This window comes from Lentzea sp. NPDC005914 (assembly GCF_040629405.1).
GTDB lineage: Bacteria > Actinomycetota > Actinomycetes > Mycobacteriales > Pseudonocardiaceae > Lentzea.
The window spans coordinates 1-110572 of sequence record NZ_JBEXVQ010000008.1; the positions used below are offsets into that span (position 1 = coordinate 1).

General features: G+C 67.9%; 118 protein-coding genes (1 of these 118 cut by a window edge). 64 read left to right on the forward strand and 54 right to left on the reverse strand.

Going from position 1 to position 110572, the window contains the following annotated elements; all coding sequences use genetic code 11:
- The first annotated feature begins 929 nt into the window (after positions 1-929).
- Positions 930-1757: a hypothetical protein gene (locus tag ABZ345_RS13055; protein WP_359846648.1), complete on the forward strand. Its 828-nt coding sequence runs from the start codon at positions 930-932 to the stop codon at positions 1755-1757.
- Here the strand turns inward: ABZ345_RS13055 and ABZ345_RS13060 are convergent.
- Together ABZ345_RS13060 and ABZ345_RS13065 are read right to left on the reverse strand one after the other, a co-directional pair.
- Positions 1738-2952 carry a cupin domain-containing protein gene (locus ABZ345_RS13060; RefSeq protein WP_359846651.1) on the reverse strand — a complete coding sequence of 405 codons (1215 nt, stop codon included), beginning with the start codon at positions 2950-2952 and terminating at the stop codon, positions 1738-1740. The two genes, ABZ345_RS13055 and ABZ345_RS13060, sit on opposite strands and share 20 nt — an antisense overlap.
- Positions 2953-3211: 259 nt before the next feature.
- Positions 3212-3538 (reverse strand): hypothetical protein, encoded by a 327-nt coding sequence (locus tag ABZ345_RS13065; protein WP_359846654.1) that lies wholly within the window; start codon positions 3536-3538, stop codon positions 3212-3214.
- A 491-nt stretch (positions 3539-4029) separates the two neighbouring features.
- Here ABZ345_RS13065 and ABZ345_RS13070 point away from each other — a divergent pair, with 491 nt between their 5' ends.
- Together ABZ345_RS13070 and ABZ345_RS13075 are read left to right on the forward strand one after the other, a co-directional pair.
- Positions 4030-5244 carry a helix-turn-helix transcriptional regulator gene (locus ABZ345_RS13070; protein WP_359846657.1) on the forward strand — a complete coding sequence of 405 codons (1215 nt, stop codon included), beginning with the start codon at positions 4030-4032 and terminating at the stop codon, positions 5242-5244.
- Positions 5241-5777, forward strand: a complete 537-nt coding sequence (locus tag ABZ345_RS13075; RefSeq protein WP_359846660.1) for a flavoprotein — start codon at positions 5241-5243, stop codon at positions 5775-5777. The genes ABZ345_RS13070 and ABZ345_RS13075 overlap by 4 nt, the downstream gene beginning before the upstream one ends.
- Before the next feature lie 49 nt (positions 5778-5826).
- Here ABZ345_RS13075 and ABZ345_RS13080 read toward each other — a convergent pair whose 3' ends face one another.
- From ABZ345_RS13080 to ABZ345_RS13100, 5 genes are read right to left on the reverse strand one after another with little or no spacing between them, the layout of a single operon-like run.
- Positions 5827-6747: a hypothetical protein gene (locus ABZ345_RS13080; RefSeq protein ID WP_359846662.1), complete on the reverse strand. Its 921-nt coding sequence runs from the start codon at positions 6745-6747 to the stop codon at positions 5827-5829.
- Positions 6744-7151, reverse strand: coding sequence for a DUF6527 family protein (locus ABZ345_RS13085; protein ID WP_359847497.1), 408 nt, complete (start codon positions 7149-7151; stop codon positions 6744-6746). The genes ABZ345_RS13080 and ABZ345_RS13085 overlap by 4 nt, the downstream gene beginning before the upstream one ends.
- A gap of 2 nt (positions 7152-7153) precedes the next feature.
- A complete protein-coding gene (locus ABZ345_RS13090) occupies positions 7154-8533 on the reverse strand; it encodes a ThiF family adenylyltransferase (protein WP_359846665.1) in 1380 nt (459 codons plus the stop codon).
- Positions 8530-8919, reverse strand: a complete 390-nt coding sequence (locus ABZ345_RS13095) for an E2/UBC family protein (protein WP_359846668.1) — start codon at positions 8917-8919, stop codon at positions 8530-8532. The genes ABZ345_RS13090 and ABZ345_RS13095 overlap by 4 nt, the downstream gene beginning before the upstream one ends.
- A gap of 14 nt (positions 8920-8933) precedes the next feature.
- Entirely contained in the window at positions 8934-9206 is a 273-nt protein-coding gene (locus ABZ345_RS13100; RefSeq protein ID WP_359846671.1) for a multiubiquitin domain-containing protein, read from the reverse strand.
- Between the two features lie 123 nt (positions 9207-9329).
- Between ABZ345_RS13100 and ABZ345_RS13105 the strand changes: the two genes are divergently transcribed.
- The gene (locus ABZ345_RS13105; protein ID WP_359846674.1) at positions 9330-9533 is read left to right on the forward strand and encodes a DUF6290 family protein; all 204 of its coding nucleotides are present in this window, start codon (positions 9330-9332) and stop codon (positions 9531-9533) included.
- 55 nt (positions 9534-9588) lie between these two features.
- Here ABZ345_RS13105 and ABZ345_RS13110 read toward each other — a convergent pair whose 3' ends face one another.
- Complete coding sequence (locus tag ABZ345_RS13110; protein WP_359846677.1) at positions 9589-10059, reverse strand: hypothetical protein; 471 nt, start codon at positions 10057-10059, stop codon at positions 9589-9591.
- 377 nt (positions 10060-10436) lie between these two features.
- Between ABZ345_RS13110 and ABZ345_RS13115 the strand changes: the two genes are divergently transcribed.
- The 8 genes from ABZ345_RS13115 to ABZ345_RS13150 all read left to right on the forward strand — a co-directional run bounded on the left by ABZ345_RS13115 (position 10437) and on the right by ABZ345_RS13150 (position 16278).
- Positions 10437-10808, forward strand: coding sequence for a hypothetical protein (locus tag ABZ345_RS13115; RefSeq protein ID WP_359846680.1), 372 nt, complete (start codon positions 10437-10439; stop codon positions 10806-10808).
- A gap of 174 nt (positions 10809-10982) precedes the next feature.
- A complete protein-coding gene (locus ABZ345_RS13120; RefSeq protein WP_359846683.1) occupies positions 10983-12071 on the forward strand; it encodes a cytochrome P450 in 1089 nt (362 codons plus the stop codon).
- A 15-nt stretch (positions 12072-12086) separates the two neighbouring features.
- On the forward strand, positions 12087-12554 hold the full coding sequence (locus ABZ345_RS13125) for a GNAT family N-acetyltransferase (protein WP_359846686.1): 468 nt from the start codon (positions 12087-12089) through the stop codon (positions 12552-12554).
- 105 nt (positions 12555-12659) lie between these two features.
- Entirely contained in the window at positions 12660-12953 is a 294-nt protein-coding gene (locus ABZ345_RS13130) for a hypothetical protein (RefSeq protein ID WP_359846689.1), read from the forward strand.
- A gap of 9 nt (positions 12954-12962) precedes the next feature.
- Positions 12963-13988 carry a saccharopine dehydrogenase NADP-binding domain-containing protein gene (locus ABZ345_RS13135; protein ID WP_359846692.1) on the forward strand — a complete coding sequence of 342 codons (1026 nt, stop codon included), beginning with the start codon at positions 12963-12965 and terminating at the stop codon, positions 13986-13988.
- A gap of 129 nt (positions 13989-14117) precedes the next feature.
- Positions 14118-14423: a type VII secretion target gene (locus ABZ345_RS13140; RefSeq protein ID WP_359846695.1), complete on the forward strand. Its 306-nt coding sequence runs from the start codon at positions 14118-14120 to the stop codon at positions 14421-14423.
- On the forward strand, positions 14423-15622 hold the full coding sequence (locus tag ABZ345_RS13145) for a WXG100 family type VII secretion target (RefSeq protein WP_359846697.1): 1200 nt from the start codon (positions 14423-14425) through the stop codon (positions 15620-15622). Before ABZ345_RS13140 ends, ABZ345_RS13145 begins: the two co-directional genes overlap by 1 nt.
- On the forward strand, positions 15622-16278 hold the full coding sequence (locus ABZ345_RS13150; protein WP_359846700.1) for an ESX secretion-associated protein EspG: 657 nt from the start codon (positions 15622-15624) through the stop codon (positions 16276-16278). The genes ABZ345_RS13145 and ABZ345_RS13150 overlap by 1 nt, the downstream gene beginning before the upstream one ends.
- Before the next feature lie 49 nt (positions 16279-16327).
- Here the strand turns inward: ABZ345_RS13150 and lipA are convergent, their stop codons facing one another.
- The 3 genes from lipA to ABZ345_RS13165 form a co-directional block, all read right to left on the reverse strand.
- The gene (lipA, locus tag ABZ345_RS13155) at positions 16328-17329 is read right to left on the reverse strand and encodes a lipoyl synthase (RefSeq protein ID WP_359846703.1); all 1002 of its coding nucleotides are present in this window, start codon (positions 17327-17329) and stop codon (positions 16328-16330) included.
- Between the two features lie 231 nt (positions 17330-17560).
- On the reverse strand, positions 17561-18451 hold the full coding sequence (locus ABZ345_RS13160) for an oxidoreductase (RefSeq protein WP_359846706.1): 891 nt from the start codon (positions 18449-18451) through the stop codon (positions 17561-17563).
- A 10-nt stretch (positions 18452-18461) separates the two neighbouring features.
- The gene (locus ABZ345_RS13165) at positions 18462-18770 is read right to left on the reverse strand and encodes a hypothetical protein (protein ID WP_359846709.1); all 309 of its coding nucleotides are present in this window, start codon (positions 18768-18770) and stop codon (positions 18462-18464) included.
- A gap of 89 nt (positions 18771-18859) precedes the next feature.
- Between ABZ345_RS13165 and ABZ345_RS13170 the strand changes: the two genes are divergently transcribed.
- The 3 genes from ABZ345_RS13170 to ABZ345_RS13180 all read left to right on the forward strand — a co-directional run bounded on the left by ABZ345_RS13170 (position 18860) and on the right by ABZ345_RS13180 (position 21054).
- A complete protein-coding gene (locus ABZ345_RS13170; protein ID WP_359846712.1) occupies positions 18860-19450 on the forward strand; it encodes a TetR/AcrR family transcriptional regulator in 591 nt (196 codons plus the stop codon).
- A gap of 66 nt (positions 19451-19516) precedes the next feature.
- Complete coding sequence (locus ABZ345_RS13175; protein ID WP_359846720.1) at positions 19517-20197, forward strand: SDR family oxidoreductase; 681 nt, start codon at positions 19517-19519, stop codon at positions 20195-20197.
- Between the two features lie 251 nt (positions 20198-20448).
- Positions 20449-21054, forward strand: coding sequence for a response regulator transcription factor (locus tag ABZ345_RS13180; protein WP_359846723.1), 606 nt, complete (start codon positions 20449-20451; stop codon positions 21052-21054).
- 202 nt (positions 21055-21256) lie between these two features.
- Here the strand turns inward: ABZ345_RS13180 and ABZ345_RS13185 are convergent, their stop codons facing one another.
- Positions 21257-22249, reverse strand: coding sequence for a histidine kinase (locus ABZ345_RS13185; protein WP_359846725.1), 993 nt, complete (start codon positions 22247-22249; stop codon positions 21257-21259).
- Positions 22250-22793: 544 nt separating this feature from the next.
- Between ABZ345_RS13185 and ABZ345_RS13190 the strand changes: the two genes are divergently transcribed.
- The 3 genes from ABZ345_RS13190 to ilvN are packed head-to-tail and all read left to right on the forward strand — an operon-like array spanning position 22794 to position 25604.
- Positions 22794-23609, forward strand: coding sequence for an AfsR/SARP family transcriptional regulator (locus tag ABZ345_RS13190; RefSeq protein ID WP_355302632.1), 816 nt, complete (start codon positions 22794-22796; stop codon positions 23607-23609).
- 22 nt (positions 23610-23631) lie between these two features.
- Positions 23632-25338 carry an acetolactate synthase large subunit gene (locus ABZ345_RS13195; RefSeq protein ID WP_359846727.1) on the forward strand — a complete coding sequence of 569 codons (1707 nt, stop codon included), beginning with the start codon at positions 23632-23634 and terminating at the stop codon, positions 25336-25338.
- Complete coding sequence (ilvN, locus tag ABZ345_RS13200) at positions 25338-25604, forward strand: acetolactate synthase small subunit (protein ID WP_359846730.1); 267 nt, start codon at positions 25338-25340, stop codon at positions 25602-25604. Before ABZ345_RS13195 ends, ilvN begins: the two co-directional genes overlap by 1 nt.
- Positions 25605-25676: 72 nt before the next feature.
- Here the strand turns inward: ilvN and ABZ345_RS13205 are convergent, their stop codons facing one another.
- Positions 25677-26159 carry an SRPBCC domain-containing protein gene (locus tag ABZ345_RS13205; protein WP_359846733.1) on the reverse strand — a complete coding sequence of 161 codons (483 nt, stop codon included), beginning with the start codon at positions 26157-26159 and terminating at the stop codon, positions 25677-25679.
- Between the two features lie 160 nt (positions 26160-26319).
- Between ABZ345_RS13205 and ABZ345_RS13210 the strand changes: the two genes are divergently transcribed.
- From ABZ345_RS13210 to ABZ345_RS13220, 3 genes are all read left to right on the forward strand, one after another.
- On the forward strand, positions 26320-26757 hold the full coding sequence (locus ABZ345_RS13210; RefSeq protein WP_359846736.1) for a nuclear transport factor 2 family protein: 438 nt from the start codon (positions 26320-26322) through the stop codon (positions 26755-26757).
- A 19-nt stretch (positions 26758-26776) separates the two neighbouring features.
- Complete coding sequence (locus tag ABZ345_RS13215) at positions 26777-27856, forward strand: hydrolase (protein ID WP_359846739.1); 1080 nt, start codon at positions 26777-26779, stop codon at positions 27854-27856.
- A gap of 247 nt (positions 27857-28103) precedes the next feature.
- Positions 28104-29846, forward strand: a complete 1743-nt coding sequence (locus tag ABZ345_RS13220; RefSeq protein ID WP_359846742.1) for a DHA2 family efflux MFS transporter permease subunit — start codon at positions 28104-28106, stop codon at positions 29844-29846.
- A 117-nt stretch (positions 29847-29963) separates the two neighbouring features.
- Here the strand turns inward: ABZ345_RS13220 and ABZ345_RS13225 are convergent, their stop codons facing one another.
- Positions 29964-30434 (reverse strand): hypothetical protein, encoded by a 471-nt coding sequence (locus ABZ345_RS13225; RefSeq protein ID WP_359846745.1) that lies wholly within the window; start codon positions 30432-30434, stop codon positions 29964-29966.
- 140 nt (positions 30435-30574) lie between these two features.
- Between ABZ345_RS13225 and ABZ345_RS13230 the strand changes: the two genes are divergently transcribed.
- On the forward strand, positions 30575-32056 hold the full coding sequence (locus ABZ345_RS13230) for an amino acid adenylation domain-containing protein (protein WP_359846747.1): 1482 nt from the start codon (positions 30575-30577) through the stop codon (positions 32054-32056).
- 55 nt (positions 32057-32111) lie between these two features.
- Here ABZ345_RS13230 and ABZ345_RS13235 read toward each other — a convergent pair whose 3' ends face one another.
- Positions 32112-33152 (reverse strand): ketoacyl-ACP synthase III family protein, encoded by a 1041-nt coding sequence (locus ABZ345_RS13235; RefSeq protein ID WP_359846750.1) that lies wholly within the window; start codon positions 33150-33152, stop codon positions 32112-32114.
- A gap of 24 nt (positions 33153-33176) precedes the next feature.
- Positions 33177-33401 carry an acyl carrier protein gene (locus ABZ345_RS13240; protein ID WP_359846753.1) on the reverse strand — a complete coding sequence of 75 codons (225 nt, stop codon included), beginning with the start codon at positions 33399-33401 and terminating at the stop codon, positions 33177-33179.
- A gap of 223 nt (positions 33402-33624) precedes the next feature.
- Here ABZ345_RS13240 and ABZ345_RS13245 point away from each other — a divergent pair, with 223 nt between their 5' ends.
- Positions 33625-34038, forward strand: coding sequence for a hypothetical protein (locus ABZ345_RS13245; RefSeq protein ID WP_359846756.1), 414 nt, complete (start codon positions 33625-33627; stop codon positions 34036-34038).
- A gap of 61 nt (positions 34039-34099) precedes the next feature.
- Here the strand turns inward: ABZ345_RS13245 and ABZ345_RS13250 are convergent, their stop codons facing one another.
- Positions 34100-34936 (reverse strand): NAD(P)H-binding protein, encoded by an 837-nt coding sequence (locus ABZ345_RS13250; protein ID WP_359846759.1) that lies wholly within the window; start codon positions 34934-34936, stop codon positions 34100-34102.
- A gap of 144 nt (positions 34937-35080) precedes the next feature.
- On the opposite strand from ABZ345_RS13250, the gene ABZ345_RS13255 reads away from it, so the two are divergent.
- A complete protein-coding gene (locus tag ABZ345_RS13255) occupies positions 35081-36289 on the forward strand; it encodes a cytochrome P450 (RefSeq protein WP_359846762.1) in 1209 nt (402 codons plus the stop codon).
- Between the two features lie 55 nt (positions 36290-36344).
- On the opposite strand, the gene ABZ345_RS13260 is transcribed toward ABZ345_RS13255, so the two are convergent.
- Together ABZ345_RS13260 and ABZ345_RS13265 are read right to left on the reverse strand one after the other, a co-directional pair.
- Entirely contained in the window at positions 36345-37751 is a 1407-nt protein-coding gene (locus ABZ345_RS13260; protein ID WP_359846765.1) for an MFS transporter, read from the reverse strand.
- Entirely contained in the window at positions 37748-38872 is a 1125-nt protein-coding gene (locus ABZ345_RS13265) for an epoxide hydrolase family protein (protein WP_359846768.1), read from the reverse strand. Before ABZ345_RS13265 ends, ABZ345_RS13260 begins: the two co-directional genes overlap by 4 nt.
- 129 nt (positions 38873-39001) lie before the next feature.
- Between ABZ345_RS13265 and ABZ345_RS13270 the strand changes: the two genes are divergently transcribed.
- A complete protein-coding gene (locus ABZ345_RS13270; protein WP_359846771.1) occupies positions 39002-40216 on the forward strand; it encodes a cytochrome P450 in 1215 nt (404 codons plus the stop codon).
- A gap of 12 nt (positions 40217-40228) precedes the next feature.
- A complete protein-coding gene (locus tag ABZ345_RS13275; protein ID WP_359846774.1) occupies positions 40229-41233 on the forward strand; it encodes an NADP-dependent oxidoreductase in 1005 nt (334 codons plus the stop codon).
- Here the strand turns inward: ABZ345_RS13275 and ABZ345_RS13280 are convergent.
- A complete protein-coding gene (locus ABZ345_RS13280; RefSeq protein WP_359846777.1) occupies positions 41220-41546 on the reverse strand; it encodes a hypothetical protein in 327 nt (108 codons plus the stop codon). The two genes, ABZ345_RS13275 and ABZ345_RS13280, sit on opposite strands and share 14 nt — an antisense overlap.
- A 98-nt stretch (positions 41547-41644) precedes the next feature.
- Between ABZ345_RS13280 and ABZ345_RS13285 the strand changes: the two genes are divergently transcribed.
- A complete protein-coding gene (locus ABZ345_RS13285; RefSeq protein ID WP_359846780.1) occupies positions 41645-42403 on the forward strand; it encodes an SDR family oxidoreductase in 759 nt (252 codons plus the stop codon).
- 28 nt (positions 42404-42431) lie between these two features.
- The gene (locus tag ABZ345_RS13290; protein ID WP_359846782.1) at positions 42432-43652 is read left to right on the forward strand and encodes a cytochrome P450; all 1221 of its coding nucleotides are present in this window, start codon (positions 42432-42434) and stop codon (positions 43650-43652) included.
- Between the two features lie 62 nt (positions 43653-43714).
- Here the strand turns inward: ABZ345_RS13290 and ABZ345_RS13295 are convergent, their stop codons facing one another.
- The gene (locus tag ABZ345_RS13295) at positions 43715-45133 is read right to left on the reverse strand and encodes an alpha/beta hydrolase (protein ID WP_359846784.1); all 1419 of its coding nucleotides are present in this window, start codon (positions 45131-45133) and stop codon (positions 43715-43717) included.
- 312 nt (positions 45134-45445) lie between these two features.
- Between ABZ345_RS13295 and ABZ345_RS13300 the strand changes: the two genes are divergently transcribed.
- From ABZ345_RS13300 to ABZ345_RS13310, 3 genes are read left to right on the forward strand one after another with little or no spacing between them, the layout of a single operon-like run.
- A complete protein-coding gene (locus ABZ345_RS13300; RefSeq protein WP_359846786.1) occupies positions 45446-45769 on the forward strand; it encodes a 2Fe-2S iron-sulfur cluster-binding protein in 324 nt (107 codons plus the stop codon).
- Between the two features lie 14 nt (positions 45770-45783).
- The gene (locus ABZ345_RS13305; RefSeq protein ID WP_359846788.1) at positions 45784-46563 is read left to right on the forward strand and encodes an SDR family NAD(P)-dependent oxidoreductase; all 780 of its coding nucleotides are present in this window, start codon (positions 45784-45786) and stop codon (positions 46561-46563) included.
- Between the two features lies 1 nt (position 46564).
- Positions 46565-47782, forward strand: a complete 1218-nt coding sequence (locus ABZ345_RS13310) for an FAD-dependent oxidoreductase (RefSeq protein WP_359846791.1) — start codon at positions 46565-46567, stop codon at positions 47780-47782.
- Positions 47783-47818: 36 nt separating this feature from the next.
- Here ABZ345_RS13310 and ABZ345_RS13315 read toward each other — a convergent pair whose 3' ends face one another.
- Complete coding sequence (locus tag ABZ345_RS13315; RefSeq protein WP_359846794.1) at positions 47819-48424, reverse strand: response regulator transcription factor; 606 nt, start codon at positions 48422-48424, stop codon at positions 47819-47821.
- Between the two features lie 108 nt (positions 48425-48532).
- On the opposite strand from ABZ345_RS13315, the gene ABZ345_RS13320 reads away from it, so the two are divergent.
- Complete coding sequence (locus ABZ345_RS13320) at positions 48533-49120, forward strand: NAD(P)H-dependent oxidoreductase (RefSeq protein ID WP_359846797.1); 588 nt, start codon at positions 48533-48535, stop codon at positions 49118-49120.
- A gap of 5 nt (positions 49121-49125) precedes the next feature.
- Positions 49126-50133: a ketoacyl-ACP synthase III family protein gene (locus tag ABZ345_RS13325; RefSeq protein ID WP_359846800.1), complete on the forward strand. Its 1008-nt coding sequence runs from the start codon at positions 49126-49128 to the stop codon at positions 50131-50133.
- Positions 50134-50153: 20 nt separating this feature from the next.
- Here the strand turns inward: ABZ345_RS13325 and ABZ345_RS13330 are convergent, their stop codons facing one another.
- The 4 genes from ABZ345_RS13330 to ABZ345_RS13345 form a co-directional block, all read right to left on the reverse strand.
- On the reverse strand, positions 50154-52406 hold the full coding sequence (locus tag ABZ345_RS13330; RefSeq protein WP_359846803.1) for a histidine kinase: 2253 nt from the start codon (positions 52404-52406) through the stop codon (positions 50154-50156).
- Between the two features lie 99 nt (positions 52407-52505).
- Positions 52506-53147 carry a hypothetical protein gene (locus tag ABZ345_RS13335; RefSeq protein WP_359846806.1) on the reverse strand — a complete coding sequence of 214 codons (642 nt, stop codon included), beginning with the start codon at positions 53145-53147 and terminating at the stop codon, positions 52506-52508.
- 26 nt (positions 53148-53173) lie between these two features.
- Positions 53174-55435, reverse strand: a complete 2262-nt coding sequence (locus tag ABZ345_RS13340; protein WP_359846809.1) for a TOMM precursor leader peptide-binding protein — start codon at positions 55433-55435, stop codon at positions 53174-53176.
- Between the two features lie 13 nt (positions 55436-55448).
- Positions 55449-55637: a hypothetical protein gene (locus ABZ345_RS13345; protein WP_359846812.1), complete on the reverse strand. Its 189-nt coding sequence runs from the start codon at positions 55635-55637 to the stop codon at positions 55449-55451.
- 211 nt (positions 55638-55848) lie between these two features.
- Between ABZ345_RS13345 and ABZ345_RS13350 the strand changes: the two genes are divergently transcribed.
- The 8 genes from ABZ345_RS13350 to ABZ345_RS13385 all read left to right on the forward strand — a co-directional run bounded on the left by ABZ345_RS13350 (position 55849) and on the right by ABZ345_RS13385 (position 62401).
- Entirely contained in the window at positions 55849-56658 is an 810-nt protein-coding gene (locus tag ABZ345_RS13350) for an AfsR/SARP family transcriptional regulator (RefSeq protein WP_359846815.1), read from the forward strand.
- 160 nt (positions 56659-56818) lie between these two features.
- On the forward strand, positions 56819-57070 hold the full coding sequence (locus ABZ345_RS13355) for an acyl carrier protein (protein ID WP_359846818.1): 252 nt from the start codon (positions 56819-56821) through the stop codon (positions 57068-57070).
- A gap of 28 nt (positions 57071-57098) precedes the next feature.
- Positions 57099-58034 carry an aromatase/cyclase gene (locus ABZ345_RS13360; RefSeq protein ID WP_359846821.1) on the forward strand — a complete coding sequence of 312 codons (936 nt, stop codon included), beginning with the start codon at positions 57099-57101 and terminating at the stop codon, positions 58032-58034.
- A 9-nt stretch (positions 58035-58043) separates the two neighbouring features.
- Positions 58044-58229 (forward strand): hypothetical protein, encoded by a 186-nt coding sequence (locus ABZ345_RS13365; protein WP_090070955.1) that lies wholly within the window; start codon positions 58044-58046, stop codon positions 58227-58229.
- A complete protein-coding gene (locus ABZ345_RS13370; RefSeq protein WP_359846825.1) occupies positions 58230-58943 on the forward strand; it encodes a hypothetical protein in 714 nt (237 codons plus the stop codon).
- Positions 58940-60208, forward strand: a complete 1269-nt coding sequence (locus tag ABZ345_RS13375) for a beta-ketoacyl-[acyl-carrier-protein] synthase family protein (protein WP_359846828.1) — start codon at positions 58940-58942, stop codon at positions 60206-60208. The genes ABZ345_RS13370 and ABZ345_RS13375 overlap by 4 nt, the downstream gene beginning before the upstream one ends.
- Entirely contained in the window at positions 60205-61419 is a 1215-nt protein-coding gene (locus tag ABZ345_RS13380; RefSeq protein ID WP_359846831.1) for a ketosynthase chain-length factor, read from the forward strand. The genes ABZ345_RS13375 and ABZ345_RS13380 overlap by 4 nt, the downstream gene beginning before the upstream one ends.
- Positions 61420-61498: 79 nt before the next feature.
- Positions 61499-62401, forward strand: coding sequence for an acyltransferase domain-containing protein (locus ABZ345_RS13385; protein WP_359846834.1), 903 nt, complete (start codon positions 61499-61501; stop codon positions 62399-62401).
- 154 nt (positions 62402-62555) lie between these two features.
- On the opposite strand, the gene ABZ345_RS13390 is transcribed toward ABZ345_RS13385, so the two are convergent.
- Positions 62556-63332, reverse strand: a complete 777-nt coding sequence (locus tag ABZ345_RS13390; protein WP_359846837.1) for a cyclase family protein — start codon at positions 63330-63332, stop codon at positions 62556-62558.
- A gap of 91 nt (positions 63333-63423) precedes the next feature.
- On the opposite strand from ABZ345_RS13390, the gene ABZ345_RS13395 reads away from it, so the two are divergent.
- Positions 63424-63714, forward strand: a complete 291-nt coding sequence (locus ABZ345_RS13395) for an antibiotic biosynthesis monooxygenase family protein (protein WP_359846840.1) — start codon at positions 63424-63426, stop codon at positions 63712-63714.
- The gene (locus ABZ345_RS13400; protein ID WP_359847500.1) at positions 63711-64703 is read left to right on the forward strand and encodes a CaiB/BaiF CoA-transferase family protein; all 993 of its coding nucleotides are present in this window, start codon (positions 63711-63713) and stop codon (positions 64701-64703) included. The genes ABZ345_RS13395 and ABZ345_RS13400 overlap by 4 nt, the downstream gene beginning before the upstream one ends.
- Here the strand turns inward: ABZ345_RS13400 and ABZ345_RS13405 are convergent.
- Positions 64698-65780, reverse strand: a complete 1083-nt coding sequence (locus ABZ345_RS13405; protein ID WP_359846843.1) for an epoxide hydrolase family protein — start codon at positions 65778-65780, stop codon at positions 64698-64700. The genes ABZ345_RS13400 and ABZ345_RS13405 overlap by 6 nt on opposite strands.
- A gap of 81 nt (positions 65781-65861) precedes the next feature.
- On the opposite strand from ABZ345_RS13405, the gene ABZ345_RS13410 reads away from it, so the two are divergent.
- The gene (locus ABZ345_RS13410) at positions 65862-66794 is read left to right on the forward strand and encodes an LLM class F420-dependent oxidoreductase (protein ID WP_359846845.1); all 933 of its coding nucleotides are present in this window, start codon (positions 65862-65864) and stop codon (positions 66792-66794) included.
- Between the two features lie 32 nt (positions 66795-66826).
- Here ABZ345_RS13410 and ABZ345_RS13415 read toward each other — a convergent pair whose 3' ends face one another.
- The 7 genes from ABZ345_RS13415 to lpdA all read right to left on the reverse strand — a co-directional run bounded on the left by ABZ345_RS13415 (position 66827) and on the right by lpdA (position 73528).
- Complete coding sequence (locus ABZ345_RS13415) at positions 66827-67399, reverse strand: helix-turn-helix domain-containing protein (RefSeq protein ID WP_359846848.1); 573 nt, start codon at positions 67397-67399, stop codon at positions 66827-66829.
- A gap of 92 nt (positions 67400-67491) precedes the next feature.
- On the reverse strand, positions 67492-67992 hold the full coding sequence (locus tag ABZ345_RS13420) for a hypothetical protein (RefSeq protein WP_359846851.1): 501 nt from the start codon (positions 67990-67992) through the stop codon (positions 67492-67494).
- A gap of 38 nt (positions 67993-68030) precedes the next feature.
- The gene (lipB, locus tag ABZ345_RS13425; RefSeq protein ID WP_359846853.1) at positions 68031-68759 is read right to left on the reverse strand and encodes a lipoyl(octanoyl) transferase LipB; all 729 of its coding nucleotides are present in this window, start codon (positions 68757-68759) and stop codon (positions 68031-68033) included.
- Entirely contained in the window at positions 68716-69294 is a 579-nt protein-coding gene (locus ABZ345_RS13430) for a phosphatase PAP2 family protein (RefSeq protein WP_359846856.1), read from the reverse strand. Before ABZ345_RS13430 ends, lipB begins: the two co-directional genes overlap by 44 nt.
- On the reverse strand, positions 69291-70181 hold the full coding sequence (locus ABZ345_RS13435) for a TIGR01777 family oxidoreductase (RefSeq protein ID WP_359846859.1): 891 nt from the start codon (positions 70179-70181) through the stop codon (positions 69291-69293). The genes ABZ345_RS13430 and ABZ345_RS13435 overlap by 4 nt, the downstream gene beginning before the upstream one ends.
- A gap of 167 nt (positions 70182-70348) precedes the next feature.
- Positions 70349-72088 carry a 2-oxoglutarate dehydrogenase, E2 component, dihydrolipoamide succinyltransferase gene (sucB, locus tag ABZ345_RS13440; RefSeq protein ID WP_359846862.1) on the reverse strand — a complete coding sequence of 580 codons (1740 nt, stop codon included), beginning with the start codon at positions 72086-72088 and terminating at the stop codon, positions 70349-70351.
- 51 nt (positions 72089-72139) lie between these two features.
- Positions 72140-73528, reverse strand: coding sequence for a dihydrolipoyl dehydrogenase (lpdA, locus tag ABZ345_RS13445; protein ID WP_359846865.1), 1389 nt, complete (start codon positions 73526-73528; stop codon positions 72140-72142).
- Between the two features lie 179 nt (positions 73529-73707).
- On the opposite strand from lpdA, the gene ABZ345_RS13450 reads away from it, so the two are divergent.
- A complete protein-coding gene (locus tag ABZ345_RS13450) occupies positions 73708-74034 on the forward strand; it encodes an oxidoreductase (RefSeq protein WP_359846867.1) in 327 nt (108 codons plus the stop codon).
- Here the strand turns inward: ABZ345_RS13450 and ABZ345_RS13455 are convergent.
- Both ABZ345_RS13455 and ABZ345_RS13460 read right to left on the reverse strand, forming a co-directional pair.
- On the reverse strand, positions 74031-74495 hold the full coding sequence (locus ABZ345_RS13455; protein WP_359846870.1) for an OsmC family protein: 465 nt from the start codon (positions 74493-74495) through the stop codon (positions 74031-74033). The two genes, ABZ345_RS13450 and ABZ345_RS13455, sit on opposite strands and share 4 nt — an antisense overlap.
- Before the next feature lie 370 nt (positions 74496-74865).
- Positions 74866-76338, reverse strand: coding sequence for a leucyl aminopeptidase (locus ABZ345_RS13460; protein WP_359846873.1), 1473 nt, complete (start codon positions 76336-76338; stop codon positions 74866-74868).
- Positions 76339-76540: 202 nt separating this feature from the next.
- On the opposite strand from ABZ345_RS13460, the gene ABZ345_RS13465 reads away from it, so the two are divergent.
- A complete protein-coding gene (locus tag ABZ345_RS13465) occupies positions 76541-77776 on the forward strand; it encodes an amino acid permease (protein WP_359846876.1) in 1236 nt (411 codons plus the stop codon).
- Here the strand turns inward: ABZ345_RS13465 and ABZ345_RS13470 are convergent.
- The gene (locus tag ABZ345_RS13470) at positions 77706-77984 is read right to left on the reverse strand and encodes a hypothetical protein (protein ID WP_359846879.1); all 279 of its coding nucleotides are present in this window, start codon (positions 77982-77984) and stop codon (positions 77706-77708) included. The two genes, ABZ345_RS13465 and ABZ345_RS13470, sit on opposite strands and share 71 nt — an antisense overlap.
- Before the next feature lie 104 nt (positions 77985-78088).
- Here ABZ345_RS13470 and ABZ345_RS13475 point away from each other — a divergent pair, with 104 nt between their 5' ends.
- Complete coding sequence (locus ABZ345_RS13475) at positions 78089-79180, forward strand: branched-chain amino acid aminotransferase (protein ID WP_359846882.1); 1092 nt, start codon at positions 78089-78091, stop codon at positions 79178-79180.
- A gap of 10 nt (positions 79181-79190) precedes the next feature.
- Here ABZ345_RS13475 and cobS read toward each other — a convergent pair whose 3' ends face one another.
- From cobS to cobU, 3 genes are read right to left on the reverse strand one after another with little or no spacing between them, the layout of a single operon-like run.
- On the reverse strand, positions 79191-79892 hold the full coding sequence (gene cobS, locus ABZ345_RS13480) for an adenosylcobinamide-GDP ribazoletransferase (protein ID WP_359846885.1): 702 nt from the start codon (positions 79890-79892) through the stop codon (positions 79191-79193).
- Positions 79889-81019 carry a nicotinate-nucleotide--dimethylbenzimidazole phosphoribosyltransferase gene (gene cobT, locus ABZ345_RS13485; RefSeq protein WP_359846887.1) on the reverse strand — a complete coding sequence of 377 codons (1131 nt, stop codon included), beginning with the start codon at positions 81017-81019 and terminating at the stop codon, positions 79889-79891. Before cobT ends, cobS begins: the two co-directional genes overlap by 4 nt.
- A gap of 10 nt (positions 81020-81029) precedes the next feature.
- Positions 81030-81569, reverse strand: a complete 540-nt coding sequence (gene cobU / locus ABZ345_RS13490; RefSeq protein ID WP_359846890.1) for a bifunctional adenosylcobinamide kinase/adenosylcobinamide-phosphate guanylyltransferase — start codon at positions 81567-81569, stop codon at positions 81030-81032.
- Positions 81570-81586: 17 nt separating this feature from the next.
- Here cobU and ABZ345_RS13495 point away from each other — a divergent pair, with 17 nt between their 5' ends.
- Positions 81587-81787, forward strand: coding sequence for a hypothetical protein (locus ABZ345_RS13495; protein WP_359846893.1), 201 nt, complete (start codon positions 81587-81589; stop codon positions 81785-81787).
- Here the strand turns inward: ABZ345_RS13495 and ABZ345_RS13500 are convergent.
- The 3 genes from ABZ345_RS13500 to ABZ345_RS13510 are packed head-to-tail and all read right to left on the reverse strand — an operon-like array spanning position 81784 to position 84075.
- Positions 81784-82770, reverse strand: a complete 987-nt coding sequence (locus ABZ345_RS13500) for an aldo/keto reductase family protein (RefSeq protein WP_359846896.1) — start codon at positions 82768-82770, stop codon at positions 81784-81786. The two genes, ABZ345_RS13495 and ABZ345_RS13500, sit on opposite strands and share 4 nt — an antisense overlap.
- Positions 82771-82803: 33 nt before the next feature.
- Positions 82804-83436: a methyltransferase domain-containing protein gene (locus tag ABZ345_RS13505; protein ID WP_359846899.1), complete on the reverse strand. Its 633-nt coding sequence runs from the start codon at positions 83434-83436 to the stop codon at positions 82804-82806.
- Entirely contained in the window at positions 83437-84075 is a 639-nt protein-coding gene (locus ABZ345_RS13510; RefSeq protein WP_359846902.1) for a DUF3043 domain-containing protein, read from the reverse strand. It lies immediately after the preceding gene.
- A gap of 42 nt (positions 84076-84117) precedes the next feature.
- Between ABZ345_RS13510 and ABZ345_RS13515 the strand changes: the two genes are divergently transcribed.
- From ABZ345_RS13515 to ABZ345_RS13525, 3 genes are all read left to right on the forward strand, one after another.
- Entirely contained in the window at positions 84118-85179 is a 1062-nt protein-coding gene (locus ABZ345_RS13515) for a glycerate kinase (RefSeq protein WP_359846905.1), read from the forward strand.
- A 46-nt stretch (positions 85180-85225) separates the two neighbouring features.
- Entirely contained in the window at positions 85226-85573 is a 348-nt protein-coding gene (locus tag ABZ345_RS13520) for a hypothetical protein (protein ID WP_359846908.1), read from the forward strand.
- A gap of 184 nt (positions 85574-85757) precedes the next feature.
- Entirely contained in the window at positions 85758-86126 is a 369-nt protein-coding gene (locus tag ABZ345_RS13525) for an iron-sulfur cluster assembly accessory protein (protein WP_359846911.1), read from the forward strand.
- A 93-nt stretch (positions 86127-86219) separates the two neighbouring features.
- Here ABZ345_RS13525 and ABZ345_RS13530 read toward each other — a convergent pair whose 3' ends face one another.
- On the reverse strand, positions 86220-86393 hold the full coding sequence (locus tag ABZ345_RS13530) for a hypothetical protein (protein ID WP_359846914.1): 174 nt from the start codon (positions 86391-86393) through the stop codon (positions 86220-86222).
- Positions 86394-86551: 158 nt separating this feature from the next.
- Between ABZ345_RS13530 and ABZ345_RS13535 the strand changes: the two genes are divergently transcribed.
- Both ABZ345_RS13535 and ABZ345_RS13540 read left to right on the forward strand, forming a co-directional pair.
- Positions 86552-87484, forward strand: coding sequence for a carbohydrate kinase family protein (locus ABZ345_RS13535; RefSeq protein WP_359847503.1), 933 nt, complete (start codon positions 86552-86554; stop codon positions 87482-87484).
- A gap of 7 nt (positions 87485-87491) precedes the next feature.
- Complete coding sequence (locus ABZ345_RS13540) at positions 87492-88256, forward strand: methyltransferase domain-containing protein (RefSeq protein ID WP_359846917.1); 765 nt, start codon at positions 87492-87494, stop codon at positions 88254-88256.
- A 34-nt stretch (positions 88257-88290) separates the two neighbouring features.
- On the opposite strand, the gene asnB is transcribed toward ABZ345_RS13540, so the two are convergent.
- Positions 88291-90219 carry an asparagine synthase (glutamine-hydrolyzing) gene (gene asnB / locus ABZ345_RS13545; RefSeq protein WP_359846920.1) on the reverse strand — a complete coding sequence of 643 codons (1929 nt, stop codon included), beginning with the start codon at positions 90217-90219 and terminating at the stop codon, positions 88291-88293.
- A gap of 181 nt (positions 90220-90400) precedes the next feature.
- Between asnB and coxB the strand changes: the two genes are divergently transcribed.
- On the forward strand, positions 90401-91333 hold the full coding sequence (coxB, locus tag ABZ345_RS13550; RefSeq protein WP_359846923.1) for a cytochrome c oxidase subunit II: 933 nt from the start codon (positions 90401-90403) through the stop codon (positions 91331-91333).
- Positions 91334-91347: 14 nt separating this feature from the next.
- Positions 91348-91764, forward strand: coding sequence for a cytochrome c oxidase subunit 4 (locus ABZ345_RS13555; RefSeq protein ID WP_359846926.1), 417 nt, complete (start codon positions 91348-91350; stop codon positions 91762-91764).
- Between the two features lie 305 nt (positions 91765-92069).
- Here the strand turns inward: ABZ345_RS13555 and ABZ345_RS13560 are convergent, their stop codons facing one another.
- The 4 genes from ABZ345_RS13560 to ABZ345_RS13575 form a co-directional block, all read right to left on the reverse strand.
- On the reverse strand, positions 92070-92741 hold the full coding sequence (locus tag ABZ345_RS13560; RefSeq protein WP_359846929.1) for a lysophospholipid acyltransferase family protein: 672 nt from the start codon (positions 92739-92741) through the stop codon (positions 92070-92072).
- 143 nt (positions 92742-92884) lie between these two features.
- Positions 92885-93925, reverse strand: coding sequence for an anthranilate phosphoribosyltransferase (gene trpD / locus ABZ345_RS13565; protein ID WP_359846932.1), 1041 nt, complete (start codon positions 93923-93925; stop codon positions 92885-92887).
- A gap of 7 nt (positions 93926-93932) precedes the next feature.
- Entirely contained in the window at positions 93933-94343 is a 411-nt protein-coding gene (locus ABZ345_RS13570; RefSeq protein WP_359846934.1) for a hypothetical protein, read from the reverse strand.
- A gap of 65 nt (positions 94344-94408) precedes the next feature.
- Positions 94409-94810 carry a hypothetical protein gene (locus tag ABZ345_RS13575; RefSeq protein WP_359846937.1) on the reverse strand — a complete coding sequence of 134 codons (402 nt, stop codon included), beginning with the start codon at positions 94808-94810 and terminating at the stop codon, positions 94409-94411.
- 105 nt (positions 94811-94915) lie between these two features.
- Here ABZ345_RS13575 and ABZ345_RS13580 point away from each other — a divergent pair, with 105 nt between their 5' ends.
- Genes ABZ345_RS13580 through ABZ345_RS13595 form a run of 4 tightly spaced genes read left to right on the forward strand, consistent with a single transcriptional unit; the run spans position 94916 to position 99182 of the window.
- Positions 94916-95527 carry a heme-copper oxidase subunit III gene (locus ABZ345_RS13580; RefSeq protein WP_359846940.1) on the forward strand — a complete coding sequence of 204 codons (612 nt, stop codon included), beginning with the start codon at positions 94916-94918 and terminating at the stop codon, positions 95525-95527.
- Positions 95528-95587: 60 nt separating this feature from the next.
- Positions 95588-96400 (forward strand): c-type cytochrome, encoded by an 813-nt coding sequence (locus ABZ345_RS13585; protein ID WP_359846943.1) that lies wholly within the window; start codon positions 95588-95590, stop codon positions 96398-96400.
- A complete protein-coding gene (locus tag ABZ345_RS13590) occupies positions 96397-97521 on the forward strand; it encodes a ubiquinol-cytochrome c reductase iron-sulfur subunit (protein WP_359846945.1) in 1125 nt (374 codons plus the stop codon). The genes ABZ345_RS13585 and ABZ345_RS13590 overlap by 4 nt, the downstream gene beginning before the upstream one ends.
- Positions 97518-99182: a cytochrome bc complex cytochrome b subunit gene (locus ABZ345_RS13595; protein WP_359846948.1), complete on the forward strand. Its 1665-nt coding sequence runs from the start codon at positions 97518-97520 to the stop codon at positions 99180-99182. Before ABZ345_RS13590 ends, ABZ345_RS13595 begins: the two co-directional genes overlap by 4 nt.
- 111 nt (positions 99183-99293) lie before the next feature.
- On the opposite strand, the gene ABZ345_RS13600 is transcribed toward ABZ345_RS13595, so the two are convergent.
- On the reverse strand, positions 99294-99581 hold the full coding sequence (locus ABZ345_RS13600; protein ID WP_045309335.1) for an Lrp/AsnC ligand binding domain-containing protein: 288 nt from the start codon (positions 99579-99581) through the stop codon (positions 99294-99296).
- Between the two features lie 129 nt (positions 99582-99710).
- Between ABZ345_RS13600 and ABZ345_RS13605 the strand changes: the two genes are divergently transcribed.
- Entirely contained in the window at positions 99711-100424 is a 714-nt protein-coding gene (locus tag ABZ345_RS13605; protein WP_359846952.1) for an aquaporin, read from the forward strand.
- 155 nt (positions 100425-100579) lie between these two features.
- On the opposite strand, the gene ABZ345_RS13610 is transcribed toward ABZ345_RS13605, so the two are convergent.
- Positions 100580-102280, reverse strand: a complete 1701-nt coding sequence (locus ABZ345_RS13610; protein WP_359846955.1) for a DEDD exonuclease domain-containing protein — start codon at positions 102278-102280, stop codon at positions 100580-100582.
- Between the two features lie 187 nt (positions 102281-102467).
- Between ABZ345_RS13610 and ABZ345_RS13615 the strand changes: the two genes are divergently transcribed.
- The 4 genes from ABZ345_RS13615 to ABZ345_RS13630 all read left to right on the forward strand — a co-directional run bounded on the left by ABZ345_RS13615 (position 102468) and on the right by ABZ345_RS13630 (position 106794).
- Positions 102468-103814: an NYN domain-containing protein gene (locus ABZ345_RS13615; RefSeq protein WP_359847506.1), complete on the forward strand. Its 1347-nt coding sequence runs from the start codon at positions 102468-102470 to the stop codon at positions 103812-103814.
- Between the two features lie 74 nt (positions 103815-103888).
- Positions 103889-104896: an NlpC/P60 family protein gene (locus tag ABZ345_RS13620; RefSeq protein WP_359846958.1), complete on the forward strand. Its 1008-nt coding sequence runs from the start codon at positions 103889-103891 to the stop codon at positions 104894-104896.
- Positions 104897-104906: 10 nt separating this feature from the next.
- Positions 104907-105674: a hypothetical protein gene (locus ABZ345_RS13625; RefSeq protein WP_359846961.1), complete on the forward strand. Its 768-nt coding sequence runs from the start codon at positions 104907-104909 to the stop codon at positions 105672-105674.
- Positions 105675-105684: 10 nt separating this feature from the next.
- Entirely contained in the window at positions 105685-106794 is a 1110-nt protein-coding gene (locus tag ABZ345_RS13630; RefSeq protein WP_359846964.1) for a glycosyltransferase family 4 protein, read from the forward strand.
- Between the two features lie 88 nt (positions 106795-106882).
- Here ABZ345_RS13630 and ABZ345_RS13635 read toward each other — a convergent pair whose 3' ends face one another.
- A complete protein-coding gene (locus tag ABZ345_RS13635; protein ID WP_359846967.1) occupies positions 106883-109744 on the reverse strand; it encodes a BTAD domain-containing putative transcriptional regulator in 2862 nt (953 codons plus the stop codon).
- Between the two features lie 247 nt (positions 109745-109991).
- On the reverse strand, positions 109992-110572 hold the 3' end of the coding sequence (locus ABZ345_RS13640) for a long-chain fatty acid--CoA ligase (RefSeq protein ID WP_359846970.1). It continues 1216 nt past the right edge of the window; the window shows 581 of its 1797 coding nt (coding positions 1217-1797); its start codon lies off the right edge, out of view; it ends in the stop codon at positions 109992-109994.

The following is a 110572-nucleotide window of genomic DNA, read 5'->3' on the forward strand; positions in this document are numbered from 1 at the left end:
CCTGACCATGACCGCCTGAACGGCCATTGGCCGCAGGCGATGCCGCTGTCACCCGTCCCCGCCAACACTCTTGATCATTACGGGACAACCTTTAGAGGACTTTGTGAATCGCTGGGTCGCATGGTTTGCAGAAGCTTCACAAGGTGAGTTGCCGCATCCGGCGCGGACGCCTTCTGTTAGTTCTACAGGTGGCTTGCGCGGAGCTCCGGCATCGACGCCAGTTGAACCAACTCGTGGTCATGGACCGCGTCAGCAGGCTTCGCCTGTAAATGAGGGCAAGAAGCCCGCACACGTCTCAGTTCTTGCTCGCTGGCTTGCCCGCTGGCGGAAGCTTCTATGGCCTCTGAGTTTGCTCCTGATGGTGGCTGCTTTTATCGGTGGAATTATCTACGTGGTTCAAGCTAAGAATAGGGGTGACGCAGCGCAGGCTGCCGCTGACCGAGCGGCTATTGAGCAGACAGTAAAGAGCGGCCAGATTGACTGTTATGTTGTTCACTCTGGCAGTGGGGCTACCCAAGAAGTAGTCGACCATGGAAAACGTTATTCGTGTAACGCGGTACCTCTGGCGACGAACGGCTCAGGCGATCCGTACTGGACGGTGGTCACCATAAAGGGTGTAGCTACGGAATCTGCCCACAGGCATGGCATGCTGTTGACGTGCAGGGAGAACGTAATGAAGGGCGGATCAAGTACCGACCTTGTTTCGAACCAAGCGCCGGAGCTGCGTGCTGTCATTGGCGGCCTAGCTGGAGGTTCAGGAGAGGCGCCGCCGCCGCTCGTCTGCGCGATCAGCAGTGGAACAACAGTTCTGCGCTCCTTCACGGTCACGCTAAAGCAGGATCCGAGCCAACGTTTCGGATCGTAGATGAGCCTCTGTAAATTGTAGGAATTGCCACTCTGTCTCTCTTGGATGCGCTATTATTCTTGGCATGTCCCTCGATCTGCGCAAAAGCTCATGTGGCGAGATCATCGACCGTGTACAGGCGATCTTGCAAGCAGTTTTCGACCCAAGCACGGAAGTACGTAAGCGGCGCTCGCTGGGCTTCCGTACCGACCGCGGTACATGGGTGCGCATTGAGGTACGGGGTCTGGTCCGCATAGATGGCCAAGGCTGGGGGATTGAATGCGCTTCAGTTCTCAAGGATGTCGCGATGCCTGCTTGGCACCAAGGCGTTTCCTGGATTGACCATGAACGCGGCGTCATGTGGCGAGCCGACGAAACCGAGTGCGTTTCGGACCAAGCGGTGAAGCTCGGCGGCACCCTCACCACTGCGCCAGACCTGTCCGAGTCGTGGTGGGAGGCCTTTTCTAGCTCCATGACGGCCCTGGCCGCCCACACCACGACCCGGACAGCCACTCCTCACCTGCAGCCCATCGCGCAGGATCGCTTTGGCGACACCATCCACCAAGTGTTTCCGGACGTCGACGCCACCATCACAGAGTGGCGGGCGGCTCACGCCGATCTCGCTTGGGGGAACCTCACCGCCCCGAACTGCTACTTCCTCGACTGGGAGGACTGGGGCATGGCGCCACGTGGCTTTGATGCCTCAACGCTGTGGAGCGCGTCGCTTGCCGTGCCCGAGCTGGCGCACCGCGTGTACCGGGAATGCCAAGCCGACCTCGACAGCCACACCGGCAAGCTCGTCCAGCTCTACCACTGCGCTGAGATCATGGCCGCCCCCGCCGGCTACGCCGGGCCGTTGCTCGAACCAGCCGGGGCTCGGGCCGCCGAGCTGGTTAAGGAGCTTCAGGGGTAAGCAAGCCGTCGTATCCGGCCGCGAGCTCGGGCGTGACCTCAGCGCAGATGCCTTCGCGGATGAGCGTTTCGGCGATGGTCATCGCGTCGAGGCCCGTCGTCGCGGCCACCTTGTCGACGAAGATCGGCCTGCCGCACGTCAACAGCTCAACGGCAGGCAATGCGTTGTGGGCAAAGGCAACGCGCCGGGTAGCTGCGGCCACGACGACGCGGTCACCGTCCTGTTCGATACGCGGCGGGAACTCCGTCATGCAGACCACCGAGAGCGGCACCCCGAATAGCCCGTGCGTGATGACATGACGGGCACTCGACAGCTGGTACTCGCGTGCTGCCAGGAAGTCGTCGAGTGAGTGGGTGGCGGCTAGCCGCACCGCCATATCCGTGAAGGCCAGCTGCTGCTCTTTACGCGCGTCGGCCGTGCCCCAGCGGTCGACGTCGTAGCGCATCAGCTCGGCCTGGCGCGACTCGTCGGCAATCCACGTGAAGTAGTCCACGCCGGTGCGCTTCGGGAACCCGAACGTCAGATGCAGACTGAAGCCGTCGCCGCGTTCCTGGCGGGTTGCCTGGTGCCAATAGCCGCGCGGGATGTGCATCACCTCGCCAGCTTGGAGCGTGCCCTTCCACACGATCTCGTCAGTCGGCGTCGGGTTCGGCACCGCGTCGCGGTACATCGGCACGGGCCGCGACAGGCCACGCACTTCCCAGGATTTCTCTCCAGCCACCTGCACGATGACGACATCATGGTCGTCCCAGTGCATCTGGAATCCCGCCGCGCTACCGGTGGTGAGGTAAGCGTTCACCTGCACCAGTTCGCGCGACCACCATTGCAACGCCCGACAGGCGACTTCGAGCGTCGCGTCGTAGGCGTTCACGCCGTCGAGCACCAGCGTGCATCCGTCCCGGAGCAGGATGCCGAGTCGTTCCATGTCCACCATCTGGATGGCCTCAGCGCGGCGCATCGCCCGTGTGGTCAGGTAGTTCTGCGGGTGTACATAGTCGCCGTCTTGCAGGCAGCTGATGCGTGCGGCGGTCAGGCTCCGCCGCATGATGAGGTCGAGGAGTCGGGTAGGGGTAAGCAGTCGCCCGCACAGGTCGCGATCGGCAAGCTTGCCTCGGGCGAACGTGTCGCCGAGTTCTGATGGGCCGTCCCAGCACAGCGCCTTCTCGATGGCGCCGACCAGTCGATGATGGTTCATAAGAGAGTCCTCCGGCTTAGCAGGAGGGACCCCGCTGTGGGCAGAGCGGGGTCCCTCCTGGACATGCGAGTGCGAACTAGTGAGCTGGCGGTTTACGGATCACGGGTGTCGCCCCAGTCGCCCTGCGCGCCGTCGGACAGCTGCACTTCCGTGCGGTCCTGGACGATGGGCGTCCGCTCGACGCCGAGCACCAAGCCCTCGGGTTCAGCCATACCTCACCTCCTTTTTCGTTGCGGTTGGTTCCATCCAGATGGATGGCTTATGTGCCAGCCGGATTCGCTGGCCAGCTCGGTGGCGTGTCAGTACGCAGCGCGAGGAGTTGTCCGGCAACCTCGGCGAGCTTTCCCCTGTCGCGAGCAAGGGCGGCAGGCGGCGCGAACGGCACCGCGGCACTGAAGCTGTCCTCGAGCTGCGCCCGGACCGTCAGGTGGTCGAAGTGTTCGTGCCACACCTGCACCACGTCGATGACCCGCCCCGGCAAGAAGCGGTGGAGGTGAAGCCCGGCGAAGTAGCCGTCCGGGTCGAGGAGCGGCACCGCCCGGTATCCGGCTTCTGTGCGAAGTCGTTGCAACAGTTCGTCTTCCACAGCGCTTCAAAGTCCTTCGCGCAAGCGGTACGCCAATCGCAGGTGACCGCATGGCCACGGCTCCGGACAACGAGCGCAGACCTCCGCGTCACCTACCTGCTTTGGCACGTGCAGGAGGAAGGCCAGCACCGTGAGGCCGTACAGCTGTACCGGCTCCGGCAGGTCGGGCTCGGCAGGTTCTGCCGTAGTGCCTTTTTGCCTGGGGTGCAACGCAATGACTGCCGCTAGGGCTGCCATGGGGATCGCCACCTGTTCACGCTCGTGACTCGAAGAAGCTGGGTGGCACCCGACGTCGGGGACCAACCGCCGCAGACGAGCGAGGGAGTGTCAAGCGGACTGCTCGTCTGCGTTCGGGGAGAGGTTTTGCGTCAACCCGACGCCGGATGCCGACAGAGACGTTAGGGCGACGGTGCGTGACGGCTTGTACAAAATGTGTGACCAGCAGGTCGGTAGAGTGAAATCGTCTTCACCACGCGCGGAAGGAGGTGAGCATGGAGCCAACGGACGAGCACATCGGCGCTCGCGTGCGGTACTGGCGGGAGCGGCGGAAACTGCCGCGCAAGCAGTTTGCCGACATGGTGGGCCGCTCTACCTCGTGGCTGGACAAGATCGAGTCTGGCGAGCGGGAACTGGTGCGCCTGCCCATGATTGAGCGCGTCGCTGAGGCACTCGGGATTGACCCGGCCGTGCTCACTGACGAGCCATCCGCCCAGCGGGCACAGCAGTGCGTTGACGCCTGCGAGGTCCAAGCTATTCGCCGGGCCCTGGCCGCGTATCCGGGTCTCAACACCGGCACGCCCGAAGCGGTTGATCTAGGGCAAGTCACCGCTCAGGCGTCCTATTTGGACCATGCCTGGATGACCTCACGCTTCACCGTCGTTGCCCGACACCTGCCGACCCTCATGGCAGAGGCCCAGACAGCCCTACAAACGGCAGCTGGTGCTGACGAAGTGGCGGCATACCGAGTCTTGGTGACGACATATCGTCTGGCCTCGTCGATGTTGCTCAAGTTCGAGGCCAACGACATCGCGTGGCTGGCGGCTGACCGGGCGATGCACACGGCAATGCAGGCGGGCGACACCTGGTCGCTCGCCCGAGCGACGCGCAGCGTGGCCCGGGCCATGACCAGCATCCACGAGCAGACCCAGGCGATTGCCACGCTGCTGGCAATGGCGGACCAGATGCGACACGAAGTCAGCGGCAACGCCGAGCAGCTGCTGTCTCTCTACGGCATGTTGTACCTCGCCGCCTCAATCACAGCCGCGGGGCAGGAAGATGCTGGCCTCGCGCGGGACATGCACGATGCGGCCATGGCAGCAGCCCGCCGCTACGAACCTCACTACAACGACCACCACACGTTCTTCGGGCTGACAAACACGCAGATTCACCGAGTAGCGGCACTGGTGCGGCTGCGCGAGTGCGGCCACGCGCTGGAGTTCGCCGGGACGATCAGCCCCGAAGCAGTGGCGGCCTTGTCTGCTGAGCGGCAGTCCAACTACCTGCTCGATCTCACCGAGGCGCACACCGGCGTAGGCAACTACCGCCAGGCCGTGCGCATGCTCGTCCGAGCCGAGCAGATTGCTCCAGAAGAAGTCCGCTGCCGGCCGTTGGCACATGGTCTCCTGCGGTCGCTGCTAGGCAACACCACGGGCGAGTCAGCACAGCTCGCACGTCAGGTGGCAATTCGAGCGGGAGTCGAAGCGTGAGCGCACCGGTTCTGTACCTCATGATCTGCGGCGCTGGACCTGCCGATCACGTTGACCGCATGGTCAAGCTGGCCCAGGCAGACGGCTGGGACGTGTGGTGCATTGCCTCGCCGTCCGCCATCGAGCACTTCCTCGACCTCGATGCACTGGAAGCCTTGAGCGGGCATCCGGTACGTACCGGTCATCAGCGGGCCGGGCAGCCGGCGTTGCCCAAGGCCGCTGCAGTCATCGTTGCGCCCGCCACCTACAACACGATCAACAAGTGGGCTGCGGGCATCGCTGACACCTACGTACTGACCCAGCTGGCCGAGCTCACCGGGCTAGGCGTGCCGATCGCGGTGCTGCCGTTCGTCAACACGGCTCTGGCCAACAACCGGGTCTTCCACCGCAGCGTCGCCGAGCTGCGAGAGTCCGGCGTGACGGTGCTGTTCGGCGAGGGCGGCTTCGTACCCCACCCGCCCCGGACGGGTGGCAAGGTCATGGATTCGTACCCGTGGCAGGCGGCGTTGGACGCGGTGAAGCAAGGCGTTTAGAGCGAGACGGAGCTCCTGCGCGGCAAAGCCTATTGTGAGGGCGCGCAGGCTATCCGATTTGTAGTGACCCGTAGTCTGATTCGAACAGTTTCTCAGAATCCTTACGGAGCGTGCAGCGCATTTCCAAATAAAGCCTCCAGTAAGCCTGCCATTCATTCTCGTTCTCGTCGCGGTAGTCGATCCGAAGGTCAAGTTGCTGGGCGTCGTCTGCATTGATTACAGCGCCATGTGACAGCCAATCTGCGTTGCTGTTTAGCTTGGCAGCTATTGCCGTTATGTTGGCATTTTGGCCGCGGAACATGCCTTCTCGAAGAAACTTCTCTGCGAACTTGCGTGATCGGAGTAGCGCTTTACGGCACATGTCGAGTTGTACAAGGTCGAACTTTTCGATCAGTGCGTGCAGGGCGGGGCTTTCTGTGCCGCCCTTGATCTGCCTTATTATGTCCTCGTACGCATCGATATATGATTGGGCTGGGCGGCTCAGCCGCATCCCCTCGGGTGTCGCCATTACGAGCTGCGGATCAATTGGGCCGAGTTCGCTGGTGTCGCTCATCACGATTGAATGTGCTGCCAGGGATATCAGTGTACCCGCGCTTTTTGCGCAATGAGGGACGATCACCCGGAGTTCGCCGTCTGAGCCGACTGTCTTTAGGAGTAGGCCTGCAATCTTCTCTGCAGCGTCAACATCGCCACCCAAGGTGTGTAGCATGAGATCAAGCTTGACCCCAGGTTGCACTTGGTACAGAAGGTCCGTTAGCGGGATTATGTCGTCACGTTCGATATATCCAGCCGACCCTGATATGTAGCAGATGAGCTTCCGCTCGGTTGCATCCTGGATTTTACGAATGGCGTCTTGCCTGCGGTAGCGCTCGGCCTGTGTGGCGCGGAAGAAGGGGGTCTGAGGTGGTTTGGGGAGTAGTTCGTCGTCGCTGTTCTCCGCCTTGCTGGCCTTCTTCTCGCTGCTAGTCACTTCGTTGTCCTTTCTGATTTACCCATAGGCTCTGCGGCCCACTTCAGCCGTCCACGTCGTACCCAAAAATGGCACCTTCCTCCGGAATGTGTCGCGTCGACGCTGGGGTACAGCGTGAAGGGCTGTTCGCTATTAATTCTCCAACAAGGGCGGCGGCTGGTCGATAGATTGAGCATAATTCGCTCGTTAGGGTGACGAGGGCAGTCGAAGGCTACCCATGTGTGTCGATCTCCGGACTGCACCGTGACTGCCGTTCGGGCTACAAGTTTTTCGGGTATCTCGTCTGCCGCGTCGGCATGGCCTGCGACGATATATGGCCAGGGCAGATGACGGCTACCGGGCAGCTTGCGCAACCTCAGCATAAGTCGATCAATGAAAGAAGTGCGCGTCGAGTGGTACGACATGATCAGCCGGTCCTCCACACCATTCCCAAGAACGGCTCCTGATCACCGCCCCCGATCTGGCCTGCGATGGGATCGCAGAAGTGGCCGGGAGTGAGCTTCGTTGCGTTGGTGCTGATCTCTCGCTCGTGGGCGCGCATGAGTAGCTCCGACGGAGCCGGAGTGGGGCCGTATCCCGCCAGTCGTTCGATCAGCTCGGCCACTGCCAGGCTGGCGACCAGGGAGGTATACGTCACCACAGATGGTTCGATGCGACCAAGTTCCGGCGCGTATCCCTCGTCCTGACGTTGGCGACGCTCCTCTGGGCTGAGCTGCTCCGCTGCGGCCCGCGCTAGGTCAATGCGGTTCCGACAGATGAGGCACGGATAGCCGGGGGCTAGCACGGTCACGCGTCCGTCAATGCCTAGAAGGGTGCCGTCGCGGCTACTCAGCAGCACGCCGCAGTCGATCACCGGGATTAGGTAGTAACTGGAAAGTCGGGACAGCACCAGGCGTCCGGCGTTGTCGTCGCTGCACCCGAAGATCAAATCTGCGTGCGCCAGAGTTGTAGCGACTGGTCGATCAGTGGATCTGCCAACGATGCTCTCTACGGCGACACCGGGCGCGATGGTTCGGACATGCCGTTCGAGTACTTCGGCTTTCGGCTCGTCGATGTCCGCCGGGCTCGAACCGTAGACCCGCGTCAGGTTCGTATCTTCAAGCTCGTCCGGGTCGACGAGCAGAAGGTTGCCGACTCCAAGTCGGGCAAGCTGCTCAACCACAGCAGATCCCGTGCCGCCTGCCCCTACGACGGCCACGCGGAGTCTGCGGAGTACCTTTTGGATTTCGCCGCCGAAGGCCCGCACCTGCCGGTCGTATAGCGTTGGGGCCTGGTCGGTCTCGGGAGAGTCGACCGAGCTGATCAGTCGGAACCGGGGGCCGACCGCCCATACTCGTGACACCGGAAGGACGCCGTGGTCCAGGTACACGCGGCCGCTGAACTGAAACAGCCCTGCCTCAGCAGGTGAGAACACCAAGCTGCCGAAGAAGTCTTGTCCAGTTCGGATAGTGAAGACATCTCGCAGTTGGGTGTCTACCTCGTCGTCGTAGACGCTGTTGATCGGCCAACCGCCTGGGTGCGTGTGCAGCCAGACAGCGAGGGCACCGATCTCGTCAGCCCGCTTGAGGGCTCGGGTGTATCCGCCCGACCGGATGGATAGCCGGTCTCCTTCTCGAACTATGTACTGGTCATCTGGAACCCAGTGGACCTCTCGCCCTAGGAGTTGAAGGTCGTCTTCGGACTGAGCGATGCCAACGAGAAGGACGCCCGCGGTCTCAACCGAAAGCCGGGCCTTCTCCGCGAGGTCGCGCGCCAAGGAATCGGGAAGTTTAAGCGTGACGGTCACGCTGCCCTCCCCGCTGAGCGCAGCATCTCGCCTCGGATTCGCGCAAGGTAGCTCTCCAGGCTGTCGATGCCAGGTCGCCATATGCCGGGGTTGTTGAAGTGCCGCGACCATCGCTGCCAGCTTCGTCCGAGGTGGTGCTCAGTAACCTCGGTCGCCTGGGGCTGCGAGCCGTTCGTGAGAACGAGAGCCGGGCTGCACCACCACATGTCCGGTGGGACGTCGGGGTAACCCTGCGACAGCCGGAGCAGCAGATCGGTCTGGTCCTGCTGATAGCCGGCTGGGACTTTCCAATCCGGCAGCAGCACACAGATCATCCCGCCGTCAACCTGGACGGAGTGGCGTAGTCCTCGTTCTTCGAGGAATTTGGTGTCGACGGTGGGGAGCATGGTCTTCCTCCTGCTTACAGCCCGGTAGCGCCGGGGTTGATCTGGCCTGGAGCGGTGAAGAACCTCAGGCCGTTGCGCATCTTCACGACGTCGGTGTCGCCGATTTGCAGGTCGTCCTCGCCTGGCCGGACCTCGTAGAGATCGCGGTCGGAAGGGATGTCGGGGTCCGGCAGCTTGCGCAGCTGTGCTCCGGTCAACTCCGGCTCGGTGACCTTGAAGTGCTCGCGGTCGATCTGGATGTTGAAGTGTCGCTTGTTGTCGTGCTCGGACTGGTCGTGCTCGTTCATCGTTCCTCCTAGCTGATGTTGATACCACGGTATCACGCTACCATTTTACCATGCAACGGTTATGTCACGGTGGTTGTGCACCGCGCCACCTATGTGGCATCCTCTAAACAGGAGGAGTAGCGCATGAAATCGCCCAAGGCCATGACCATTCGGTTGTCTCAGGAGCAAGCGGACGAGCTGGAAACCGTTGCCAGCGTTGAAAACAAGCCGATTTCTGAAGTCATCCGCGCGGCGATCACGGAGCACATCGACGCGCGCAAGCAGGACGAGGGCTTTCAGCAGAACCTGCGCGAACGGATCGAGCGCACACAACGATTGCTGAAGTAGTGCCCACCCAAACGACAAGGCCCCCAGGAGATCCGGGGGCCTTGTCGTAGGTGCCCTAGTTAGGCGGACAGTTGATCAGAGTGGTGGAGCCTGGCCCAACTCGTCTTCCTGGTGGGCGCATGTTGACCCCAGCGCTGATTAAGATCCTGTTGATCGTGGTCACGCCGATGCCGTAGTGCTCGGCGAGATCCTTCAGTCTCTGGCCTGAACGGTAGAGCTCAGCAGCTTCGTGGATCTCCGTTGGGCTGAGCACCAGTTGTCGTGTGTGAACGTCTCTGGCTGCGAGGTGTCTGCCGACCGCGGAGCGATGCATGCCGAACTGCTGGGCGATCTGGTAGACGGTCAGCCCGGAGCGGTGGGCTTCGACCAGCGCGTCGATCTCGTCTGGGTTCGGTTGCCGCGCGGTGCGGCAGATGGTTCGTGTTGGTGATCCGCTGTGCTGGGGCTTGTCGAGCCAAGTCTTCGCAATCTCCAGCAGCCGCTGAACGGGCGCTGATGGGTGTGCAAGCGCCTGCGTTGCGTCCATTCCGCTCTGGGCGAGGTGTGTCGACGGAAAGCGTCGACCACCTCGCTCCATTGTGTTTTCTGGGGGTGCAACCCCCAGACCCCGCCCGGCGGGCTCCGCCCCCGGACCCCCGGTTCGGCCTTGCTCCGCTCGGCCGCCCTGGTTCGGCCCTACTCCGCTCGGCCGTCCAAGCGGTGTGAAAGGGCCTCGACGACGCCCACCAGGTGCTGGCGCGAGCGAGTGACCTCGTGGCGATCTTGCGCGCGCCGTCCATCGGAATCAGCGATCTTGCGCACGTTGTCTGCTGGAATCAGAGGGTGCGTGCGGGGGAGCGGTCACGTACTTTGTACGGGTTGTCGGGGACGTTTGGGCCCGCCTCCTCCTAAGGACGACTACCTGTGAAGCGCAAGGGCAAGGCCGCCAAGCCCGTCCCCACCACCGTCACGCAGGAGCAGATCAAGCTTCTCGCGCTGGTCGAGCAGGGTGGCGTGCACCGCGGAGCCACCAGCTGGTACCTCGAGCACCGGCCGGCCAAGCAGTGGGACGCCGAGGACCTGGAGATCCTGCAGCTGCGCCACTGGATCACGTGGCAGCGACCGGCGAGGGCCATGGACCACGGGATGGCGGCTCCCGTCGACATCACGCCCGAGGGGCGTGCGGCGTTGCAGCATCACTTGCCGGAGTGGGTGCTGGGGCGCAAGGCCATCGCCGCGGCGCCGCCTCGCCTGCCTGCTGTCGAGACGATCAAGGTGCTCGACGGGCTCCAGTGATCGGGACTGTCGGTGGACATCTGCGGTAGAAACGATCTGGGGGACTCTTCTGTAGGGGGCAGAGCCATGTCGAATGGGTTGACCGGCGGCGACTTGCGCGCGCGTGAGCACCATCGGATCGAGGACGACGCACGGGCAGCTGGGCCACTCCACAGCGCGACGCGGCCTGACGGTGTGCGTGTGCAGGTGGTCACGGTGGGGCTGGAGCTCACCCGCAAGCTGCTGGCGGACAAGCGGCTGTCCAAGGACAGCGAAGCGCTCGAACGCGAGTTCCAGCGTCAGCTGGCGGAGAACGGCAGTTCTGCGGATCTCGGCGGGTTGTTCGGCCCGAGCATGCTCAACAGCGACAACCCGAAGCACGCCCGGCTGCGCGCGTTCGCGGTGAAAGCGTTCAACGCTGAAGCGGTGCAGCGGCTCGCGCCCCGCATCGAGGAGATCGCCGCGCACCTCATCGACGGGCTGCCCGTCGGCGAGGAGATCGACCTCGTCGAGGCTCTGGCCGTACCGATGCCGATGCGCATCATCGGTGAGGTCCTCGGCGTGCCCGCGAAGGACCGCGTGCGGGTTCGCACGTTGATCGAGACGCTGATGTCGATGGACCCCGAGGTGTCGCTGCCCGCGAGCGGCGCGCTCGCAGGCTATTTCCACGGCCTGCTGACCGGCGGCGAGCTCGACGAGACCTCGCTGTTCGGGGCGTTGGTCAAGGCCGACGACAACGGCGACCACCTCACGCATGACGAGCTCATCGCGATGGCGTTCCTTCTCGTGATCGCGGGCCACGAGACCACGGCTGCTCTCGTCACGAATGTCGTGCACGACGCGTTGGACAACGGGCTGTGGGAGAAGGCCGCGGCCGACCCCGGTCTCGTGCCGCTGCTCGTCGAGGAGACGTTGCGGCACAACAACCCTGTCCGCAACGCCACGCACCGCATCACCACCGAGGCACTGGAGATCGACGGCGTCGCTGTCCCGGAGAACACCCTGCTGCTGATCAACCTCGGCTCCGCGGGACGCTGCCCGGTCGTCCACGAGGACGCCGCGCAGTACAAGATCGACCGTTCCACGACGGGACATGTGGCGTTCGGTCATGGTCCGCACTTCTGCCTCGGTTCGGGACTCGCGCGCATGGAGACCGAGATCGTCCTGCGAGAGCTCACGACCCGGTTCCCGCACACCACCTACTCGGGCGACGAACAGCCTGCCGTGACGGACAACGACATCATGGCCAGCTCGAAAACCCTTCCGGTCGTGCTTCGGCGCTGACCTATCCTGGCCTGCATGGAGATCATCCAAGGGGGACGGGACCACGTCGACACGGCCGCGCTCATCTGGGCGCACGCGGTGACCGTGCGAGACGGTTACGACGTGGTTCCGTCTCTTGAGGAGGCTCGTCCCGGCATCGAGAACGCGCTCGCGAACGAACCGGCGCTGTTGCTGCTGGCGGTCGAAGACGGTGTGGCGGTGGGTTTTCTGGCCGGCGGTCCACAAGAGACGGGAACCGCGTACGTCAACTACGTGGGCGTGCACCCCGACGCGTGGGGCAAGGGCGTTGGCGAGGCGTTGCTGCGCGCACTGCCCGATGCGTTGACCGAGCGCGGGTACGGGGCGGCGGAGCTGTTGGTCTACGTCGACAACGCGCGCGGCGTACGCCTGTACGAGCGCCTCGGATGGATCAAGGTCGGCGACCCGGCGCCGCATCCGCGCAACGGCCGAGTGGAGCAGCGGTACTCGTTCTCCGTCGCATAACGCATACAGGGGCGTGAGAGCGGTTTAGCCGGGGGTTAGGGGATCAACCCCAATGCGGCTGACCAGGGCTATCCCCAAGTCCATTTGAGACGTAACTTTTGTTCCATGTCAGTGCGCACCTTCGCCGTCGTGGTCGGTCTCGCGTTCCTGCTCGGTGGAGGTGCGATCCTGCTCGTGATGCTGGCCGTCGAGGCGCCCAGCGGCGCGCTCATCCCGTGCGGCAACGGTCTGGGCTTCGGTTTCAACGAGCCCGCGGCCGCCGCGGTCAGTCCGGCCTATGTGGACATCTGCGCCGATTTGAGGCATCGCAGACTGCTCTGGGCGTTGCCGGTGATCGGGGTGGGCGCACTACTGCTGATCGGCTCTTTGGTCTCTTCACGTCACGCTACTCGCCGGTAAGGTCGCGGCATGACGTGGATGGTCTACGGCGCCAACGGGTACACCGGACGCCTCATCGCGGAGCTCGCGGTCAAGCGAGGCGAACGCCCGATCCTCGCGGGCCGCTCGAGGGAGAAGGTCGAGCCGATCGCCGAAGCTCTGGGACTCGAGCACCGGGCGTTCGACCTGAGTCAGGCGAGGGCACACCTTGAGGACGTCGACGCCGTCGTGCACTGCGCGGGCCCGTTCGCGCACACCTCTGTCGCGATGGTCGACGCCTGCCTGAAGACTCGTACGCACTACCTCGACATCACCGGCGAGATCGACGTGTTCGAGTCGATCGGCCTGAGGGACATCGACGCGCGCAAGGCCGGCATCGTGCTGTTGCCGGGCGCCGGGTTCGACGTCGTCCCCACTGACTGCCTCGCCGCGATCCTGTCCAACGCCCTGCCGACCGCCACGCACCTCGACCTCGCGTTCGTCGTCGGCGGAGGAGCGAGCGCGGGCACGACCAAGACGTCCGTGGAGGCCGCCGCCGTCGGTGGCCGGATCCGCGAGAACGGCGAGCTGAAGAGCGTCCGCATTGGACACCGCCGCCGCACCGCCTACTTCCGCTCCGGCCCGCGCGAGGTCGGCAGTATCCCGTGGGGCGATGTGTCTACTGCATACCGTTCGACCGGTATACCGAACATCACGACGTTCACCATCGTGCCGGGCGTGCTCGGACAGTTGCAGCAGATCTTCGCGCCCGTCCTGCAGGCGCCGCTCGTGCAGAACGTCGCCAAGACCGTCGCCGGCAAGGTCAAGGGCCCCGACGAGCGCAAGCGCGCCAACACCAGAGCCGAGGTGTTCGGCGAGGCGTGGGACGCCAAGACCAAGGTCGAGTGCGCGATCACCACCCCGAACGCCTACAGCCTCACCGCCGACTCCGTGCTGCGCGCCATCGGCAAGATCAACGGCGTCGCGCCCGGCTCGCACACCCCGTCGAGCGCGTTCGGCGCCGACTTCGTCCGCGAGCTCGACGGTGTCGTCGCCAGCGAGGTCCGCTTCAACTAGCCCCCCGTTCGCGCAGGTCAGGACGCTAATATATTGGTTGTGCAAAGGACGTTTGCGGACGTCCGCAAACGTCCTTTGCACAAGGGGGCGTCGGGAGGGGTCCCGGAGCGGTGGCGTCACTCTGCGTGCATGAGCGAATTCGAAGTGGTCACCGAGGCCCTGCGGGGGATGGTCGGCCTGCACGGCCGGGTGCGTGAGGACCTCGTCTCGGCCAACGAGCAGACCAAGGTCCTGGCGACGATCCCCGCCCCCATGAGGGACCAGGTGACGATCGACTACATCAGCGCCGCCTGTTCGGCCGGCCAGAAGCACGTCGACGACGTCACCAAGCTCGCGGAGGAGCTGCAGGCGCGCATCGACGAGCTGAAGGCGTCGGCCGAGCAGTACGAGAAGACCGAGCAGGCCAACCACCAGCGCGTGACGGGGAAGAGCTGATGGCCGGGCTCAGCGGGTACGAGATCTACCAGCTGGCGGCGCAGGGCCAGACTCCCGAGGCGCTGAACCGGGCGGCGGACGCCTCGGCGCAGTCGCGTGAGCGCATCCAGAAGCTCGCCGAGGAGCTGCTGCAGCTCACCAGGAACATGCAGAGCAACTGGAAGGGCAAGGCGTCGGACAACGCCGTCCAGGCCGCGCAGCCGATCGAACAGGCGCTCCGGCGGGCGCAGGAGACCCTGGACAAGGCCGACGCGTCGCTGCGGGCACAGGCCCAGAACTACGGCACGTTCCGGCAGCAGGTGCTCCCGATGGCCACGCCGACGCCGCCGGAGCTGAACCTCCTCGACCAGATCACGCCGTGGGACACCGACAACGAGGCCGCGCGCAAGGAGTGGTTCGAGGCCGACGCGCAGAACCGCCGCGCCTACGAGAGCTACGCCGGGCTGACGGGGCAGAACCAGGCGACGCTGCCGCAGATGTCCCAGGCGCCCGGCGGCGCACCGGCACCGGACACCGGCGTGCACGCCTCGTCGGGTCCGGGCGTGAAGTCGAGCACCGCTTCGCCGCAGGTCAAGGATGCCGGGACCACGTCGGCGGCGGGAGCGCCGGAGTCGGCGTCGGCGGCGGACAAGGCGGCGGCACCACCGTCGATGGGCGGCGGCGACAAGACTTCGGCCAGCAACGCCGGTGCTCCCGGTGGTTCGGGCGCGCAGATGCCGACGCTTCCCGGACCCGCTGCTCCGAAGCAGCCGGGGGACAGGACGACGGTCGCGGACATGTCCGGAGGCATGCCGGGAGCACTGCCGCTCATGCCACGGCCGCAGTCGGGCAACGACAGCGCGCACAAGCCGGGCGTGCCGAAGGGCGACCACCTGCCCGGCGCCGGTGTCAGCCCGATGGTGCCCGGCGGGATGAGCATGGGCGATCCGACCGGCACCAGGGGTCTGAGGGGTTCCCTGGACCCGGCGGATCGCTCAGCCGTCGTCGGCAAGACGCTGAACGCTCCCACGGCGGCAGGTGCGCGCGGTGCCGCGAGCAAGGTCGGTGCAACCGGCATGGGCGGTTTCGGTGCGCCTGCCGCGCACGGGCGTGAGGAGGAGGACAAGGAGCACAAGCGCACGGTGTTCCTCGAAGAAGCCGCGGACGCGATCGTCGGCCAACTGCCCGGCACTACGGCACCTGTGATCGGGGAGGACTGATGCTGCGCGCACCGGTCGTGCTGTCGGACACGGCGTTCGACGTCCTGTGGCACCACGACGACCTGGGTGACCACCACACCGTCCTGCACGTGCCGCCCTCCGAAGCCAACCCCAGGGAGGTCGAGGAGGCGCTGCACCGGGAGGGCGTGCGCGTCGACGACACCCTGGAAGCGCTGCGGGTGCTGGCGTTCGCGGACTTCGAGTGCTTCGGCTGGATCGCGTTCAACCGCGACGACACGCTGCCGGTCATCGCCGCCACCGCCGGACGCCACGGCGTCTTCGCCTTGCGGGACAACGGTTACGTGCGGCTCCAGGCCTTGCACGGCGATCCGTCCGACACGCTCGCCTCGCACCTGCCGCAGCTGCCGCCCGGCCGCGGCGCGTCGATCAACGCCCGTGCTGAGGAGGCCCAACGCTCACGGGCATTGGTCGAACTCATGCAACGCCCGCGCACCGGGGCGGCGAAGCTCTACGCGGCGAGGCGCGACCGGTACGGGCGGCGCCGGCGTTCGGAGTCGTTCGTCAGCACCATCGACTGCGTCGACGGGCGCTGGCTGGTCGTCCGCTACACCGACAGCCGGGGAGAGCGCTGGGTCCACGCCACCCCGGCCACACGCCACATCATCAACGAGTGGGTGCAGCGGCTCGTTACGTAAGTGCGCCCGGCGCCTGATCGACGAGGACCAAGCGCCGGGCGCACCGAAGTCAGCGAGGGGCGAGCAGGCTCGTGATCTCCTGGGAGGCGGAGACCGTCAGCAGGTGCTGGAGGTTCTCCGGCAGTTCCTCGCCGCGCGCCTGCTTCGCCTGCGCGTAGAGGCGGCCGGCACGGTACGAGGAGCGGACCAGCGGGCCCGCCATGACGCCGAGGAAGCCGATCTTCTCGGCCGTCTCCTTGTGCACGACGAACTCCTCGGGCTTCACCCAGCGCTCGACCGGGTGGTGCCGGGGTGAGGGGCGCAGGTACTGGGTGATGGTGATGATGTCGCAGCCCGCGTCATAGAGGTCGGCCAGCGCCTCGGTGACCTCGTCGGGGGTCTCGCCCATGCCGAGGATCAGGTTCGACTTGGTCACCAGGCCGAACTCGCGGGCCTTGGTGATGACCTCGAGGGAGCGCTCGTAGGTGAACGCCGGGCGGATGCGCTTGAAGATCCGCGGGACGGTCTCCAGGTTGTGCGCGAGCACCTCGGGGCGGGACTCGAAGACCTCGGCGAGCTGTTCGGGGACCGCGTTGAAGTCCGGGATCAGCAGCTCGACGCCGGTGCCGGGGTTCATCTCGTGGATCTGGCGGACGGTCTCGGCGTACAGCCACGCGCCGCCGTCGGGGAGGTCGTCACGAGCGACGCCCGTGACCGTGGAGTAGCGCAGGCCCATCGCCTGGACCGACTCGGCGACGCGGCGGGGCTCGTCGCGGTCGAGGTCGGCCGGCTTGCCCGTGTCGATCTGGCAGAAGTCGCAGCGCCTGGTGCACTGCTCGCCACCGATCAGGAACGTGGCCTCGCGGTCTTCCCAGCACTCGTAGATGTTGGGACAGCCGGCCTCTTCGCAGACCGTGTGCAGGCCCTCGCGCTTGACCAGACTCTTGAGCTCCCGGTACTCGGGGCCCATCTTCGCCCGCGTCTTGATCCACGAGGGCTTCTTCTCGATCGGCGTCTGGCTGTTGCGGACCTCGAGCCGCAGCAGCTTCCGACCCTCAGGTACCACAGTCACGACCTCACCCTACGCTGCGTCCTCGCGTGTCCGGCGTCACGCACGTCTCGCCGAGGATAAGTGCCAGAAACCGGCTTCCGGTCGAGCATTCGTTGTTCACGTTCTGATGTTCACGCCGGTTACGTCGAACATGAAGAACACCGCAGGGCTGAAGATGTCCGTGCCCGGAGGTGACGCCGGGCACGCCGGTGCCTTCCCCACCTCCCCCCTCGGGCGAGGGCGCCGGCACCTTCAAGGAAGGTCTGGCGTGATGCCGGTCAGCTTGATCGTGAGCTCCCACAGGCGGCTCGCGGCGAGGTCGTCACGGGCGGCGGCGGTCATCCGTGCGACGGCCGGGTAGCCGCGCATGCCGTTGAAGCTGTCCGGGCCGTAGTACTGGCCACCGCGCGCGTCGGGGGACGTCGCCGCGTAGAGCTGTGGCAGCGCGCCCATCTCGACGGACTGCGAGAAGAGGTGGCTGATCTGGCCACCGATGCGCAGCAACAACGACTTGTGTTCGTTCGCCATGTTGTTGGTCAGCTCGGTGGCTGTGACGCCGGGATGTGCGGCGATGGACGTGATGTCCGACGAGCGCCGTTCCAGTTCGCGCGCGAACAAGATGTTGGCGAGCTTCGACTGGCCGTAGGAGCCGCGGTAGCTGTACGACCGACGCTCCCAGTTCGGGTCGTCGAAGTCGATGCGCCCGTACTGGTGCGCGAGAGAGGCGACCGTGACGACGCGCGCGCCCGGACGTTGCCTCAAGGCTGGCAGCAGCAGCCACGTCAGCGCGGCGTGACCCAGGTGGTTGGTGCCGAACTGGCGCTCGAAGCCGTCGGCGGTCTTGCCGAGCGGGACGGCCATGATGCCCGCGTTGTTGATCAGAACATCCAGCGACTCGACCTTCTCCGCAGCCGCACGCACCGAGCTCAGGTCGGACAGGTCCAGCTCGAGGACCTCGGCCGACCCGGTGACCGACCGCCGGGCCGTTTCACCTCGTTCGACAGAACGGCACGCCATGATCACGTGGGCCCCCTTGCCCGCGAGCACCTGGGCGGTGCGCAGGCCGAGACCGGAGTTCGCACCCGTCACGAGGACGGTGCGGCCGGTCTGGTCGGGGATGTCGGCTTCGGTCCAACGGCTCATGGGGTACTTCCTACCGCCCGGTAACCGCCGAGCGATAGGTGCCGAGAGAAAGGTGACTGTCGAGCACCGCTCGCAACACGGGTTCGTCGGCGGCCAACTCGGCGGTGACGTCGTGCTCGTCGACCGGGCCGTCCAGCGCGGCGGCCTCCATGCGTGCGGTCAGCTTGTTCTGCCAGCGGTGGTCGAGCGCCAGCAGCAGTTCGTTCAGCGACCCGAAGACGTCCGGATCCACGATCAGTGGTGCGGACGGGTCGCGGCGGGCGTCACGCAGCACGGCGTCGAGTGCGTCACGGCGGCGGTAGTGGTCTGTCCAGCCCATGTCTCGTACCCCCGGTTTCTCGCATACCCTCGGTATGACACGACCATACCACCGGTACGTACCGCCGGTATGTGAGATAAGTTTCGGCCGTGCGAACACGACGCGCCGAGTACTCGGAATCGACCAGGCAGGCGTTGGTCGACAGCGCCGTCGACCTGTTCACCAAGCGCGGGTACGCCGGGACGTCGCTCGACGAGGTCGTCAAACGCGCCCGCGTGACCAAAGGCGCGCTCTACCACCACTTCAGCGGCAAACAGGCGCTGTTCGAGGCAGCCTTCGCGCAGGTCGAGACCCGGTCGATCGACTCTCTCACCGCGGTGATCACCGGCGAGGGCGAACCGTGGGACATCGCGATCGCCGGACTTCGCGCCTACGTGCGCAAGTGCCTGGATCCCGAGTACCAGCGGATCATCGTGCACGAGGCGCCGGTGGTCATGGGCTGGGAACGCTGGCGTGAGGCGGAGGAGCACTTCAGCTTCGGTCTGCTTCGCACGGCCGTGCAGTTGCTCGTGGACGCGGGGGAGATCGAGGAACTGCCCGTGGAGATCATGGCGAGGCTGCTGTTCGGCGCGTTGTCGGCGGGTGCCAGCACGATCGCCAGTACGTCCGACCCGAAGCGCACCGGGCGCGACGTCGAACGCGCGATCGTGCGGGTTCTCGAGGGATTGCGCAAGAAGTAGTCGAGTTCGGCCCTAGCGGCCCGGCGCAACGTCGATCACCACGCGGACAACGAGGTGGTCAGCATCATGATCGAACCGGTCAACACGCGCCTGGGACTCGACGGAAAGATCGCTCTGGTCACGTCGGGAACGCACGGGCTCGGTCTCGCCATCGCGAGCAAGCTCTGCGACAACGGCGCCCACGTCATCCTCACGACATCCGACGACGACGTCGACATCGAGCGCGCCAAGACCGTGCTCGCCGGCAAACCGGGCTCGGTGGCCGTCACCCAGCTGAACATCCACGACGAGCACTCGGTGCGCCTGCTTCTCGACCAGGTCAAGCAGGAACGCGGGCACTTGGACGTCTTCGTCCACCACGCCGTTTCACCGGACCTCACACCGTTGCTCAACATCGTGGAGCCGCTCGCCAAGTCTCTTCAGGACGGTGGACGCGTGGTCGTCGCCGGATACACCGTGACCCCCGTGCACGGCGTGATTCGGACACTCGCCCTGGAAATGGCTTGGTATCGGGTCGCCGTCAACGCCGTTGTCACCACAGTCGTCGACAACGGTCCCATGAACATCGACCCCGACCTCGTCGACCGGCTCGCGATCAAGAGCCCGTCCGGTCGCGTCACTCTGCCCGAGGACATCGCCAATGCCGTTTCGCTGCTCTGCACTGACGAAGCCGCATGGATCCAAGGACAGGTGATCACCGTCGACGGCGGTCTCGAACTGCTCGAGCGATGGGGCGAGACGCGCTGAATCGCTTGCGGGGGACCGAATCGCTTCTACCGCCACGCGCTGGGGCGCCACTCGAGACGTAAGGGTTCCCGATTTGGTCCCTGCGCTATCCGTGAGCGAGTGGTGACCCCAAGTCATCCGCCGATTAATCTTATTAATTGCTCATAGCGCATCTGGAGTAACGCCCCGCGCAGTCGGCCCCAATGCTTGTCCTGCATGGTCACCGAGTGTAAAACTCAAATTGGTGACCTGGGGGCAAGCAAGGGGGTCGGATGATCAGAGTGCTACTCGCCGAGGACGTGCAAATGGTCCGCGGTGCTTTGGTCGCCTTGTTGAATCTCGAACCTGATATTGAGGTCGTCGCCTCCGTAGCGACCGGCGACGAAATCGTCGCGGCGGTTGCCAAGAACAAACCGGACGTAGCGGTCCTCGACATCGACCTGCCGGGTATGGACGGCCTTTCCGCCGCCACCGTGATCCACGACACCGCACCTGAGACGCGCACCCTCATTCTCACGAGCCTGGGTCGTCCGGGCACTCTGCGGCGGGCGCTCAACGCCCGCGTCAACGGTTTCATCCTCAAGGACGCTCCCGTCGGAGAACTCGCCGACGCGATCCGCGGCGTCTCGGTCGGGCGGCGGGTGATCGACTCCCAGCTCGCTTTGTCGGCGTGGGACACCGACGAGTGCCCGCTGACGCCGCGCGAACTCGAGGTGCTGCGGCTCGCCTCGGACGGCGCCGACGCCATGGAGATCGCCACGACGCTGTTCCTGTCCGTCGGCACCGTCCGCAACTACCTGACGGCGGCGACGGCCAAGCTCGACGCCCGCAACCGGGTCGACGCCGTCCGCATCGCCCGCAAGTCCGGCTGGTTCTGACCGGACGTTCGTGCTGCCGCCGCTCTCGTCACGTGGCGCCCGCTCGGCCCGTTCGCTCCCGCTTGTGGCCTCGGTGGCGCCCCCGTTGGTGGCCTTTGCAATGAGTCTTTTGACGACGTCGTCCAAAGAGTCATTGCTAGGGTGCAGGTCAGAGGGGGTGCGGGAAGATCGAGTTGGGGCTGGGCGGCCGATATATTGGTTTTCAGGCTTGGGTCGCAGGGGGTGCGGGGCCTGGGGCCGAGACGGCCGGGATGGCGGCGTGGACGTGGAACGAGCCGTCGCCGATGTGGCGGGCGCTGAAGGTGCCGCCGGCGGCTTTGACGCGTTCGGCCTGGTTGCGGACGCCGTTGCAGTCGGCTGACGCCGGGCGGTCGGCGGCGCCGTCGTTGATGATGTCGAGCAGGACCGTGGTGCCGCTTTGGTGCACGCCGATGGTGCAGGTGCTGGCGTCGCTGTGGCGCAGGACGTTGGTGACTGCCTCGCAGAGCACGGCGGACAGCACGCTCTCTACCGGCTCCGGGAGGGGGTCGTGGTCGAGTTCGACGCGGACGTCGATGTTCGAGGCGGACAGCATCGCCTTGGCCGAGTCCGAGGTGTCGGCCAGGGACAACGGGCGGTAGGCGCGGGCCAGGGAGCGCACGTCAGCCAGGGCGTGATGGGTGATATCCAATATATCGCTGATGTGTTGCCTGATGAACGCCCAGTCGTGCTCCGGGCGGTCGGCCACGATGCGGTGGGCCAGTTCGCTCTTGAGCTTGATGGCGCTGAGGCTGTAGCCGAGGAGGTCGTGCAGGTCGCGGGCGACGCGGACGCGTTCGGCGGCGACGGCGGCCACGGTCGAGTCGAAGGGGGCGGCTTGCGGCGGGGTGTCCGCGGTGGTCAGGGCGGGGGCGGTGGTCAGGGCGGAGTGGGAGGCGAAGCCGGTGGCCAGGCCCGCGAGCAGCAGGGCGGTGGCCGCGGTGGCCGTCATCGCCTCGCCGTGGGTCGCCTGGGCCAGGCCGGTCGCGACGACCGTGACGACGAAGAAGGACCAGCCGAACGCCGGGCGCAGGACGACCAGGGCGTTGCCCGCCACCAGTCCCGCGACGCCCGGCCAGGAGTGTTCGAACAATGCGCAGGGCAGTACCAGCAGGACGGCTTGGGCCAGCAGGACGAGGTGGTGCCGAAGCGGGCTCAGTTGCCGGAAATAGGTCACTTGCAGTAGGACAAGTACTGCTAAATCAATGACCGACACCGCCAATTCGGTGACTTCGGCGGCGAGAAGTAGAGCGCGCGTCATGTCCGTCAGGCAGACCGCGGCGAAGAGCGCGACGATGATCGTGCGGTATCTCGGTATCGCAGCCGTTGCATTCACGTGCCCCCCAAGAGCTGACCGCTCCAGAGCAAATCTCTCAAGCCGACGCCGGCCAAACACCGCTCACGGCGCGAGCTCAGGCCGAATACTAGACAGGCGCGGGCAGTCCAGGTCGGCAGCTGTATCGGTTCAGAACCGTAGGACTCATTGAGCCGCTGATCAATTTCACGCCAATGGCCCAATATTTTCCGGCGCCGTTACCGCATGTGGTCGAGTGATTACCCGGTGGGACGGTTTGGGTTCGTTTGAGCATATGAATATCTCACGTCCGGCGCAGTAGATGGCCATCTGAGAGTCATGGCCGGATACGTGGCGTGCGATAGCCCGGCTCAGGTGAACTTGATGGCACGACCAAGTCGACCGCCGCTGATCAGGGGAGGCTCCAATGGAGATCAAGGTTCTCGGACCGCTGGAGGCACGGGAGAACGGCGTCTCAATCGCACCGAGCGCGGTCAAGCCGCGGCAGGTGCTCTCGCTGCTGGGCCTGCAGGCCGGACACGTCGTGACGGTGCCGACGTTGATCGAAGAACTTTGGGGGATGACACCGCCACGCAGCGCACTCACGACGCTGCAGACCTACGTGCTGCAGGTCCGCCGGCGCATCGAGGCGGCCATGCCGGGCGACGGTCCGGGTGTCGCGAAGAACGTTCTGGTGACCCGGTACGGCGGCTACATGCTGGACGTGCCGCCGGAGAGCGTCGACGTCCGCAGCTACGAGCGGCTCGCGAGTGCGGGTCAGCGGGCGTTCGAGGTCGGCGACCTGGAGTCCGCGAGCCGGTTGCTGCGCAGTGCCGCCGAGGTGTGGCGCGGACCGGTCCTGGTGGACGTGCAGATCGGCGTCCGGCTGGGCATGGAGGTCACCCGGTTGCAGGAAAGCCGCCTCGGCGTCCTGGAGACCCGCATCGAGGCGGATCTCCAGCTGGGCAAGCACCAGTCGCTGCTGAGCGAGCTGTCCGTCCTGACCGCGCAGCACCCCATGCACGAAAACCTTTGCGCGCAGTACATGCTCGCGCTCTACCGGGCGGGCAGGCAGTGGAAGTCCCTGGAGGCCTACCAGTCGCTGCGGGACACGTTGATCGAGGAGCTGGGGCTTGAGCCGTCCGAAAGGCTGCGTCAGTTGCAGCGGGCGATCCTGAGCTCCGAGCCGTCGCTCGACAAGCCGCTGTCGCCTCGCCAGCTGGAGCGCCAGCTCGCGGGCTGAGATGTGAGTTCGGGGAGCAACCGTGGATACCACCGGTGCAGGTGCGTTGATCAAGGCGCTCGAGGACGTCGGCTGCGAGGTGATCTTCGGGATGCCCGGCGGGGCGATCCTGCCCGCGTACGACCCGCTGTACGAGTCGAAGATCCGGCACGTGCTGGTGCGTCACGAGCAGGGTGCCGGGCACGCGGCGCAGGGGTACGCGCAGGCGACCGGACGAGTCGGTGTGTGCATGGCGACATCGGGGCCTGGGGCCACGAACCTGGTGACGCCGCTGGCGGACGCGTACATGGACTCGGTGCCGATCGTCGCCATCACCGGTCAGGTCAACAGGAGTGTGATCGGCACGGACGCCTTCCAGGAGGCGGACATCCGCAGCATCACGTTGCCGATCACCAAGCACAGCTTCCAGGTGCACGACCCCGCCGACATCCCGCGGGTGATCGCGGAGGCCTTCGCGCTCGCGATCTCCGGACGGCCGGGACCGGTGCTGGTGGATCTGCCCAAGGACGTGCTCGCCAGCGCCACCACCTACACCCCGCCGAAGCTCACCACGAGGTCCCGCCCGGTGCTCTCGCCGGTGCAGATCCGCAACGCCGCCCAGCTGATCGGAACCTCGAAGAAACCGGTGTTCTACGTCGGCGGCGGGGTGATCCGCAGCGGTGCGGCACAGGAACTCCACCGGCTGGCAACGAAAACCGGCATCCCGGTCGTCACGACGCTGATGGCGCGCGGTGCGTTTCCCGACTCGCACCGGTTGAACCTGGGGATGCCGGGCATGCACGGCACGGTGCCCGCCGTCGCGGCACTGCAGAAGGCCGACCTGCTGATCGCGCTGGGGACCCGGTTCGACGATCGGGTCACCGGGCTGCTGCCCCACTTCGCCCCGCACGCCGCGGTGGTCCACGCCGACATCGACCCCGCCGAGATCTCCAAGAACCGCAAGGCGGACGTCGGCATCGTCGGCGACTGCCGCGACGTGCTCGCCGCACTCACCGCGGTCGTCACGCAGACGCCCGACCTCACCGCGTGGTGGGAGTACCTGGACCGCCTGCGCACCACCTATCCGCTCGGCTACGACTGGCCGGCGGACGGCACGCTCGCCCCGCAGTACGTGATCGAACGGCTCAGCACGCTCGCCGGTCCCGAGGCCATCTACACGGCGGGCGTCGGCCAGCACCAGATGTGGGCCGCGCAGTACGTGAAGTACGAGCGCCCCGGCTCGTTCATCAACTCCGGTGGCGCTGGCACGATGGGCTTCGCGGTGCCGGCGGCGATGGGCGCGCAGGCGGGCGCACCGGACCGCACGGTGTGGGCGATCGACGGTGACGGCTGCTTCCAGATGACCAACCAGGAGCTCGCGACCTGTGCCGCCGAGGGCATCCCGATCAAGGTCGCGATCATCAACAACGGCAACCTCGGCATGGTCCGGCAGTGGCAGACCCTGTTCTACGACGGCCGTTACTCCAACACCAGGCTCGGCACGCACAACCGCCACCCCGACTTCGTGAAGCTCGCGGAGGCTCTGGGCTGTGCCGGACTGCGTTGCGAGGAGCAGTCCGAAGTGGACGGGACCATCCTGGAGGCCATGGCCGTCAGGGACCGGCCCGTCGTGATTGATTTCGTGGTGGGACAGGACGCCCAGGTGTGGCCGATGGTGGCCGCGGGCACGGGCAACGACGAAGTCATGGCCGCGCGGGGCATCCGGCCCCTGTTCGACGAGGTGGAGTGATGACCAGACATTCGCTGTCTCTGTTGTTGCGCAACGAACCTGGCGCGCTGGCACGGATCGTGGTGCTGTTCTCCAGCCGTGGCGTCGACGTCGAGTCGCTGAGCCTCGCACCGGCCGAGCGGGGCGATCTCTCCCGCCTCGACGTGGTCGTCGAGCTGCAGCCGGGCCGCACGCCCGCGCAGCTCGTCAAGCAGCTCGGCCGGATCGTCGACGTGAAGAACGTCGTCGAGCGCACGGACGACGAGGCTCTCGAACAGCCCGCTTGAGAACACGGGAAACGGCCGCCCCGGAGGCTTGGGGCGGCCGTTTCGCTGTGCCTGAGATTTTCCGGGGGTTTCTCAGGCAGCTCGAGGGATGTGCTTGTCCACCACGGCGGCGTACTTCTCCAGCGTCTCGCCCGGCGAAGGGCCGTCCAGCGCCTTGTGGATGCCCTCGGCGATCTCACCGTGGCGGTGCAGATCCGCGTGGGTCAGCGTCACCTTGGTCGTGGCCGGGCCGACGACCTCGAAGTCCACCTTGATGAACGAGGCCTTCTCGTCGTCGGTGATCGGCTGCCAGTAGGGGCCGACCCGCCACGTCATGACGAGACGCTTCGGCGGGTCCCACTCGGTGATGGTGCCCCAGGCGACCTCCTCGCCGTCCGCGCCGCGCTCGAAGTAGCGCCCGCCGACGTGCGGTTCGATCGTGATGGCCTGCCGGTCCTTGACGAAGACGTGCGACTCCGGCCACCACTCGATCGGCTTCTCCGCGAAGATCGCGAACGCCTGCTCGATCGTCGCCTCGACCGTCACCGACTTGGCGACATCGGGAGTTGAGGCCATGTGGCCCTCCTCGCGAGTAAAAGGGTTGATGTCGCAACCGACCGTGCCCGGTTTGTCTCAACGCCACCTAGAACGGGGGTCGAACCAGGACGGCTCGACCGGAGATCCAGCGGGGCCACCCATATTCGCGGTAGCGAAACCGGCAGACCGAGGAGATGTCGTGTCCCCAGCGAATGTTGCGGCCAATGTCGCGGTCCACATCGAGGTACAGACGTTCTACGCCCGGCAGATGCGGCTGCTCGACGCGTTGGACGTGGAGGGCTACGCCCAGACGTTCACCGAGGACGGGGTCACCGACCACGCCCACCGCAGTGAGAAGGTCGAGGGCCGTGCCGCCCTGATCGCCGGTGCCAGCGCCGCGCTGCCCCGCTACAAGGGCGTCGCCGTGCGGCACTGGAACGACCACTACCTGATCGAAGAGGTCGACGAGAACACGCTGAACGTCAGCTACGCCTCGCTCGTCACGCGCACGACCGCGGACGGCCAGGTCAGCTTCGAGCCGACGTTCTCCATCGAGGACGTGCTCGTGCGCATCGACGGCGTGCTCTACACCAAGTCCCGCACCATTCACCGCGACCTGCCCGTTCAGGCTGCCTGATCCACCAGGAGGTGACGAGGTGCAGACCCCCAACACCGGCCTCGCAGCGGTGGCGGAGAAGGTCAAGCTGCTGGCCGCCGAACACGCGGTCACGGCCGACACCACCCGCAAGCTCGCTCCCGAGGTCGTGGACGCACTGCGCGAAGCCGGGTTCGCGCGGCACTTCGTCGCAGCCGAACGCGGTGGCACGCAAGGAACCTTCGCCGAACTGACGCAGGCCGTCCTCACCGTGGGCCAGGGCTGCTCGGCCGCGGCCTGGTGCGCGTCGTTGTCCGCGTACTCCTCCCGTTTCGCGGCGTTGCTGCCCGAACAGGGCCACGACGAGATCTGGGCGAACGGCCCGGACACGTTCGTCGTGACCGGCCAGCCGCCGATGGGCAAGGGCACGCAGACCGACGGCGGCCACCGGCTGAGCGGTCGGTGGACCTACGTGAGCGGCGTGGACTTCGCCGAGTGGGCACTGCTGTGCGGCATGGTCGGCGAGGAGGGCCGCTTCTTCGCGGTGCCGCGCAAGGACTTCACCGTGCTCGAGACGTGGGACAGCGTCGGCATGAAAGCCACCAGCAGCCATTCCGTCGTGGTGGACGACGTGTTCGTATCGGCTCATCTGTCCCTCAACCGCGCGGATCTCCTCACCGGCACCAGCTGGTCGCCGGTGGAGAGCCACAACGTCCCGTTCCAGGCGGTCGGCGGCCTCACGTTCGCCGCTCCGGCCGTCGGTGCGGCGATGGGAGCGCTCGAGGCGTGCGTTTCGGTGCTGTCGGGGAAGAAGCAGACCGTGACGTCCGCTGTGGACCTGGTGCGCGCGTCGGGCCAGGTCGAGTCGGCGAAGCTGCTGATCGAGCAGAACGCCAGAGTGCTCGACGACCGCGAGTTCACCCCGGCCGCGATGGCGCGCAACGAACGCAACGTCGCTTACGCCGCCGAGGTCCTGGTCGACGCGGTGGGCGGCCTGGTGCGGGCCGCCGGCACCAGCGGACTCGCGGAAGGTGGCGCGCTGCAACGGTTCTGGCGTGACGTGGTGAGCAGCTCCAGCCACGTGGCGCTGCGGTACGAGACCGCCTCGGTGCGCACCTATCCGGCGTCGCTTTACGGCTGACCCGCCGGAGTCACGGCCCTGGCGTCCCCTCCCCGGCGCCGGGGCCTTCGGCGTGCCCGCGATTCGCTCCGTCACGACCTGACCGGGACTCAAGCGGAGGGGATCACTCTGATGGCCTCGACCGGCAGTCGTTTGGAGACAGGAGGTGGGACCTCGTTCAACTCGACCGGCTCTCCAGCCACGACGAGTAGTCGTGAACCCATCACCTGTCGTGCGCAGCGAAACATCAGTCACTTGAGGAGTTGTTGTGACCTCCACCAATACCAATCCCGACCTGGAGTCGCCACCGGCGACTGCCGCTGCGCAGGCGGCTGAGGTCGTTGACGCGCCGGCGGCCGACCCGCGCCGCTGGGCCGCGTTCATCATCATGACCGTCGCGACGTTCATGGACATGCTGGACGGCAGCATCGTCAACGTCGCGCTTCCCGCGATCCAGCACGGCATGGGCGCGAGCTTCGTGCAACTGCAGTGGATCACCGCAGGCTACGTGTTCGCGTTCGCGCTGACCCTGATCACCGGTGGCCGGCTCGGCGACATCTACGGCCGTCGCCGCATGTTCCAACTCGGCGTGCTCGGCTTCGTCATCACGTCGTTCCTGTGCGGTGTCGCGGCGAACCCGGAGATGCTCGTCGCGTCCCGGCTCGCGCAGGGCCTCGCGGCCGGCCTGATGGTGCCGCAGGTCATGTCGATCATCCACGTCACCTTCCCCGACAAGGAGAAGGGCGCGGTCTTCGCCATCCAGGGCACCATCGGCGGTCTCGCCGCCACGATCGCCCCGCTCGTGGGTGGCCTGCTCGTCGCCGCGAACATCTTCGGATGGGAATGGCGGACGGTCTTCCTGGTCAACGTCCCGATCGGCCTGATCGGCTACGCGCTGGGCTGGAAGTTCATCAACGAGTCCAAGGCGCCGTACAAGATCAGGCTCGACCTCGTCGGTGTAGTCCTCGCGACCGTCAGCCTCACCGCTCTGCTGTTCCCGCTGACCTTCGGCCGTGAGCTGCACTGGCCGGCCTGGTCCTTCGTGCTGATGGCCGCGTCCGTGGTCGGCTTCCTCGTCTTCATCGCCTACGAGCGGGCCAAGCAGCGCAAGGACGGCATGCCGCTCGTGCCGCTGAGCCTGTTCAAGTCCCGCAGCTTCTCCGCGGCCCTCGCGCTGATGCTGGGCATGTTCACCTTCACCGGCATGTTCATGCTGGCCCTGTACCTGTTCATGCAGGAGGGTCTGGGCTTCTCGCCGCTGCGCACCGGTGTCACGCTGTTGGCGTTCTGCATCGGTGCCTTCATCACGGCGTCGGCCTCGGTCATCGCCCTGGTGCCGAAGTTCGGCCGCGCCGTCCTGCAGGTCGGTGCCGTCGTGATCGCCATCGGTGTCACGGTGTTCCTGCTGACGCTCAGCCCTGACGTGACGAGCTGGGGCATGGTGCCCGGCCTGCTGCTGATCGGTCTCGGCTTCGGCATGACCGCCACCCCGATCGCGCTGTTCGCACTGCAGGAGGTGCCGCACCAGGACGCGGGTGCGGCGTCGGGTCTGATCAACACCAAGCAGCAGCTCGGTTTCGCGGTCGGCATCTCGGTCGTGACGCTGGCGTTCTTCGCGCCGCTGGCCTCCAACGGCGCGGCCAACGCGGAGTCGCTGGCTCCGCAGGTCCGTCAGGAACTGGTCGCGGCTGGTGTCGCGGACGGCAAGGCCGACGAGCTGGCAGGCGCCTTCAAGGCGTGCACGACGAACAACCTCGCCGGTACGCCGGAAGCCGCCGCTGCCGCCTGCGCGACGCTGCAGCAGGACGGTCAGGCCAAAGCGATCGCCGACAAGTACACCCAGCAGGCGGCCAGCACGTCCTTCACGGACGCGTTCCGCACGACGCTGTACGTCGGCTTCGGCTTCGCCGCCCTGGCGTTGCTGCTCGCCTCCTTCCTGCCTCGCTGGCTGAAGCAGGAGGAGTGGGGCGCGCCGGCCGAGGAGGGTTCCGGAGAGCCTGCCAAGGCGTAGTTCTCTCCCGCTGGAAATTCCGTGGCCCCAGGCGATCCGCCTGGGGCCACGGTGCATGTTCCCGGTACGTCAGAAGGCCCCTCACGGCTGCGAGGGGCCTTCTGACGAACAAGGGCTTCAGATGCGGAACGCGGCGCCCTCGACGTTGACGGGACCCACCCACGGGGTGCCGTCGTTCATGTTGATGTAGGTGTGCGCCTTGGTGTTGAACTTCTTCTTGTTCGCGCTGATCCGGCCGAGGTGGCTCGCGTTGATCGAGCCGACGGGGTTGCCGTTCTCGTCGCGGTGGGCGTGGTGGGTGATCCAGAAGCTGAACTGGCCGTCCTTCGCCATCGTCCAGACTCCCCGGCCCTCGAGATGGTCGGGATAGCCCGGCTTGGTCTCGCAGTGCAGCTGGTAGTCGGCGGTGAAGTCGCAGAACAGCGGTGTGAGCAGCGGTGGTTCCTCGATGTGGATGGTCACCGTGAGGTCCCAGCGGCCGACGAGTGCGGTGTCGTAGTCGGGTTTCGCGGTGGCACCAGTGGCGACGACGGGGACTGCCAGTGCGCAGGCGGCCACGGCGGCCAGTGCCTTCTTGCGGACGTTCATGGGGTGCGCCTCCGGTCAGGTGGGGCAGCGGACGCGCTGAGTGTTGTTCGAGCAGCTCAAACACCCCTGTAGCGCCAGTTGTGACCCGAGGTGGAGTCGAGGTGGGTTGCCGAGGATGGGAGAAAGCGAGAGGAGCGGGAATGTCCACATCGGTGACCGATGCGTTCCGCGCCCAGGTGGTCAGAGCGCCTGATGCCGTCGCGCTGTCGGCAGAACAGAGCACGGTGACCTATGCCGGGCTCGACAGGTGGTCGGACGCGCTGGCGGGAGAGCTGGTGGAGGCCGGCGTGCGGCCGGGCGACCACGTTGCGGTGTGCCTCGAACGGTCGCCGCAGCTGGTGGTGGCACTGCTGGGGGTGCTCAAGGCCGGGGCGGCGTACGTGCCGATCGACCCGGACGACCCGGAGTCACGGGTCTCGATGATGCTGACGGACGCCCAAGTCTCCGTTGTGGTGGGCCAGTTCTTCGTCGGCTACACCATGCTCAGCGTGCCACCGGTCCCGGAGGACTCCGCAGTGGAGGGTCTGCCGGAGGCGGCGCCGGAGGACGTGGCCTACCTGATGTACACCTCGGGTTCCACCGGCAGGCCGAAGTCGGTGATGGTGGAGCACCGCAACATCACGAACCTGGTCACCGATCCGAACTACGTCGAGATCACCCCTGGCGACCGGATGTTGCAGCTCGCCACGGTCGCCTTCGACGCCGCGACGTTCGAGATCTGGGGCGCACTTCTCAACGGTGCCGCACTGGTGCTCGCGCCGCCCGGTGTGGTGCAGGCGGAGGATCTCGGGGACCTCTTGCGCACCAACGAGGTCAGCATCCTGTTCCTCACCGCCGCGCTCTTCCACCGGCAGATCGACGTGGACGTGGACGCGTTCAAGGGCCTGCACACGATCATGTCCGGCGGTGATGTTCTCTCCGTACCGCACATCCGCAGGTTGCGGGAAGCGCTGCCGGAACTGAGGATCGTCAACTGCTACGGCCCGACGGAGAGCACCACGTTCGTCACCTGTCACCGCGTGGGTGTGAACGAGCGACTCGGCGGCGCTCTGCCGATCGGCGTCCCGCTGCAGCACACCGAGATCGTCATCGCCGGCGCCGACGGACGGCCGGTACCCGCGGGCACGCCGGGTGAGCTGTGGGTCGGCGGCGCTCAGGTGGCGCGCGGTTACTGGAACCGGCCGGAGCTCACCGCTGAGAAGTTCGTCCGTGGTAGCTGGAACGGCGAGCGCTACTACCGAACCGGTGACCAGGCGCGGAAACGTGCGGACGGCGTGGTCGAGTTCCTCGGCCGGATGGACGACCAGTTCAAGCTGCGCGGTTTCCGGATCGAGCCGGGCGAGGTCGAGAACGCGCTGACCGAGCACCCGCAGGTGCGCAACGCGGCGGTCGGCGTGCGCACCCACCCCAGCGGTGACCGCAGGCTGGTCGCCTGGATCGTGAAGTCCGGCGAGGAGCTGGACAAGCGCGCGTTGCGGGCACACATGCGCGCGACCATGCCCGAGCACATGGTCCCGGCCGGATTCGTCGTGGTGGACGAGCTGCCGATCACCAGCAACGGCAAGACCGACCGCAAGGCGTTGCCGGAGCCGGACTGGAGCTCGAAGTCGCTCTACGTGTGAAGAACGCCGGAAAGGGGCTTCCCAGCCGGGAAGCCCCTTTCTCCACCGCTCTGCGTCAGACCCAGGAAGGACGTTCGAGGATCTCGATCACGGCAGCGGTCCACACGTAACCGGCACCGGAAGACTGCACGACGACGAGGTCGCCCGGCTTCGGGTCACGCGCGGCCAGCAGGTGGTCGAGCCCGATGGCGATGTCCGCGGTGCCGACCATGCTGTACTGCTTGGCCCAGTCGTAGGTGGTCGACGCGCGGTCGACCCCGAGCAGACCGCAGATGCCGTGCTGGACAATGGTCTCCGCGAGCTGCTGGTGCAGGAAGAACCGGGCGTCCTCGAGCTCGATCTCCGCCTCGTACAGCGCCATCTTGAGCGAGTGCCGCACCCCTCCGGCGATCCGCGCGATCATGTCGTCGAGGTCGACGTCGGCGTTCTTCAGGAAGTCCTCGACGCCGCTGTTGAGCTGCAGCGTCTGGCCGTTCAGGAACGGTCCCGTCGTCCATTCCGCGTAGCCGCGCGACATCTGCTCCAAAGTGGAGTCGGCGTGCGAGTGGATGGATCGGATGCGGGCGAAACCGGACCGGTTCGACAGCACCACGGCACCGGCGCCGTCGCCGTTGACGTTCTGCTCCTCGGAGTTCCACCGGTCGAAGTACGGCAGGTGGAACGCATCGCCCGCGGTCACGAGCGCGGCGGGCAGGTCCCGGTGCGAGCTGAGGTAGGAGGCCGCCAGGTCCACCGCGGCCATGAACCCGTTGCAGCCCTGTTTGACCTCGAAGGCGGGCCCCGTGCCGCCGACTGTGTTGGCCTGCACGTAACTCGCCGGCGTCCACAGGTCGAGTCCCTGGTGCGACAGGGAGGCGTGCACGGTCAGCCCGAAGTCCAACGGGCTCAGTCCCGAGCGTTCCACCGCTTCGAGACCGGCGTGCGCCGCCATGACGGGACCGGTCTCGCCGGGCGCGGCGACCCGCAGCTCCCGGTAGCCGTTCATGGCTTTCTTCTCCTCGGTGTACCGGCCGGCCGCGATGGCCTCGTCCACCGTCTCGACCTGCTCTGGCAGGTATGTGCCGACACCGGCTATGTACAACTCGTCCCAGCGCATTGGAATGCCCCCTTGGGCCCTGACTTAGGCTGCCTGATCCAGATGTGTGGCGACGGCCTGTGCCGTCGGGTTTTCGTAGAAGCTGCGCAGGGAGATCCGGACGCCGTACCGCTCATGGACCTGCTTGACCAGCTTGGACGCCAGGAGCGAGTGGCCGCCCAGGTCGAAGAAGTCGTCCTGCGGCTCGATCCCCGCGACCCCGAGCACCTCGGCGAACAGATCGCAAAGTTCCATCACTTTCTCGGTCACGGCGTCCTCCCCGGAGCACTTCTGGTTCCCCCACCGTTCCGTGAACGGGTCGAAACGGACTTGTGCCCCAACGGAAGCCATAACACACTCATGTTTCGAGCCGTGCTGCAGCCGTTCTGGAGGACGGTGGTCCAAGGTTCCCGCGTCCGTCGCACGCAACCGGGAATCTGGAGCCGCACTGATGCAGACGTTCACTCCGAAACGGTCTACCGCCTTCGCACGCATGGGAGTCATCACGGCCGTGGTCCTGCTTGCCTTGTCCGGCTTGAGCACCGCGGCCAACGCCACAGGTTGCACGCCGGTGGGCTCGTGGACGGGATACGTGACCCGCACGGATGGCGACCACCCGACGAAGCTGGCGTTCAAGGCCAACGGCAGCGTCTTCGTCACCAACGAGCAGAACACCACGACCAAGGGTTCGTGGTGGGTCACCGGGAACAACACGTTCCACTACAAGTTCCGCGGCGAGAAGGTCTACGACGAGAACGGCGCCTACTTCGCCTACGTCGACTTCGACCAGGACGCCGTCCAAAGTGGACCGAACGGCTTCACCAGCTCCGGCCCGTCCACGTTCTTCCTCGCGGACGGCACGAACCTGGGCACCTCGACCATCACGTTCACGATGACCCGCGTCTGAGGCTCACGGCCGGAGCCGGGACGGGTCCGCCGCCCTCGCCCCGGCTCCGGCCCGTGCCCGGTCACGCCAGGAACGCGGCGTGCTCCTCCGCCCACTCGCGGAACGTGCGGGCGGGCTTGCCGGTGACGCGCTCGGCGGTGGCGCTGGTGTCCGCGACGACACCGACCGCGGCCTCCCACTGCGCGAGCAGCGAGGCCAGGACGGGCGGCGGCACGAAGTTGCTCATCTGCGCCTCGCCCTGCTCGCGGGTCAGCTCGTTGACGACGAGCTCGCGGCCGAGCACTTCGCCGATGATCTCCAGTTCCCGCCGGAACGTCAGCGACTCCGGGCCGGTCAGCAGGACGGTCTGGTCATCGAGCGACTTCTCCGTCAGCGCGACGACCGCCACGTCAGCGATGTCGTCCTCGTGCACCGGGGCGACCTGAGCCTCGGGGAACACCTGGTCGATGGTGTCGCCGGCCTGCAGCGAGTAGCTCCAGCCGAACGCGTTGCTCATGAAAGCACCGGGGCGCAGGATCGTGTAGGCGAGGCCGGACGCGACGACCGCGTCCTCGACGACCTTGTGGTGGTGCGCCAGCGGGTCGTTCTCGGCGCCGGGGCCCTCCACGGTGCTGGAGGACAGCAGGACGACTTTCTCCACGCCCGCCTTCTCGGCCTCGTCGAGGAACTTCACGATGCCGTCCGGCTCCGCGTACAACAGCACCTTGGAGGCACCGGCGAGGGCCGCGACGAAGGTGTCCGGGTCGTTGAGGTCCAGTGCGACGGTTTCCACGCCGTCGGGAACGTCGAGCTCTGCGGGGTTTCGGCCGGACGCGCGGAGGCTGTGACCCGCCGCGTAGAGCCGCTGGAGCACGCGACGGCCGACGTTGCCGCGCGCCCCGGTGACGAGGATGGTCATGGTGGATCTCCCGGATTGGGTGTTTTCGCCTGGATGGCCGATCACGCTCAGCGTCTACGCGGTCACTCGAACGGCACTAGATCGGGCTTCAGGCCAGCGCTCCTAGCCTGCGGAAACGTCCCCAACTCACGTCAGGAGCGCACGGTGGTTTCCTTTCCTGTTCCCGGATCCAGCTACCGCGGTCCGGCGCCGGAGTTCGCCCGGTTCCGCGCGTCCCGGCCGGTCGTGCGTCTGCCGGCGGCCGGTGGCGGGCACTGCTGGGTCGCCACGACGCACGAGTCGGTCCGGGCGGTGCTCGACGACGTGCGGTTCTCCCGCGCGGCGTCCTACGAACCGACGGCGCCGACGTTCCCCGGACTGTTCCAGGCACCGCCCGGGATGATCATCTCACTCGACCCGCCCGCGCACACGCGGCTGCGGGACCTCGTCTCGCAAGCGTTTTCGGCCGACCTGATCGAGGCCATGCGACCGAGAATCCGCCAGCTCGTGAGTGACCTGCTGGATCGTGTGGGCGAAGAAGCCCTGGAAGGACCGGTGGATCTGCTCGGGAAGTTCACGTTCCCGCTGGCGATCATCGCGATCAGCGACCTGCTGGGGGTTCCGGCCGCGGAACGTGACACGTTCGCGCGGCTGATCCGGGAGTTCGCGGCGGTGGACGCGCCGGAGATCGCGGCCGCGGCGGGGGAGAAGCTCGGCGAGTACATGGCCGCGCTGGTGTTCGGCAAGATGAACGAGCCCGGCGACGACGTGCTGTCCGCGCTCACCCAGGTGCGGATCGGCGACGACAGGCTGGAGGTCGGTGAGCTCATCGGCCTCGGCTACACGTTGCTGGGCGCCGGTGGTGACTCCACGGCGTGTCACCTGGCCAGTTCGGTCCTCACGTTGCTGGGACACCACAGGGACGTCTGGGTCAGGCTCGGCGAGCACCCGGAGGAAGTGCCGGCGGCGGTGGAGGAACTGCTGCGCTGGATCACCTTGTCCACCAACGACACGACCGGACTGCCGCGGATCGCGGTGGAGGACGTGACGCTGTTCGGCGTCACGATTCCCCAGGGCGACGCGGTGTTCGTGTCGACCGGCTCGGCGAACCGCGACTCCGAGGTGTTCGGCGAGCCCGACACGCTGGACTTCGGGCGGGCGGACAACGAGCACATCGCGTTCGGATACGGAATTCACCGCTGTCTCGGCGCGCCGCTCGCCCGCATCGAACTGACCGAGGCGTTCGAGGAGCTGACCCGGCGCTTCCCTGCCGCCCGTCTCGCGGTGGCGGAGGAAGAACTGGAGTGGCAGAAGGCCGACATGAACCACCGGCTGGTCGCGCTGCCCGTCGACCTGCACGGCAAGGGTTTCTGAACGGAGAAGGCCCCCAGAACGCTCTGGGGGCCTTTCGCTCTGGGGGCCTTTCGCTCTACTTCTTGCGCGGCACGGCGAACGCGGCCATGGCACCGCAGAAGGTGAAGACACCGGCGGCGAACAACGCCAGCCCGTAGCCGGAACCGAGCGCGTGCTGCAGCGGTTGCCCTTGGGCCAGCAGGGAATCCGCACGAGCCGACGACATCGTGGCGAGCGTGACCAGCCCGATCGCGCTGCCCATCTGGCGGATCGTGTTGAGCAGACCGGACGCCAGACCTGCCTGCTCCCGCGGCACACCCGAGGTCGCGGCGTTGGTCGTGGCGTTCAGCACCGCGCCCATTCCCAGGCCCAGCAACGTGGTCGGGACCAGGATCGCGCCCAGGAACGTCGAGTTCTCGTTCGCCGACGACACCCACAACAGTCCGACGGTCGCGGTGATCAGCCCCGCGACCAGCACCGGACGCGGGCCGATCCTGGGCACGATCCGCGCCACCCCGAAGCCACCGACAGCGATGCCGATCGACAACGGCAGGTAGCCGAGGCCGGTCTGGAGCGGGCTGAAGTCCAGGACCTGCTGCTGCACCAACGTGAGGAAGTAGAAAGTGCTGAACAGGGCCGCGACCGCGAAGAATGCCACGATGTTCGCGGCGGTCACCGCGCGGTTGCGGAAGATGCCGAGCGGCATCAGCGGGTGGTCGGACTTCGTCTGCTGGCGCAGGAACAACGCGAACAGGATCACCGAGAGCACCAGCGAACCGCTGACCTGCCACGAACCCCAGCCCAGCTCGTGCGACTGCGCGATGCCGAACACCAGTGCCATCAGGCCGATCGTCACGGTGATCGCGCCCGGCACGTCGAGGCCCTTGCGGCCGCCGTTGCTCGCGGTCTCCGGCACGCCACCGCGGATCATGGCGATCAGCGCGATGCCGAGCGGCACGTTGATCAGCAGCACCCAGCGCCAGCCGAGCGACTCGGTGACGATGCCGCCGAGCAGCACCCCGACCGCGCCCGCCGACCCGGACACCGCGCTCCACCAGCCGAAAGCCTTCGCGCGGGCCGTCGGATCGGTGAACGTCGTGCCGAGGACGGTCAGCGACGCCGGTGCCATCACGGCCGCGCCCAGACCCTGGAACCCGCGGGCCGCGATCAACGTGCCGGGCGAGGTCGCCATACCGCCGACCGCGCTCGCGACCGTGAACAGGGTGGCGCCGAAGAAGAACACCCGGCGCTGCCCGAAGAGGTCGGCGAGCCGCCCGCCCAGCAGCAGGAACCCGCACACCGCGATCGTGTACGCGCTGTTCACCCACTGCAGGTCGTGCCGCTCGAACTTCAGTTCCTCGAAGATGGACGGAAGAGCGACGTTCATGACCGACGCGTCCAGCACGTTCATGAACTGCGCCAGGCAGCACACGGCCAGCACCAGGCCGAGCTTGGTGCCCGGCTTGCTGATCGTGGCCGTCATGAGCGCACCAGGCGGAAGAACGTCCGCAGCTCCTCGACCAGCACGGCCGGGTTCTCCAGTGCGGGGAAGTGGCCGCCGGCCGGCATCTCCTTCCAGTAGCGAAGATCGGTGAACCGGTGTTCTGCCCACGCCTTGGGCATCCGCGCGTCGGCGGGGAACACCGAGAAGCCGGTCGGCACGTCGACCTGGGTCAGCGGCGACTTGTTGTAGCTCTCCCAGTACAACCGGCCCGACGACGCGGCGGTGGCGGTGAACCAGCAGACGGACACCATGTCCAGGATCCGGTCACGCGGGATGATCTTCTCGGCGTCACCGTCGTGGTCGCTCCACGACCAGTACTTCTCGCCGGCCCAGCCGAGCTGGCCCGCGGGGGAGTCGGTCAGGCCGTACGCCAGCGACTGCGGTTTCGTGTTCATCACCGCCGCGTACGCGGACTCCTTGGCAGCGAACTCCTTCAGCGCGCCGAGACCCTTGTAGTCCTCTTGGGACAGTTGCACCTCGGTCTGCGGAGCGGACGCGAACGGCATGACGAGGTGGATGGCCTCGACGTTCTCCGGCGCGATGTGGCCGAGGATGCCGGTGATGAACGAGCCCCAGTCGTTGCCGTGCGCGAAGAACCTCTCGTAGCCGAGCCGGTCCATCAGCGTCACGAACGCCGCCGCGATGCGCTCCAGCGTCCAGCCGGTTCCGGTCGGCTTGTCGCTGAACCCGTAACCGGGCAGGGAGGGCGCGACGACGTGGAACGCGTCGGCGGGGTCGGCGGGATTCGTCAACGGTTCGATGACGTCCAGGAACTCCGCGACCGAACCGGGCCAGCCGTGGGTGAGCAGCAGCGGACGTGCCTGCGGGTGCGGTGAACGGGCGTGCAGGAAGTGGATTCCGACACCGTCGATCGACGTCTTGAACTGCGGGACGGCGTTGAGGCGCGCTTCGGTGGCACGCCAGTCGTAGACGTTCGCCCAGTACTCGGCCAGTTCCTTGGCGTAGTGCAGGGGCATGCCCTGTGACCAGTCGTCGACCGTCTCCGCGTCCGGCCACCTTGTCGCCGCCAGTCGCCGTTGGAGGTCCGCCAGTTCGGAGTCGGGAACCTCGACCCGGAACGGCACGAGTGCAGTGTCCATGGCGCGAAGGTAGGTACGGCGCCTAGATTCCGGGTTGACGCTGTGTCTGATGTTCGGGGTTTCGAGCGGCGTTCGAGGCGGGCGGAGCAGGGTTCGGGCGAGAGCCGATCCCGCACCCGGAGGTGTCCCGTGCTGCCCCTTGAACTGGACGAGGAGTTCCCGTTCACCGGCTCCTCCTACCGCGGCCCGGATCCCAAGTACGACCGGCTGCGCGCGGAATGCCCGGTGGCGAAGGTGCGGACCAGCTCCGGCACGCCGGCCTGGGTGATCACCAAGTACGAGGACGTCCGCGCCGGGCTCGCCGATCCACGCCTGAGCCGCGCTCTGACGTGCGTCGAGGGCGCGCCCGCGGTGGGTGGCGCGATGGCCACCACGCCCGAGATGATCATCTCGCTGGACGGGTCGGAGCACTCCCGGCTGCGCAAGCTGGTGATGGGCGCGTTCACCGTCCGCAAGGTCGAGGCGATGCGCGCGGGCGTGCAGCAGGTGTGCGACGAACTGCTCGACGCGATCATGGTGAAGGGCGGGCCGGTCGACCTCGTCGAGGCGCTCTGCGTTCCGCTGCCGTTGACGATCATCGGCGACCTGCTGGGCGTGCCCACCCAGGACCTGAAGATCTTCGAGACCGACGCGCGGGCGTTCGCCACGTTCGACGAGAACGACCCCGAGGCGCCGATGCGGGCGTTCGGGCGGCTCGCCGGGTACGTCATGGGACTGATCGCGCAGAAGCGGGAGAACCCCGGCCAGGACATGCTGTCCGACCTGATCTCCGCGCGCGACAACGACGACAAGCTGAGCGAGCAGGAGCTGGTGACCTTCGCGTTCACCCTCATCGGCGCCGGCTTCGACACCGCCGCGAACCAGATCTCCAACTCGGTGCTGGCGTTGCTCGCCGACCACCCGGACACGTGGAAGAGGCTGGTCGCGGACTCGTCGCTGATCCCGGCGGCGGTCGAGGAACTGCTGCGGCACGTCAACCTCTTCGCCACCGACACCACCGGGTTCCACCGCATCGCGTCGGAGGACCTGGAGCTCGGCGGCCAGAAGATCGCGAAGGGTGACGTGGTTTTCTTCGTGCTCTCCTCGGCTAACCGCGACTCGGACGTGTTCGAGGACCCGGACCAGCTCGACATCGACCGCGCCAGCAACCCGCACATCGCCTTCGGGCACGGCGTGCACTACTGCCTCGGCAAACAGCTGGGGCGCATGGAGATGGCCATTGCCATCGAGGGCCTGACCCGCCGCTTCCCGGACCTGCGGCTCGCGGTGCCGTACGAGGACTTGAAGTGGCACCAGGGCGAGATCAACCACTCACTGGTCACCTTCCCCGTCACCTGGGGCTAGAGAAGGAGAGTCATGCCAGACAAGCAGTGGGAGGTCAGGCTCGCCCAGCACGTCGAGGACGACCTGACCCTCGAGCACTTCGACGTCGTCGAGGTGGCCGTCCCCGAGCCCGGTGACGGCGAGGTGCTGGTGCGCGTCGACTACGTGTCGGTGGCCGCGGCCTTCAAGGAGTTCATGAGGTCGGACTGCCAGATCCCCGGTGTGCCGCCGTGGAAGGTCGGCGACCCCGCGGGTGGCGGCGGTGTGGGTACCGTCGTGAAGTCGAACAGCCCGGACCTCGCGGTCGGCGACACCGTGCAGGCGTTCGGCGGCTGGCAGGAGTACTGGGTCGGGCCGGCGCAGCAGTTCATCAAGCAGAACCCGCAGTACGTGCCCAGCCCGGTCTACTTCCTGTCGCAGGGACCGACGGCGTACTACGGCATGGCGACCATCGCGCAGGCCGGTGAGGGTGACGTCGTGTTCGTCACCGGTGCCGCCGGTGGTGTCGGGTCGCTGGCCGGGCAGATCGCGAAGGCACGTGGTGCCAGGGTGATCGGGTCGGCCGGCAGCAAGGCCAAGGTCGACTGGCTGGTGAACGAGCTCGGGTTCGACGCGGCTTTCGACTACAACGACGGTCCCGTCGTCGACCGGTTGCGGGAGCTGGCACCGGACGGCATCACGGTGTTCTTCGACAACGTGGGCGGCGAGCAGTTCGAGGCCGCGATCCAGGCCGCACGCCCGCACGCGCGCTTCGCGTTGTGCGGCGCACTGGCCAACCAGGTCGACGGCAAGGCCGAGCACCCGCGGCTGGACCTGATGACGGCCATCACCAAGCACCTGGAGATCCGCCCGTTCGCCTGCTACCACACGCCGGAGCAGATCCAGGACTGGGTGGTCCACTTCGGACAGTGGCTGCAGGAGGGGAAGTTCGTGTTCCCCCACACCATCGTCGAGGGCGGGGTCAAGGCCGCGCCGCAGGCGTTGCTGTCGCTGCTGGCGGGCAAGTACACCGGCAACGTGACGGTCAAGTTCTCCTGATCGCGGTGATCCTGATGTGCGCCTCGCGGACGGTGCTCCCGTCCGCGAGGCGCACTGTCGTGATGCCGCTGCTGACGAACCCGTCGCCTTGCAGCACGGCGTCCTGGGCGATCTCGATCGAGCCCTCCGCGTGCTCTTCGAGGATCCGGTAGGAGAACGTGCCGGCGCCGGTCGCCGTCCAGGTGCCGGATCCCTTGCCTCCCAGCACGAGCGTTGCCGTGCCGTCCTGCGCGAACTCGAACTCGCTCACGGTCTCGCCGCCCGGTCTGCCGACCCGTGCCCGCCAGCTACCCACGACTCCCATGCCTCCCATGCCTCCCATGGTTTCCGTCCGACCTAGACCTGGACTCAAGGGCCACCGAGCAGGGTTGGCGGTGACTGTCCTACCGAGTGAAAGAAGCTGGAGGCGTCATGTCGGACGCACCATTTGCCGGACAGCAGGTCGTCGTGACGGGTGGGGGAACCGGCATCGGCCGCGCGGCGGCGCTGGCGTTCGCCGACCTCGGCGCCGCGAACGTGATCATCACCGGCCGCCGGGAGAACCGGCTCGCCGAGGTCGTCGCCCTGCACCCCGCGATCAGCGCGGTGGTCGCGGACGTGACGACGGCCGAGGGCACCGCGAAGGTCGCCGGCGCGGTGAAGGAGGGCACGGGCCGGGTCGACGTGCTCGTGCACAACGCCGGGATCTTCCGCTTCACCCCCGTCGCCGGCTTCGACCTCGGCACCGCCCGTGACGTGCTGGAGACCAACCTGGTCGGCCCGCTGGTGCTGACCGCCGCGTTGCTGCCGCTGCTGACCTCGCCCGGCGCCAGCATCGTGTTCGTCTCCAGCAACGCGGGCCACATCGCCGTACCGGGCGGTGGCGTGTACGGCGCCAGCAAGGCCGCCGTGGACAGCCTGGTCCGCAGCTGGGCGCTGGAGCTCGCGCCGCAGGGCATCCGCGTCAACGCCGTCGCGCCCGCCGCCGTGCGCACGGAGGTCTACGCGGCCAACGGTTTGAGCCCCGAGGAGATCGAGGGCTACTTCGGTTTCCAGGCCTCGCAGACGCCACTGGGGCGCACCGGTGAGGTCGACGACGTCGTGCCGTGGATCACCCGTTTCGCCGAGCCGGCGAGCTCGTGGGTGACCGGTCAGATCATCACGCTCGATGGCGGCGCTGACCTGGCGTGAGCCAACCCGAACCAGGAGGAATCGACCGATGACCAGCAGCGCCACCGAGACCGGTGCGGAGACGTTCCCGTACAAGCGCCAGTGCCCCTTCACCCCGCCGGCGCAGTACGAGGAGATGCGCGAGGAAGACGTCGTCGAGGTCACGCTGACCGGTTCCGGGCTGAGGATCTGGACGATCAGCGGCTACAACACGATCAAGAAGATCCTGACGGACCCGCGGATCAGCGCCTCGCGCAAGCACGACAACTTCCCGTTCTACTTCGTCGCGCCGCCGGAGTACCGCACCGAGACGTCGTTCATCGGCTACGACAACCCGGAGCACACCAAGACCCGGCGCAAGGCGGCCGTCACGTTCACCAACCGCCAGGTGAAGCGCCTTCGCCCGCGCGTCCAGGAGATCGTCGACCAGTACATCGACAAGATCCTGACGATGACGCCGCCGATCGACTTCCACCGCGAGTTCTCGCTGGCCGTCCCGATGACCGTGATCTGCGAGCTGCTCGGCATCCCGCAGGACGAGCACGACTTCTTCATCCACCACGGCACGTGCCTGCTCGGCGGTCACTCGACGACCGAGCAGCGCCAGGCGGCCATCGTCGAGGTGAACGCCTACGTCGACAACCTGATCACGTTGAAGGAGAAGGAACCCGGCGACGACCTGCTCAGCCGCGCGATGGCCGAGTACGCCGCGTCCGGCGAGGAGTACACGCGCCGCGACCTGTTCAACATGATCCGCCTGCTGATGAACGGCGGCCACGAGACCACCGCGTCGATGCTGTCGCTGGGCACCGCCGCCCTGCTGGAGAACCCCGACCAGCTCAAGCTGCTGCTGGACGACCCCGCGGGCATGATCGAGCCGGCCGTCGAGGAGCTCGTCCGCATCGCCACCATCGGTGACACGGCGGTTCCGCGCGTCGCGTTGGAGGACATCGAGATCGGCGGCAAGACCATCAAGGCCGGCGACGGCATCCTGTGCCTGGTGCTGAACGGCAACCGCGACCCGGAGGTCTTCCCGGAGCCGGAGAAGCTGATCCTGGAACGCGGCACCCGCAAGCACCTCGGGTTCGGCCACGGCCTGCACCACTGCATCGGCGCCGACCTCGCGCGCCTGGAGATGGAACTGGTGTGGTCGACGCTGTTCCAGCGGATCCCGTCGCTGCGGCTCGCGAAGCCGTTCCTGGAGATGCCGCGCAAGGAGGGCGCCGTGATCTACGGCCTCTGGGAGATGCCGGTCACCTGGGACGTCTGAGCCGTACGAGAAAGGGTCGTACGAGAAAGGGCCCCGCGGTTCGCCGCGGGGCCCTTTCGGTTTCAGTCCTGGGGAATGTCCGGGCGGTGGACGTGTCCTGGGACGGTGACCCGCGCTTCGGCGGGCAGTTCGCCGTCGACGAGGTAGCGGTCGACCAGGTCGTCGAGAACCTCGTTGCCCGCCAAGGCGTACACCTCGTGGTCGCCGGAGTCCTCGATGACGACCAGCGGGTGGCCCAGCAGCTCGGCCAGCACCACGCCGCCCTCGTAGCGGTCCATCGGGTCGCCGTCCGCCTGCACCACGAGCCCCTTGGGGTAGCCGGGCTGGGCGAGTTTCGTCGGCGGCTCAAGGCTTTCGAACGTCCGGAACGCGCCGACCCAAGGCTGAGCCCTGAGAACTCCGTAGCCGTACGGGTGCTGGGCGCGGTGCTTGCGGACGTCGTCGTAGTAGACCTCCAGGTCCTGCGGCCAGTAGGTCTCCAGCGTGATGGCCTCCAGCACGCCGACCCGCAGGTCGCCCTCCTGGTCCTGCGGCCGCCACGTGCCCTGGCCGACGATCAGCGTGCGCGCCTTGTCGACGTTGCCGTCCTGCAGGGCGGTGCGGAGGTCGCCGATGAGGTAGCCCAGCGAGTCCCACTGCGCGCGGTCCGTGGCCCTCGTGCCGACCGCGCCGTCCAGCAGCGTGCGCAGGTGGATCTGGTCTTTTTCTTCCAGCTTCTCGACGACGGCCTCGATCTCGGCGATGACCTCGTCGGTGTTCTGACCGAGGTGGAAGTGGCCGTCGCGGTCCGCGGTCCAGCCGGCCCACAGCAGGACGTTGCGGTAGACCGCCTCCGCCTGCGTGACGAACTGCTCGCGCCACGTCCACTGTGGATTGATGCACGAGTCGAGCACGGTGCGGTCGAGGTGCTCCGGGAACATCGTGCCGTACACCGCGCCGACGTACGTCCCGTAGGCGTACCCGACGAACGAGATCTTCTCCTCGCCGAGCACGACCCGGATCAGGTCCATGTCGCGTGCCGTGTTGCGGGTCGTGATGTGGGGGCGCAGCTCGCCGCCGGCCTTCTCACAGCCGAGCTCGCGCAGCCGCATGTCCTCGGCCAGCTGCTCGAACAGCGAGTCCGGCGGCCGGGAGTCGAACGGCGCCTTGGGAATCGTCACCTCGCTGTAGAGCTTGGTGGACTCGCCGTACCCGCGCGGGTCGAACCCGATGAGGTCGTAGGCGGTCCTGACGCGGGCGCCGAAGTGCTTGATCAGCGCGAGCCCGTCACCACCGTCCCCGCCGGGACCGCCGTTGACGGCCAGCAGAACACCCCGCCGCCTGCTCGGATCGGTGGCCTTGAGACGGGCCAGGGCGATGGTCAGCTTGGGTCCGTCCGGGTCGGAATAGTCGCGCGGCACGACGACGGTCGCGCGTTCAAGGCCGTCCTCGAACGGCGGTGACCAGTTCACCTGCTGGTCGTAGAACTCCTTGAGGGGCACGGTGGAACCTCCGCGTGTGGGTGTACGCCGACACCGCAGCGTCGCAAGAACGCCTCGAATGCCACCGGAGCAACGGGCCACCACCCCGCCCACCCGCCACGGGCCACTTCTGGGTGATGGGGACGCCTGGGCGAGGGCAGCCGTCGGTTGTGGTTGTGCCTGCCGTGGGCGCGTTCCAGGGCACGTGGACCATCACTCGAAGCGGCCGGAGCACCGGGTCCTGAGCGCTCAAGGTGGTCTCCACCACGTGCAAAGCGGTGCAAAGCAAGGTGAACAGCGTCCGGCGAGCCGCAGATCCGTGGGAGAACTGCCATGCCAAAGATCACTTACGTTTCGCACGACGGCATCGAGACCGTTGTCGACGTTGCCCAGAACGACTCCGTGATGCGCGGCGCGGTTCTCAACGGCATCAAGGGAATTGTCGCCCAGTGCGGTGGTGGGGCCTCCTGCGGCACGTGCCACGTGTACGTGGACCCGGAGAACACCAAGCCGTTGTCGCAGATGCACCAGGTCGAGGACGAGCTCCTGTACTTCACGGCCTGCGAGCGCAAGGAGAACAGCCGGCTGAGCTGCCAGCTGCCCGTGACCGAGGAGCAGGACGGGCTCGTCGTGCACATGCCCGAGAAGCAACTCTGAGGGAGAGAAGACGCATGAGCAAGCGACGGGTCGCCCTGGTCACGGGCGCCACCAGTGGAATCGGGCTCGAGGTCGCGCGCAGCCTTGGCCGGGAGGGGCACGCGGTCTTCGTCGTGGCCCGCAACGCCGAGAACGTCCAGACCACGGTGAAGCAGCTCAAAGAAGAAGGCATCGAGGCCGACGGCGCGGCCACCGACGTCACGTCCACAGAGGACATCCGCAACGCGGTCCAGAAGGCCGTACAGGCATTCGGCCCCATCGAGATCCTCGTGAACAACGCGGGACGGGGTGGCGGCGGCATCACCGCCGAGCTGGACGAGGACCTCTGGCTGGACGTCATCGACACCAACCTCAACGGCGTTTTCCGCTTCACCAAAGAGGTTCTCAGCACGGGCCAGATGGTGAAGCAGACCTGGGGCCGGATCATCAACATCGCGAGCACAGGCGGCAAGCAGGGTGTCGTGTTCGCCGCGCCCTACTCGGCGTCCAAGCACGGCGTCGTCGGCTTCACCAAGGCCGTCGGCATCGAGCTCGCGAAGTCCGGCATCACCGTCAACGCGGTGTGCCCCGGCTACGTCGAGACCCCCATGGCCGGCCGGGTGAGGCAGGGCTACGCGAACCACTGGGGTGTCACCGAGGACGAGGTCCTCGAGAAGTTCAACGCCAAGATCCCGCTGGGTCGGTACAGCACGCCGGAAGAGGTCGCCGGTCTCGTGACGTACCTGACCACGGACACCGCGTCCTCGATCACCGCGCAGGCGCTCAACGTCTGCGGCGGGCTGGGCAACTACTGACATGCGCGGCGAGTCGGTAGTCGTCGTCGGGGCCGGGCAGGCGGGTTGCCAAGTCGCGGTGTCCCTGCGGGAACAGGGACACCGCGGCCCCATCACGATCGTCGGTGACGAGCAGGTGGCGCCGTACCAGCGGCCGCCGCTCACGAAGGCCTACCTGGCGGGGGAGACCGACCTCGCCGGGCTCGCCTTGAGACAGGATTCCTACTACGACGACCACGGCATCAAGCTGATCAAGAACGAACGGGTGATCGGGGTCGACCGGCACGCACGGGTCGCCGTGCTGGGGTGCGCGAGAACGGTGGGCTACGACCACCTCGTGTTCGCGACGGGAGCGCGGCCACGTCCGTTGCCCATCCCCGGCGCCGAGCACGTGCTGAACCTGCGCACGGTCGCGGACGCGGACGCCATCAGGCAGAAGCTCGACGGCCAGATCGGCCTCGACGTCGTCGTCATCGGCGGCGGGTTCATCGGACTCGAATTCGCCGCCGTGGTCAGGAAACTGCGCCACGAGGTGACGGTCGTCGAAACCCAGCCGCAGGTGATGCAGCGTGCCTTGTCCAAGGAAACGGCGAAGCACCTGACCAACCGCCACCGCTCCGAAGGCGTGCAGATCCTCACCGGAACGGGTGTCGGCGCGGTCAGGGAGGGCTTCGTCGAACTGACGGACGGCAGCGTGCTCGTCGCGGACCTCGTGGTCGCGGGCATCGGCGTCATCCCGAACACCGAGGTCGCGCAGCGAGCGGGCCTCGCGGTCGACAACGGCATCATCGTCGACGCCCACCTGCGCACCGTCGACCCCCGCATCCACGCGGTCGGCGACTGCGCGCGGTTCGCCAGCACGCTCACCGGCGGCCTCACCCGCCTGGAGTCCGTGCAGAACGCCACGGACCAGGCCACGACCGTCGCGAGCGCCATCCTCGGCAGCGCGGAGCCCTACACCGCCCTGCCGTGGTTCTGGAGCGACCAGTACGACGTGAAACTGCAGATCGCGGGCCTCACCGATGGCCACGACCGCACGGTCACCGTCGGCGACCCGGCCGAGGGCAGGTTCTCGGTGTTCTGCTTCCGCGACGACCGGCTGATCGGCATCGAGGCCTACAACCGCCCGATCGACTTCCTCATGGGCCGCCGGGTCCTGGAGGCGGGCAGCCGGCTCACCCCGGAGATCGTCGCCCGGCCGGGCTTCGACCTGCGCACGAGCCAGCAGCAGGCGGCCTAGATGCGCACGCCGTCCGCGGAGCCGGATCCCGCCTGGCTAGAGCCAGCCGGCTTCCTCGGCGATGCGGATGGCGTCCACCCGGTTGCGCCCGTTGAGCTTGGTCATGATCGTGGTCATGTAGTTGCGGACCGTCCCGACCGAAAGGGACAGCGCGACAGCGATGTCAGGCGCGTCGGCGCCGTTCGCCGCCAGCCGCAGCACCTCCAGCTCGCGGTCGGTCAGCGGGCACTCGCCGCGGTCCCAGGCGGCCAGTGCGAGCTGGCTGTCCACGACGCGTTCGCCACCGGCGACCCGGCGGATCGCGTCGGCCAGCTCCGACGGCGGCGCGTCCTTGAGCAGAAAACCGTCCACGCGGGCCGCCAACGCCCGGCGCAACGTCCCCGGACGGCCGAGCGACGTCAGCATCAACGTCCTGACCTGCGGCATCGTCTCGCGGATCGTCGACGCGGCGGTCAGCCCGTCGAGGATCGGCAGGTCGATGTCGATCACGCAGACGTCGGGTTTGTGCTGACGCGCGGCCGGGACGATCTTGTCGCCCGAGCTCACCTCGACCACGACCTCGATGTCCGGTTCGAGGTTGAGCAGCGCGATGAGAGCACCGCGCACCATGTGCATGTCCTCCGCGAGCAGAACCCTGATCATCGCGCCCCTCCGCGCGCCACCTTATCTCCCAACGTTCATGTCGCGCTCCACGCCACATCGAGGCGGCACCACAAGGGTGAAGTGAGCTGCTTCGCGAAGGGATGCGCCATGGATCGCAGCGTCAACGTGACGGTCGTGTACTACTCCTCGACGGGAACGATTCACCGCCTGGCGACCGAGATCGCCGAGACGGCCGAGAAACGCGGCGCCGACGTGCGGCTGGTGCGGGCGGCGGAACTGGCGCCCCAGGCGGCTGTGCAGTCGCGTCCGGCGTGGGCGGCGCATCTGAAGGACACCGAGGACGTGCCGATCGCGGCGGTCGACGACGTGCTGTGGGCCGACGCGGTCGTCTTCGGCACGCCGACCCGGTTCGGCAACGTGTCCGCGCAGCTCAAGCAGTTCATCGACACGCTGGGGCCCGCGTGGTTCAGCGGCCTGCTGGCCGACAAGGTGTACAGCGCTTTCACCAGCGGCGGCAGCATTCACGGCGGCATGGAAACAACGCTCGTGTCGATCTACAACATGGTCTGCCACTTCGGCGGGATCATCGTGCCGCCGGGAGGAGATCTCAATCCCTACGGCACCTCCCACGTCCTGGGCGCGGACAACCGGCCCGTCTGCGACATCGCGTTGCAGGCGGCCCAAGTGCAGGCGGAACGCGTGGTGCGCGTCGCACGCGCGCTGAAGGAGGTCTGACCGCAGTGCGAGTGAAGGATGTTTTCGTCAGTGGCAACGGAGTGCGCCTGCCAGAGACGCTGACCGTCGCGGACGCGATCGCCTCGGGGGAGTGCGAGCCGAAGCTCGTCGCGCGCACGGACGTCGAGTCGGTCGCCGTGTCACCGCACGAGTCGGCGGCCGAGATGGCGGTCGCCGCGGCGCGGATCGCGTTGCAGCGCGCGAGGTCCGGGCCGGAGGACGTCGACCTGATCCTGCACGCCACCACCTACCACCAGGGCCAGGACCTGTGGCCGGTCGGCTCGTACATCCAACGAGAGACCGTCCGGAACAACTGTCTGGCACTGGAGATCCGGCAGATGTCCAACGGCGGCATGGCCGCGCTGGACCTCGCGGTGGCGTACCTGGGTTCCAGGCCGGGCAAAGACGCTCTCCTGACCACCTCGGACCGCTTCTGCCTGCCGGGCATCGACCGGTGGCGCACCGACCCCGGAACCCCTTACGGCGACGGCGCGTCGGCGATCGTGCTGACCCAGCGCGGCGGGTACGCGAGGCTGCTTTCGTTGGCTATCAATGCGGACTCGGACTTGGAACCGCTCCACCGCGGCGACGTGCCGTTCGGACTGGCGCCGTTCTCGCACCGCATCCCGGTGGACTTCGAGGAGGCCAAGCACACGTTCAGCCGCGAGTTCGGGCTCTCCTACGGCATCAACAAGGCCAACGCGGGCCAGATGCGGTGCGTGGAGGAAGCGCTCGCGGACGCCGACATGAAGATCGGTGACGCCGACTGGGTGATCCTGCCGCACTTCGGCCGGCGGCGCCTGGACGTGAACTACCTGCGCCCGTACGACATCGCGCCCGAACGCACCACGTGGGAGTGGAGCCGCACGGTCGGCCACCTCGGCGCCGGCGACCAGTTCGCGAGCCTCGACCACCTCGTCGAGAGCGGCAAGGCCGAGTCGGGCCAGCGGATCGTGATGTTCGGCGTCGGTGCCGGCTACAGCTGGGGCTGCGCGGTCCTCGAAATGGTGTGAGCGACCAGATCCCGTTGAACTCAGTTCAACGGGATCTCCGCGCGCAACCGGAACGTGCGCTCGGGAGTGAGACCGGCGTGCAGGTCTCCGCCCAAAGCACGGACGCGAGTCGTGAGGTTGCCGATTCCGCTGCCGTCGCGGGACCTCTGCTCGGCCACCGCGATCCCGTCGTTGATGATGTCCATCGTCACCAGGTGCCGCGAGCTGTTCAGCACGATCTCGCAGTGCTCGGCCTTGCTGTGCCGCAACAGGTTCGTCACGCCCTCGCGCAGCACCGTCGCGAGCGTCACCGTCACGTCCTTGGGCAGCTGGTCGCACGCGTCGATGCGGACGGTCACCTCGATGTCGGCCGCGGACAGCAACGCCTGCGCCGACTGGGTCTCCTCGTCGAACGACAGCTCGCGGTAGCTCAACGCCACAGACCGCACGTCCACCAGCGCCTGCCGGGAGATCTCGAGCACCTCGGTGAGCTCCTGCCGCGCCCGCGCCGGGTCGATGGTCGCCAGTCGGTGCGTAAGTTCACTCTTCAGTGTGATGGCGGAGAGGCTGTAGCCGAGCAGGTCGTGCAGGTCGCGCGCGAACCGCAGCCGTTCCGTCGTGACCGCGGCCGTCGCCAGTTCCTCGCGCGCCTCGTGCAGCTCGTTCACCATCTGCCGCAGCCTGGTCAGCGCGTACACGACCAGGCCGTGGTTCGTGGTGGCGAGGAAGCCCCACGCGATCCCGACGATCGTGCCGTCGAGCACGACCTGCAGGTACACCTGGCCTGCGACCACGGCCACGAAGACCGCCCAGCCGTAGCGCGGCGGCAGCACCAGGATCGCGCACCCCGCGAGGAAGCCGGGCAACCCGAGGTACGCGTTCTGGAAAACGAGCTCCGGCACGTAGACGCACACCGCGAGCAGCCCGAGCGCCACGGCGGTGCGGGCCGACCAGCCCGGCGGATGCGCCCTGGCGAAGCAGCTGAGCACGAGCGCGACCGACCCGGCGACACCGAGAACCGTGGCCACGATCCCGGCCGGCCACAGGGTCGAGGTGTAGTACAGCGCGAGCGAGATCGACCCGAGGCCGTAGCAGACCACCACGGTGGTGAGCAGCGTGTGGGCGAACCGGGTGGCCATCGGCGGGCGGGCCGGACGGCTGCTCGTCTCCTGCTCCTGCGACGACGGTTCGGCGGGCACCTCGGCGCGCAGCCGGTACGTGCCGCCGGGGGCCGCCTCGGAGACCAGTGAACCGCCGATCGCGGTGGCGCGGGTGGCGAGGTTCGCCGTGCCGCTGCCGTGTCCGGCCGGCGCCTCCGGCGGCACGCCGTCGTTGACGATCTCCAGCGCCACCCGGTCCTGGCCGGTGATGGTGATCGAGCACCGCGTGGCGTCGCTGTGCCGCAGCAGGTTCGTCACGCCCTCGCGCAACACGGTCGCGAGCACCGTGCGGGAACGGGGTGACAGCTCGGCGTGGTCGGCCTCGATCGTCACGGTGACACCCGCCGCGGCGAGCACCCCCTGCGCCGAGGCGATCTCGTCGGTCAGCGACAGCTCGCGGTAGCTCGACGCGACCGCACGAACGTCCGTCAGGGCCTCGCGGGCGATGCCGAGGATCTCGCCGAGCTCCCGCGCCGCCCGTTCGGCGTGCACCCCGATGAGCTTGCGGGTCAGCTCGACCTTCAACGTGATCGCGGACAGGCTCAGCCCGAGCAGGTCGTGCAGGTCGCGGGCGAACCGCAGCCGTTCCTGCGCGACCGCGAGCTCGGCCAGCTCCGACCGGACCCGTTCCAGCTCGGCGACCAGCGACGGCAGCCGGGACAGCCCGTAGACGACCAGGCCGGCGATGAACGTGAGCAGCACGAGGTAGCCGAACGCGGCCAGGTCGGGGTAGGTCGCCCACTGGATCGCGCCGTTGCTGAACACGACGGCGCCGAAAGCCACCCAGCGCACCCGTTTCGGCAGCACGAGCAACGCGCTGCCGGCGAGGAAGCCCGGCATGCCGAGCCAGGCGTTCTCGAAGAAGAACGCCGGAACGTAGACGAGCACGGCGAGCGCTGCCAGCGCCAGGTATCCGCGCGGGGAGTGGTTGTCCGCGCCCGGCCGGCTGAACACCCGCAGCTGCAGGAACCCGATCGTGAACAGCAGCGCGAGCGACACCGTGATCCGTCCCGGTGTCGCCCCGCCCTGAAGCACGTAGGTGAAGCCGTTCGCGAGAAAGTTCGCGAAGACGATGCTGACAACGACGTACGCCAAACGACGGGACACCGACGAGTGCGCTTGTCGTTGTGTCACAGCAGCTCCCACACGAGGTTCGGGACGCGGCCATGATAATGGCGCTTCCTGGGAAATCTCGCGTTTCGAGATCCGCGATCGGAGCAACATGACGACGGCTCAACACCTCACGACGACGAGCCCGGCACCGGCCAGGTAGGAGACCACGTCGGCGACCAGGGTCTTCTCCAGCTGCAACGCCTCCGCCACCACGGCGATCGAGGTCTCCGCGTCCAGCAACGACTTCGCGATCTCCGTGGCCGGTGCGCTGTGCAGGATCGCCTGGTAGGCGAGGCCGGGACAGGCGAGCGCCTGGTCGCCGTTGAGCCGCTCGATCTCGGTGCCTTTCCGCATCCGGACAGGTTCGTCGTCCTCGATGTGCGGCAACGTGAACACGGCGTCCTTGGTCACCGCGACCACCGAGAGGATCGGCCCGGCGCCGTCGTTGAGGCCCAGCGACGGCACGACGCAGCCGCCGAGCTGGTCGAGCGTGTTCTTGAGCTTGCGCCAGATCAGGCACGGGCCGCTGCCGGTCTTCCACCGCACGAAGTTCTCGTGCAGCGCGGAGATGTTCTCGAGCGCGACCGGGCCGAGGCTCATGCGGTGCAACGCCTCGCGGACGAGAGGGCTGGTGTCCGCGATCTCGATCGCGCCCCATCTGCCGTGCACGACGAGGTGCTCGGTGCCCTCGTCCACGAAAGCGTCCTCCAGCAACGACCACAGCGGGCGGCCGGTCGGGACGTGCACCTGTGTGCGCACCACGGCGCCTCCGCTCAGGCTGTCGGGACTCACATGAACAACGGAAACGGGTTGAGCTCGTCGTAGCGGCGTGGCCGGTCCAGCCGACCCAGTTGTACGGGCACGTCGTAGAGCCGCCCTTGAGCGAATCTGGACCAGAAATGCCTGAGCCCCGGCACCACCACCCGCACGACGGGCAGCCCGATGTCGGGTCTGGTCTGGTCGAGCACCAGCAGCTCCATTCCCCGCGCCCGCAGAGTGTCCTTGATGGCGCGGATGTCGTCCACCAGGTCCCGGCGGTGCGTGTAGCCGTGGTGGAACGGGTCGCGGGCCGGCACGTCCGGATCGGGCGCGAGCCACGGCTCGCCGGCCAGCTTCGCGGTCTCGCACCAGTGCCGCATGTCGGTGTCGAGCTCGGCCAGGTCGACCGGCTCGCACACCGCGGGCATGCACTGGTTCAGCTCGGCGAGCGCGCGGCGGGCGGCCACGCGCGGGTCGAGGTGGGCGCCGCAGCCGAACATGATGTCCTCGCGCGGGCCGTCCGTGCGGCGCGACACCGCCACCATGGCCGGTACGCCCAGGTCGGAGGTGACGTCGAGCAGCCACACCTCGCGGCCGAGGCTCGCGTGGACCTGCCGCAGCTCGTCGATCCACGGGTCGTGGAACGCGTCGAGGTCCATGCCCGGCATGGGCGTGCGGTTGTACCACCAGAGCGCGACCGCGTCGCGTTCCACGAGCTCCAGAAGGCCCTGCAGCACTGCGTCCTCGATGCTGCTGCCCGCGGCGCAGCCGTTGGAGTTGGACGTGATGCTCGGCGGACAGGGGGCGCCGAAGTAGAGCATGCCGGTGGGCAGGAGCTTGTGGCGTCGTTCGGTGAGCGACCAGAGCGGTGTCCAGTCCATCACCTCGTCCTCGTCGAACGGGGCGGGGACGTACTGGAACGACGAGTGGCTCGCGTTCCAGGCCTCGCGGTCGTCGAACTGGCGGGGGTGGAAGTGCTGCACGTCGTCGGGGTGGATCGCGAGGTTGCCCAGCGAGGTGTAGCTGCCGCTGACCCGTGCCTCGTCGCCCGCGAACGCGCCGCTGCGGCGTTCCACGGCCTCGCACAACGCGCCGACCTGGGCGTCGAGTGGAGTGACGCCCTTGCCGCCGGTGTCCGCGCGCAACGCCGACCGCAGCCCTTCGAGGCCCTCGCCCGCGGCCGCGACGTTCGAGCCGGACACGAACGAGTTGAAGAAGGCGGGTCCGGTGGGGTTGCGGCGGATGTCCTTGATGATCCCGGTGACCGGGCCGACGAGATGCCGGTAGTGGTCGAGCACTTCCTGCGGCGGCGACGACCGGTGGCCGCCGCCGTCGCAGGAGCGCTTCACGCGACTGAAGAGTTCGACCGGCTCGAACGCCCTGCGCGCGACGATCGCGGGGTCTCCGCAGCCGTGGCATTGCGGGCGGGCCCGCACCTCGTGCTGGGTGACCTTCATGGTCAGGCTGTCGTAGCACCAGATGGACCGCTGCGCGTCGTGCCGCAGCCCGGCGAGCCACTTGGTGGCCTCGACCGCCGCGATCTCCAGCGCGGTCGCGGTGAGCGACGGGAGACCGATGGCGGGGCGGGGCGCGGGTCCCCGTTGACCGCACCTCGCCCGGACGTGCGCCTCGGCCTTGCGGTTCTCCGACAGGCGGATCGCGAGGCAACGCCAGCACGCGCCGGCGCCAGGGGTGATGAACGGACCGACGTTGACCTGTGCGCCGACGGGCTTGACCAGCATCCAGGGCGTGCCGTCCGCGCGGTGGCCCGCGTCGATGTCGCGGAGTTCGGGAGCCAGGTAGTCCGCGCACACCACGACGGTCAGGTCGCCACACCCCGAGGTGACCGTGAGTCCGTTGCGGTGCAAGGCTTCCGCGACCGCGCCGCGGTCGATGTCGCCGATCGCGACCACGGAGACGAGCGACGTCGTCGTCGCCGCCACCGCGTCCGCCGGGTCGAGGCCGGCCGCGTCCCAGTACGCGAGCGCCGCCTCGGTCGTGGCCGAACCGTCCTCCTCGCCGCGCCGCCCGATCAGGCCCGCCGCGGCGAGCCTGGAGAGCATGCGCCCGACCTTGTCGGCCGACAGGTCCGCGGGCACGTCCCGCAGCAGTGTCGCCAGGTCACGGGTGCCGTCGAGCAACGGCGCCAGTGCCTCGACGTGCGTGCCCTCGATGGCGGTGACCCCCGACTCGCCGAAGAGGTAGACGGCCTCGCCGTGCACGACCTGGGCCTGGAGGTGGCGCCGGAACCCGATGCGTTGTTCGCCGGGTTCGGCCACTTCGCTTCTCATGCTGTTCCGCTTCTCACGCGGCAGCGAGCACGTTGTCGTACGTCGAGTACCAGCCGCCGGGGGAGGTGCCGACGCAGGGCCGCGTCGTGATCGTGACGCCGCAGCGGGGCTCACGGTCGAACTCGTAGATCTTCATGTCGTCGGAGTCGTCAGTGGCGGTGGTGACGGAAGCCAGGTGCTCCACGGTGACGGTGGGGTACATGTGCGTCTCCGATGTTTGCGTGTCATTTGGTGTGGGTAATTCTGCGGACCAGCGGTAATGGGTCGGTAGTTACCGCCTAATGCGCCCCGGTATGAAGTTTTCATACCCGTCACGGGCAGAACTCACCTGACATCGGTGGCCTGTGCACTAACGCGTCCCCGTTGGGCCGAGCAGACTAATGACCGTGCTCGGAACCGAAGGAGGGGTCGCGATGCAGATCAAGGTCCTGGGGCCCGTCGAGGCCAAGGTGAACGGTCGCTCGGTGACACCCACGGCGGCCAAGCCGCGGCAGATTCTCGCGCTGCTGGCGCTGCACTCGGGATCCGTCGTGTCCGTGCCGACGCTGATCGAGGAGCTGTGGGGAGACCGCCCGCCGCGCAGCGCCCGCACCACGTTGCAGACCTACATCCTGCAGCTGCGCAAGCTGATCGGGGACGCGCTGTCGCGGTCCGGGGAGAGCGGCGCGAAGGAGGTGCTGGTCACCCGCTACGGCGGCTACCTGCTCGACGTGCCGCCGGAGTCCGTCGACGTGCACGAGTTCGAGCGCCTTTCGCGGGCAGGCCAGCAGGCGTACGACGTCGAGGACTACAAGTCGGCTTCCCGGTTGCTGCGGCAGGCCCTGGAGATGTGGCGTGGCCCGGCCGTCGTGGACGTGCGGCCCGGCATGCCGCTCGGCATCGAGGTCGTGCGCCTGGAGGAGCAAAGGCTCGGCGTGCTCGAGACCCGCATCGACGCGGAGCTGCGGATGGGCAAGCACAAGGCGTTGCTCAGCGAGCTGTCCGTGCTGACGGTGCAGAACCCGATGAACGAGAACCTGTGCGCGCAGTACATGATCTCGCTGTTCCGCGCGGGACGGCAGTGGCAGGCGCTCGACGCGTTCAAGGGCCTGCGCAACACCCTGATCGAGGAGCTCGGCGTCGAACCGTCGTCGCGCCTGCAGACGTTGCAGCACGCGATCCTGACGTCCGACCCGCGGCTGGACAGCGCGGAAACCCGGCAGCTGCAACGGCTTCTCGCTTAGAGTTCGGCTCCAGCGACCCCCTCCACACTGTGGCGGGGGTCGTTTTCCTTTGCATGGCAACGGTTTCTTCGAGGATGCCTCCACTGGATTACAGGCGTGCGCTGGCAACCTCTCTTCGTGGGCGCGCGGAAACCGCCCGCTGGAGGAAAGGAAAGCAGCCGTGAGCGCACTGACCATCGAGGGCCTCAAAGAGATCCTCAACGAGGCCGCGGGCGACGACGACTCGTTCAAGCCGGGCCAGGACATTCTCGACATCCCGTTCCTCGAGCTGGGCTTCGACTCCCTCGCCCTGCTGGAGACGGTCGCGCTGATCAAGCGCAAGCACGGGGTCGCCGTCGCCGACGACGAGATGGCGTACATCGAGACGCCGCGTCAGTTGCTGGACAAGGTCAACGGACAGATCGCGGCCTGACGCCGGCGACTCGGGAACGGAGACGGGCATGACGCACACCACCACGCACACGGTCATGATCGGTGCTCCCGCCAAGGTGGTCTACGACCTGGTCGCGGACGTGACGACCTGGCCGTACACCTTCGGACCCACGGTGCACGCCGAGGTGTTCGAACGGGAGGGCTCGACGGAACGGTTGCGGTTGCACGCGTTCGCCAACGGTGACGTGCGCACGTGGACGTCTCGTCGCGAGCTCGACCCGGCGAACCTGCACATCAAGTTCCAGCAGGAACGTTCGGCGGCACCGGTGAAGACGATGGGCGGGGAGTGGCGGATCGTCCCGATCGCCGACTCGGCGACCCGGGTCGATCTGCTCCACCACTTCACCGCTGCCCAGCCGGAGGCGGTCGACGTCATCCTGAACGCCGTCAACAACAACAGCGACGCCGAGCTGGCCGCGTTGAAGCGCGCGGCCGAGTACGGCGACGACTACGACAAGCTGGTGCTGTCGTTCTCGGACAGCATCACGATCCACGCGAGCCGCAAGGACGTCTTCGAGTTCCTGTACCGGTCGGACCTGTGGCCGGAGCGTCTGCCGCACGTGGCGCGGCTGGACCTGAAGGAAGCCGTCACCGGCGTGCAGTCCATGGAGATGGACACGCGCAGCCCGGACGGGTCGATCCACACCACGCACTCGGTGCGGGTCTGCTTCCCGTACGACAGCATCGTCTACAAGCAGACGCACACACCGCCGATCATGGCGGCGCACGTCGGCAGGTGGACGTTCAGGGACATCGGCGACGGCATCGAGGCCGGTATCGAGGCGACGTCGCACCACACGGTCGTCATCCGGCCGGAGGTCGTGCCCGAGGTGCTGGGGGCCGACGGCACGCTGGAGCGCGCCCGCGAGCTCATTCGCCACGCGCTGGGCACCAACAGCCTCACGACGTTGCGGCACGCCAAGGAATTCGCCGAAAACGGGTGAGGTGACGCGATGGGGTTGGGTGGCGCGGACTTGCTGACAGCCGCTGCGCGCGCCGCAAGCCGCAACGGGCTCTACGTGGTGTCGATGTACCTGGAGAAAGCCGCGGTCGAGCATCAGCGCAAGGGTTGTCCCTCCGAGGTGGGCCACTGCGCTTATGAGATCGAGGCTTCTCGTGTACTGCTGTCGGGGTTCTAGATGAGGCTCTACGACATCTCGCTGCGCCGCACCAGCCTGTCCATTTCGGACAGACTGGTCGCGGCGCGGCGCCTCGACGCGCTCGGAGTCACGTTCGTCGACGGAGGCCGGCCCTCGCGGTGGTTCTACAACCGCGCGGCGGTCGAGCTCCGGTTGCGGACCGCCACCCTCGTCGCCTCCGGTGGTGCGGAGGACCTCACCGCACTGCTCGCCGCGGAAACCCCCGCGGTGGCGATAGTTGTCCAAGGGCACGGCTTTTCCGTCATACGAGAAGCCGTGCGTCAACTCGTGCGCGCCGAACGGCGAGTGATCGTCGAGGCGCGGGACTTCTTCGACGGCTGGCTGATCGACCCCGAACACGCTTTGGAGGTCGTGCTGACCGCCGCCGAAGCAGGAGCGGAAACCGTGCTGTTGCACGACACGGCGGGTGCGTTGTGGCCCGACCAGGTGGGCGAGATCGTCGCCACGGTCGCGGAAACGGGTGTGCCCCTTGGGTTTGGTTGTCACGAAGACGGCGGCTCCGCGGCGAAACAACTGTTCGCGGCGGACGCGGGGGCTGGGCTCGTACAGGGGTCCTACGCCGTCGTTCGAGGTGGCCTCGATCGGGCCGTTTCACCATCGGTTCATTCGGCAGAAACAGGTATCGCTCCCGTGCCCTGTCCGAGATTGGAGCAGACCGTGTCCGCACAGAAGGCGATTGGAGGTGTCCGATGAGTCGTCGCGCCGTCATCACCGGGGTGGGCGTGGTCGCACCTGGTGGCATCGGAACGAAGGCGTATTGGCAACTGCTGTCCGAAGGGCGTACGGCGACTCGCATCATCACGCACTTCGACGCGTCTCCGTACCGCTCCCGCATGGCGGGTGAAGCAGACTTCGACCCCGTGCGCGAAGGCCTTACGCCGCAAGAGATCCGAAGGCTCGACCGGGCCGCGCAGTTCGCGGTCGTCGCGGGCCGTGAGGCGATGGCCGACTCGGGCATCGAGTTCGACCAGCTCGACCCCGGCCGCATCGGTGTCTCGCTCGGCACCGCGGTCGGCTGCACGACCTCGCTGGAGCGCGAGTTCATCGTCGGCTCCGACCGGGGCAAGTACTGGGAGGTCGACGCGTCCTACGCGGTCCCGCACCTCTACGACTACTTCACGCCGTCCTCGATGGCGACGGAGCTGGCGTGGACGGTCGGCGCCGAGGGACCGGTCTCCGTTGTCTCCACGGGCTGCACCTCGGGCCTGGACTCGGTCGGATACGCGGCCGAGCTGATCATGGAGGGCTCCGCGGACGTCGTCGTCACGGGCGGCACCGAAGCTCCGCTCTCCCCGATCACCGTGGTGTGCTTCGACGTCATCCGCGCGTCCAGCACCCGCAACGACGACCCGACCACCGCCTGCCGCCCGTTCGACAAGACGCGCGACGGACTGGTGCTGGGCGAGGGTTCCGCGATCATCGTGCTCGAGGAGCTGGAACACGCTCGGGCTCGCGGTGCGCACATCTACGGTGAGGTCGCCGGCTTCGCCTCGCGGTGCAACGCCTACCACATGACGGGCCTGCACCCCGAGGGCATCGAGATGTCCGACGCCATCAACATCGCGTTGAAGCAGGCGCGTGCGGACGCCACGGACGTCGGGTACATCAACGCGCACGGCTCGGGCACCAAGCAGAACGACCTGCACGAGACGGCGGCGTTCAAGCGTTCGCTCGGTGCGCACGCGTACAAGACGCCGGTGTCGGGCTTCAAGTCCATGATCGGGCACTCGCTCGGCGCGATCGGGTCGCTGGAGATCGTCGGCTCGCTGCTGGCGTTCGAGGAGGACCTCATCCCGCCGACGGCGAACCTGCACGAGCCGGACCCCGAGTGCGACCTCGACTACACGCCGCTGGTCGCGCGAGAGAAGAAGGTCAACACGGTTCTCACCGTGGGCAGTGGTTTCGGTGGATTCCAGAGCGCCATGGTGCTCAAGAAGGTGGAAGGGGCAGGCCGGTGACTCGTGCGGTGGTGACGGGAATCGGCATCGCGTCGCCGAACGGGCTGGGGCCGACCGCGTACTGGCGGGCGACCCTGCACGGGGAGGCGGCGATCAGGCCGATCACCCGGTTCGACAGCGCCAACTACTGGGCGAAGATCGCCGGTGAGGTGCCGGGCTTCGAGGCAGGCCGGCACCTGCAGGGCCGGCTGCTGCCGCAGACGGACCACATGACGCGGTTGACGCTGGTGGGCACGGACTGGGCGTTGCGCGGCGCGGGTGTGCAGCCCAACGACATCCCGGACACCGACATCGCGGTGATCACCGCGGCGACGGCGGGCGGGTACGAGTTCGGTCAGCGCGAGCTGCAGAAGCTGTGGCACCAGGGCCCGGAGTACGTCTCGGCGTACCAGTCGTTCGCGTGGTTCTACGCGGTCAACACGGGCCAGATCTCCATCCGTCACGGCACACGCGGTCCCGGCGCGGTGGTGGTGTCCGAGCAGGCCGGTGGCATCGACTCCATCGGGCACGCCCGGCGCCAGCTGCGCAAGGGTGTCCAGCTGGCGTTGACCGGCGGCATGGACTCGTCGTTGTGCCCGTGGGCCTGGGTGGCGCACCAGGCGTCGGGTTGCCTGTCTCGCAGCAACAACCCGAAGCGCGCCTACCTGCCGTTCGACCGCGACGCCTCCGGGTACGTTGCGGGCGAGGGCGGCGCGATCATGGTGGTCGAGACGCCGGAGTCGGCGGCAGGGCGTCCCGGCACCCGCATCTACGGCGAGATCGTCGGGTACGCCTCGACGTTCGACTCGCGGATGCCGTCGAGGGAGCCGGGGCTGAAGCGGGCGGCCGAGCTGGCGTTGCGCGACGCCGGCATGGACGCCTCGGAGATCGACGTCGTGTTCGCCGACGCGGCGGGCATTCCCGAGCTCGACAAGGCCGAGGCCGAGGCGATCAAGGGGATCTTCGGGCCGTTCGGTGTGCCGGTGACGGCGCCGAAGACCATGACCGGGCGGCTGTTCGCCGGTGGTGGCTCGCTGGACGTCGCCTCGGCGATCCTCTCGATCTACTGGTCGGCGATTCCGCCCACCGTCAACGTCGAGAACGTCGTGCCGGAGTACGAGCTCGACCTCGTGATGAACGAGGCGCGGCACGGCAAGATCAAGGCCGCTCTGGTGCTCGGCCGCGGCAAGGGCGGGTTCAACTCCGCCATGGTGGTTCGCGAGTACAGGTGATGTTGTCCGCACAGGGGTCGTGAGGTCTTCCTCGCGGCCCCTGTCGCTTTTCTGGAGGCTTCTTGTGGATGTGGCACTGATGTTTCCCGGGCAAGGGTCGCAGTACCCGCGGATGGCGGCATCGCTGTACGGGACCGAGCCCGTGTTCACCTCGGTGATCGACGAGGTGTTCGAGCTGTTCGGCGAGGTCGGTTCCCTCGCCTGCGAGGACTGGCTGTCGGGTGCGGACGTTGATCACGTGTCTCGTGCGCAGCCGTTGTTGTTCGCGGTCGACTACGCGTTGGGACGCATGGTCTTGTCCTGGGGTGTCTCGCCGGTCGCGCTGATCGGGCACTCCGCCGGTGAGGTGGTCGCGGCGACGCTGGCCGGCGTGTTCTCGTTGGAGGAGGCCGCTTCTCTCGTTCGGGACCGGGTGTTGTCGGCCGTGCCGATCCCGTCCGGTGGCATGCTGGCCGTCGCGGCTTCCGAGGCTGATCTGGTGCCCTATCTGGAAGGCGACGTGGCGATCGCGGCGGTGAACTCGGCTCGGCAGACGATGCTGGCCGGGTCCGACGAACCGCTGGCCCGCGTCCGTTCCCGGCTGGAGGCCGCCGAGTACATCGTCGTGACCGTGCCGGCTTCGACGCCGTTCCACAGCCCTGCGATGCAGCCTGCCGTGGACGAGGCTCTGGCTTCGTGGAGCGCTTCTCCTCGTCCTCCGGTCATGCCGGTCTACTCGGGTTACACGGGCAAGCTGATGACGGCCGAGGACGCGTTGTCCGCGCGGTTCTGGACCCGGCAGCTCACGGACGCCGTCTACTTCGGACCGGCCTTGAACGAGCTCGTGGCGATGTACGACGTGCTGCTGGTGGAAGCCGGGCCTGGTCAGACGTTGACGTCGTTCGCGCGCCGTACCAAGGCAGTGCGGTCGGGAAGTTCTCAGGTGCTGCCGCTGCTGGACGCGTCGGATTCCGTCGAGGCCGCTCGTTCGCGGCTGGTGTGACGCGTAAAAGGGCCGCCCTCCCAGGAAGAGGGCGGCCCTTTGGCGACTTCTAGTCGATACCGCGGACGATGTGGTCTTCGTTCTCCGGTGGCCATATTTCGTTGGTGTCCATACCTTCAAAGGTAAGTACGGTGATTCAGCTCTCACTTGAGCACTAGTCGTCGAGAAGGGCCACGGCCCTGGTCCAGCCGGCGCCCGCACCCTTGATCTTGACCGGGAACGCGACGACGGTGAACCCGAAGTCCGGCAACGTCTCCAGGTTCGCGAGCCGCTCGATCTGGCAGTACTCGCGGTCGCGTCCGGCGAAGTGCGCGGGCCACAGCACGCTCTCGTCCTTGGTCGCCAGGTAGCGCTTGACGATGTCCGGGAACGGCGCGTCGAGGCTGAAGGCGTCGGTGGCGATCACCTTGACTCCCAGGTCCAGCAACATGTTCGTGGCGGGGCCGTCGAGTCCGGTGTAGTCGGTGAAGTAGGTCTGGGTGCCGGCGTGCTCGGCGGCGCCGGTGTCGAGGATGACGACGTCCATCGGCTTCGGCGTGTACCCGATGCGGGCGAACTCCTTCTCAAGGACCTCGGGCCCGATGACGCCGGTGCCGTGGCCGCGGACGTCGAGCTTCACGCCGGGGTTGTGGAACCACTCCAGCGGCATCTCGTCGATGTGGCGCGGGATTCCGTTGCCGTACGTGGTCTTCGAGCCGTAGTGGCTCGGGGCGTCCACGTGGGTGCCGGTGTGGGAGGTGAGGCTGATCCTGTCCAGCGTCAGGAACTCCGAGTCCCGCAGCACCGACACGTCGAAGTCGATGCCCAGCCTCGCTTTCAGCTGCTCGGCCATGTGTTCGGCACCCTGGGCGGCCGTGAGCACCTCGTGCGTCACCGGGTCCGCTTCGTACGCGGATGCGTCAATGTGGGAAGACAGGTCGATGATGCGCATGGTCGTGAGCTTGGTGGGCGTTCCTTGAGCACGTCTCAAGACGCGGTGTGCATGGTTTCCTCAGCCTGACACCGGTTTTGGGGAGATTCTCATGATCACCTTCGTCAACCGCTTCACGCTCACCGGTGACCCCGAGGAGTTCGAGAAGGCCTTCGACGAGACGGCGGCGTTCCTGCGTGAGCAGCCGGGCCTGATCAAGTACACGCTGTCGCGCCAGCTGGACGACCCGGCCTCGTACGTGAACATCGCGTTGTGGGAGAGCGCCGACGCTCTGCGTGCCGCGCTGGCGCATCCGGACTTCGGCAACCACGCCAAGGCGATGCGCGGTCTGGCCGAGTCCTTTGGCGCTGTCTTCACGCCGCGTCTGTCCTTCGAAGCCTGATGGGGCCTTTGGAGGGTCTTCGCGTGGTCGAGTTCGGCGGCATCGGGCCCGGTCCGCACGGCGCGATGCTGCTCGCGGACCTCGGCGCGGAGGTCGTGCGGGTCGAGCGTCCGTCCGGCGGTCTGTCCGTGGTGCCGGACGCCTCCCGCGACTTCCTGTTGCGCGGCAGGCGTTCGGTGTCCGCGGACCTGAAGTCCGCTGACGGCCGTGCCTCGGTGCTGTCCCTGATCTCGTCGGCGGACGTGGTGATCGAGGGCTTCCGTCCCGGTGTCCTGGAACGGCTGGGGCTGGGGCCTTCCGACTGTCTGGCGGTCAATCCCGGTCTGGTCTACGCGCGGATGACCGGGTGGGGCCAGACCGGTCCGCTGGCCGACCGTGCCGGGCACGACATCAACTACCTGTCGCTGACCGGTGTGCTGCACGCGATCGGCAAGCCTCCGCTGAACCTGGTCGGCGACTTCGGCGGTGGGTCGTTGTACATGGTTCTGGGCGTGCTGGCGGCGTTGTGGGAACGCCAGCGCACCGGCCGTGGTCAGGTCGTCGACGCGGCGATCGTCGACGGGGTGGCCTCGCTCGCCCAGATGGTCTGGTCGATGAAGTCGCAGTCGGTGTGGGAGGACGCGCCCGACTCGAACCTGCTGGACGGCGGGTGCCCGTTCTACTCGCTGTACGAGTGCGCGGACGGTCGTTCCGTCGCCGTGGGGTCTTTGGAACCGCAGTTCTACGCGTTGTTGTTGTCCGGTCTGGGGTTGTCCGTGGACGATCTTCCGTCCCAGATGGACCGTGATGGCTGGCCGTTGCTGCGCAAGACGTTCGCGGAGGCGTTCCTCGCCCGGACGCGCGACGAGTGGTCCTCGGTGTTCGCGTCGTCCGATGCCTGCGTGACGCCGGTGCTGACGTTGGAGGAGGCGGCATCGCATCCGCATCTGGTGGCACGTGGTGTGTTCACCGCGGAAGGCGCTGCCGCCCCGGCACCGCGCTTTCTATAGCTTGGTGAAGAACTCGATGATGTCGCCGGCGTGTGCCTGAGGTTCCTCCATCGCGACGAAGTGGCCGCCGGGGTTGCCCTCGCCCCACCGGACGATGTCGTTCGTCTGTTCCGCGAGCCGGCGGATCCCCGGCGCCCCGTTGTACACGCCGGTCGGTGCGTGCTGCTGTCCGGTGGGCCAGGCGAACCGCGTGTTGTCGTACATGAACCACGACGAACTCGCGGCGGTGGCGGTGAACCAGTAGATGCTCGCGTTGGTGAGCAGCAGGTCGCGGTCGATCGCCAGTTCCGGCAGTGCGGCGGTGGGCGTGAACTCCTGGAACTTCTGCATCAGCCAGCCCAGCAGCCCGGTGGGCGAGTCGGTCCAGCCGTAGGAGAACGTCTGCGGTGCGACGCGCAGCAGCGTGTGGTGGTCGACGGCGTACTTGGACCACTGCTCGATCTGCGCGAAGATCGACCGTTCGTCCTCGGTCAGGTCGGTCGTCTCGTCCGGGAACCCGAGGCCGCCGTCGATGTGCACGCCGACCACGCCGTCCGGGTCGGCCTTCGCGACCTCCTGCGAGATGTACGCCCCGAGGTCTCCGCCTTGCGCGCCATAGCGTTCGTAGCCGAGCCGGTGCATCAGCTCGGCCCACATGCGTCCTGCACGTGCGGCGCTGAACCCGGTTTCCGTTGGCGCGTCGGAGAAACCGAAGCCGGGCACGGACGGCACCACGACGTGGAAGTGCTCGGTCAGCAGGCCGATCGTGCTCGTGAACTCGACGATCGAGTTGGGCCAGCCGTGCGTGAGGATCAGGGGCAGCGCGTCCGGGTTCTTCGACCGCACGTGCAGGAAGTGCACGCGCAGCCCGTCGATCTCGGTTGTGAACTGGGGAAACGCGTTGAGCCGGCGTTCCTGCGCGCGCCAGTCGAAGCCGTGCCGCCAGTGGTGCGCGAGGTCCTTCAGGTAGTCGGCCGGGACGCCGCGGCTCCAGCCTTCACCGGGGAGCTGCCTCGGCCAGCGCGCCTGGTCGAGCCGGGCGTGCAGGTCGTCGAGGTCGGTCTGCGGGATGTCGATGTGGAACGGCGTGATCGTCATGTCCGTGACGCTATTCGTGAAATAGGACAGATCCGGTCCCAGTTCGCGCCCGACATCGTTCGCAGGACTAAGTTCTTCGTCGTGGAACTGCGAATCTTCACCGAGCCCCAGCAGGGTGCGAGCTACGACGACCTGCTCCGCGTGGCCCGGACGGCCGAGGACGCCGGGTACGGCGCTTTCTTCCGCTCCGACCACTACCTCAAGATGGGATCCTCCGACGGCCTGCCAGGCCCGACGGACCCGTGGATCACCTTCGCCGGCCTCGCCCGCGACACCAGCACGATCCGCCTGGGCACGCTGATGACCGCCGCGACGTTCCGCTACCCCGGCCCGCTCGCCATCAGCGTCGCGCAGGTCGACCAGATGTCCGGCGGCCGCGTGGAGTTCGGCATCGGCGCGGGCTGGTACGAGGCCGAGCACACCGCGTACGGCATCGAGTTCCCGCCGCTCGGCGTCCGCTTCGAACGCTACGAGGAGCAGCTCGCCGTCATCACCGGCCTCTGGGAGACCCCGGAAGGCGGCACGTTCTCGTTCGAGGGCAAGCACTACACGCTGACGGACTCCCCGGCGCTGCCGAAGCCCGCGCAGGACCGCATCCCGGTGCTGATCGGCGGCATGGGTGCCCGCCGGACGCCGGCGCTGGCCGCGAGCTACGCCACGGAGTTCAACCTGCCGTTCGTCGGCCTCGACGCCGCGGTCGAGCAGTACGCCCGTGTCGACGCCGCGTGCGCCGAGATGGGCCGCGATCCCGGCGAGATCATCCGCTCGGTCGCCCTGGTCGCCTGCGTCGGCCGCACCGACGCCGACGTGGCCCGCCGCGCCGCCGCCATCGGTCGTGAGGTGTCCGAGCTCAAGGAGAACGGTCTCTGCGGCACCCCGGGCGAGGTCGTCGAGCGCATCGGCACGTGGCGCGAGCGGACCGGCATCCAGCGCGTGTACCTGCAGACCCTGGACCTGTCCGACCTCGACCACATCACCGAGATCGCCGAGGACGTCGCGCCCCAGCTGGGCTGATATCCCATATATCGGTCAGAGCCCTAGGGCTTTCAGAGCAGCGACGAGGTCGTCGCCAGCAACTCCTGCCACGTCAGCCGGGCGAGCTCACCGAACTCCCGCTCGCCGGCTGACGTCGCCCAGCGCTGGTAGGCCTCCCGGAACGCGAGCAGGCCGAGCTCGGCGGCCACCCCGGCCGCCGAGTCCGGCACTCCGCGTTTCTTCAACGCCTCCGTCATGGCCGCCGACAGCCGGATCAGCTTGAGCGCTTCCCGCTCGCGCAGCTCGCTGTTCGCCGCGACGACGTTCAGGCGCTGGGGCTGGATCCGGCTTCGCTCATCGGTGAACGCCGCCGCGACGGCCTGCAGCCCGGCGGCGACCGCCTCCAGCGCGGTGGCCGACTCGGGTGCGGCGGTGATCCCGTCCGCGAGCAGGCCCGACATCGAGTCCTGCCCGCCGAACAGCACCTCCCGCTTGTCCGGGAAGTGCCGGAAGAACGTGCTCTTCGTCAGCCCGGCGCGCGAGGCGATCTGGACGATCGTCGTGTCGTCGTACCCCTGCTCCTCGAACAGGTCGAGCGCCGCGCGCACCAACCTCTCCCGCGCGTCCGGCTCCCATCGACCCATGCCGCCCAGCTTAGTTGACGGGACTCGGTCGCATTACTCCTGATATATCGCCTCCGATATATCGCCGCCGCTGATATATCGGTTATTGGATATCAGGCGAGCGCGCGACGGACCGCGTCCGGCATGGGCATCGCATACCGCGCGTATCCCCGCCGATGTCCGATGTACCGCAGCTGCAGTCCGGGGTCGTCGAGGTAGCGGCCTTCGAGGCCGTCCTCGCCGAGCACCAGCTTGAGCCCGCGTCCGAGCATCGACGGTGAGTCGAGGCCGAAGCGGTCGCGCAACACGTCGGCGGCCGCGTGGTCGCCGAACTCCAGCGCCGCTCGTCGCACGGACTGGACCGGCACCATCAGGTCCTGCTCGTCGGCACGGACTCCGTCGCGATATGCGATGTCCAACGCGCCCAACGCCTTCTGGTGCGCTCCACCGTCGAGTCCGAGGTAGTACCGCTCCCAGTCACCGACGCGGATCTCGCCGTCCCACGTGCGCGCAGGTGCGGCCAATGCGGGCACCGCGCTGGTCGCGCTTGCGGTTCCGGACATCAGCGCCGTGACACCGGCAGCCATGAACAACTGGCGTCGAGAAAGTCTCACGACGCATCCTCCTCAGGAATCCCGCAACCCGCGCGGGGCTACGGAATGCTAGCGAAGGTGATCCCCAGGGCGACGGGGCCAGTGCGGGCCAAAGTGCGGTCCGTCAGGGGGAGCGTTCCGTCAAGGGCCGAGAGCACAGAGTCACGGGCCATCGGCAGCACCTCGGCCACCGTGACGTCGCGGCCCAGCTCGTGCGACAGCGAAGCGACGCCCGCGTCCTTGATGCCGCACGGGATGATGTCGCCGAACGCGTCGAGGCTCGCGTTGCAGTTGATCTCGAAGCCGTGCATGGTCACGCCGCGCTGCACGCGGATGCCGATCGCGGCGACCTTGCGCTCCGGGCCGCGGTCGTCGGCGGGCAGCCAGACGCCGCTGCGGCCCTCGATGCGGCCGGTGTGCACGCCCAGCTGATCGCAGACGTCGATCAGACCCTGCTCGATGCGGCGGACGTACTCGACGACGTCCATCGGCTCGACCAGCCGGACGATCGGGTAGCCGACCAGCTGGCCGGGACCGTGCCAGGTGATCTTGCCGCCGCGGTCGACGTCGATGACCGGCGTGCTGCCACCGACGGGACGTTCCTCCTCGAGGGTGCGCCGGCCGCACGTGTAGACCGGTGGATGCTCGAGCAGGAGCAGCGTGTCGGGACCGGTGCCGCCGGCGCGCGCTTCCGCGATCTCCTTCTGGAGGTCCCACGCCGCCATGTAGTCGATGAGCCCCAGCTCACGGACGACGACGGGGTCTGACGAGGTGCGGCACGAGTTCACGACCCGACGTTACCAACCCCAGCGCGAGTGCTGCCACGAGTCCAACGCCGGTCACACCCAGCACCGCGCCGATGACGTCCGTCAGCCAATGCATCTCCAGCACGACCCGAGCGAAGCCCGCCACCAGCACCGCGAGCGCACCCCACAGCACGCCCCTCTTGAAGAGCACGATCATGGTGAACGCCACGGACGCCACGGCGACTGTGTGCCCGCTCGGGTAGCTCGGCAGGTGGTACTCCAGCGGCCGCGCCCGGTCGAACAGCCAGCGCGTCAGCAACGTCGCGCAGCAGATGGCGTGCAGTGCCAGCGCTTTCCACAGCCGCGGTTCACGCCGGCGCCAGGCCAGCACGAGCAGCACGGCCGCGAACCCCCACCCGATCGTCGGCCCCAGCACCAGACCCACCGCGAACGCGATGACCTGCAACCACTCCGGGCGGGGCAGCACGTCGTTCACCCAGACGTCGAGCCAGGTGACCTCCGGCATCCCCAACAGGATCCAGGAGATCACCAGAACGGCTGCGACGGCACGAGTCATGCAACCGCCGCGTGCAACGCCGCCGGCAGTGCCGGATGCATGAAGTGGAACCCGTGGCTCTCCAGGACCTTCGGCGTCAGGCCCGGACCGCTCAGCAGGAGCTCCTCCGCCATCTCACCGCCGAGCAAAGTCTTCAACGCGAACGCCGGCACCGCCCACGGCGTCGGCCGGTTCAGAGCCGACCCGACCGCCTTGGTGAACTCGGCGTTCGTCACCGGTGTGGGCCCGGCGACGTTCACCGGCCCATTTATATCGTCATGCTCGACGACGAACCGGTACGCGGACACGACGTCGTCCAGGGACACCCACGGGAAGAACTGCTCGCCGCTCCCGAGCTTGCCGCCCAGGAAGAACTGGAACACCGGCTTCAACCGCCCGAACACCCCACCCGACGGCGAGATGACAACGGCGGTGCGCATCAGCACGACGCGAACGCCGGCCTTCTGCGCCACGGACGTCGCCGCCTCCCACTCCTGGGTCAGCCGCGACATGAACGTGTGCCCGCCCGGCGCGTCCTCGTCCACGAGCCGCGAGCCGGTGTCGCCGTAGAAGTGAGCACCCGACGAGTTCACCAGCACCGGTACGCCGTGCTCGACGACCGCCGCCGACAACACCTCGGCCGGCACGACCCGGCTGTCGTGCAGCACCTGCTTGCGCGCGTCGTCCCAGCGCTTGTCACCGATGCCCGCGCCGCACAGGTTGATGACGGCGTCGACGCCGTCGAACGTCCCGTCGTCGATGCGCCCGGCGTACGGGTCCCACCCGCGCTCGTCCGGCGCGGCGGCCTTGCGGCGCACCAGCCGCAGCACCTCGTGACCGGCGGCGCGCATCGACGCCACCAGGCTCGTCCCGATCAGTCCCGACGATCCCGCGATGACAACCCGCATAGGTAGATCGTTCCCCACTGTGTCGTCACCTGCACAGCACTACATCGCATACAGGAGTCAGGATGTGCCGAAGGCCACCCCGGCAAACCGGGGTGGCCCTCAGGTCCCACTTCTTGGTCACACCTGATATCCAATATATCGGATATCAGGGCTAGTTCCTGAGCTGGTCAGAGGCCGAGGTCGGCCTCGAACGCGCCCTCCTCGAGACGGTTCTTGACCGTCGTGAGGAAGCGGCCCGCGTCGGCACCGTCGACCAGGCGGTGGTCGTAGGTGAGCGCGAGGTACATCATCGAGCGGATCGCGATGGTGTCGTTGCCGTCCTCGTCGGTCATGACGACCGCGCGCTTCTTCACGACGCCGACGCCCAGGATGCCGACCTGCGGCTGCTGGATGATCGGGGTGTCGAAGAGCGCACCGTTGCTGCCGAGGTTGGTCAGCGAGAACGTGCCACCGGCGAGCTCGTCCGGCGTGAGCTTGTTCGAACGGGCACGCGCGGCCAGGTCGGCGATCTTGTGGGCGATGCCCGACAGGTTCAGGTCACCGGCGTTGTGGATCACGGCGTTGAGCAGGCCGCGCTCCGTGTCGATCGCCAGACCGAGGTGCTCGGCACCGTGGTAGGTGACCTCCTTGCGCTCCTCGTCGATCGACGCGTTGAGCACCGGGTGGGCCTTGAGGGCCTCGATGGCGGCCTTGGCGAAGAACGGCAGGAACGTGAGCTTCGCGCCCTCACGAGCCTCGAACGCCTTCTTGGCCTGGTTGCGCAGCCGGGCGATCTTGGTCACGTCGACCTCGAACACCTGGGTGAGCTGGGCCGACTGCTGCAGCGACTCACGCGTGCGCTGCGCGACGATCTGACGCAGGCGCGGGAGCTTCTGCACGGTGCCGCGCTTGCCCGAGTTGTCGACCGCGGCCGGGGCGGAGGTGCGAGTGGCCGGAGCGGCTGCCGGGGCAGCGGCGGCGGGCGCGGGAGCCGGGGCCTTCTTGGCCTCGACCGCGGCCAGCACGTCCTGCTTGCGGATGCGACCACCGACGCCGGTGCCCTTCAGCGAGCCCAGGTCGATGCCGTTCTCCGACGCGAGCTTGCGCACCAGCGGAGTCACGTACGGCGTGCCGTTCGCGTCGTCGGAAGAGGACGCGGCCGGAGCCGCCTGCTGCGCGGGCGCGGCCTGCTGCGGAGCCGGAGCGGGAGCGGACTCCTGCTTCGGAGCCGGTGCGGACTCCTGCTTCGGCTCGGGCTTGGTCTCCGGGGCGGGAGCGGACTGCGCGGGGCTGCCCGAACCGATGACGGCGAGCTTGCCGCCGACCTCGACGGTCTCGTCCTCACCGGCGCTGATCTCGAGCAGCGTGCCCGCGACCGGCGACGGGATCTCGGTGTCGACCTTGTCGGTCGAGACCTCGAGCAGCGGCTCGTCGACCTCGACGCTGTCGCCGACCTGCTTCAGCCAGCGGGTGACGGTGCCCTCGGTGACGGACTCGCCGAGCGCGGGCATCGTGACGTCGGTGCCCTCGGCCGAACCACCGGACTGGGCCGGGGCGGGCGCGGCTTCCTCGGCGTCCTCGGAAGGCTGCGCCGACGGCTGCGTCTGCTGCGGCTCCTGTCGGGACTCCTGCTGGGGCTCGGGTGCGGACTCCTGGGCGGGAGCCGGCGCCGAGTCGGAGGAACCGCCGTCACCGTCACCGATGACCGCGAGCTCGCCACCGACCTCGACGGTGTCGTCCTCCTGCGCGACGATCTTCTGCAGGACGCCCGCCGCAGGGGAGGGGATCTCGGTGTCGACCTTGTCGGTGGACACCTCGAGCAACGGCTCGTCCACCTCCACCCGGTCGCCTTCCTGCTTCAACCACCGGGTGACCGTGCCCTCGGTGACGCTCTCACCGAGTGCGGGCATCTGGACGGAGAAGGCCATTGTTCGCTGACTCCTCGTGCTCTCGTGTGGCTGACTTTGTGTGGGGAACGGTCAGCCGTGCACGTGCAGCGGCTTGCCGGCCAGGGCGAGGAAGGCCTCGCCGAGGGCTTCAGTCTGGGTCGGGTGGGCGTGGATCAACGGAGCCACGTCCTCCGGGTAAGCCTCCCAGCTGTAGATCAGCTGGGCCTCACCGATGAGCTCGCCGACGCGTTCGCCGACCATGGTGACGCCGACGACCGGGCCGTCGGGAGCCTTCACGAGCTTCACGCCACCGGCGGTCTTGAGGATCTGGCTCTTGCCGTTACCCGCCAGGTCGTAGATGAACACCTCGGCGGAACCGTACTTCTCCTTCGCGGCGGCCTCGCTCAGACCGACGGAGGCGACCTCGGGCTTGCAGTAGGTGACGCGCGGGATGCCCGCCTCGTCGATCACCTTCGGGTTCTGGCCGGCGATCTCCTCGGCCACGAAGATGCCCTGCTGGAAACCGCGGTGCGCGAGCTGCAGGCCGGGCACGATGTCGCCGACGGCGTACACGTTCGGCAGGTTCGTGCGCAGGCGCTCGTCGGTGATGACGAACCCGCGGTCGATCTGGACACCGGCTTCCTCGTAGCCGTGGCCCGCGCTGTTCGGGCCGCGGCCGACCGCGACCAGCAGCAGGTCGGCGTCGAGGACGTCGCCGTTCTCCAGCGTGACGGACACGCCCGAGTCGGTCTGCGTGGCGCCGGTGAACTTCACGCCGGTCTTGAACTTGATGCCGCGCTTGCGGAACGCGCGCTCGAGCTGCTTGGAGGCGTACTCGTCCTCGGCAGGAACCAGGCGGGGCAGTGCCTCGACGATGGTCACGTCCGAGCCGAACGACCGCCACACGCTCGCGAACTCCACGCCGATGACGCCGCCACCGAGGACGACGACCTTCTCCGGGAGGTAGTCCAGGTTGAGCGCCTGGTCGCTGGTGATCACGCGGCCGCCGATCTCCAGACCGGGCAGGCTGCGGGCGTACGAACCGGTCGCGAGGACCACGTTCTTGCCGGTGTAGCGCTGCCCGTTCACGACGACCGTGTTCGGTCCGACGAACGTGCCCGCGCCCTCGACGAGAGTGACCTTGTTGGCCTTCGCGAGACCCTGCAGACCCTTGTAGAGCCGCGAGATCACGCCGTCCTTGTACGAGTTCACACCGGCGATGTCGATGCCCTCGAGCGAGCTCTTCACACCGAACTGGTCGCCTTCGCGGGCGTTGTCCGCCACCTCGGCCGCGTGCAGCAGCGCCTTGGTCGGGATGCAGCCGCGGTGCAGGCACGTGCCACCGAGCTTGTCCTTCTCGACCAGGACGACGGACAGGCCGAGCTCAGCCGCGCGGAACGCGCAGGCGTAGCCCCCCGACCCACCGCCGAGGATGACGAGATCGGCGTTGGTGGCCGACTCCAGTTCCGGCGAAGTCACTTCGGATCTCCTCGGGATTACTTACTACGCGCGGGTGCGCGCGAGGTACGCGGCCATCTTGTCACTAGTTCCCGGAGCATGGTGATCCGGCATAGGACACCACGCCCTGTTCTGATCATTCACCTACTCATAACACCCTCACCTGGCACCATGGTGGAGGGAATCGCTGGAGGTGCTCGATGGGGCTGTTCGATCGTTTTCGCAGGAAGTCACGCCCTGGCGTGCTGCGAACCGCCTCCAACCAGGACACGAGCCACCTGGCGCAGTGGGCGGAGAGCCGCCACGGCGTCGAGGCTTACGTGGAACCGAAGACCACGGTGACCGAAACCACTGTGGTCCTGGTCGCTCACGACGGCGAGTGGACCCGCCGCCGCGTCGCGTCCCCGGACGCCGCCCGCACCTTCGCCCGCAAGCTCGGCATGCCGATCTACGACGCCGGCATCGTCGGCTACCCGAAGCGCATGCGCGACTACACCGCGCGCAAAAAAGCATCGGGCGATCTCTAAGCCTTCACGATCGGTTCGTGGCGAACGGGGAAATTGACGCTCGCCGCGATGAAGCACATCGAATGCGCCTTCTCGTGCAACGCCTGCGCCGTCTCGCGAGTGGCGGGATCGGCCACCGTCACCACGGGATTGAGGATCACCTCGGTGAACCGCCCCGATCCGTCCGGGTGCTCGGCCATCGTCCCGGTCGCGTGATCGCTGTAGTCGGTGACCACCACGCCGTTGACCGACGCGAGGTGCAGGTACCAGAGCATGTGGCACTGCGACAGCGACGCGACGAGCAGCTCCTCGGGGTTGTACCTGCTCCGGTCACCCAGGAACGACGGATCCGACGACCCGAGGATCGTCTGCTTGCCCTCGGCCAGAACCTCGTGCGCGCGCTCATAGGACTTGTACCCGGAAGTCCCGCTCCCGGTGTTCCCGGTCCAGACGACGTCAACCTCGTACCGATGCGTCCCCATGTGGAAATACTCCTCTCACCGGGCCCGCCGACCTAGCCCCGTGAGACACGCGTCTCCGTTCAGCCGCCACCCGACCGCGTCACCTCCCGCGCCGCCCACGCCGCCCCTCAACCGATATATCAGTTCAGCCCACCCCCGCCGACCTGCCCCTTAGCAATGACTCTTTGGACGACGCCCGCAAAAGACTCATTGCAAAGGCCTGGGCAGCGCACAGATCGCCGACCGCGAACGGCTGTCGTCGGCGTGCGGCGAAGCGTCCTGCTTGGACGGTGCTAAGAGGAACGGGGCGGGGTGCGAAGCGGACAGTCCACCCTGGACGGCGAACGGGCGGAGTCCCCGAAGGAACTCCGCCCGTGTCGAAGAAGCGAACTCAGCCGTTGGCGGCGATGTCCGCCAGCACGGCCGCGATGGTCCGCACCGGAACGCCGGTGCCGCCCTTCGAGGTGTACCCGTACGCGCCACCCGTGTGGTACGCCGGGCCCGCGATGTCGATGTGCGCCCACTGCACGCCCTCGGCCACGAACTCGCGCAGGAACAGGCCCGCCGCGAGCATGCCGCCCCACCGGTGCCCGGTGACGTTCGCGAGGTCCGCCAGGCGCGAGTCGAGGTCCGCGCGCAGCTCCTCGGGCAGCGGCATCGGCCACGCCGACTCGCCGACCGCCGTGCCGATGGCCGCCACGCGGTCGCGGAACTCGTCGGAGCCCATGACACCCGAGGTCCGCTTGCCCAGGGCCACGACCTGCGCGCCGGTCAGGGTCGCGGTCTCGATCAGGTAGTCGGGGCCGTCCTCGCACGCGCGCACGATGGCGTCGGACAGGATCAGGCGGCCCTCGGCGTCGGTGTTGAGCACCTCGACGGTCTTGCCGCCGTACATGGTCAGCACGTCGCCGGGGCGGTAGGCGTCACCGGACGGCATGTTCTCCGCCATCGGGATCGACGCGATGATCTCCAGCGGGTACTTGAGCTTCGCGGCCAGCACCATGGTGGCGACGATCGCGGCGGCACCCGACATGTCCGAGGTCATCTCGTCCATGCCCGCGGCCGGCTTGATCGAGATGCCGCCGGTGTCGAACGTGATGCCCTTGCCGACGAGCGCGACCTTCTTGGTGGCCTTGGCGCCCTTGTAGGAGATGCGCACGAGACGCGGCTGGCGCGACGAACCGCCGCCGACGCCCAGGATGCCGCCGAAGCCCTGCTTCTTCAGCGCCTTCTCGTCGAGCACCTCGACGTCGAGACCGGCGGCCGTCGCCAGCTTCGAGGCGCGGTCGGCGAACGAGCCGGGGTAGAGGTCGTTCGGCGGCGTGTTGATGAAGTCGCGCGCGATGGCGACGGCCTCGGAGATCGCGACGGCGGCCTTGAGCGCGGCCTTGTTCTCCTTGGTACCGGCGGCGTGCAGGTCGACCTTCACGACCGCGCCCTCGCCCTTGTCGGACTTGTACTCGGTGAACGAGTAGGCGCCCAGCAGCGTGCCCTCGGCAGCGGCACCAACGTGCAGCGACGCCAGGGTGTTGACGGCGCGCTTCTTGCCGGCCAGCGCGCGGGCGGCGACACCGGACGCGCGGCGCACCTGCTCCTCACCGGCCGTCTTGCCGAGACCGACGGCCAGCACGAGCGGGGCGGCGATCTTGCCGAACGTCGGCACCTTCACGAGCTCGTCGGCCTTGCCGGACGCGCGCAGGGTGCCCAGCACCTCGAGCAGCGCGCCGTCGAACGCGGCGTTGACAGCATCGGCACCGGGGGCGAGCTCCAGACCGTCCGCACCCTGCAGGGTGCCCACGACGACTGCGTCCGCGGCGGTGGTGCTCAGGTCACCTTCGGTGAGGGCCAGCTTCGGGGCTGTCACGTGCTGCTCCAGGGTTGTGCGTGGTAGGGGTGCTCGGAATCGTGACCTATGCTAAAGGTCCGACTGTCCACTAATGCCGTGCCCCGCCACGTTCGGCCGCAATCAGTGACGTTGACAGTTGCTGACGGTGGCGATTCGCCCATTTCGCGCATCAGTCGACCGGGTGGTTACGACCGGATGCCACATCTGCGAATGTGTACCGGTGACCCACAAGCCTCGCGAGATCGTTGCCACGGTCGCGCTCGGTCTCCCCGCGGTGCTCGGAGCGGGGGTCTTCGCCGGATTCGCCCCAGCCGCAAGCCTTGCGGGCTGGTGGGTGCTCCCCGCACTCGCCCTCTCCGCGTTCGCCGCGCTGTGCTCGGCCTTCTCGACAGCCGACCAGTCCCGCGCCTACCCGGACGTCGGCGGCGGCTACGGATATGTGCGCGCGCAGCTCGGCGTGTGGCCCGCACGGATGACGGCGAGCGCTCACCTGCTCGGCCGCTGTGCCACGGCGGCGGCGGTGGCGTTGATGTTCGGCGCGTACGTGGTGCCGGACCAGCCGGTGATCGGTGCGCTCGCTCTCGTCGCGGGCACGGCGCTGCTCGGCGTGGTGGGGTTCCGCTTCAGCGCGGGTGTCAGCGCGCTCGTGTCCGTGGTGGTCCTCGGTGTGCTCGCGCTCGTGGTGGCTTCGAGCTTCTCGATCGAACCGGTGCCGTCGGCGGGAGAGACGGGCACGGTCAACGAGCTCGTCGGCGTCGTGGGCCTGATGTTCATGGCGTTCGCGGGTTTCGAACGCATCACCGCGCCCCATCGCGGCGAGCGGCCGCACTCGCCGTCCGTGCTGAAGTTCGCGATTCCGATCCTGATCGGACTGTCGTTTGTGGTCTATCTCGCCGTGGGTGCCGGTGTGCTGCGTCAGCTCGGTAGCGCGCGCCTCGCGTTGTCACCGGCGCCGCTGCGAGACGCACTCACCGCGGCAGACGCGTCCGCCTTGGTGCCGTTGGTGCAGATCGCGGCAGCGGTCGCCGGTGTGGCCGCAATGCACTTCGTTCTCTCGTCCGCACACCGCACGCTGACGGGGCTCGTCGAGGACGGCGACCTTCCGACGCGCCTCAAGCCCGGTGCGCTCTCGCTCGTCGTTGTTGTCGCCGTCGCTCTCGCGGTGGTCCTCATGCCGATCGCGACCGCGCTGGGCGTGGCGGCGTGCGCGACGTTGTTCTACTACGCCTTCACGAACGCGTCGGCTCGAGTGCTGCTGCAGAACGACCGCACGTGGCCGATGCGCACGGCGTGCCTCGGACTCGGGCTCTCGGTGCTGCTCGCGATGAGCATGCCGATCCCCGCGCTGCTCATCTCCCTCGCGGGACTGGGCGCGGGGACGGGCCTCATCGGTTCGACAGCAGTACTGAGAGGAAAACGAGCAGCGTCACGCCAACGCACACCGCAAGCCCTGTGATGCGGCCGTTGGTCGGCTCGCTGCCCTTGCTGATCGAGTAGTAGGCGAACAGGAAGCCCGCGGCGAAGATCACCGCGACCACGATGCCCGCCACCCCGCCGAGCACCCAGCCGTCCATCACGGTCATGCCGGTGCCCACGACGAGCAGCGCGGCCTGCAGCACGGTGCGCACGTCGGCACCCGTCGAAGATCGTTCCCCCTTGGTCATGGCCGGAGACTCTAACGACTCTCACCACAAGCGTGACTTAGTAGGACGTCCGAGTTTTGAGAAGACGATTTTCCGTATCCCGACCAGCGGGTTACCGTGCTCTCATGACGAGCGAGTTGCCTTTCACCCGGACTCCCCACCCGCACCCGGCGACCCCGGAGCGCGTAGCGGAGGTACTTGCCAAGCCGGGCTTCGGGCAGCACTTCACCGACCACATGGTGACGATCCGCTGGAACCGGGAGAAGGGCTGGCACGACGCCGAAGTCGGCCCCTACAGCTCTCTCTCGCTCGACCCCGCGGCAATGGTGCTGCACTACGGCCAAGCGATCTTCGAAGGGCTCAAGGCCTACCGCCAGCCCGACGGTTCGATCGCGTCCTTCCGCCCTGAGGCCAACGCCGAACGCTTCCGCGCCTCGGCCCGCCGCATGGCGATGCCCGAACTTTCCGACGAGCTCTTCCTCGAGTCGGTGCGGCAGATCCTCGCGGTCGACGACCGCTGGGTGCCCGCGGCCGAGGAGGAGTCCCTCTACCTGCGGCCGTTCATGATCTCCACGGAGAAGGGCCTCGGCGTGCGACCCGCGTCCGAGTACCTGTTCGTGCTGATCGCCTCTCCCGCCGGCTCCTACTTCGCGGGCGGTGTCCGCCCGGTGAGCGTGTGGCTCTCGACCGAGTACGTGCGCGCGGCCCCCGGTGGCACCGGCGCGGCCAAGTTCGCCGGCAACTACGCCGCTTCCCTCGTGGCCCAGGCACAAGCCGCCGAAAAGGGCTGCGACCAGGTCGTCTGGCTCGACGCGGTGGAACGCCGCTGGGTCGAGGAGATGGGCGGCATGAACCTGTTCTTCGTCTTCGGCGACAAGGTCGTCACCCCGGAGCTGACCGGCACGCTGCTGCCCGGCATCACCCGCAGCTCGCTGCTGCAGCTGGCCTCCGACCTCGGCCTGTCCGTGGAGGAGCGCCGCATCTCCACCGACGAGTGGGAGAAGGCCAACGCCTCCGGTGAGCTCACCGAGGTCTTCGCCTGTGGCACGGCCGCGGTCATCACGCCGGTCGGTCACGTCAAGCACGCCGGCGGCGAGTTCGACGTCGCCGACGGCGGCACCGGCTCGGTGACGATGAAGCTGCGCGAGCGCCTGACCGGCCTCCAGCACGGCCACGTCGCCGACGCCCACGGCTGGATGACGGTTCTCCACTCCTAGGCCTGCACTCTTAAGCGATCACCAGCACGGCCAGAAGCGCGATTTCGGCGGCAGCACCGAGCACATCACCGGTGATGCCGCCGAAACGCTTTCCGGTGTGCTTCACCAGCCCCCACACGAGCGCGCCAGCGACGACGACGGCGACGACCGCGCGCCATCCGAGCGGAACCGCCGCAGCCGCAAGCACCACCCACGTGCCGACGACCAGCATTGGATGCTGTGTACCGGCTACAAGTGCGCCTAGTCCCTCAGACCGTGCGGCGGGCACATTCCGCATACAGCAGACACCGAACGCGGCCCGGCTCGTCGCGAACGCGAGCACGACGACGCCCCAGTGAGCCTGGGGGAGTGCGGCGGCCTGCGCCCCGAGCACGACGATCAGCGTGACGACGCCGAACGGCCCGGCGCCGCCGTCCTTCATGACCTTCAGAGCACGCTCCGGCGGCCCGTAACATCCCAGACCGTCTGCAGTATCCGCAAGACCGTCCAAGTGCATACCGCGTGTCGACAGCGCGACGACGCCGACGACCAAGAACCCGGCTACCAGCGGCGATATATCGCATACAGCCAACAACTCGAGCACGCCGACGACGAACGCGCCGAGCAGAACGCCGACAATCGGCGTGTATGCAATGGCCCGCCCTGCCGCTTTGCGATCGACGTTGTCGACGCGTAGCGGCAGGACCGTCAGCCAGGAAAACGCGAGCTTCACCCAGTCGAAGTTTCTTCGTTCGTGGTTTCTTGGGCGGGGTCTTGCTGGGCCGTGTCTTCTGGGGCCGTGTCTTCTCGGGTCGTGTCTTCGCGGTTCGTGACGCCGGCGCTCTCGAACGTCGCCATCTCCGCGAGCACCTTCACGGCCGCGATCAGCAACGGCAGCGCCGCCACCGCACCGGAGCCCTCGCCGAGCCGCATCTCGAACTCCAGCAGCGGCTTCAGGTTGAGGTGCCCGAGGGCGATCGCGTGCGCGGGCTCGGCCGACTGGTGCCCGGCCACCCACCACTCGCGCGCACCCGGCGCCAGCTCCTCGGCGACGACAGCGGCCGCCCCGACGACGACGCCGTCGAGCACGACAGGCGTCCGCCGGACAGCGGCCTGCGCCAGGAACCCGGCCATCGCGGCGAGGTCGGCGCCACCGGCGGTCGCGAGCAACGCGATCGGGTCGCTGATCACCAGGCGGGCCCGGCGCAGCGCGTCCCGGATCGCCGCCGTCTTGCGCATCCACGCCTGGTCGTCGATGCCGGTGCCGCGGCCGACGACCGCGACCGGCTCCGACCCGGTCAGCGACGCGATCAGCACGGCGGCCGGAGTCGTGTTGCCGATGCCCATGTCGCCCGCGACGAGCACGTCGGCGCCCGCGTCGACCTCCTCGTCGGCGATGGCGCGCCCGGCCGCGATCGCCTGCTCGCACTGCTCGCGGGTGAGCGCGTCCTCGCGGTCGATCGACCCGGACGAGCGCCGCACCTTGTGCGCGCTGACGGCAGCCGGGGTGTCCGAGTCGACGGCCATGTCGACCACGCGCACAGTGGCGCCCGCGACCTGCGCGAGCACGTTCACCGCGGCGCCGCCGGTCAGGAAGTTCGCGACCATCTGGCCGGTCACCTCGCTCGGGAACGCCGACACGCCCTGCGCGGTGACGCCGTGGTCGCCCGCGAAGACGACGACGCGAGGCCGCACGAACGGCTTCGGTGGCACGACGCCCTGGCACGCCGCGATCCAGTTGCCCAGCTCCTCGAGCCTGCCGAGCGAGCCGACCGGCTTGGTCAGCACCGCGTGCCGGGCCTCGGCCTCGCGCAGAACGGTCTCGTCCGGCGGTTCAACCGGCGGGAACTCGGTGCTCACCTGGGCGCTCCTATCGCAGTTTCAGGGGGATGCCGGCGACGAGCAGCAGCACCTCGTCGCACACCTCGGCGACGCGCGCGTTGAGCGCACCGAGGTGATCGCGGAAGAGTCTGCCTGAGCGCGTCGACGGGATGACGCCGAGGCCGACCTCCGCCGTCACGAGCACGAGTCGTGCCCGGCACGTGGCGACCGAGCGCACGAGTTCGTCGACGTCGCGTTCGACTGAATCCGTGCCGTTGCCCTCCCACGCGTCGGCGTCGTCCAGCACGCCGACCAGCCACGTCGAGAGGTCGTCGACCAGGATCGGAGGGTCGTCGTACTGCGTGGCGGTGAGCAGCGCGGGCAGGTCGGGCGGCGCGGACGCCTCGACCGTGTGCCAGGTGGACGGACGCCGGGCGACGTGCGACGCGATGCGCGCGTCCCAGTCCGGGTCGTCGGGGTAGCGGCGAGCGGTTGCGACGTAAGTCACGGCCGCGTCGGTGAGCAGGCCTTCCGCGTGCGCTGACTTGCCTGAACGCGCTCCGCCGAGCACGAGAGTGCGAGATGACAAGGGTTAGCCTTCGTCCCATGGAGTTCCGCTGGCGTTACCAGGATGCACAGGGACGCGACGTCGCGGGCCCGGATGTGACTTTCACCGAGCAGACCGAGGCCGAGGACTGGTTCAGCGCGCAGTGGCGTGACCTGCTCGACGCCGGGGTCGAACAGGTCACGCTGCTGCGCTCGGAGTCCGAGGTGTACGGCCCGATGAGCCTGCACCCCGTCAACTAGCCCTGGGCGGTGAGCCTCGGGTCGTCGGTGATGACGCCCTCGAGGACGTTGTCGATCTGCTTGAGCACGTCGTCGTCGAGCTCGACGTCGATCGCCTTGACGTTCTCGAAGACCTGCTCCGGACGCGAGGCGCCGATGATCGCGGACGCGACGTTCGGGTTCTCGAGCACCCACGCGACGGCGAGCTGCGCCATCGTGACGCCGGCTTCCTCGGCGATCGGCTTGAGCTGCTGCACGGCGTTGAGCACGTCGTCCCGCATCCACCGCGAGATCATCTGCGAACCGCGCGCGTCGGCGAGGCGCGAGCCCTCCGGCACCTCGGCACCCGGCAGGTACTTGCCGGTCAGAATGCCCTGCGCGACAGGGGAGAAGACGATCTGGCTGAGGCCCTCGCGCTCGCACGCGGGGATGACCTGCGGCTCGATGACGCGCCACAGCATCGAGTACTGCGGCTGGTGCGACACGAACGGCACCTGCAGCTCACGAGCCAGCGCGGCACCGCGGGTGATCTGCTCGGCGGTCCACTCGGAGACACCGACGTAGAGGACCTTGCCCTGGCGGACGAGGTCGGCGAACGCCAGCATCGTCTCTTCCAGCGGAACGCTGTGGTCGTACCGGTGGGCCTGGTACAGGTCGACGTAGTCGGTCTGCAGGCGCTTGAGCGACGCGTTGGCCGACTCCATGATGTGCTTGCGACCCAGGCCGCGGTCGTTGGCGCCGCCGGGACCGGTCGGCCAGTAGACCTTGGTCAGGATCTCCAGCGACTCGCGCCGCTCAGCCTTGAGCGCCCGGCCGAGCACCGACTCCGCGGCCGTGTTCGCGTAGACGTCGGCGGTGTCGAAGGTCGTGATCCCCGACTCGAGGGCCGCCTTCACGCAAGCGTGGGCCTGCTCCTCCTCGACCTGGGAACCGTGCGTGAGCCAGTTGCCGTACGAGATCTCACTGATGGACAGGCCGCTGCGGCCGAGTCGACGGAACTTCATACATCGGAGCTTAAACCGAAATCGTTCGTACTGCTAATGAACTTCGGGTGCGTGCCAGACCAGCGAATATCGCCAGAACAGGTGCCTGCGGATGCGCGCTCCGGGCACGATCTCCGCCGCCACCGCGTGGATCTCCGGCAACGTCGGAGCGGTCATCACCACCGGCATCTCGGTGTCGTGCGGCGTGCCACCGGTGCCGTTGAGGGCCTTCGCCACACCGACGAGCGCGTTCGCCGGCAACGTCACCAGCTCCATCGCCCGGTCCGCGTTCGTCGACATCATGTAGAGCCCGATGACGATCAGCGTTCCGCCCGGCTTGGTCAGCTCGGCGAGCCTGGTAAGACCCTCTCGCAACGGCAAGTGGTGCAGGCTCGCCTCGGCCGTGACGACGTCGTAGCGCCCCAGGTCATGGGTGAGCACGTCGCCGTGGATCCACTTGATCCTGTCGCTGGTCGCGCTCGCCCGTTCGATCATGCGCTCGCTGGCGTCGATCGCAGTGACCTGGTCGGCGTTGATGGACCGCGCGAGGTCACCGAGCCCGCAGCCGACGTCCAGCGCTGATCCGACCCGGGACGGCAACTGCCGGAGCAGCCAGCGGCGGTACCACTCGTTGTGGTTCCACCGCGGCTTCTCCGGCAGCTGAAGCCTGCGTCGCTTCTCGCGCAACTACTTGATGGCCTCGCCGGGCTTCACCCGCGGCTTGGGCACGCGAAGCCTGCGCAGCTGGCTCGCGCGGATGAACGAGTACCAGCCGATCGAGAGGCCCTTGATCGGCTCGGTCGGGAACTTCGCCCGGACCTTCTTCGTGACGAGCCGTCCGAGGACGAGACCCTCGATGACCATCGCGAGCAGCATGAACGTCGTCGCCAGCGTCGCGTACCGCTGCACGGCGAGCGACGGCGTCAGCAGCGCCACGAACACCAGGACCGCGAGCGGCATGAACAGGCCCATGAGGTTGCGGCGCGAGTCGACGAGGTCGCGGATGTATGCCTTCACCGGACCGCGGTCGCGCGGCAGCAGGTACTTGTCGTCGCCCGCCATCATGCGCTGACGACGCTCGGTGGCCGCGGCACGGCGCTCTTCCTTGCTCACCTTGTTGCCGCGCATGCGCTTGAACGCCTCGCGCTGCGTGCGGGGAGGCGGCGGAACCGGGCCACTGCGCCGACCCTGAGCCTCACGCCTCTTGGGCGTGGCCTTGCCCTTGGCCGCCGTACGCCCCTTTTCAACGGGGTCGGCGAACTCGGCGCCGGACTCGGGCGTCTCGGCGGTGGCGGTGTCGTCGGCATTGCGGCGCAGGAACCTCACAGCACCAGGGTAGGGCAGTGGTTTTTCTGTACCTTTCGCGAGGTGCGCGTACTCATCGCTCCGGACTGCTTCGGCGGCACCCTGACCGCCCGCGAGGCCGCCGACGCCATCGCCACCGGCTGGCGCGAGGCCAAACCCGACGACGCCATCACCGAACGCCCTCTCGCCGACGGAGGCCCCGGTTTCGTAGACGTCCTGCATGCGGCGATGTCGGCAGCTGGCGTGGCCGCCGATATCCGATATATCAGCGTCACGGGCCCGCTCGGCACCCCGGTCGAAGCCCGCTGGCTCAGCGTGCACACCGGCGGTCGACGCGTTGCATACATCGAGTCCGCGGAGGCATGCGGCCTTCACCTCATCCAGGCGGAACTCCGCCCGGAAGCCTGCGAGACGGCAACGACGCGAGGCGTCGGCGAACTCATCGCGGCAGCTGCGGATGACAACGATGTCATCACGGTGGGACTCGGCGGCTCCGGCACGACCGACGGCGGCGCCGGCATGCTCGCCGCGCTGTCCGACGCTCTGTCCAACTCCGGCGTCGACCTGACCGATATATCGCTGGTCGCCGCGTCCGACGTCGAGAACCCGCTCCTCGGCCCGCACGGCGCGGCCCACACGTTCGGTCCCCAGAAGGGCGCCTCCCCGGAGGCCGTCGAACGCCTGGAAGCCAAGCTCGCCGCGATGGACGTCCTCAAACCCGTATCCGATATACCGGGCGCCGGAGCAGCAGGCGGCCTGGGCGCCGCACTCCTCTCACTGGGCGCGACGATGAAGTCCGGCGCCGGTCTGGTCCGCGAGCTCACCGGCCTCGACGCCGCCCTCGACAACGCCGACGTCGTCGTCACCGGCGAAGGCAGCTTCGACTGGCAGTCACTGCGCGGCAAGCTCATCACCGCCGTCGCCGGCGGCGCCGCCGAGCGCGGCATCCCGTGCATCGCCATCGCCGGCCAGGTGACCGTCGGTCGCCGCGAGATGGGCGCCGCGGGCGTCCAGGAGGCCTACTCGGTCTCCGACCACGTCGGCTCTGTGCAAAAGTCGATTGCGGACGCCGGCAAAAGTCTCATTGCAACGGCCCGGCACGTAGCCAGGCAGTGGTCGCGTTAGCTCGGGTTAGAGGATCTAGCTGCCGCATCAGCATTGGGGGAATCTGATGGAACGGAGTGCGCGCGTCGACGCGTGGCTGGAGGAAGTGTTCGGCGAGGAGAGCGCGGTGATGCTCAAGCCGGACCAGCTGGTGGCGCTGAACTTCGCCGCGCAACGGGGTGCGGTGCCGCCGGACGACGTGATGGAGATCTGGTTTCAGGCGATCTTCGGCGCGCGGATCACGGCGGCCCAGTCCGAGGCGAGCTTCATCGACGCCGCTCGGGCGAAGGGATGGCCGGACGGGAAGATCGGCGAGATGCTGATGGTCGAGCCGGAGCGGCTCGACGAACACCGCGACCAGCAGCGGCAACTCCACCTGAAGATTCATCCCGCGATCCGGCGGCACGCCGAGTGAACGAGCCGAGTGAGTGGGCACGGTGAGCGAGCTGATATATCGGCTGGCTTGAGGGTGGTCTACGTGACAGTGCCCACTTGGGGTGACATGGGGTGCCCTTGTGGGACCATGGAAGTGGAACAAAGCGGGGAACGCCCGTGTTGTTGAGGGGCGAACCGCCCGCAAAGGACCTCTTAGGAGAGCCATGACGACCGCTCAGGATGCCGCTTCGACCTCCGAGGCGCTGACCCACGGCGTGACGCTGACCGATGCGGCAGCCTCCAAGGCGAAGGCGCTGCTCGACCAGGAGGGCCGCGACGACATGCACCTGCGCATCGCCGTCCAGCCCGGCGGTTGTGCCGGCCTGCGCTACCAGCTGTTCTTCGACGAGCGCTCGCTCGACGGTGACGCGCTGGTCGACTTCAACGGCATGAAGGTCGCCGTTGACCGCATGAGCGCGCCGTACGTCGAAGGTGCCGTGATCGACTTCGTGGACACGATCGAGAAGCAGGGCTTCACGATCGACAACCCGAACGCCGGCGGGTCGTGCGCCTGCGGCGACTCGTTCCACTAAGGCGAACAAACGCGCGAGGCCGCGTTCCCGCACTGACGGGAACGCGGCCTCGCGCTGTGTACCGGGAACCTGACTGGGGATCAGCCCAGACGGTCAGACGCCATACTCGGCCAGGCCTTCGACCTGGTGGGTGCACCGCTCGTCGACCTGCCAGGGCGCAGCCGCGCGCGGGGCGGGAAGGGGGTGCTCGGGATGCGTCAGAGCGAAGGGGAGCTCCGCGCAGTCCTCGATCAGCTCACTCATCGTGGTCGCCTCAGGGATCGTCACGCCCCGACCGTATGTCTGCGGTCTGACCTGCGGTAGCCCTACCAAACGGTAGTCTTCACAGCTGCACTCGTCCGGGTGAGTTGTCACCTAGAGCAACAAGGGAAAGAGGAGCCGACGTGCCGGTAGCCGTGTGCGGCAGCATCGCGACCGACCATCTGATGCACTTTCCGGGCCGATTCGCGGACCAGTTGGTCGCGGAGCGTCTCGACCGCGTGTCCCTGAGCTTCCTGGTCGACGACCTCGTGGTCCGGCGCGGTGGGATCGGCGCGAACATCGCGTTCGGCCTCGGTGTCCTCGGAGTGCGCCCGGTGCTCGTCGGCGCCGTCGGCAAGGACTTCGACGACTACCGCTCGTGGCTCGAGCGGCACGGCGTCGACACGTCGGGCGTGTACGTGTCCGACGTCGCGCACACCGCGCGGTTCGTCTGCACGACGGACGACGACATGTGCCAGATCGCTTCCTTCTACGCCGGTGCGATGGCCGAGGCGCGCAACATCGAGCTCGCGCCGATCGCGAACCGCGTCGAGAACGTCGAGCTCGTCGTGATCAGCCCCGACGACCCCGCCGCGATGCTCCGGCACGCCGACGAGTGCCGCCAGCGCGGCTACAAGTTCGCCGTCGACCCGTCGCAGCAGCTGGCCCGCATGGACGGCGAGCAGGCGCGCGCGTTCATCGAGGGCGCCGAGTACCTCTTCAGCAACGACTACGAGTGGGAACTGCTGCTGCAGAAGACCGGCTGGACCGAGGCCGACGTCCTCGCCCGCGTCGGCAAGCGCATCACCACGCTCGGCGCCAAGGGCGTCGAGATCGTCGACAAGGACGGCTTCTCGCTGCACGTCCCCGCGGTCCCCGAGGTCGCGAAGACCGACCCCACCGGCGTCGGCGATGGCTTCCGCGCGGGTTTCCTGGCCGGCATCACCGCGGGTCTGAGCATCGAGCGCGCAGCTCAGCTCGGTTCGCTGATCGCCGTCGAGGTGCTCGAGACCGTGGGCACGCAGGAGTGGGTGCTGGACCGCGAGGCGGCTCTCGCGCGCATCCGCGGCGCGTTTGGTGCGGATGCTGCTGAGGAGATCGCTCCCGTCCTGCCATGATCGGACAATGGGGACGTACCTGTTCGGTGGCACCGGTGAGTTGCTCGACCCGCAGTTCGACGCGCTGAGCTCCCTGCTCGACGCGGGCACGTTCGCCCGCGTCGAGCAGCTCGGCATCGCGGACGGCTGGCGCTGTCTCGAGATCGGGGGCGGCGGGGGATCGGTGGCGAACTGGCTCGCCGACGTCGTCGCGCCGTCCGGGCACGTGACGGTCACCGACCTGGACGTCTCGCGGCTCGAGGAACGCGACAACGTCACGGTCCTGGAGCACGACGTGGTATCCAATATATTGCCTGGCAACGCGTTCGACCTGGTCCACGCCCGCCTGGTGCTGTTCCACCTCCCCGCCCGCGACGCCGTCCTGCGCAAGCTGCGCGACTCGCTGCGACCCGGCGGCTGGCTCGTGCTCGACGAGTTCGACTGCCTCCCGCTCGAAGTGCTCAAAGCCGCCCCCGACGACGCGAAGCTGATCATGCGGGTGAAGAACGCCCTGCTGACGTTGCTCGAACAGGCCGGCGCGGAGCTGGCGTGGGGCGCGCGCATCGAGAAGGCGTTGCTCGACACCGGCCTGCGCGACGTCAGCGGCTCGCGCGAGGTGCAGGAGTGGGAGGGCGGCTCACCAGGCTGCCGTCTGCTCGCCGCCACCGCGCGTCAGGTGCGCGCGAAGCTGCCCTTGTCCGACGACGAGTTCGACCGTTACCTGGAGCTGATGGCGTCGCCGGAGACCATCGTCAGCTCGTATGCGATGTGCAGTGCGCAGGGACGCAGGTAAACGAAAGGGCCCCTCCGAGGAGGGGCCCTGACCGTTAGAGCTTGACCGGGTAGTGCGGTTCCGGCACCACCGGCTTGATGCGGCCCTCGACGAAGATGCCGTGCCAGATCATGAACACCAGCAGCGCCCAGATGCGGCGGCTGTGGTCGAGCACGCCAGAGCGGTGCTCCTCGATCAGGCGCAGCACCGCGTGCTTGTCGAGGTACTGGTCGGTCTGCGACGTGCGCACGATGTCGACGGCCCAGTCGTGCATCTCGTCCTTGAGCCAGTGCCGGATCGGCACGGGGAAGCCGAGCTTGCGGCGGTTCAGCACGTGCGCGGGCACGATGTCGCGGATCGCCTTGCGCAGCGCGAACTTCGTCGTGTCCTTCGTGATCTTCAGCTCGCTCGGGATCTGCGAGGCGATCTTGAAGACCTCGGGGTCGAGGAACGGGACGCGCAGCTCCAGCGAGTTCGCCATGGTCATCTTGTCGGCCTTGACCAGGATGTCGCCGCGCAGCCACGTGAACAGGTCGACGTGCTGCATGCGCGTGACCGGGTCCCAGTTCTGCGACTCGCGGTACGGCTGGGCCGTGACGTTCATGTGCGACACGTTCGGGTCGTACGTGCGCAGAACTTCGCGCAGCTGCGGGTCGAGGAAGATGCGCGCGTTGCCGTAGTAGCGCTCCTCCAGCGAGAGCGCGCCACGACGCAGGAGGTCCTTGCCGCGCACGCCCTGCGGGATCTTCGTCGAGACCTTGCCCATCGCCTTGCGCAGCGCGCCCGGCACCTTCTCGAACGCCGCCAGCGACAACGGCTCGCGGTAGATCGTGTACCCGCCGAACAGTTCGTCCGCGCCCTCACCGGACAGGACGACCTTCACGTGCTGACGCGCCTCACGGGCGATGAACCACAACGGCACGAGCGCCGGGTCGGCCACCGGGTCGTCGAGGTACCAGGTGATCAGCGGCAAGGAGTCCATCATCTCCTGCGCGCTGACCGTGCGGACGACGTGCTTCACGCCGATCAGCGCCGCCGACTCCGCGGCCACGTCGACCTCGGAGAAGCCCTGGCGCTCGAAGCCCGTCGTGAACGTGATCAGGTCCGGGTTGTGCTCCTTGGCCAGTGCCGCGACCACCGTCGAGTCGATGCCGCCGGACAGGAACGAGCCGACCGTCACGTCCGCGCGCATGTGCTTGGCGACCGAGTCGCGAAGCGCCGCCGTGATCTCGTCGTACAGCGCGTCCGCCTGCGCCTCGCTGCGGACCGTGCGCACCTTGAAGCTCGCGGGGAAGTAGCGCTCGAACTTGGGCGCCTCGCCCGGTTCCAGCGTGAACGAGTGGCCGGACTCGACACGGAAGATCCGGTCGTGCAGCGACGCGGGCTCGGGCACGTACTGCAGCGTGAGGTAGTGCTGCAGGCCCTTGACGTTCATCTTCGGCTCGATGCCGAGCGTGGGCGCGATCTCCAGCAGGATCTTCTTCTCGCTGGAGAAGGCGACGCCGCCCTGGCCCTGCGCGTAGTACAGCGGCTTGATGCCGAACGGGTCGCGGCCGCCGAAAAGCATCCGGCGCTCGGCGTCCCAGATGATGAAGGCGAACATGCCGCGCAGCTTCGTGATCGCCGCGGCACCGAAGTAGTGGTACGCCGCGACGATCGTCTCGGTGTCACCGTCGGTGTGGAAGACCGCGCCGTACTTCTCGGTGAGCTCGGCGCGCAGTTCGAGGTAGTTGTAGATCTCGCCGTTGAAGTTGATCGTGTACCGGCTCGGCGACTCCGGCGGGCCCCACGTCAGGGGCTGGTGGGAGTGCTCGATGTCGATGATGGCGAGGCGGTTGAAGCCGAACACGACCTCGTCGACCCGCCGGGTGCCGCTCTCGTCCGGGCCGCGGTGGCGCATGCAGCGCAGGGCGGCCTCCACCGCCGGGCGCGCGGTCTCGGCCTCGTTCTCGCTAGGGCAAACAAGTCCTGCCAGGCCGCACAAGGCTCTCGCACCTCTCAAGAAATTCGACGGGGAAGTCTTCAGTATGCCGAAGGCGCTCTATGTGACCGAAACTGCACCGCAGCGGCGGTGCCCCCAAGGGGTGAGCGAGGTTGCGCTGGGCTACGCTCCCGCTTGATCCGTTGGCATGGCCAGTAGTTGTGAACGAGGAGGCGGGCGAGCAGTGGGCCTGAAGGAGGGCACCAGGGCATCCCGGCTGGCGAAGACCGCCGGGCTGGTCGGCCTGGTCGGTATCGGGGCCACCGGTTGCTCCACGGACGAGGTGCTGCGCTTCGGATGGCCGCAGGCCGTCACGCCGCAGGCCGAGAGGATGCGCGAGCTCTGGACCTGGTCCGTGATCGCCGCGCTCGTCGTCGGCGTCATCGTGTGGGGCCTGATCCTGTGGTCTGTGGTGTTCCACCGCAAGAAGTCGGAAGAGCTGCCGCGTCAGACGGCGTACAACCTCCCGCTGGAGATCGTGCTCATCGTCGTGCCGACGGTGATCGTGGCGGTCCTGTTCTACTTCACCGCCATCACCCAGAACTACGTCACGGACAAGTCGGGCAAGCCCGACGTGAACGTCGACGTGATCGCGTTCCAGTGGAACTGGGAGTTCCAGTACCCGGACCACAAGACCGACGAGGGCAACGTCGTCAGCACGGTCGGCACCTCGGGCGAGGTCCCGATCCTGGTGCTGCCGGCGCACAAGCGCATTCAGTTCAAGCTGCGCTCGACCGACGTCATCCACTCGTTCTTCGTGCCGGAGTTCCACTTCAAGCGCGACGTCTTCCCGATGCCTGAGAAGAACAACCAGGACAACGTCTTCCAGATCGACCAGATCGACCGTCCCGGTGCGTTCGTCGGCCGTTGCGCCGAACTGTGCGGCTCCTACCACGCGGTGATGAACTTCGAGGTCCGCGCCCTGAACGAGGCCGACTTCGACAAGTACATGGAGCTCCGCAAGGAGGTCAACGCGAAGACGGGCAAGCCGTACACCACGGCCGAGGCGCTGTCGCAGGTCAACTGCGGTGAGCTGTGCGCGCCGCTGGCCACCACGACCACCCCGTTCAACACCGACCGGACGGCCCGCGAGGCCTCCGGCGGCGGTCAGAAGTAGGGACACGCCTCGCGATGAAGATCGAAGCTCGCGTATTCGAACTGGTGATGGCCTTCTCGTTCCTGATGGCCGTCGTCTACGGCTACTGGACGCACGCGGCGACCGGCCACGTCGAGCCCGCCGGCACGGTGGGGCTCGCGCTGACCGGTGGCCTGGCCCTCATCACCGGCACCTACTTCCGGTTCGTGGCCCGTCGCATCGAGGTGCGGCCGGAGGACAACCCCGAGGCCGAGGTCTCCGACGGCGCCGGTGAGCTGGGCTTCTTCAGCCCCGGCTCGTACTGGCCGATCGGTCTCGCGGCCGCGGCGGCGACCGCCGGTCTCGCGGTGGCGTTCTGGCACGTGTGGCTGCTGGTGATCGCCATCATCATGGTGCTGATCATGGTCGGCGGCCTGGTGTTCGAGTACCACACCGGCCCGAACCACGACTGACCTGATCACGACCCGGTATCCCATATATCGGATATCACTTCCTGAGGCCCTCTCCGTCACGGAGGGGGCCTCAGGCGTTTCCGGCGTTTCCGATGCCGATATCCACCATGTGATGTATCGCATACGGGATATCGGATATCGCGCGCTCTTCTACCTGTGCCTTTCCCGATATCCCGTATGCGATATATCGGCCGATAGCCGGTATATCAGTGCAGTGTCCGATATATCGCATACAGCGCAAAGGGCCCTCCCTGCCGTGACGGCGGGAAGGGCCCTTGCGAGGTCCTGGATGCGGCGCTGGCGCTTTACGCGGCGACCGGCGTCTTCTGGTACGCGTCGACGTACTCCTGGCCGCTCAGGTCCAGGATGCGGTAGATGATCTCGTCGGTGACGCTGCGCAGCACCGGCAGGGAGTCCTGCATGCCGTCGTAGCGGCTGAAGTCGAGCGGCTCACCGAAGCGGACCGTCACGGGCACGATCTTCGGGATCTTGCGGCCGACGGGCTGCACCTTGTCCGTGCCGATGATGCCGACCGGCACGACCGGGGCCCCGGACTCGAGCGCCATGCGGGCGACACCCGTGCGGCCGCGGTGCAGCATGCCGTCGAGCGAGCGCGTGCCCTCGGGGTAGATCGCGATGGCCGCACCGCCCGCGAGGATCTCGGCGGCGGTGTCGAGCGCGGCGCGCGCGTCACGGCCCTTGCCGCGGTGCACCGGCACGTGGCCCAGCGACGAGAAGAACCAGCGCGACAGCGAGCCCTTGATCCCGGTACCGGTGAAGTACTCAGCCTTCGCGAGGAACGACACGCGCCGCGGGACCACCATGGGGATCACGACGCTGTCGATGAAGCTGAGGTGGTTGGCCGCGAGGATGACCGGGCCGTCGGTGGGGATGTTCTCCAGACCGTCGACCACCGGGCGGTAGACAAGACGGGCTGCGCGCGCGACGACATGCTTCATCACCGGGTAGAGGACCATGCCTCCAGCATTCCAGGTGGCGATTGCCGCCGCGTTACCACGTGGTGCGCATCTCCGGCCCATCACTCGCTCGGACTACACCGATACGGCGGCCGTGCGAGCACGGTCACGCGTCGGCGACGACGCGTGACCGGAAACGCCCTCTACCCCTTCAAACCTCGTGAGAGCTCCACCCAGCGGCTCAGCAGCGTCGCCGCCCTGCCCGAGTCGATGGCGTCGGCCGCGCGGCCCAGCGAGGCCGTCAGATCGGCGTGCAGGTCGTCGGAGAACCCGCCGTGCGCCGCGATGGCCCCGGCGGCGTTCACGAGCACCGCGTCGCGCACCGAACCGGTCTTGCCGGCCACGAGGTCGCGGACCACCTGGGCATTGACGGACGCGTCGCCGCCCTTCAGGTCCTCCTCGCGCGCGGGCTTCACCCCGAGCACGGCCGGGTCGATCGTCTCCGTGCGCACGACACCGTCCTGGGCGAGCCAGGCGGACGTCGTCGTGGTCGTGGTGATCTCGTCGAGACCGTCGTCGCCGCGCACCACCAGGGCGGTGTTGCGGCGGCGGGCGAACACGCCGGCGATCAGCGGCGCGGCGGAAGCCCGCGCGCAGCCGATCAGGCCGACCGAGGGCTGCGCGGGGTTCGTCAGCGGGCCGAGCAGGTTGAACGACGTCGGGATGCCGATCTCACGCCGCACCGGGCCCGCGTGCCGGAAGCCGGGGTGGAACACCGGCGCGAAGCAGAAACCGATGCCGAGCTCCCGCACCGTCGCCTGGACACCCTCCGGCGGCAGGTCGATCGCGACGCCCAGCGCCTCCAGCACGTCCGCCGTGCCGCACTGGGACGACGCCGCGCGGTTGCCGTGCTTGACCACGGGCACGCCCGCGGCGGCCGTGATGATCGCGGCCATTGTCGAAATGTTCACCGAACCGGAATGATCGCCGCCGGTGCCCACGATGTCGGTCGCCCGCACGTCCACGGTGAAGCGGCGCGCGTGGTTGAGCATCATCGTGGCGAGGCCGTCGATCTCCTCCGGCGTCTCGCCCTTGGCGCGCAACGCGACGATGAACGCCGCGATCTGCGCCTGCGTCGCCTCGCCCGACATGACCTGGTCCATGCCCCAGGACGTGTCGTCGGCGGTCAGGTCGACGCCGTCGAGAAGTCTGTTGAGCAGCGAAGGCCAGGTGCGCTCGCTCATAGTCGGATCAGCCCTTGACGACAGGTACAGCCGAGCCCCGCAGCACCTCGGCCACGGTCTCGGCGGCGGCCAGCGGGTCGAGCGGGTGCACCAGCACCGCGTCGGCCTGCGACCAGGTCGCGAGCCAGCGGTCGTCCTTGCGGCGCACCGCGACGACGATCGGCGGGCAGTTCGTGATCTCGTCCTTGAGCTGGCGGGACAGGCCCATGCCACCGGTCGGCTGCGCCTCGCCGTCGAGGATCAGCAGGTCGACGGTGCCGTTGTCGACCTCGTAGAGGACGTCGGCGATCGCACCCGCCTCGACGTAGTCGACGCGCCCCAGGTCCGGCGCCGGACGGCGGCCGACGGCAGTGATGATCGTCTCACGCACCTCGGGCCGGTGGCTGAACACCAGGATCTTCGTGGTCTGCGTGCTCATCTCGCGATCCTCCGCTGCTACTGCTGACTGCGGTCGACAAGAAAGTGACCAAGGTCGCCGCGATGCTATCGGGCGGCCTGTGGGCGTGACTGCAGGGCATCCCACCCCAGGGCCTCCCCGCCCAGCCGCTGCGCCAGCGACGCCATCCGCGACCGTTCCTGAGCGCAGTGCAGAGCGTCCAGCTTCTGCACCCGACTGATATGCGATATATCACCTGCGACGAGCACCCACCCGTCCGGTGAGAGCATCTCACGAGCGCGTTCTACCTGGTCAGACGGTATGCGAACGTGGTGCCGCAGCACCGCGAGCTCGTCCGCGCGCCACTGCGGGGAACGGGCCAGAACGGCCGAATCGGCCTCGGCGATGTCGAACGCCTCGGCCACCACGACGAGTGTCGGATCGTCGATCGACAGCGAGGGTTCGTCACGTCGGCCCAGCAGTTCCCGCAATCGGCCCAGCAAGCCCATCCGTTGATCTCCTCGCGATCACCGCCAGGATCACGGACAGTGTGACCCAGCCGACCCATGATCCGCCCAGGACCCGATGGGCGGACGGAAATAGCGCAGGCAATAATGCTGCCCGTGACCACGGCAGCGCCTTCAATCGGCCAGCGCGTGCACTCGCTGAACCGCCCGAACATGGTCAGCGTCGGCACGATCGTCTGGCTGTCCAGCGAGCTCATGTTCTTCGCTGGCCTCTTCGCCATGTTCTTCACGGTGAAGGCCCAGAACACTGCGGAGCACTGGCCGCCACCGCCCACGCACCTGAACGTCCCCTACGCGTCGGTCTTCACGATCATCCTGGTCGCGTCGTCCTTCACGTGTCAGTGGGGCGTTTTCGCCGCGGAGCGTGGCGACGTCTTCGGTCTGCGTCGCTGGTACATCGTGACGTTGATCATGGGCGCGATCTTCGTGGGAGGCCAGGCGGGTGAGTACTTCACCCTCGTCGAAGAGGGCACGACCATCCCCTCGTCGGCCTACGGCACCGTCTTCTTCCTGACGACCGGCTTCCACGGCCTGCACGTCATCGGCGGTCTGATCGCGTTCGTCTTCCTGTTGATCCGGACGAAGCTCAGCAAGTTCACGCCGGCACAGGCCACCGCATCGATCGTCGTGTCGTACTACTGGCACTTCGTCGACGTCGTGTGGATCGGCCTGTTCGCCATCATCTACATCGTGCCCTGACCTAGCCAGCACGCAGCCAAGCCACGAGCTCCCGAACGACAGCAAGGGTTGCCGCACACCATGACCACCACGACGAAACGCCCGCGCGGCGCCCGCACGAAGCTGCGCCGCCGGGTCGCCGGACTGCTCGCCCTGGGCTTCGCCCTGCTGAGCGCCGGCATGCTGTTCGCCGCTTTCGCGCCCCAGGCGCAGACCGCCCAGGCCCAGCAGCAGGACGCCCTGGTCCGCACGGGCGAGCAGATCTACCTGAACACCTGCATGGGCTGCCACGGCAAGTCCCTCGAGGGTGTCAAGGACCGCGGGCCGAGCCTGGTCGGCGTCGGCGACGCCGCGGTGTACTTCCAGACTTCCTCCGGCCGCATGCCCATGGCGCGGCAGGAGGCGCAGGCCGTCCGCAAGCCCGCGAAGCTCTCCCCCGAGGAGATCAACGCGCTGATGGCCTACATCACGGCGAACGGCGGCGAGGGCCCGAAGAAGCCCTCCGAGACCGGTGAGGGCCTGCGCGGCGACAACCCGGCGCGCGGTGGCGAGCTCTTCCGCCTCAACTGCTCGAGCTGCCACAACTTCACGGGTCGTGGTGGCGCGCTGTCGTCCGGCAAGTTCGCGCCGACGCTCGACGGCGTCACCGAGGACCAGATCTACACGGCGATGCTGACCGGCCCGCAGAACATGCCGAAGTTCGGCGAGCGCCAGCTCACGCCGGAAGAGAAGAAAGACATCATCGCGTACGTCAAGTCGGTCACCGACGGAAACAACAACTCCGGCGGTAACCCCCTGGGCGGGTTCGGACCCGTCTCCGAGGGATTGATCGCGTTCATCGTGGGCATCGCCGCGCTCATCGGCGTGACCCTCTGGATCGGAGCCAAGGCATGAGCGGCGACAAGCCGACCGAGCTGCCCAGCGAGGCAGAGCTCGCGGAGATGAGCCGGGACGACCTCGTCAGGCTCGGCACGAAGATGGACGGCGTCGAGCTCGTCCACTACGAGGACAAGTGGCCGGTCTCCGGCACCCGCGCCGAGCGTCGTGCCCAGCGCGTCGTGGCGGCGTGGTTCATGATCTCCGCGCTGTCGGGGCTCGCGTTCCTCGGCGTGTTCCTGTTCTGGCCGTGGCAGTACGAGGCCCCGCACACCGACGGCCACCTGCTGCACCTGCTCTACAACCCGCTGATCGGCCTGTTCCTGGGCCTGTCGGTGGTGGGCCTGGGTGTCGGCGCGCTGCTCTACACCAAGAAGTTCATCCCGGACGAGATCGCGGTGCAGCAGCGGCACGACGGCCCGTCGACCGAGGTCGACCGCGCCACGCTGGTCGCCGAGCTCGCCGACGCCGGTGAGCGCAGCGGCATCGCCCGCCGCAGCCTGATCAAGCGCACCGCGGGCCTCGGCGCCGGTGTCCTCGGTCTGGGCGTGGCGGCCGTCCCGCTGGGCGCGCTGATCAAGAACCCGCACGCGGACAGCGAGACCAAGGCGTCGCTGTGGCACACCGGCTGGAAGGCCGAAAAGGGCGAGAAGGTCTACCTCCGCCGCCACACCGGCAACTTCCACGAGGTCTCCCTGGTGCGTCCCGAGGACGTCGAGCCCGGCGGCTTCGAGACGGTGTTCCCGTTCCGCGAGTCGGAGCGCGACGACGAGCACGCCCTGGTCGCGGCCCTCAAGCGGTCCGACGCGCCGGTCATGCTCATCCGCCTGCGTCCGAACCAGCCGGTCACCAAGCGCGCAGGTCAGGAAGACTTCAACTTCGGCGACCTGTTCGCGTACTCGAAGATCTGCACGCACCTCGGTTGCCCGACCTCGTTGTTCGAGCAGCAGACCGGTCTGCTGCTCTGCCCGTGCCACCAGTCGCAGTTCGACGTGTTCGAGTACGCCAAGCCGCGGTTCGGCCCGGCGACCCGTCCTCTTCCCCAGCTACCGATCACTGTGGACGAAGAGGGATACTTGGTTGCCCGCAGCGACTTCATCGAGGCTGTGGGTCCGGCGTTCTGGGAGCGGAAGTCATGAGTGCCATCACCACGCCGACGAAGCCGGCCAACGCCGCCGCGCGCGTCGCAGGGGCGGCGGCCAACGCTGCCGACGAGCGGTACCACGCGGCCTCTGGCCTGCGCAAACAGCTGAACAAGGTCTTCCCGACGCACTGGTCGTTCCTGCTCGGTGAGATCGCGCTGTACAGCTTCATCGTGCTGCTGCTGTCGGGCACGTACCTCGCTCTGTTCTTCGACCCGTCGATGACCGAGGTCACCTACAACGGCGCGTTCGACAACCTGCGCGGCATCGAGATGTCGCGGGCGTTCGCGTCCACGCTCGACATCTCGTTCGAGACGCGGGGTGGCCTGTTCGTCCGCCAGGTGCACCACTGGGCGGCGCTGCTGTTCATGGCCGCGATCGTCGTGCACATGTTCCGGATCTTCTTCACCGGCGCGTTCCGCAAGCCGCGTGAGATCAACTGGGTCATCGGCATCGTGCTGTTCATGCTCGGCGCGATCGAGGGCTTCCTCGGCTACTCGCTGCCGGACGACCTGCTCTCGGGCACCGGCCTCCGCGTGATGGCGGCGCTGCTGATCTCGTTCCCGGTCATCGGCACGTGGCTGAACTGGCTGATGTTCGGCGGGGAGTTCCCCGGCACGGACATCATCCCGATGCTCTACACCGCGCACATCCTGCTGATCCCGGCGATCATCCTCGGCCTGATCGCGGCGCACCTCGCGCTGGTCTGGTACCAGAAGCACACGCAGTTCCCGGGCGTGGGCCGCAAGGAGACCAACGTCGTCGGCGTCCGCATCATGCCGGTGTTCGCGGCCAAGGGCGGTGGCTTCTTCGCCATCGTCGTCGGTGTCATCGCGATCATGGGTGGCGTCTTCCAGATCAACCCGATCTGGAACTTCGGTCCGTACAACCCCGCGCAGATCTCCGCCGGTTCGCAGCCCGACTGGTACATGGGCTGGACCGACGGCCTAGTCCGCATCTGGCCGGCGTGGGAGTTCTACCTGGGCAACTACACGATCCCGGCGCCGTTCCTGCCGTTCATCCTCGGTCTGCCGCTGCTGACCGGCATCGCGGCGGTGTACCCGTGGATCGAGAAGAAGATGACCAAGGACTACGCGCACCACAACCTGCTGCAGCGCCCGCGTGACGTTCCGGTCCGCACCGCGCTCGGCTGGATGGCGATCACGTACTTCATGGTCCTGCTGCTCATGGGCGGCAACGACATCTTCGCGTACCAGTTCGACATCTCGTTGAACCTGACGACGTGGATGGGCCGCATCGGCATGCTGATCCTGCCGCCGATCGCGTACTTCGTGGCGTACCGCATCTGCATCGGCTTGCAGCGCGGCGACCGCGAGGTGCTCGAGCACGGTGTCGAGACCGGCATCATCAAGCGCCTGCCGCACGGCGAGTTCATCGAGATCCACCAGCCGCTCGGCCCGGTGGACGACCACGGCCACCCGCTGCCCCTGGCCTACCAGGGCGCGTCGGTGCCGAAGAAGATGAACAAGCTCGGCTCGGCCGGTCACCCGGTCGCCGGCAGCACGTGGTCGCCGGACCCGGTCGAGGAGACCGTGGCCTTGTCGAACGCGCGCAAGAAGGCGCATGTCGCCGAGGAGATCAGCGCCGAGGACAGGGCAGGCGAGCTCGCGGGCAAGCCGTCCGACCCGAAGGCCTGACCAGCAGCTGCAAAACTGTGAAAAGCCCCCGTGAACCTTCACGGGGGCTTTTCGTTACGTCAGTTGCGCCGAATGATTCCGGGCGCTGCGCCGTTCGTGGCCTGGCGCTAGTTACTGGGCGTCATCCAGGCCGATGGCGAAGGCCGCCTCGTCGTCTCGCTTCGAGTAGCTGCGGAACGCGATGTGCGTGTCGGTGTTCAGCACGCCCGCGACCTTGCTGATCTTGCCGGGCACCAGGGCGGCCAGATCCTCGTGCTTGCTCACCCGCACGAGCGCGATCAGGTCCACGTCACCTGCGCAGGAGTACACCTCCGTGACGCCGTCGATGTCGGCGATCTCCTGTGCCGCCTCGGGAATGCGTTCGGCGGCGGCCTGGATCAGCACGATGGCGGTGACCACGCTGTTCTCCTTCGGTCTCAGCACGGGTAACTAAAGCACTCGTAGTCTGCCCTACCGGCTTATCGCTGGCGTGGAGACGTCGCTGCGAACGTGGGTCTCCTCAATCCCCTTTGTCTTCGAGGTGAACCCGTGTTCGCACGCAAGCTGATCGCCGAGGTGGCCGGAACGACCATCCTCTGCCTGTTCGGAATCTCCGCCGCCGTGTCCGTGGTCGCCGCAGGCAACGAACCCTCGGGCCTCCTCATCGTCGCCCTGGCGCACGGCCTCGCTCTGATGGCCGGCATCTACGCGTTCGGCGCCATCTCGGGCGCGCACTTCAACCCGACCGTCACGATCGCTCTCGCCGTGTCCGGTCGACTGCCGTGGCGCGAGGTGCCGGGCTACGTCGGCGCGCAGCTTCTCGGCGGCGTGCTGGCCGCCTCGCTCGCTCACGTCGTGCACGGCTCTCGTGCGATCGAGGCTGGACTGGGCGCTACGTCGTTCGGCTCCGGTGTCACCGTCACCCAGGCCGTGGTGGCCGAGGCGCTCGGTGCGTTCATCCTCGTGACCGCCGTGTTCGCTCTCGCGGTCAACCCGAACGCTCCTCGCGGTCTGCACGGTGTCGGCATCGGCCTGGCCCTCGCCACCCAGATCCTCGCGTTCGGTCCCGTCGCGGGCGCCTCCGTGAACCTCGCCCGCACGTTCGGCCCCGACGTCGTGCTCACCTTCGCGGGCGGCGACCCGGCCTGGGGCCAGCTGCCGGTGTACCTGATCGCCCCGGTGTTCGGCGGCATTCTGGCGGCCGGTCTGTACGCCTTGGTGACGTCCGTGTCTCGCCGAGCCCACGCCACGAGCGCTCCCTGAATTGTCGCCTTGTCGACATCCCAACTGATATATCGGTTGGTGCCACCTCCTCCGACCTGCGCAAACCCTTCCTTATGCAAAAAACGTTTGCGGACGTCCGCAAACGTTTTTTGCATAAGGGGGTGCGGTGGGCGTGTCGGCGGCTAACTGCGGGGTCAGTTCCAGCGGTCGTGCAAGGGGCGGGCGCCGGCGGCTTGTTCGGCCCACGGGACCCAGGCCGCCGCGGCACCGGCGGGGGAGGACCAGGGTTCGTCCGCGTACACGAGGCGGGTGCCCGGCTGGTCGAGCCAGCGCAGGACGACGCCGGCTTCTTCGGGTGGCGCGCCTCGCAGCGGTCCGGCCGTGGGGATGACGGTTTCCGCGGAGGCGACGAGGGCGTCGACGACCGGCATCGGGCGGGTGCCGCGACGGGCCACACCGGCCGAGGCGAGGCGGCCGTAGCGGACGACCGAGAACTCCCAGCCGCCTTCGCGGTCGGGCCGGGCGGCGACCAGCTGGGGAAGCGCGGCCAGGGCGGCGAGGCGTTGGGCGCGGTCGAGGGAGCGGACCAGGCCGGCCAGACGGTCACGGCGCCGGGCCGCCTCCTCGAAGCGTTCGGCTGACGCGAGGCCGCCGAGCTGGTCGATGAGGGTGCGTAACGGGTCAGCGCTGCGGCCGACGACCAGGTCTTGGACCGCGACGACCGCGGGGGAGTACTCCTCGACGGTCTGATGGCCCGCGCAAGGTGCCTGGCAGCGGCCCAGTTCGGCCAGGGCACAGGGCGAGGCGCGTTGGTTCGTCGCCGGGATCTTGATCGTGCAGGAGCGCAGCGGGACGGCGTCGAGCAGCGCGTCGGCCACCGACTCGGCTGCCTGCCGGGTGCGGAACGGGCCCAGGGCGCCGTCGCGCGGGTTTCTGACCAGCGACAGCCGGGGGAACGGTTCGTCGGTCAGGACCAGCCACCAGGCGTGGTGGGGGTTCTTGGACCTGCGGTTGTAGGCGGGGCGGTGGGCGCGGAGCAGCCGTAGCTCGCGTACTTCGGCTTCGAGGGGGTGAGCGCATTCGACCGCGTCCACGCGCACGGCGAGCGCGACCATTTCGCGGAGCCTGCGTCTGCCCTCGCTGGCCGTGAAGTACTGCCGCACCCGGCGCCGGAGATCGGATGCGGTGCCCACGTAGAGCACCTCTTCCTTCGGACCGCGGAAGAGGTACACGCCTGGTTTGGACGGCAGATGCGCGGCGAGGGAGCGCTTGCGGCGTTGTTCCGGCGTCACTTCCGGCAGGTACGCCAGGAGTTCTTCCAGGGAGTGCACTCCTACGTTGCCGACGCGTTCCAGCAGCGCGTGCAGCACCTCGACGGTGGCGCGGGCGTCGGCCAGGGCGCGGTGCGTCGGCCTCGTCGAGGTGTGGAAGAGGTCGGCCAGGGCGGAAAGGCGGCACGACGGAGCCTCGTCGCGGCTCAGCACGCGCCGGGCGAGCTTCACCGTGCAGACCACCGGCGGTTTCGGCCAGCGGTAGCCGTGCCGCTCGCAGGCCGCCTTGAGGAAGCTGATGTCGAAGCCGGAGTTGTGCGCCACCAGGACCGAGCCCGCCGCGAACTCCAGGAACGCGGGCAGCACCGTGTCCAGCCTCGGCGCGCCCGTGACCATCAGCTGCGTGATGCCGGTCAGCTGGGCCACCTGCACGGGGATGCCGCGCTCCGGGTCGACGAGCGTGGCGAACTCGCCGAGCACCTCGCCTGCGCGCACCTTCACCGCGCCGATCTCGGTGATGGCGTCCTCCTCGTTGCTCCCGCCCGTCGTCTCCAGGTCGAAGACGACGAACGTCGTGTCGCGCAGAGGTGTACCGAGCTCGTCGAAGGACAGTTGACCGGTCACGATGTGGGACGTTAGCGACGGGGTCTGACAATTTTCGGCGGGTGGGATTCGAGAGTGCTGTGACCTGCGGTTGTTCTGGTGCTCAGGGGGTGCGGCACTGCCTTTTCCAGATCGTTGTTCCGGAGGCCGGAGATGTCCGTGCGCTGCTCAAGGACGGGGGCTCTAGCCTGTTGGGGTGCCAGACCCGATGCCCGAGCCCGAGTTCGACCAGCCTGCCGAGGAGGTAGGCGAGTCCGCAGATGATTCCACTGTGGACTGGTCGGCCCTGCCGGAGCCGCTGAGGGCGAGACTGGCGGAGCTGGGCGCGGACGCGCTGGGGGAGATGGCGAAGGTCGACGTGCCGCAGCACCTGCGGCCGGTGGCGAAGTTCGCGCCGACGAAACGGGCCCGGCTGGGCGGGGCGCAGGTCGTCGCGGGCCTGCGGAACTCGGCGAACTTCCGCACGGCCGTCGTGGAGTGGCTGCGCAAGAACCGGCCGTCGACGCTGGAGGTGACGTCGCCGGATCCGGTGACGGCGGCCGCGGCGGCGGTGCTGACCGGTGACGACGTCGCGCTGCATTATGTGGAGCTGGTGTCGCGGCGGGTCGGCGACGCGACGTTGCGCGCCGAGCGAGATGCAGCCGTGGTGCGGGCCGAACGGCTCGAGGGTGAGCTGGAACGGCTCAGGACCGAGCGCAGCCAGCTCGACGGCGCCACCGAACGCGTCCGAGCGGATGCCGAGATCGAGCTGGAACGCCTGCGCAAGCGGTTGCGCGAGCAGGGCGTGAAGCTGCGCGAGGCCAAGGACGCCGCCGAGGCCGCCGCTGCCGAGGTCGACAAGATCCAGGTGCGCACGGCCGAGGAGGTCAAGCGCCTCACCGCCGAGCGTGATCGGGAGCGGGAACGCGCGGAGACCGAGCGGGGCAAGGCGCAGCGGGCGATCGCGGACGCCGAGGTGGCCCGTCAGTCGGCGCGGGAGGCTCGTCAGGCCGACGAGGTGCGGCTCGCGCTGCTCGTCGACACGCTCGACGGTGCCGTGACGGGGTTGCGTCGCGAGCTGGCGCTGGGTGGTGGCACGGGTCCGCGCCCCGCCGACCTCGTGCGGGGCGCCAGTGCGTCGCAGGGAGCTGTTGGGCGCGTGGAGGATCCGGCAGCGCTGGACCGGCTGCTGGCGTTGCCCGCAGTGCACCTGGTGGTGGACGGCTACAACGTCACGAAGACCGGCTATCCGGAGTTGTCGTTGTCGGATCAGCGTGATCGGCTCGTGCATCAGCTGGCGGTGCTGGCCGCGCGCACGGGTGCCGAGGTGACGTTGGTGTTCGACGGCGCTGGGGTGGTGGCCGTGCCCGCGGCGGCTCCACGGGGCGTGCGCGTGCTCTTCAGCGACCCCGGCGTTCTGGCCGATGACGTGATCCGCGCGCTGGTCACCGCGGAGCCGGAAGGGCGTCCCGTGGTGGTGGTGACGTCGGACCGCGCGGTCGCCGACTCCGTGCGTCGGCGGGGTGCGCACCCCGTCCCGTCCGCTGTGTTGCTGGCCCGTCTCGGGCGCGTTTGATCACCCGGTAGCCTGACGCCGTTGATCTTTGGGTCGATCTTGACGGTCTTGTTCTCGCGAAGGGGATCGGCGACGTGTCGTCGCGCAAACTCACCCGCGGTGTATTGATCACCGCGCTGCTTTTCTCCGCTCTTCCGGCCGTGTCGTTCGCCGCGCAGCCGGCTGATCCGGCGCGCGCGTACGCCGATCTGACGGCGCAGGCGACCAAGCTCAACGAGGAAGTCCTGCGCGCACAGGAAGATCTCGTCCTGCGGCGTGCCGAGCTCGAACGCGCCACCACGGACGTCGCGGCGGCGCAGCAGATCGAGCGGCAGGCGAAGTCCGACGAGAACGGCTACCGCGAGCAGGTGGACCTGATCACGCAGGCGTCGTTCGAGGGCGCGCGGTTCAACCAGCTGTCCGCGCTGCTCGTGGCGGACTCGCAGCAGGACTTCCTGAACCGCCTGGAGATGATGCGGGTCCTGGCGTCGGACAACGCCGACTCGCTGGCCCGTCTGTCCGGCGCGGTCGAGAAGGCTCGTCAGGCGCACCAGGCGGCGGAGAACTCCCGGTCCCGCGCCGCTGAGGCCACCTCGGCGGCCGAGCGGTTGAAGGGAGACCTCGACGGGCGTAGCCGCGCGTTGCAGGACCAGATCGGCGAGGTGCGTGCTGCTCTGACGCGGCTGCCCGCGCCGGTCGTGAAGCAGTTGCGCGATCCGGGGGACCGGTCCGCGGTCAGCGTGCCCTCGGGGACGGCCGGCATCGCGCTGGCGTTCGCACTGGCGCAACGGGGGGACGAGTACAAGTACGGCTCGACCGGGCCCGACCAGTGGGACTGCGCCGGTCTGACGATGAAGGCCTACGCGGCCGCCGGGTACACGATTCCGCGGACGTCCGGTGGACAGGCCGCGGTGGGTCGCGTCGTGTCGCGTGGTGAGGTCCGTGGGGGCGACCTGATCGTCTACTACTCGAGCCGGTCGCACGTCGCCATGGCCGTCGACAACGCACGAGCTGTGCACGCCTCGACCGAAGGCCAGCCGGTGAAGATCGCGTCGATCGACGCCATCGGGCCCATCGCGGTGATCCGGCGCATCGAGGGCTAGCGTTGCGCCGGTGAAGCACCTCAGGACGTTGCTGGCGGTCACCGTCGCCATGACGTTCCTGCTGGGTCTCAGCGTTGCAATGCGGCCGGTTGAGTTGCAGCCGACGGAAACTGTTCATTGCAAAGAGGCTGTTCTCACGGCGTCTTCCGGGACCGTGACCAGCAGTTCTTGCGATGGAGAGCTGGCCGCGCGTGTCTTGGCGGTCGTGGACGACTCGGTGTCCGGAGTCGCCAATATATTGGATATCAGTTGGTCTCGCCGGGTCGATGTCGTCATTCCGGCTTCGGAGTCGGAGCTCGTTTCGCTTGTCGGTCCGGCGTTCGCGGACATGGCCGGGATCGCGATTCGGGACGGTGCCGGGCAGCGCGTGGTGCTCAATCGGGTGCGGGCGGCGGCGTTGACTCCGTTGGAACTGCGTGTGCTGCTGCGGCACGAGATCACGCACGTGGCGACGCGCGACCAGACCTCGGACTCGGCCCCGCTCTGGCTGGTGGAGGGGTTCGCGGACTGGGTGGCGTTCCACGGGCTGGGGGTGTCGCTGCGCCAGGCCGCTCCGTTGCTCACCTCGAACGTCTCGGCGCTGCCCACCGACTTCAGCGGGCCGGGGCGTGATCTCGCCTACCAGCAGGCGTACTCGATCATGGCCTACCTGGAGTCACGTGTGGGGGAGCGGGGCGTCGTCGATTTCTTCCTGCAGCACGCGTCGCGGTCCGCTGTGGACGTGAGCTCGGTCGACGTGGCGGGCTGGCGCGAGTTCCTGCGGTCGAGCATCGGCTAGCGTTGGTTCCGTGCGCCGAACCCTGCTGGTGACCAACGACTTCCCGCCCCGACCCGGTGGCATCCAGTCCTACCTGCACGCTTTGGCGACACGGCTGCCCGCGGACTCTCTCGTCGTGTACGCGCCGAAGTGGAAGGGCGCGGCGGAGTTCGACGCCGAGCAACCTTTCCCCGTCGTGCGGCATCCCACGTCCTTGATGCTGCCGACGCCCGACGTGCTCCGGCGCGCCCGTGAGATCGCCCGCGCCGAGTCCTGCGACGCCGCGTGGTTCGGTGCGGCCGCCCCGCTGGCGTTGCTGGCGCCGTCGCTGGGGCTGAGCCGCGCGGTGGCGTGCACGCACGGGCACGAGGTCGGCTGGTCGATGTTGCCGGTGGCACGGCAGGCGTTGCGGGCGATCGGGTCCGGTGTGGACGTCGTGACCTACGTCAGCCGCTACACCCGCTCGCGGTTCGCCGCGGCGTTCGGTCCGATGGCGGCGTTGGAGCACCTTCCGTCCGGTGTGGACACCGACCTGTACCGCCCGGATCCCGCCGCGCGCGCCGAGATCCGCGGCCGGTACGGGCTGGGTGACCGCCCGGTGATCGTGTGCGTGTCGCGGCTCGTGCCGCGCAAGGGGCAGGACATCCTGATCCGCGCCTTGCCGTTGATCCAGCAGAAGGTGCCGGACGCGGCGCTGCTGATCGTCGGTGGCGGGCCGTACCGGGGAACGCTCGAGAAGATGGCCGCGGACGCCAAACCCGGTGACGTCGTGCTGACCGGCTCGGTGCCGTGGGAGGAACTGCCCGCGCACTACAACGCCGGTGACGTCTTCGCGATGCCGTGCCGCACCCGTGGCCGCGGACTTGACGTCGAGGGGCTCGGCATCGTCTACCTGGAGGCCTCGGCGACCGGGCTGCCGGTGATCGCCGGACGGTCCGGTGGAGCGCCCGAGACCGTGCGCGACGGCATCACGGGCAACGTCGTCGACGGGCTCGACGTCGAGAACGTCGCCGAGAGGGTCGCCGCCCTGCTCGCCGACCCGGAGATGGCGGTCAAGATGGGACGCGCCGGGCGGGAGTGGGTGAGCGACCACTGGCGGTGGGACCAGCTCGCACACCGCCTCGAACGCCTCATCGGCTGATGTCCAGTACGCGATATCCGATATATCAGCACCCGATGCGGCAGAGTCGGACGTGGGAGTTCGGCGGTATATCGGATATCAGTGCAGGTCAGGCGAGCTCATGAGCTCGGGCCTCCAGGGCGCGCAGCCCCAGTTCGGCGCTGCGGCGTGAGGCCTGGTCAGCGGCCGACCGGGACTCGGAGTGCCGGCCGAGATCGCGCCACACCAGAGCCAGGTTGATCAACGCGCGGACCTCACCGGAGGCGTAGCCGATGCGCCGCGCCGTGGTGAGGGCTTGGTCGAAGAGTTCGGCCGCCGCGTCGAAGTCGGACAACGCGCGGCGGACCTCGCCGAGCGTGATCCGCACGGATGTCGCCACCTGCTGGTCGCCACCGTCTGCGACCAGCGACAGAGCCCGCGAGGCCAACGACAACGCGGCCGGGGCGTTGTCCGAGGCGAGCTCCAGCGCGGCCAGGTTTTCGAGGGTCTCCGCCTCACCGGCCGGGACGTTGCCGATCTCCAGGGCGCGTTCGAGGTGGTCGCGGGCCTCGCCGAACCGGCCCTGCAGGCGCAGCGCCATGCCGAGGTAGGTGTGGCTGTCGGCGTTGGGCGCGAGAGCGTGAGCCTGGGAGAAGTGGTCGACGGCGCCGTCGATCTCGCCGAGCTCCACGGCGAGCTGGCCGAGGTTGTACAGACCGGTGCTGATGCTGTCGGCCGAACGCAGCATCTCCAGGCAGCGGACCAGAGCGGTCTTCGCCTCGGCGAGCTGACCGGACCGGCGGTGGACGAGGCTGAGGTTGTTCAGCACGCTCGCCTCGGCGTCCTTGTCGCCCAGCGTGCGGTACAGCTCGATGGCCTCGTTGTGGTGCTCGACCGAGAGCGCGTACTCGCCGAGCCGCAGGTAGAGGGTGCCCAGGTTGGCGTGCATCGCGGCCTCGGCCGGGCGGTGCGCGGAGGCCTGGGCGGCCAGCAGGCCATGGTGGGCGGTCGCGAGCCATTCGCCCACGTGCTGGCCGATCCACAGGTAGCCGCGCAGGGCGTCGGCCAGCTGCCACGCCATGGCGGCCGGGCCGTGCTCGGCGGCGTGCCGGATCGCGGCCGTCAGGTTCGGCCGTTCCGCGTCGAGCCACGCCAGCGCCTCGGCCGAGCTCGAGATCCGGGGCGCCGGGCCCGAGGCGGACGACGGCAACCGCACGATGCCGGGGTAGAGGAGCTCGGCGCAGCGTTCGACTCCGCGCACGTAGTGGTTCAGCAGCGCCGTCCAGGCCACCTTCTCCTCGGCCGGCGTGTCCGACTCCTCGCGCAACGCCGCCGCGTAGCGCATCAGCTCGTCGTGGAACCTGTAGCGGCCAGGAACCGTCGAAACCACCAGCTGAGCGATCTCCAGCACCGTCAGCAGACCCTCGGCGTCCACGTCGGCCAGCGCCGAGGCGGCCTCCGCGGTGAAGTCCGGGCCGGGCACGAGCGACAACAGCCGGAACAGACGCTGCGGCGCGGGCGGAAGGGCCGCGTAGGCGAGTTCGATCGGTGAACCGGAAATCGTCACGTCGCCGCGTCCGGCGAGGTAGGCCGCCGCCACCCGCAACGCCAGCGGCAGGTGTCCGCAGCGCGACGCCAGCTCGGCGTGATCACCCGGCCCCAGCAGTTCGGAGAGCAACGACGCGGATTCGGCGGGAGCGAACACGTCCACCGGCACGGTCCGCGCGCCGTTCATCGCGATCAGGCCGCGCAGGTCGTCCCGCGACGTCACTATCACCCGGCACGACGCCGTCCCCGGCAGCAGCGGCCGCACCTGGTCCGGCGCGGAGGCGTTGTCCAGCATCAGCAGCATCCGGCGGCCCGACAGCAACGACCGCAGCATCGTGCTCTGCTCGTCGGCGTCCGGCGGGATCTCGTCCGCGGGCACCCCGAGCGCCCGCAGGAACCGCGACAGCACGTCCATCCCGTCCGCGGGCGGCCCCAGCGAGTATCCGCGCAGGTCGACGTACAGCTGGCCGTCCGGGAACCGCCCTCGCAGCAGGTGGGCCACGTGCACGGCCAACGTCGTCTTGCCCACCCCTGGCGGCCCCGCCAGCGTCACGATCGGCACCGACCCGCCCGTGATCAGTCCCGAGACGCGCTCGACGTGCCACGAACGTCCCGTGAAGTCCGCGATGTCGTCAGGCAGACGCATCGGTGACGCCGGCGCGCGTTCCGGCTCGCGTGCGGCAACGGGCGCGGCCAGCGACGGCGCCCCCACCAGGATCGCCTGGTGCAGCGACCGCAGCTCGGGCGACGGGTCGATGCCCAGCTGCTCGTCCAGGGTCCGGTCGAGCTGCCGGAACGCCTCCAGCGCCTCCGCCTGCCGGCTGCTGCGGTACAGCGCGAGCATCAGTTGCCCCCAGAACCGCTCGCGCAACGGGTGGTCCCGCGTCAGCGCGAACAGCTCCGGCACCAGGTCCGCGTGGTTGCCCAGCGCGAGCTCCACGTCGATCCGCTGCTCGTGCACGGTCATCAGCAGCTCGGTCAGCCGCGGCGCGTTCTCGGCGTAGAGCGTCTCGGAAGGCACGTCCGACAGCACCGGGCCGCGCCACAGCTCCAACGCCTCGGAAAACGCTTTCCGTGCGCTGACCAGGTCGTTCGCCGAAGCAGCCGCCCGTCCGCGAGCAGCCGCGTCAGCGAACCGGTGCACATCCACGGCCAGCGGGTCGACGCGCATCCGGTAGCCGTCAGGGGCGGTCTGGATCAGCGACGGGTCACCCAGCGCCGCCCGCAACCGCATCACGTACGTCTGCAACGTCCCACGCGTGCGGGCAGGCGGTGCGTCACCCCACACGTGCTCGACGAGTTCCGTCACGGGCACGACGCGGTTCGGGCGCAGCAGCAACGCCGCCAGCAACGCCCTGTGCTTGCCCGCCCTCAGCACCACCGGCGAGCCGTCCAGGCGCACTTCCAACGGGCCGAGCAGCCGGAACTGCGGACCCGAAGCCATTGCCTCCCCTTCGCGCGTACCTGACGTTCCCCGCCTGCCCGACAGCCTAATTGCGCACTGTCGCCGAGTGACATCGGCGCGTCAGCGATACGTCAGCGTCGTACGGCAATCTTCTTCATGTCCCGGTCGGGGGGCCGGGGCAACAAACTTCTCGGGTTCCGCGGAGATCCGCGGATCACGATCGCTGGGGGTCGAAAGGCCCAGGAGCTCTCTCTCAGCTCCTGGGCCTTTCGCGCATTACACCCTCTTACTTCGCGTAGATGGCGTCGATGTCCGACGCGTACGTCGTCGCCACGACAGAGCGCTTCAGCTTCAGCGACGGCGTCATCTCGCCACCCGCCTCGGTGAAGTCGATCGGCAGCACCCGGAACTTGCGGATCGCCTCGGCCTTCGACACCGACTTGTTCGCCTCGTCCACCACGGCCTGGATCTCGGCCAGCAGCTCGGAGTCCTCGATCAGGTCCGCGACCTCGGCCGACACCGGCTTGCCGTGCGACTCCTTCCACGACGGGAAGAACTCGGGGTCGATCGTGATCAGCGCGCCGATGAACGGCTGCTTGTCACCGACGACCATGCACTGCGACACCAGCGGGTGCGCCCGGATGCGGTCCTCGAGCTGCGCGGGGGAGACGTTCTTGCCACCGGCGGTGACGATGATCTCCTTCTTGCGGCCCGTGATCTTCAGGAAACCCTCGTTGTCCAGCTCGCCGATGTCACCGGTGTGGAACCAGCCGTCCTCGAGGGCCTCCTTGGTGGCGGCCTCGTTGTTCCAGTAGCCGGTGAAGACGATGTCGCCCTTGATGAGGATCTCGCCGTCGTCCGCGATCC

Coding starts and splice junctions, on each gene's coding strand:
- ABZ345_RS13055 (WP_359846648.1), top strand. CDS start 930: ATGTCCCTCGATCTGCGCAAAAGCTCATGTGGCGAGATCATCGACCGT.
- ABZ345_RS13060 (WP_359846651.1), bottom strand. CDS start 2,952: ATGAACCATCATCGACTGGTCGGCGCCATCGAGAAGGCGCTGTGCTGG.
- ABZ345_RS13070 (WP_359846657.1), top strand. CDS start 4,030: ATGGAGCCAACGGACGAGCACATCGGCGCTCGCGTGCGGTACTGGCGG.
- ABZ345_RS13085 (WP_359847497.1), bottom strand. CDS start 7,151: ATGTCGTACCACTCGACGCGCACTTCTTTCATTGATCGACTTATGCTG.
- ABZ345_RS13095 (WP_359846668.1), bottom strand. CDS start 8,919: ATGCTCCCCACCGTCGACACCAAATTCCTCGAAGAACGAGGACTACGC.
- ABZ345_RS13100 (WP_359846671.1), bottom strand. CDS start 9,206: ATGAACGAGCACGACCAGTCCGAGCACGACAACAAGCGACACTTCAAC.
- ABZ345_RS13105 (WP_359846674.1), top strand. CDS start 9,330: ATGAAATCGCCCAAGGCCATGACCATTCGGTTGTCTCAGGAGCAAGCG.
- ABZ345_RS13110 (WP_359846677.1), bottom strand. CDS start 10,059: ATGGACGCAACGCAGGCGCTTGCACACCCATCAGCGCCCGTTCAGCGG.
- ABZ345_RS13125 (WP_359846686.1), top strand. CDS start 12,087: ATGGAGATCATCCAAGGGGGACGGGACCACGTCGACACGGCCGCGCTC.
- ABZ345_RS13130 (WP_359846689.1), top strand. CDS start 12,660: ATGTCAGTGCGCACCTTCGCCGTCGTGGTCGGTCTCGCGTTCCTGCTC.
- ABZ345_RS13135 (WP_359846692.1), top strand. CDS start 12,963: ATGACGTGGATGGTCTACGGCGCCAACGGGTACACCGGACGCCTCATC.
- ABZ345_RS13140 (WP_359846695.1), top strand. CDS start 14,118: ATGAGCGAATTCGAAGTGGTCACCGAGGCCCTGCGGGGGATGGTCGGC.
- ABZ345_RS13145 (WP_359846697.1), top strand. CDS start 14,423: ATGGCCGGGCTCAGCGGGTACGAGATCTACCAGCTGGCGGCGCAGGGC.
- ABZ345_RS13150 (WP_359846700.1), top strand. CDS start 15,622: ATGCTGCGCGCACCGGTCGTGCTGTCGGACACGGCGTTCGACGTCCTG.
- ABZ345_RS13160 (WP_359846706.1), bottom strand. CDS start 18,451: ATGAGCCGTTGGACCGAAGCCGACATCCCCGACCAGACCGGCCGCACC.
- ABZ345_RS13165 (WP_359846709.1), bottom strand. CDS start 18,770: ATGGGCTGGACAGACCACTACCGCCGCCGTGACGCACTCGACGCCGTG.
- ABZ345_RS13175 (WP_359846720.1), top strand. CDS start 19,517: ATGATCGAACCGGTCAACACGCGCCTGGGACTCGACGGAAAGATCGCT.
- ABZ345_RS13180 (WP_359846723.1), top strand. CDS start 20,449: ATGATCAGAGTGCTACTCGCCGAGGACGTGCAAATGGTCCGCGGTGCT.
- ABZ345_RS13190 (WP_355302632.1), top strand. CDS start 22,794: ATGGAGATCAAGGTTCTCGGACCGCTGGAGGCACGGGAGAACGGCGTC.
- ilvN (WP_359846730.1), top strand. CDS start 25,338: ATGACCAGACATTCGCTGTCTCTGTTGTTGCGCAACGAACCTGGCGCG.
- ABZ345_RS13205 (WP_359846733.1), bottom strand. CDS start 26,159: ATGGCCTCAACTCCCGATGTCGCCAAGTCGGTGACGGTCGAGGCGACG.
- ABZ345_RS13225 (WP_359846745.1), bottom strand. CDS start 30,434: ATGAACGTCCGCAAGAAGGCACTGGCCGCCGTGGCCGCCTGCGCACTG.
- ABZ345_RS13230 (WP_359846747.1), top strand. CDS start 30,575: ATGTCCACATCGGTGACCGATGCGTTCCGCGCCCAGGTGGTCAGAGCG.
- ABZ345_RS13235 (WP_359846750.1), bottom strand. CDS start 33,152: ATGCGCTGGGACGAGTTGTACATAGCCGGTGTCGGCACATACCTGCCA.
- ABZ345_RS13245 (WP_359846756.1), top strand. CDS start 33,625: ATGGGAGTCATCACGGCCGTGGTCCTGCTTGCCTTGTCCGGCTTGAGC.
- ABZ345_RS13250 (WP_359846759.1), bottom strand. CDS start 34,936: ATGACCATCCTCGTCACCGGGGCGCGCGGCAACGTCGGCCGTCGCGTG.
- ABZ345_RS13260 (WP_359846765.1), bottom strand. CDS start 37,751: ATGACGGCCACGATCAGCAAGCCGGGCACCAAGCTCGGCCTGGTGCTG.
- ABZ345_RS13265 (WP_359846768.1), bottom strand. CDS start 38,872: ATGGACACTGCACTCGTGCCGTTCCGGGTCGAGGTTCCCGACTCCGAA.
- ABZ345_RS13275 (WP_359846774.1), top strand. CDS start 40,229: ATGCCAGACAAGCAGTGGGAGGTCAGGCTCGCCCAGCACGTCGAGGAC.
- ABZ345_RS13280 (WP_359846777.1), bottom strand. CDS start 41,546: ATGGGAGGCATGGGAGTCGTGGGTAGCTGGCGGGCACGGGTCGGCAGA.
- ABZ345_RS13285 (WP_359846780.1), top strand. CDS start 41,645: ATGTCGGACGCACCATTTGCCGGACAGCAGGTCGTCGTGACGGGTGGG.
- ABZ345_RS13290 (WP_359846782.1), top strand. CDS start 42,432: ATGACCAGCAGCGCCACCGAGACCGGTGCGGAGACGTTCCCGTACAAG.
- ABZ345_RS13300 (WP_359846786.1), top strand. CDS start 45,446: ATGCCAAAGATCACTTACGTTTCGCACGACGGCATCGAGACCGTTGTC.
- ABZ345_RS13305 (WP_359846788.1), top strand. CDS start 45,784: ATGAGCAAGCGACGGGTCGCCCTGGTCACGGGCGCCACCAGTGGAATC.
- ABZ345_RS13310 (WP_359846791.1), top strand. CDS start 46,565: ATGCGCGGCGAGTCGGTAGTCGTCGTCGGGGCCGGGCAGGCGGGTTGC.
- ABZ345_RS13315 (WP_359846794.1), bottom strand. CDS start 48,424: ATGATCAGGGTTCTGCTCGCGGAGGACATGCACATGGTGCGCGGTGCT.
- ABZ345_RS13320 (WP_359846797.1), top strand. CDS start 48,533: ATGGATCGCAGCGTCAACGTGACGGTCGTGTACTACTCCTCGACGGGA.
- ABZ345_RS13340 (WP_359846809.1), bottom strand. CDS start 55,435: ATGAGAAGCGAAGTGGCCGAACCCGGCGAACAACGCATCGGGTTCCGG.
- ABZ345_RS13345 (WP_359846812.1), bottom strand. CDS start 55,637: ATGTACCCCACCGTCACCGTGGAGCACCTGGCTTCCGTCACCACCGCC.
- ABZ345_RS13350 (WP_359846815.1), top strand. CDS start 55,849: ATGCAGATCAAGGTCCTGGGGCCCGTCGAGGCCAAGGTGAACGGTCGC.
- ABZ345_RS13360 (WP_359846821.1), top strand. CDS start 57,099: ATGACGCACACCACCACGCACACGGTCATGATCGGTGCTCCCGCCAAG.
- ABZ345_RS13365 (WP_090070955.1), top strand. CDS start 58,044: ATGGGGTTGGGTGGCGCGGACTTGCTGACAGCCGCTGCGCGCGCCGCA.
- ABZ345_RS13370 (WP_359846825.1), top strand. CDS start 58,230: ATGAGGCTCTACGACATCTCGCTGCGCCGCACCAGCCTGTCCATTTCG.
- ABZ345_RS13375 (WP_359846828.1), top strand. CDS start 58,940: ATGAGTCGTCGCGCCGTCATCACCGGGGTGGGCGTGGTCGCACCTGGT.
- ABZ345_RS13385 (WP_359846834.1), top strand. CDS start 61,499: ATGTTTCCCGGGCAAGGGTCGCAGTACCCGCGGATGGCGGCATCGCTG.
- ABZ345_RS13390 (WP_359846837.1), bottom strand. CDS start 63,332: ATGCGCATCATCGACCTGTCTTCCCACATTGACGCATCCGCGTACGAA.
- ABZ345_RS13395 (WP_359846840.1), top strand. CDS start 63,424: ATGATCACCTTCGTCAACCGCTTCACGCTCACCGGTGACCCCGAGGAG.
- ABZ345_RS13405 (WP_359846843.1), bottom strand. CDS start 65,780: ATGACGATCACGCCGTTCCACATCGACATCCCGCAGACCGACCTCGAC.
- ABZ345_RS13415 (WP_359846848.1), bottom strand. CDS start 67,399: ATGGGTCGATGGGAGCCGGACGCGCGGGAGAGGTTGGTGCGCGCGGCG.
- ABZ345_RS13430 (WP_359846856.1), bottom strand. CDS start 69,294: ATGACTCGTGCCGTCGCAGCCGTTCTGGTGATCTCCTGGATCCTGTTG.
- ABZ345_RS13435 (WP_359846859.1), bottom strand. CDS start 70,181: ATGCGGGTTGTCATCGCGGGATCGTCGGGACTGATCGGGACGAGCCTG.
- sucB (WP_359846862.1), bottom strand. CDS start 72,088: ATGGCCTTCTCCGTCCAGATGCCCGCACTCGGTGAGAGCGTCACCGAG.
- ABZ345_RS13450 (WP_359846867.1), top strand. CDS start 73,708: ATGGGGCTGTTCGATCGTTTTCGCAGGAAGTCACGCCCTGGCGTGCTG.
- ABZ345_RS13455 (WP_359846870.1), bottom strand. CDS start 74,495: ATGGGGACGCATCGGTACGAGGTTGACGTCGTCTGGACCGGGAACACC.
- ABZ345_RS13470 (WP_359846879.1), bottom strand. CDS start 77,984: ATGACCAAGGGGGAACGATCTTCGACGGGTGCCGACGTGCGCACCGTG.
- ABZ345_RS13475 (WP_359846882.1), top strand. CDS start 78,089: ATGACGAGCGAGTTGCCTTTCACCCGGACTCCCCACCCGCACCCGGCG.
- ABZ345_RS13495 (WP_359846893.1), top strand. CDS start 81,587: ATGGAGTTCCGCTGGCGTTACCAGGATGCACAGGGACGCGACGTCGCG.
- ABZ345_RS13500 (WP_359846896.1), bottom strand. CDS start 82,770: ATGAAGTTCCGTCGACTCGGCCGCAGCGGCCTGTCCATCAGTGAGATC.
- ABZ345_RS13520 (WP_359846908.1), top strand. CDS start 85,226: ATGGAACGGAGTGCGCGCGTCGACGCGTGGCTGGAGGAAGTGTTCGGC.
- ABZ345_RS13525 (WP_359846911.1), top strand. CDS start 85,758: ATGACGACCGCTCAGGATGCCGCTTCGACCTCCGAGGCGCTGACCCAC.
- ABZ345_RS13535 (WP_359847503.1), top strand. CDS start 86,552: ATGCACTTTCCGGGCCGATTCGCGGACCAGTTGGTCGCGGAGCGTCTC.
- ABZ345_RS13540 (WP_359846917.1), top strand. CDS start 87,492: ATGGGGACGTACCTGTTCGGTGGCACCGGTGAGTTGCTCGACCCGCAG.
- ABZ345_RS13555 (WP_359846926.1), top strand. CDS start 91,348: ATGAAGATCGAAGCTCGCGTATTCGAACTGGTGATGGCCTTCTCGTTC.
- ABZ345_RS13560 (WP_359846929.1), bottom strand. CDS start 92,741: ATGGTCCTCTACCCGGTGATGAAGCATGTCGTCGCGCGCGCAGCCCGT.
- trpD (WP_359846932.1), bottom strand. CDS start 93,925: ATGAGCGAGCGCACCTGGCCTTCGCTGCTCAACAGACTTCTCGACGGC.
- ABZ345_RS13570 (WP_359846934.1), bottom strand. CDS start 94,343: ATGAGCACGCAGACCACGAAGATCCTGGTGTTCAGCCACCGGCCCGAG.
- ABZ345_RS13575 (WP_359846937.1), bottom strand. CDS start 94,810: ATGGGCTTGCTGGGCCGATTGCGGGAACTGCTGGGCCGACGTGACGAA.
- ABZ345_RS13580 (WP_359846940.1), top strand. CDS start 94,916: ATGCTGCCCGTGACCACGGCAGCGCCTTCAATCGGCCAGCGCGTGCAC.
- ABZ345_RS13585 (WP_359846943.1), top strand. CDS start 95,588: ATGACCACCACGACGAAACGCCCGCGCGGCGCCCGCACGAAGCTGCGC.
- ABZ345_RS13590 (WP_359846945.1), top strand. CDS start 96,397: ATGAGCGGCGACAAGCCGACCGAGCTGCCCAGCGAGGCAGAGCTCGCG.
- ABZ345_RS13595 (WP_359846948.1), top strand. CDS start 97,518: ATGAGTGCCATCACCACGCCGACGAAGCCGGCCAACGCCGCCGCGCGC.
- ABZ345_RS13615 (WP_359847506.1), top strand. CDS start 102,468: ATGCCCGAGCCCGAGTTCGACCAGCCTGCCGAGGAGGTAGGCGAGTCC.
- ABZ345_RS13635 (WP_359846967.1), bottom strand. CDS start 109,744: ATGGCTTCGGGTCCGCAGTTCCGGCTGCTCGGCCCGTTGGAAGTGCGC.